General features: G+C 67.1%; 102 protein-coding genes and 3 tRNA genes (1 of these 105 running past the window's edge). 36 read left to right on the top strand and 69 right to left on the bottom strand.

All coding sequences use genetic code 11. From position 1 onward, the window contains the following. The 5 genes from JO391_RS19855 to recR form a co-directional block, all read left to right on the top strand. Positions 1–215 carry the final stretch of a MacB family efflux pump subunit gene (locus JO391_RS19855; RefSeq protein ID WP_259444768.1) on the top strand. Its footprint begins 1,729 nt before the window's first position, so the window shows 215 of its 1,944 coding nt (coding positions 1,730–1,944); its start codon lies beyond the left edge, outside the window; its stop codon occupies positions 213–215. Positions 216–423: 208 nt separating this feature from the next. Beyond that, positions 424–1,461 (top strand): ribosome small subunit-dependent GTPase A, encoded by a 1,038-nt coding sequence (gene rsgA / locus JO391_RS19850; protein ID WP_220662124.1) that lies wholly within the window; start codon positions 424–426, stop codon positions 1,459–1,461. Positions 1,462–1,668: 207 nt separating this feature from the next. Continuing rightward, positions 1,669–3,399, top strand: coding sequence for a DNA polymerase III subunit gamma/tau (locus tag JO391_RS19845; protein WP_220662123.1), 1,731 nt, complete (start codon positions 1,669–1,671; stop codon positions 3,397–3,399). 16 nt (positions 3,400–3,415) lie between these two features. Next, positions 3,416–3,769 (top strand): YbaB/EbfC family nucleoid-associated protein, encoded by a 354-nt coding sequence (locus JO391_RS19840; RefSeq protein WP_220662122.1) that lies wholly within the window; start codon positions 3,416–3,418, stop codon positions 3,767–3,769. A gap of 142 nt (positions 3,770–3,911) precedes the next feature. Next, positions 3,912–4,511, top strand: a complete 600-nt coding sequence (gene recR, locus JO391_RS19835; protein WP_220662121.1) for a recombination mediator RecR — start codon at positions 3,912–3,914, stop codon at positions 4,509–4,511. A gap of 36 nt (positions 4,512–4,547) precedes the next feature. Here recR and JO391_RS19830 read toward each other — a convergent pair whose 3' ends face one another. Further along, complete coding sequence (locus tag JO391_RS19830; RefSeq protein ID WP_220662120.1) at positions 4,548–6,626, bottom strand: S8 family serine peptidase; 2,079 nt, start codon at positions 6,624–6,626, stop codon at positions 4,548–4,550. A 198-nt stretch (positions 6,627–6,824) separates the two neighbouring features. Next, positions 6,825–7,571, bottom strand: coding sequence for a DUF1013 domain-containing protein (locus JO391_RS19825; RefSeq protein ID WP_220662119.1), 747 nt, complete (start codon positions 7,569–7,571; stop codon positions 6,825–6,827). A 125-nt stretch (positions 7,572–7,696) separates the two neighbouring features. Between JO391_RS19825 and JO391_RS19820 the strand changes: the two genes are divergently transcribed. Continuing rightward, positions 7,697–8,332 (top strand): ribonuclease T2 family protein, encoded by a 636-nt coding sequence (locus tag JO391_RS19820; RefSeq protein ID WP_220662118.1) that lies wholly within the window; start codon positions 7,697–7,699, stop codon positions 8,330–8,332. 9 nt (positions 8,333–8,341) lie between these two features. Here JO391_RS19820 and JO391_RS19815 read toward each other — a convergent pair whose 3' ends face one another. The 6 genes from JO391_RS19815 to JO391_RS19790 form a co-directional block, all read right to left on the bottom strand. Continuing rightward, positions 8,342–10,042 (bottom strand): amidase, encoded by a 1,701-nt coding sequence (locus JO391_RS19815; protein ID WP_220662117.1) that lies wholly within the window; start codon positions 10,040–10,042, stop codon positions 8,342–8,344. Between the two features lie 362 nt (positions 10,043–10,404). Then, positions 10,405–10,481 (bottom strand) — tRNA-Pro (locus JO391_RS19810). Positions 10,482–10,530: 49 nt separating this feature from the next. After that, positions 10,531–11,502, bottom strand: coding sequence for a DMT family transporter (locus tag JO391_RS19805; protein WP_220662116.1), 972 nt, complete (start codon positions 11,500–11,502; stop codon positions 10,531–10,533). A 91-nt stretch (positions 11,503–11,593) separates the two neighbouring features. Then, positions 11,594–12,466 carry a DMT family transporter gene (locus tag JO391_RS19800; protein WP_220662115.1) on the bottom strand — a complete coding sequence of 291 codons (873 nt, stop codon included), beginning with the start codon at positions 12,464–12,466 and terminating at the stop codon, positions 11,594–11,596. A 192-nt stretch (positions 12,467–12,658) separates the two neighbouring features. Then, positions 12,659–13,765, bottom strand: coding sequence for a 3-isopropylmalate dehydrogenase (gene leuB / locus JO391_RS19795; RefSeq protein ID WP_220662114.1), 1,107 nt, complete (start codon positions 13,763–13,765; stop codon positions 12,659–12,661). 111 nt (positions 13,766–13,876) lie between these two features. Further along, positions 13,877–14,263: a hypothetical protein gene (locus tag JO391_RS19790; protein WP_220662113.1), complete on the bottom strand. Its 387-nt coding sequence runs from the start codon at positions 14,261–14,263 to the stop codon at positions 13,877–13,879. 141 nt (positions 14,264–14,404) lie between these two features. Here JO391_RS19790 and JO391_RS19785 point away from each other — a divergent pair, with 141 nt between their 5' ends. After that, positions 14,405–15,052, top strand: coding sequence for a carbonic anhydrase (locus JO391_RS19785; protein WP_220662112.1), 648 nt, complete (start codon positions 14,405–14,407; stop codon positions 15,050–15,052). 82 nt (positions 15,053–15,134) lie between these two features. Further along, positions 15,135–15,755, top strand: a complete 621-nt coding sequence (locus tag JO391_RS19780) for a TMEM175 family protein (RefSeq protein ID WP_220662111.1) — start codon at positions 15,135–15,137, stop codon at positions 15,753–15,755. A gap of 115 nt (positions 15,756–15,870) precedes the next feature. Here JO391_RS19780 and JO391_RS19775 read toward each other — a convergent pair whose 3' ends face one another. Continuing rightward, positions 15,871–16,893, bottom strand: coding sequence for an aspartate-semialdehyde dehydrogenase (locus JO391_RS19775; protein ID WP_220662110.1), 1,023 nt, complete (start codon positions 16,891–16,893; stop codon positions 15,871–15,873). 67 nt (positions 16,894–16,960) lie between these two features. Then, entirely contained in the window at positions 16,961–18,127 is a 1,167-nt protein-coding gene (locus JO391_RS19770) for an MFS transporter (RefSeq protein ID WP_220662109.1), read from the bottom strand. 112 nt (positions 18,128–18,239) lie between these two features. Here JO391_RS19770 and JO391_RS19765 point away from each other — a divergent pair, with 112 nt between their 5' ends. Then, the gene (locus JO391_RS19765) at positions 18,240–19,283 is read left to right on the top strand and encodes a DUF4424 family protein (RefSeq protein ID WP_220662108.1); all 1,044 of its coding nucleotides are present in this window, start codon (positions 18,240–18,242) and stop codon (positions 19,281–19,283) included. Here JO391_RS19765 and JO391_RS19760 read toward each other — a convergent pair. The 4 genes from JO391_RS19760 to JO391_RS19745 form a co-directional block, all read right to left on the bottom strand. Further along, on the bottom strand, positions 19,273–20,376 hold the full coding sequence (locus JO391_RS19760; protein ID WP_220662107.1) for a capsular polysaccharide export protein, LipB/KpsS family: 1,104 nt from the start codon (positions 20,374–20,376) through the stop codon (positions 19,273–19,275). The two genes, JO391_RS19765 and JO391_RS19760, sit on opposite strands and share 11 nt — an antisense overlap. 206 nt (positions 20,377–20,582) lie before the next feature. Beyond that, complete coding sequence (locus tag JO391_RS19755) at positions 20,583–21,755, bottom strand: MFS transporter (RefSeq protein WP_220662106.1); 1,173 nt, start codon at positions 21,753–21,755, stop codon at positions 20,583–20,585. A 1-nt stretch (position 21,756) separates the two neighbouring features. After that, on the bottom strand, positions 21,757–23,001 hold the full coding sequence (locus JO391_RS19750) for an MFS transporter (RefSeq protein WP_220662105.1): 1,245 nt from the start codon (positions 22,999–23,001) through the stop codon (positions 21,757–21,759). Between the two features lie 94 nt (positions 23,002–23,095). After that, complete coding sequence (locus JO391_RS19745) at positions 23,096–24,130, bottom strand: aromatic ring-hydroxylating oxygenase subunit alpha (RefSeq protein WP_220662104.1); 1,035 nt, start codon at positions 24,128–24,130, stop codon at positions 23,096–23,098. A 169-nt stretch (positions 24,131–24,299) separates the two neighbouring features. Here JO391_RS19745 and JO391_RS19740 point away from each other — a divergent pair, with 169 nt between their 5' ends. After that, on the top strand, positions 24,300–25,910 hold the full coding sequence (locus tag JO391_RS19740; RefSeq protein WP_220662103.1) for an alpha-glucosidase: 1,611 nt from the start codon (positions 24,300–24,302) through the stop codon (positions 25,908–25,910). 29 nt (positions 25,911–25,939) lie between these two features. Here JO391_RS19740 and JO391_RS19735 read toward each other — a convergent pair whose 3' ends face one another. The 3 genes from JO391_RS19735 to hslV form a co-directional block, all read right to left on the bottom strand. Further along, a complete protein-coding gene (locus tag JO391_RS19735) occupies positions 25,940–27,127 on the bottom strand; it encodes an alpha/beta hydrolase (protein ID WP_220662102.1) in 1,188 nt (395 codons plus the stop codon). Between the two features lie 139 nt (positions 27,128–27,266). After that, positions 27,267–28,565 carry an ATP-dependent protease ATPase subunit HslU gene (hslU, locus tag JO391_RS19730; RefSeq protein ID WP_220662101.1) on the bottom strand — a complete coding sequence of 433 codons (1,299 nt, stop codon included), beginning with the start codon at positions 28,563–28,565 and terminating at the stop codon, positions 27,267–27,269. Positions 28,566–28,698: 133 nt separating this feature from the next. Continuing rightward, positions 28,699–29,256, bottom strand: a complete 558-nt coding sequence (gene hslV, locus JO391_RS19725; RefSeq protein WP_220662100.1) for an ATP-dependent protease subunit HslV — start codon at positions 29,254–29,256, stop codon at positions 28,699–28,701. Between the two features lie 68 nt (positions 29,257–29,324). Between hslV and JO391_RS19720 the strand changes: the two genes are divergently transcribed. Continuing rightward, the gene (locus JO391_RS19720; protein ID WP_220662099.1) at positions 29,325–30,212 is read left to right on the top strand and encodes a hypothetical protein; all 888 of its coding nucleotides are present in this window, start codon (positions 29,325–29,327) and stop codon (positions 30,210–30,212) included. Between the two features lie 44 nt (positions 30,213–30,256). Here JO391_RS19720 and trxA read toward each other — a convergent pair whose 3' ends face one another. The 8 genes from trxA to regB all read right to left on the bottom strand — a co-directional run bounded on the left by trxA (position 30,257) and on the right by regB (position 42,126). Then, a complete protein-coding gene (gene trxA / locus JO391_RS19715) occupies positions 30,257–30,583 on the bottom strand; it encodes a thioredoxin (protein WP_220662098.1) in 327 nt (108 codons plus the stop codon). A gap of 70 nt (positions 30,584–30,653) precedes the next feature. Beyond that, complete coding sequence (gene addA / locus JO391_RS19710) at positions 30,654–33,959, bottom strand: double-strand break repair helicase AddA (RefSeq protein ID WP_220662097.1); 3,306 nt, start codon at positions 33,957–33,959, stop codon at positions 30,654–30,656. Then, on the bottom strand, positions 33,956–36,853 hold the full coding sequence (addB, locus tag JO391_RS19705) for a double-strand break repair protein AddB (RefSeq protein ID WP_220662096.1): 2,898 nt from the start codon (positions 36,851–36,853) through the stop codon (positions 33,956–33,958). The genes addA and addB overlap by 4 nt, the downstream gene beginning before the upstream one ends. Next, positions 36,846–37,550 (bottom strand): nucleotidyltransferase family protein, encoded by a 705-nt coding sequence (locus JO391_RS19700; protein ID WP_220662095.1) that lies wholly within the window; start codon positions 37,548–37,550, stop codon positions 36,846–36,848. The genes addB and JO391_RS19700 overlap by 8 nt, the downstream gene beginning before the upstream one ends. Further along, positions 37,526–38,542, bottom strand: coding sequence for an aminoglycoside phosphotransferase family protein (locus tag JO391_RS19695; protein WP_220662094.1), 1,017 nt, complete (start codon positions 38,540–38,542; stop codon positions 37,526–37,528). Before JO391_RS19695 ends, JO391_RS19700 begins: the two co-directional genes overlap by 25 nt. Further along, positions 38,539–38,997, bottom strand: a complete 459-nt coding sequence (gene tsaE / locus JO391_RS19690) for a tRNA (adenosine(37)-N6)-threonylcarbamoyltransferase complex ATPase subunit type 1 TsaE (protein WP_220662093.1) — start codon at positions 38,995–38,997, stop codon at positions 38,539–38,541. Before tsaE ends, JO391_RS19695 begins: the two co-directional genes overlap by 4 nt. A 109-nt stretch (positions 38,998–39,106) precedes the next feature. After that, complete coding sequence (locus JO391_RS19685) at positions 39,107–40,672, bottom strand: PAS-domain containing protein (protein ID WP_220662092.1); 1,566 nt, start codon at positions 40,670–40,672, stop codon at positions 39,107–39,109. A gap of 74 nt (positions 40,673–40,746) precedes the next feature. Continuing rightward, positions 40,747–42,126 (bottom strand): sensor histidine kinase RegB, encoded by a 1,380-nt coding sequence (gene regB, locus JO391_RS19680; protein ID WP_220662091.1) that lies wholly within the window; start codon positions 42,124–42,126, stop codon positions 40,747–40,749. A gap of 88 nt (positions 42,127–42,214) precedes the next feature. Here regB and JO391_RS19675 point away from each other — a divergent pair, with 88 nt between their 5' ends. The 3 genes from JO391_RS19675 to JO391_RS19665 all read left to right on the top strand — a co-directional run bounded on the left by JO391_RS19675 (position 42,215) and on the right by JO391_RS19665 (position 43,864). Further along, complete coding sequence (locus tag JO391_RS19675; RefSeq protein ID WP_220662090.1) at positions 42,215–42,847, top strand: SCO family protein; 633 nt, start codon at positions 42,215–42,217, stop codon at positions 42,845–42,847. A gap of 54 nt (positions 42,848–42,901) precedes the next feature. After that, positions 42,902–43,456, top strand: coding sequence for an ActR/PrrA/RegA family redox response regulator transcription factor (locus tag JO391_RS19670; protein WP_220662089.1), 555 nt, complete (start codon positions 42,902–42,904; stop codon positions 43,454–43,456). 90 nt (positions 43,457–43,546) lie between these two features. Beyond that, positions 43,547–43,864, top strand: a complete 318-nt coding sequence (locus JO391_RS19665) for an H-NS histone family protein (protein ID WP_220662088.1) — start codon at positions 43,547–43,549, stop codon at positions 43,862–43,864. Between the two features lie 11 nt (positions 43,865–43,875). Here JO391_RS19665 and JO391_RS19660 read toward each other — a convergent pair whose 3' ends face one another. The 3 genes from JO391_RS19660 to JO391_RS19650 all read right to left on the bottom strand — a co-directional run bounded on the left by JO391_RS19660 (position 43,876) and on the right by JO391_RS19650 (position 46,567). Beyond that, a complete protein-coding gene (locus JO391_RS19660) occupies positions 43,876–44,751 on the bottom strand; it encodes a LysR family transcriptional regulator (RefSeq protein WP_220662087.1) in 876 nt (291 codons plus the stop codon). 338 nt (positions 44,752–45,089) lie between these two features. Continuing rightward, on the bottom strand, positions 45,090–45,764 hold the full coding sequence (locus JO391_RS19655) for a YoaK family protein (protein WP_220662086.1): 675 nt from the start codon (positions 45,762–45,764) through the stop codon (positions 45,090–45,092). A 212-nt stretch (positions 45,765–45,976) separates the two neighbouring features. Then, complete coding sequence (locus JO391_RS19650) at positions 45,977–46,567, bottom strand: HD domain-containing protein (protein ID WP_220662085.1); 591 nt, start codon at positions 46,565–46,567, stop codon at positions 45,977–45,979. Between the two features lie 84 nt (positions 46,568–46,651). Between JO391_RS19650 and ahcY the strand changes: the two genes are divergently transcribed. Together ahcY and JO391_RS19640 are read left to right on the top strand one after the other, a co-directional pair. After that, entirely contained in the window at positions 46,652–48,052 is a 1,401-nt protein-coding gene (ahcY, locus tag JO391_RS19645) for an adenosylhomocysteinase (RefSeq protein WP_220662084.1), read from the top strand. A gap of 127 nt (positions 48,053–48,179) precedes the next feature. Next, positions 48,180–48,521 (top strand): DUF2853 family protein, encoded by a 342-nt coding sequence (locus JO391_RS19640; protein ID WP_220662083.1) that lies wholly within the window; start codon positions 48,180–48,182, stop codon positions 48,519–48,521. 190 nt (positions 48,522–48,711) lie between these two features. On the opposite strand, the gene JO391_RS19635 is transcribed toward JO391_RS19640, so the two are convergent. From JO391_RS19635 to tsaD, 5 genes are all read right to left on the bottom strand, one after another. Beyond that, positions 48,712–49,107 carry a DUF1761 domain-containing protein gene (locus JO391_RS19635; RefSeq protein WP_220662082.1) on the bottom strand — a complete coding sequence of 132 codons (396 nt, stop codon included), beginning with the start codon at positions 49,105–49,107 and terminating at the stop codon, positions 48,712–48,714. Positions 49,108–49,200: 93 nt separating this feature from the next. After that, positions 49,201–49,620, bottom strand: a complete 420-nt coding sequence (locus JO391_RS19630) for an EVE domain-containing protein (protein ID WP_220662081.1) — start codon at positions 49,618–49,620, stop codon at positions 49,201–49,203. Next, positions 49,620–49,892, bottom strand: a complete 273-nt coding sequence (locus JO391_RS19625) for a YciI family protein (protein ID WP_220664642.1) — start codon at positions 49,890–49,892, stop codon at positions 49,620–49,622. Before JO391_RS19625 ends, JO391_RS19630 begins: the two co-directional genes overlap by 1 nt. A gap of 2 nt (positions 49,893–49,894) precedes the next feature. After that, positions 49,895–50,851, bottom strand: a complete 957-nt coding sequence (locus JO391_RS19620) for an NAD(P)H-dependent glycerol-3-phosphate dehydrogenase (RefSeq protein ID WP_220662080.1) — start codon at positions 50,849–50,851, stop codon at positions 49,895–49,897. Continuing rightward, on the bottom strand, positions 50,848–51,942 hold the full coding sequence (gene tsaD, locus JO391_RS19615) for a tRNA (adenosine(37)-N6)-threonylcarbamoyltransferase complex transferase subunit TsaD (RefSeq protein WP_220662079.1): 1,095 nt from the start codon (positions 51,940–51,942) through the stop codon (positions 50,848–50,850). The genes JO391_RS19620 and tsaD overlap by 4 nt, the downstream gene beginning before the upstream one ends. Before the next feature lie 52 nt (positions 51,943–51,994). Between tsaD and JO391_RS19610 the strand changes: the two genes are divergently transcribed. The 4 genes from JO391_RS19610 (at position 51,995) to JO391_RS19595 (ending at position 55,635) form a co-directional block, all read left to right on the top strand. Then, entirely contained in the window at positions 51,995–52,726 is a 732-nt protein-coding gene (locus JO391_RS19610) for a uroporphyrinogen-III synthase (RefSeq protein WP_220662078.1), read from the top strand. A gap of 66 nt (positions 52,727–52,792) precedes the next feature. Further along, positions 52,793–54,034: a COG4223 family protein gene (locus tag JO391_RS19605; protein ID WP_220662077.1), complete on the top strand. Its 1,242-nt coding sequence runs from the start codon at positions 52,793–52,795 to the stop codon at positions 54,032–54,034. A gap of 9 nt (positions 54,035–54,043) precedes the next feature. Continuing rightward, entirely contained in the window at positions 54,044–55,495 is a 1,452-nt protein-coding gene (locus JO391_RS19600; protein WP_220662076.1) for a heme biosynthesis protein HemY, read from the top strand. 64 nt (positions 55,496–55,559) lie between these two features. After that, positions 55,560–55,635: transfer RNA gene (locus tag JO391_RS19595), tRNA-Thr, on the top strand. 27 nt (positions 55,636–55,662) lie between these two features. Here the strand turns inward: JO391_RS19595 and ppk2 are convergent. The 3 genes from ppk2 to JO391_RS19580 all read right to left on the bottom strand — a co-directional run bounded on the left by ppk2 (position 55,663) and on the right by JO391_RS19580 (position 58,853). After that, on the bottom strand, positions 55,663–56,529 hold the full coding sequence (gene ppk2, locus JO391_RS19590; RefSeq protein ID WP_259444767.1) for a polyphosphate kinase 2: 867 nt from the start codon (positions 56,527–56,529) through the stop codon (positions 55,663–55,665). 22 nt (positions 56,530–56,551) lie between these two features. After that, positions 56,552–58,306: a SulP family inorganic anion transporter gene (locus tag JO391_RS19585; protein ID WP_220662075.1), complete on the bottom strand. Its 1,755-nt coding sequence runs from the start codon at positions 58,304–58,306 to the stop codon at positions 56,552–56,554. A gap of 91 nt (positions 58,307–58,397) precedes the next feature. Beyond that, positions 58,398–58,853 carry a hypothetical protein gene (locus tag JO391_RS19580; protein WP_220662074.1) on the bottom strand — a complete coding sequence of 152 codons (456 nt, stop codon included), beginning with the start codon at positions 58,851–58,853 and terminating at the stop codon, positions 58,398–58,400. A gap of 249 nt (positions 58,854–59,102) precedes the next feature. Here JO391_RS19580 and JO391_RS19575 point away from each other — a divergent pair, with 249 nt between their 5' ends. From JO391_RS19575 to JO391_RS19565, 3 genes are read left to right on the top strand one after another with little or no spacing between them, the layout of a single operon-like run. Continuing rightward, the gene (locus JO391_RS19575) at positions 59,103–59,525 is read left to right on the top strand and encodes a hypothetical protein (RefSeq protein ID WP_220662073.1); all 423 of its coding nucleotides are present in this window, start codon (positions 59,103–59,105) and stop codon (positions 59,523–59,525) included. 3 nt (positions 59,526–59,528) lie between these two features. Then, positions 59,529–60,761, top strand: a complete 1,233-nt coding sequence (locus JO391_RS19570; RefSeq protein WP_220662072.1) for an HlyD family secretion protein — start codon at positions 59,529–59,531, stop codon at positions 60,759–60,761. Between the two features lies 1 nt (position 60,762). Then, entirely contained in the window at positions 60,763–61,881 is a 1,119-nt protein-coding gene (locus JO391_RS19565) for an AI-2E family transporter (protein WP_220662071.1), read from the top strand. 135 nt (positions 61,882–62,016) lie between these two features. Here JO391_RS19565 and gltB read toward each other — a convergent pair whose 3' ends face one another. The 5 genes from gltB to JO391_RS19540 form a co-directional block, all read right to left on the bottom strand. Further along, the gene (gene gltB, locus JO391_RS19560) at positions 62,017–66,555 is read right to left on the bottom strand and encodes a glutamate synthase large subunit (protein WP_220662070.1); all 4,539 of its coding nucleotides are present in this window, start codon (positions 66,553–66,555) and stop codon (positions 62,017–62,019) included. Further along, on the bottom strand, positions 66,542–67,261 hold the full coding sequence (locus tag JO391_RS19555; RefSeq protein ID WP_220662069.1) for a hypothetical protein: 720 nt from the start codon (positions 67,259–67,261) through the stop codon (positions 66,542–66,544). Before JO391_RS19555 ends, gltB begins: the two co-directional genes overlap by 14 nt. 5 nt (positions 67,262–67,266) lie before the next feature. Continuing rightward, complete coding sequence (locus tag JO391_RS19550) at positions 67,267–68,703, bottom strand: NAD(P)-dependent oxidoreductase (protein WP_220662068.1); 1,437 nt, start codon at positions 68,701–68,703, stop codon at positions 67,267–67,269. Positions 68,704–68,861: 158 nt separating this feature from the next. Continuing rightward, the gene (locus JO391_RS19545; RefSeq protein ID WP_220662067.1) at positions 68,862–69,665 is read right to left on the bottom strand and encodes an undecaprenyl-diphosphate phosphatase; all 804 of its coding nucleotides are present in this window, start codon (positions 69,663–69,665) and stop codon (positions 68,862–68,864) included. 4 nt (positions 69,666–69,669) lie between these two features. Further along, positions 69,670–70,656: a complex I NDUFA9 subunit family protein gene (locus JO391_RS19540; protein ID WP_220662066.1), complete on the bottom strand. Its 987-nt coding sequence runs from the start codon at positions 70,654–70,656 to the stop codon at positions 69,670–69,672. A gap of 156 nt (positions 70,657–70,812) precedes the next feature. Here JO391_RS19540 and JO391_RS19535 point away from each other — a divergent pair. The 8 genes from JO391_RS19535 to JO391_RS19500 all read left to right on the top strand — a co-directional run bounded on the left by JO391_RS19535 (position 70,813) and on the right by JO391_RS19500 (position 75,724). Beyond that, positions 70,813–70,897, top strand: a tRNA-Leu gene (locus JO391_RS19535). 68 nt (positions 70,898–70,965) lie between these two features. Next, on the top strand, positions 70,966–71,580 hold the full coding sequence (locus JO391_RS19530) for a ribonuclease D (protein WP_220662065.1): 615 nt from the start codon (positions 70,966–70,968) through the stop codon (positions 71,578–71,580). Then, positions 71,561–72,526: a KpsF/GutQ family sugar-phosphate isomerase gene (locus JO391_RS19525; RefSeq protein WP_220662064.1), complete on the top strand. Its 966-nt coding sequence runs from the start codon at positions 71,561–71,563 to the stop codon at positions 72,524–72,526. The genes JO391_RS19530 and JO391_RS19525 overlap by 20 nt, the downstream gene beginning before the upstream one ends. Before the next feature lie 3 nt (positions 72,527–72,529). Then, positions 72,530–73,153: a hypothetical protein gene (locus tag JO391_RS19520; protein ID WP_220662063.1), complete on the top strand. Its 624-nt coding sequence runs from the start codon at positions 72,530–72,532 to the stop codon at positions 73,151–73,153. 1 nt (position 73,154) lies between these two features. Next, positions 73,155–73,673, top strand: coding sequence for an LptA/OstA family protein (locus JO391_RS19515; RefSeq protein ID WP_220662062.1), 519 nt, complete (start codon positions 73,155–73,157; stop codon positions 73,671–73,673). Then, positions 73,670–74,425 (top strand): LPS export ABC transporter ATP-binding protein, encoded by a 756-nt coding sequence (lptB, locus tag JO391_RS19510; RefSeq protein WP_220662061.1) that lies wholly within the window; start codon positions 73,670–73,672, stop codon positions 74,423–74,425. The genes JO391_RS19515 and lptB overlap by 4 nt, the downstream gene beginning before the upstream one ends. A 225-nt stretch (positions 74,426–74,650) precedes the next feature. Further along, positions 74,651–75,226 carry a ribosome hibernation-promoting factor, HPF/YfiA family gene (gene hpf, locus JO391_RS19505; RefSeq protein WP_220662060.1) on the top strand — a complete coding sequence of 192 codons (576 nt, stop codon included), beginning with the start codon at positions 74,651–74,653 and terminating at the stop codon, positions 75,224–75,226. 33 nt (positions 75,227–75,259) lie between these two features. Further along, positions 75,260–75,724: a PTS sugar transporter subunit IIA gene (locus JO391_RS19500; RefSeq protein WP_220662059.1), complete on the top strand. Its 465-nt coding sequence runs from the start codon at positions 75,260–75,262 to the stop codon at positions 75,722–75,724. A 4-nt stretch (positions 75,725–75,728) separates the two neighbouring features. Here the strand turns inward: JO391_RS19500 and JO391_RS19495 are convergent, their stop codons facing one another. The 8 genes from JO391_RS19495 to cysQ all read right to left on the bottom strand — a co-directional run bounded on the left by JO391_RS19495 (position 75,729) and on the right by cysQ (position 84,947). Further along, positions 75,729–77,129, bottom strand: a complete 1,401-nt coding sequence (locus JO391_RS19495) for a sulfotransferase domain-containing protein (protein WP_259444766.1) — start codon at positions 77,127–77,129, stop codon at positions 75,729–75,731. A gap of 4 nt (positions 77,130–77,133) precedes the next feature. After that, positions 77,134–78,831, bottom strand: a complete 1,698-nt coding sequence (locus JO391_RS19490) for a DUF5927 domain-containing protein (protein WP_220664639.1) — start codon at positions 78,829–78,831, stop codon at positions 77,134–77,136. Positions 78,832–78,845: 14 nt separating this feature from the next. Then, positions 78,846–79,832, bottom strand: coding sequence for a glycosyltransferase family 2 protein (locus JO391_RS19485; RefSeq protein ID WP_220664638.1), 987 nt, complete (start codon positions 79,830–79,832; stop codon positions 78,846–78,848). A gap of 62 nt (positions 79,833–79,894) precedes the next feature. Continuing rightward, positions 79,895–81,109, bottom strand: coding sequence for a glycosyltransferase (locus JO391_RS19480; RefSeq protein ID WP_259444765.1), 1,215 nt, complete (start codon positions 81,107–81,109; stop codon positions 79,895–79,897). Between the two features lies 1 nt (position 81,110). Then, positions 81,111–82,025 (bottom strand): UTP--glucose-1-phosphate uridylyltransferase GalU, encoded by a 915-nt coding sequence (gene galU, locus JO391_RS19475; protein ID WP_220662058.1) that lies wholly within the window; start codon positions 82,023–82,025, stop codon positions 81,111–81,113. 98 nt (positions 82,026–82,123) lie between these two features. After that, the gene (locus JO391_RS19470) at positions 82,124–83,362 is read right to left on the bottom strand and encodes a glycosyltransferase family 2 protein (RefSeq protein WP_220662057.1); all 1,239 of its coding nucleotides are present in this window, start codon (positions 83,360–83,362) and stop codon (positions 82,124–82,126) included. Beyond that, a complete protein-coding gene (locus tag JO391_RS19465) occupies positions 83,359–84,156 on the bottom strand; it encodes a 3-deoxy-manno-octulosonate cytidylyltransferase (protein WP_220662056.1) in 798 nt (265 codons plus the stop codon). Before JO391_RS19465 ends, JO391_RS19470 begins: the two co-directional genes overlap by 4 nt. Next, positions 84,153–84,947, bottom strand: coding sequence for a 3'(2'),5'-bisphosphate nucleotidase CysQ (gene cysQ / locus JO391_RS19460; RefSeq protein ID WP_220662055.1), 795 nt, complete (start codon positions 84,945–84,947; stop codon positions 84,153–84,155). Before cysQ ends, JO391_RS19465 begins: the two co-directional genes overlap by 4 nt. A 130-nt stretch (positions 84,948–85,077) precedes the next feature. On the opposite strand from cysQ, the gene JO391_RS19455 reads away from it, so the two are divergent. After that, positions 85,078–85,899 (top strand): ABC transporter permease, encoded by an 822-nt coding sequence (locus JO391_RS19455; protein WP_220662054.1) that lies wholly within the window; start codon positions 85,078–85,080, stop codon positions 85,897–85,899. A 17-nt stretch (positions 85,900–85,916) separates the two neighbouring features. Here JO391_RS19455 and JO391_RS19450 read toward each other — a convergent pair whose 3' ends face one another. Next, positions 85,917–86,567 carry an alpha-ketoglutarate-dependent dioxygenase AlkB gene (locus JO391_RS19450; RefSeq protein ID WP_220662053.1) on the bottom strand — a complete coding sequence of 217 codons (651 nt, stop codon included), beginning with the start codon at positions 86,565–86,567 and terminating at the stop codon, positions 85,917–85,919. Between the two features lie 161 nt (positions 86,568–86,728). On the opposite strand from JO391_RS19450, the gene dnaK reads away from it, so the two are divergent. The 3 genes from dnaK (at position 86,729) to JO391_RS19435 (ending at position 91,358) form a co-directional block, all read left to right on the top strand. Beyond that, complete coding sequence (gene dnaK / locus JO391_RS19445) at positions 86,729–88,633, top strand: molecular chaperone DnaK (RefSeq protein WP_220662052.1); 1,905 nt, start codon at positions 86,729–86,731, stop codon at positions 88,631–88,633. A 78-nt stretch (positions 88,634–88,711) separates the two neighbouring features. Continuing rightward, positions 88,712–89,866, top strand: a complete 1,155-nt coding sequence (gene dnaJ, locus JO391_RS19440; RefSeq protein WP_220662051.1) for a molecular chaperone DnaJ — start codon at positions 88,712–88,714, stop codon at positions 89,864–89,866. Between the two features lie 493 nt (positions 89,867–90,359). Continuing rightward, positions 90,360–91,358, top strand: a complete 999-nt coding sequence (locus tag JO391_RS19435) for a dimethylarginine dimethylaminohydrolase family protein (protein WP_220662050.1) — start codon at positions 90,360–90,362, stop codon at positions 91,356–91,358. A 98-nt stretch (positions 91,359–91,456) separates the two neighbouring features. Here JO391_RS19435 and JO391_RS19430 read toward each other — a convergent pair whose 3' ends face one another. The 8 genes from JO391_RS19430 to bcoG all read right to left on the bottom strand — a co-directional run bounded on the left by JO391_RS19430 (position 91,457) and on the right by bcoG (position 99,679). After that, positions 91,457–92,260, bottom strand: a complete 804-nt coding sequence (locus tag JO391_RS19430; RefSeq protein ID WP_220662049.1) for a carnitinyl-CoA dehydratase — start codon at positions 92,258–92,260, stop codon at positions 91,457–91,459. Beyond that, entirely contained in the window at positions 92,257–94,260 is a 2,004-nt protein-coding gene (locus JO391_RS19425) for an acetate--CoA ligase family protein (RefSeq protein ID WP_220662048.1), read from the bottom strand. Before JO391_RS19425 ends, JO391_RS19430 begins: the two co-directional genes overlap by 4 nt. Before the next feature lie 205 nt (positions 94,261–94,465). Continuing rightward, positions 94,466–94,765, bottom strand: a complete 300-nt coding sequence (locus JO391_RS19420; protein ID WP_220662047.1) for an Rdx family protein — start codon at positions 94,763–94,765, stop codon at positions 94,466–94,468. Further along, positions 94,762–95,925: an acyl-CoA dehydrogenase family protein gene (locus tag JO391_RS19415; protein WP_220664636.1), complete on the bottom strand. Its 1,164-nt coding sequence runs from the start codon at positions 95,923–95,925 to the stop codon at positions 94,762–94,764. The genes JO391_RS19420 and JO391_RS19415 overlap by 4 nt, the downstream gene beginning before the upstream one ends. An 8-nt stretch (positions 95,926–95,933) precedes the next feature. Then, positions 95,934–96,686 carry an SDR family oxidoreductase gene (locus JO391_RS19410; protein ID WP_220662046.1) on the bottom strand — a complete coding sequence of 251 codons (753 nt, stop codon included), beginning with the start codon at positions 96,684–96,686 and terminating at the stop codon, positions 95,934–95,936. Further along, a complete protein-coding gene (locus JO391_RS19405) occupies positions 96,683–98,152 on the bottom strand; it encodes a carnitine 3-dehydrogenase (RefSeq protein ID WP_220662045.1) in 1,470 nt (489 codons plus the stop codon). The genes JO391_RS19410 and JO391_RS19405 overlap by 4 nt, the downstream gene beginning before the upstream one ends. Before the next feature lie 94 nt (positions 98,153–98,246). Then, a complete protein-coding gene (locus tag JO391_RS19400) occupies positions 98,247–98,771 on the bottom strand; it encodes a lipocalin family protein (RefSeq protein WP_220662044.1) in 525 nt (174 codons plus the stop codon). Then, positions 98,768–99,679 carry a 3-dehydrocarnitine:acetyl-CoA trimethylamine transferase BcoG gene (gene bcoG, locus JO391_RS19395; RefSeq protein WP_220662043.1) on the bottom strand — a complete coding sequence of 304 codons (912 nt, stop codon included), beginning with the start codon at positions 99,677–99,679 and terminating at the stop codon, positions 98,768–98,770. Before bcoG ends, JO391_RS19400 begins: the two co-directional genes overlap by 4 nt. Here bcoG and JO391_RS19390 point away from each other — a divergent pair. Continuing rightward, positions 99,648–100,733, top strand: a complete 1,086-nt coding sequence (locus tag JO391_RS19390; RefSeq protein WP_259444764.1) for a GlxA family transcriptional regulator — start codon at positions 99,648–99,650, stop codon at positions 100,731–100,733. The two genes, bcoG and JO391_RS19390, sit on opposite strands and share 32 nt — an antisense overlap. Positions 100,734–100,739: 6 nt before the next feature. Here JO391_RS19390 and JO391_RS19385 read toward each other — a convergent pair whose 3' ends face one another. The 11 genes from JO391_RS19385 to JO391_RS19335 form a co-directional block, all read right to left on the bottom strand. Beyond that, the gene (locus JO391_RS19385; RefSeq protein WP_220662042.1) at positions 100,740–101,462 is read right to left on the bottom strand and encodes a response regulator transcription factor; all 723 of its coding nucleotides are present in this window, start codon (positions 101,460–101,462) and stop codon (positions 100,740–100,742) included. Between the two features lie 331 nt (positions 101,463–101,793). Beyond that, entirely contained in the window at positions 101,794–103,860 is a 2,067-nt protein-coding gene (locus JO391_RS19380) for a 3'-5' exonuclease (RefSeq protein WP_220662041.1), read from the bottom strand. A gap of 1 nt (position 103,861) precedes the next feature. Further along, entirely contained in the window at positions 103,862–104,278 is a 417-nt protein-coding gene (locus JO391_RS19375; RefSeq protein ID WP_220662040.1) for a response regulator transcription factor, read from the bottom strand. 1 nt (position 104,279) lies between these two features. Next, positions 104,280–104,801 carry a hypothetical protein gene (locus JO391_RS19370; protein WP_220662039.1) on the bottom strand — a complete coding sequence of 174 codons (522 nt, stop codon included), beginning with the start codon at positions 104,799–104,801 and terminating at the stop codon, positions 104,280–104,282. Between the two features lie 7 nt (positions 104,802–104,808). Continuing rightward, a complete protein-coding gene (locus JO391_RS19365; protein ID WP_220662038.1) occupies positions 104,809–106,632 on the bottom strand; it encodes a DUF294 nucleotidyltransferase-like domain-containing protein in 1,824 nt (607 codons plus the stop codon). Between the two features lie 60 nt (positions 106,633–106,692). Continuing rightward, a complete protein-coding gene (locus JO391_RS19360; protein ID WP_220662037.1) occupies positions 106,693–108,612 on the bottom strand; it encodes a sodium:solute symporter family protein in 1,920 nt (639 codons plus the stop codon). A 15-nt stretch (positions 108,613–108,627) separates the two neighbouring features. Then, positions 108,628–108,882 (bottom strand): DUF4212 domain-containing protein, encoded by a 255-nt coding sequence (locus JO391_RS19355; protein ID WP_220662036.1) that lies wholly within the window; start codon positions 108,880–108,882, stop codon positions 108,628–108,630. Positions 108,883–109,493: 611 nt separating this feature from the next. Beyond that, positions 109,494–109,739 carry a hypothetical protein gene (locus JO391_RS19350; RefSeq protein ID WP_220662035.1) on the bottom strand — a complete coding sequence of 82 codons (246 nt, stop codon included), beginning with the start codon at positions 109,737–109,739 and terminating at the stop codon, positions 109,494–109,496. Positions 109,740–109,797: 58 nt separating this feature from the next. Then, positions 109,798–110,481, bottom strand: coding sequence for an adenylate kinase (locus tag JO391_RS19345; RefSeq protein WP_259444763.1), 684 nt, complete (start codon positions 110,479–110,481; stop codon positions 109,798–109,800). Then, positions 110,478–112,424, bottom strand: a complete 1,947-nt coding sequence (gene acs / locus JO391_RS19340) for an acetate--CoA ligase (protein WP_220662034.1) — start codon at positions 112,422–112,424, stop codon at positions 110,478–110,480. The genes JO391_RS19345 and acs overlap by 4 nt, the downstream gene beginning before the upstream one ends. A 328-nt stretch (positions 112,425–112,752) precedes the next feature. Continuing rightward, on the bottom strand, positions 112,753–114,414 hold the full coding sequence (locus JO391_RS19335) for a SulP family inorganic anion transporter (RefSeq protein ID WP_220662033.1): 1,662 nt from the start codon (positions 114,412–114,414) through the stop codon (positions 112,753–112,755). Positions 114,415–114,514 lie beyond the last annotated feature (100 nt).

Below are 114,514 nucleotides of genomic sequence, written 5' to 3'. Positions count from 1 at the left end.
TCGTCTGCCTGATCGGCGGCATCCTGGGCGTGGGCCTCGCCATGATCGCGGCCGAGGTGGCCACCGCCTTCTTCCCGCGCCTGCCCTTCACCTTCTCGCCCGTCGTGGCGGCGCTCGCCTTCCTCGCCTCGTCGGGCATCGGCGTGGTGTTCGGCTACCTGCCGGCCCGCTCTGCCTCGCGGCTCGACCCGGTGGTGGCGCTCGCCCGCGAGTGAGCCTTGCGCGGCGGCCCCCGCGGGCCTATCCTTGCGGGGCAAGTCCGGCACCCGGACCCAACGCGAAGGAGGACAGCATGGCAGAGATTGCATTCCTCCGGGCGAGCGCTGTCTGACGCCGGAAGGCTGACCGCCTCGCCCGACCGACATTCGCCGGCCGACCCTTGGGTCAGGCCCGATTTCCGGTTTTCGCGAGGTTCAAACCCCGATGACTCTTACCCTCGCCGGCCTCGGATGGTCGGCTCATTTCCTGTCACAGCTCGATCCGTCCGAGATCGGGCATCTTCGCCCCGCCCGCGTCGCGGCGGTTCACCGTGACCGCATCGAGACGCTCACCGAAACCGGCCCCCTGGGGCTGGTCCTGCCCGCGTCGCTTTCCACCGCCGATCTCGCGGTGGGCGACTGGGTGCTGGCCGAAGCCGAAGTGCCGCGCGTCGCCCGGCTGCTTGACCGGCACAGCGACCTGCACCGCCGCGCCCCCGGCTCGGATGCCACGCGCCAGCTGATCGCCGCCAATCTGGACGGGCTGGCCATCGTCAGCTCCTGCAACGCCGAATACTCCACGGCGCGGCTGGAGCGTTACCTGGCACTGGCCCGGTCCGCGGGCATCTCGCCCGTGGTGGTGCTGACCAAGGCCGATCTCGCCGATCCGGCCCCCTGGCTGGACGAAGCCGTGCGCGCCGCCCGCGATGCGCCGGTGCTGGCGGTCGATGCCCGCGACCCGGCTTCAGTCGCAAGGCTTGCCGACTGGTGCGGGCGCGGCCACACGCTTGGCCTCGTCGGCTCCTCCGGCGTGGGCAAATCCACGTTGGCCGCCACGCTGACGGGACAGGCCCTCGCCACCGCCGGCACGTCCGAGCTTAAGGACAAGGGCCGCCACACCACCACGTCGCGCCAGCTTGTTCCCACCCTCGGCGGCGGCTGGCTGATCGACACGCCCGGAATGCGTGAGCTGCAACTGGCCGACGCCGCCGAAGGCATCGCCGCCACCTTCGACGACATCGAGGCGCTGGCGGCGGATTGCCGCTTCTCCGATTGCGCCCACGAAGGCGAGCCCGGCTGCGCCGTCGCCCGCGCGGTGGAAGACGGCACACTCGACCCCGCCCGCCTGAACCGCTGGCGCAAGCTGAAGCGCGAGGACCGCTTCAACGCCATGTCGCTGGCCGAAGCACGGGCGCGATCCCGCGCCTTCGGCCGAAAGACACGCGACATCGGGCGCCAGAAGGAGGAACGCAACCGCTGGTAGCGGCGCCCTCGGCCCCCCTCCCCCAGCCCCTCCCCACAAGGGGGAGGGGAGCCGCCCGAAAGCCGGCCCCTGCGCGCCGGTCAGGACGTGGCCCCTCCCTCCCCCTCGTGGGGAGGGCCGGGGAGGGGGGCTTCCCCAAACAAGGGACCGCGCCGGTTGCCGTCCCCGCCCCGCCCGTCTAGACTGCCCGCAGCCGCCCGAGGAGCCATGACCGAAGCCCCCACCTACCGCGTCCTTGCCCGCAAGTACCGCCCGGAGACCTTCGCCGACCTCGTCGGGCAAGAGGCGATGGTGCGCACGCTGAAGAACGCCTTCGCAGCCGACCGCATCGCGCATGCCTTCATCATGACCGGCATCCGCGGTACGGGCAAAACCACCACGGCCCGCATCATCGCCAAGGGGCTCAACTGCATCGGCCCCGATGGCACCGGCGGGCCGACAACCGACCCCTGCGGCAAATGCGACCCCTGCCGCGCCATCGCGGAAGGCCGCCATGTCGACGTGATGGAGATGGACGCCGCTAGCCGCACCGGCGTGGGTGACATCCGCGAGATCATCGAAAGCGTCCACTACCGGGCCGCATCCGCCCGCTACAAGATCTACATCATCGACGAAGTGCACATGCTCTCGACCAGCGCCTTCAACGCGCTGTTGAAGACGCTGGAAGAGCCGCCCGCGCATGTGAAGTTCATCTTCGCGACCACCGAAATCCGCAAGATCCCCGTCACCGTCCTGTCGCGCTGCCAACGCTTCGACCTGCGCCGGATCGAGCCCGAGGCGATGCTCGCCCTCCTGCGCCGCATCGCCACCGCCGAGAACGCCTCCATCACCGACGAGGCGCTGGCGCTCATCACCCGCGCCGCCGAGGGCTCCGCCCGCGACGCGACCTCGCTTCTGGATCAGGCCATCGCCCACGGCGCGGGCGAGACCACCGCCGAACAGGTCCGCGCCATGCTGGGCCTCGCCGACCGCGGCCGCGTGCTGGACCTGTTCGAGATGATCCTGAAAGGCGACGCTCCTGGCGCCCTGTCCGAACTCTCTGCCCAGTATTCCGACGGCGCCGATCCGGTCGCCGTCCTGCGCGACCTGGCCGAGATCGCGCATTGGCTGTCGGTCCTGAAAGTCTCGCCCGCCACCGCCGACGACCCGACCACCCCTCCCGACGAACGCGCCCGCGGGCTGGAAATGGCCGGCCGCCTGCCGATGCGCGTGCTGTCGCGGCTCTGGCAGATGCTGATCAAGGCGCTGGAAGAGGTGCCGCTCGCCCCCAATGCCATGATGGCCGCCGAAATGGCCGTCATCCGCATGACCCATGTGGCCGACCTGCCCGACCCGGAAGCCCTGATCCGCAAGCTGACCTCCGAACCCCGCCCGCCCATGCCCGGCGGCGCTCCCGCCGGCGGCTCCTCGGGCACCGTCCACTCGCCGATGCGCATGGCGCCCATGTCGCACGCCCGCGGCCCCATGGCCGCCGCCGCCCCGGCTGTCATGGCCGAAGGCGGGCTGGCGCTCTACGGCCGCTTCGACGATGTGGTGGAACTCATCCGCGAAAAGCGCGACGTGAAGCTTCTCACCGATGTCGAGGACGGCCTCCGCCTCGCCCGCTATGCCCCTGGCCGGATCGAGTTCGAACCCGCCCCCAATGCCGCACCCGACCTCGCCCAACGCCTGCAGCAGCGCCTCCAGGTCTGGACCGGCGCGCGGTGGGGCGTCTCGGTCGTCGCCACCGGTGGCGCGTCCACCCTGCGCGAACAGCGCGAGGCCGAGGAATCCGCAGCGCAGGCCGAGGCGATGCAGCATCCGCTGGTTCAGGCGGCGCTGGCCGCCTTCCCCGGTGCCCGCATCGCCGCGATCCGCACGCCAGAGGCGCAGGCCGCCGAAGCCGCAGCCGAGGCATTGCCCGAGGTCGAGGACGAATGGGATCCGTTCGAGGAATGAGCAGAAGGAACGACAGATGCTGAAGGGAATGGGCGGCCTCGGTGGCCTGGGCGACATGGCCAAGATGATGAAGGCCGCGCAGGAAATGCAGGCCAAGATGGCCGAGCTGCAGGAAGAGATGGCCCGCACCGTGGTCATCGGCGAATCCGGCGGCGGCCTGGTCAAGGCGCGCGTCACCGCGCGCGGCGAACTCACGGGGCTCGACATCGACCCCTCGATCCTGGTCCCTTCCGAAAAGGAAGTGGTCGAGGACCTGATCATCGCCGCCACCCGCGATGCGCAATCCAAGGGTCAGGCCCGCAGCCAGCAGGAACTCAAGCGCCTGACCGAAAGCCTCGGCCTGCCGCCCGACGTCAAGCTTCCCTTCTGATGGCCGCGGCCGGCCTCGCCTCAGGACTGGCCCGCCCGGCGCCCGCGCCGCGTGCCGACCGCTGGGCGCCTCCCTCCCCCTCGTGGGGAGGGATGGGGAGGGGGGCGGCAGCCCGCCTGTCCCTGCGCCCCGGACCCGCGCCATGACCGACACCCCGCGCGAGATCGAGACGCTGATCGACCTTCTCGCTCGCCTGCCGGGCCTTGGGCCGCGTTCGGCCCGGCGTGCCGTGCTCGCGCTCCTGAAGAAGCGCGCCACCCTGATGGCGCCGCTCGCCCAGGCCATGTCGCAGGTGGCCAGTTCCGCGCGCGACTGCCGGGTCTGCGGCAACATCTCCACCGCCGACCTCTGCCCGATCTGCGCCGACCCGCGCCGCGCCACGGGCGAAATCTGCGTGGTGGAAGACGTGGCCGATCTCTGGGCCATGGAACGCGGGGCGCTGTTCAAGGGCCGCTACCACGTCCTTGGCGGCACCTTGTCGGCGCTCGATGGACTCGGGCCCGACGAACTCCGCATCCCCGCCCTGGTCGAACGGGTGCGCGACGACGGCATCACCGAAGTCATCCTCGCGCTCAACGCCACGGTGGACGGCCAGACCACCGCCCATTACATCGCCGACGCGCTTGAAGGCAGCGGCGCCGCGGTCAGTACGCTGGCCCAGGGAGTGCCCATCGGCGGGGAACTCGACTATCTCGACGATGGCACGATCGGCGCCGCCCTGCGCGCGCGGCGCCGGCTTTAGGGCAAGGCCCCGGAACCCGAGGCCCTGCCCCTTCGGTCAGATGAAGGCCAGATCGTCGCTCAGCAGGCCCGCATTGGCAAAGCCCACCAGCAGGATGACATTGCCCCCGCCGAAGTCGAAGCGCACGCCCGCCGCCAGAGTGTCGGCAAAGGTGCCGATCACCTGCGCCACCGTCAGCCCGCCGCCCCACAACGCATCGTCCAGCACCAGCGTATCCACGTTGTCGGCGAAATCCGTGATCCGGTCGCTGCCGAAGGCCCCCGAGAACTCGAAGAAATCGGTCCCCGTCCCACCGATCAGCCGGTCGTTGCCCTGACCGCCAACCAGCGTGTCGGCGCCGCCAAGCCCCGACAGCAGGTCATTGCCCCGCGCGCCGTGGATCTCGTTTGCCAGTGCGCTGCCGGTCAGGGTGTCGTTGCCGTCGCCAGCATAGATGTTTTCCATCCTTGTCCCGGCCGCCAGGGTGAACCACTGCACGCCATCCACGCGCACCGTGCTGCCGTCGGACAACCCGGCCTGGATGTCGCCATGCAGCCCGGCCATGTTCAGCCAGTCGCTGCCGGTGCCTGCATCGCTGACCACACCACGCCCGGCATCCACGGACCGCAGCGTCAGGAAATCCTCGGTGAAGTGGTACACATCGTTCGCGCTGGACTTCGACCCGAAGAAGGTCAGCGTCACCGCGCCGATGGTCCCGACATCGCCGGCAAAGGAATCCACCGCCCGCACCGTCCAGGTGCCGGCCGAGGAATAGCCGCGCGCCAGTTCGACGGCGAAAGTCCAGGTCAGGCCCGAATCGAACAGGCTGTCGCCTCCCTCGTTCAGGAACAGCCCGAACTCGGTGCCATCCGGCGCGACCAGGGACAACTGAAGATCCGACGCATAGCTGTGCGTGACCTGGACCTTCACATAGACCGTGTCGATCTCGATGTTGCCCGCCACCACGACCGTCGCATTGGCCGCCCCACCCCCGGCATCGGGAATGTTCACCGGGCCGCCAGACATGGTCCCGGTCACCCTCAGTTCGTTGGCAGAGGTCTGCGCCACACCGTCATGCATCACCAGCCAGGCTTCGGCCATGCGCACCGCGGCAAAGGCATTCACCATGCCGTAGCCATAGGACAGGTGGAACGCCGAGCCGCCGCCATTCCAGCTGTTCGTGCCGCCGCTTTGCCAGTTGCCCACCTCAAAGCCGGTGCCCGCACCGCCATAGGCCGATCCGGTCAGCGAAGCCGACATCGCCAGGATGTCGGCCACATCGCGCCAGCCCAGGCCCTCGTTCGCATCCAGCATCAGCGCGACCACACCGGAAACCGTGGGCGTCGCCGCCGAGGTGCCGCCGAAGCTGCTGGTATAATCCACGCCCAGGGGGTCGCTGTCGCCGGCTGCGTTGTACCCGCTGTTGCCCGTGCGGTCCGTCGTCACCGCCGATGCCGGCCCGGCCACAAGGATGCAGGCGCCCCAGTTGGAATAATCCTGGATGTCGCCATTCTCGTCCGTCGCCGCGACGGTCAGCGAAAAGCGGGTGCCGTTCACCCCGCTGCCATTCGCGTTCAGCGCATCGTTTCCGGCGGCCTGAACGATGATCGTGCCCAGCCCGCCCCGGCCGTTTGCCACGTTCACGCCATACCAGGTCTGGTATTGCGCATGAAGGCTCCCGGCCAGGGAAAGGTTCTGGAATGCGTCGTACTCCGGCGTCCAGCCCCAGCTGTTCGACATGATGTCGAAGTTCTGCGCCCACTGGATCATCGCCCGCTCGATGGCAAGGTTCGCCGTCAGCGCCGGGTCGAAGATGTTGACCGAAGTCAGCGTCGCACCATGCGCAACCCCGGTGCCGCCCCGGCCATTGTCATTCTGCGCCGCGATGATCCCGGCGACCGAAGTGCCGTGCACCTCGTCGGGGTCGTTGGCGATGCCGTCGTAAGTCACGCCCTGATACGTGAAATGCCTGCTCGCATCATAGTTCGCCGCCAGATCCGGGTGAGTGTACTGGATGCCGTCGTCATAGACGCCGACCTGCACCCCGGTTCCGTCGAACTCGTCCCAGATCGTCTCGATGTCGCCGATCAGGGAGAAATGCCACTGCTGGCGATAAAGCGGATCGGTGGGCGTCATGTGGTCGTTCCCTCGGCAGGCACAGCGCAAGACCGACCGGAGCTTCCATGCGCGCGTGCCTGCGGAAAGACTGGAACCAAAGAACCACCGGGCCAGGACCCTGCCCGGCGGTCACAACTCTAGAGGGATTGGCGCACGCCGATCAAGGCCATCCCGCAGCAGGCCGGGCACATGTCCCGGCCCCGATGCTCTGCCGCCTCAGCGGTCCTCGTCCTCGTCGTCTTCGTCGTCGCCCTGGGGCAGGTTGAAGAAGCTCTCCGCATCCGAGAAGTCCGCAGGCGCCTCGCGCTCTTCCTCGCCCATGAAGGCGCCGATGCCGTCCAGCGCACCGCCCAGCTTGGGCTCGGGCGCCATGCCAAGCGAGGTCTCGGTGGACACGAGCTTGCGCCGCTCGTCATCCGTCATCACCGCGCCCTCGGCCGCCTTCTTGCGTGCTGCCGCCTGAACCGCCGCGTCCAACTCGGACTGCTTGCACAGGCCCAGGGCCACCGGGTCAATGGGCGTGATGTTGTTGATGTTCCAGTGAGTCCGCTCGCGGATCGAAAGGATGGTGGGCTTGGTCGTGCCGACCAGCTTGCCGATGGCCCCATCCGACAGTTCGGGATGGAACTTCACCAGCCACAGGATCGCCGCCGGGCGGTCCTGCCGCTTCGACAGGGGCGTATAGCGCGGGCCGCGGCGCTTTTCCTCGCCCACGGCGGCGGCGTTGAACTTCAGCTTCAGCCGGTACAGCGGGTCCTTCTCGCCGCGCTCGATCTCGATCTGGTCCAGCTGGTTGTTCGCCACCGGATCGAAGCCCTTCACGCCGGTCGCCACATCGCCATCGGCGATGCCCTGCACTTCCAGTTCATGCAGGCCGCAGAACTCGGCGATCTGGCGAAAGTTCAGCGTGGTGTTGTCGATCAGCCAGACCGCAGTCGCCTTGGCCATCAGGGGCTTGCTCATCGGGTTCTCCTTTGCACTTCTCTCCCGTGCCGGGAAACCGGCTGCGGCTTCGTTCGCCGCGATTTCCACGATTTCGGGAAGTCAGGGGCGCATATAGTCCCCTTCCCCGCCTGAGGAAAGAGGAAATGCGGCTGAAAACCCTGCCTGCGCTCCTTCTCGCCGCCGCCCCGGCCTTCGCCGAAGGCGAAAGCGCGGGGGATTTCGACTACTACCTGCTCTCGCTCGGCTGGTCCGCCAACTGGTGCGCGCTCACCGGCGATTCGCGCGACGATCCGCAATGCGACGCGGGCCTCGGCCTCACCTGGACAGTGCACGGCCTCTGGCCCCAGGACGAACAGGGCTGGCCCAGCTATTGCCGCACCCCGGCACGCGACCCGTCAAAGGCCGAAACGGCGGCCATGGCAGACATCATGGGCGGCGCGGGCCTCGCCTGGTACCAGTGGAAGAAGCACGGGCGCTGCTCGGGGCTGGACCCGCAGGACTACTTCGCCCTGATGCGCCGCGCCTACGACAGCGTCACGCTTCCCCCGGTGTTCCAGCGGCTGGCGCAAGAGGTCGAGCTTCCCGCCTCGGTCGTCGAGGACGCGTTCCTCGAGGTCAACCCCGGCCTCTCCCGCGACCAGATCACCGTCACCTGCGACGACGGCATGATCCAGGAGGTCCGCCTCTGCCTGACCAGGGACCTCGAACCCCGCCGCTGCGGCGCCGACGTGATCCGCGACTGCCGCCTCAAGGACGCCGTGATGGAGCCCGTCCGGTAGGACGGCCCCTCACAGCACAGGCACGCGCGGCGGAGGCATCCGCCGCGCCCCCGTCGCCTCGAAGGCCGCCGCCATCGCCAGAAACCGGCTGTCGTCCCAGGCCCGCCCGGCAAAGGTCAGCCCGGCAGGCATGCCCGTGTCCGCCATCACCCCCATCGGCACCGTCACCGTGGGAATCCCCAGATGCCGGATCGCCAGGTTCCCGTTTGCCACCCAGGTCCCGTTCCGCCAGGCAATATCCGCCGAAACCGGGTTCACATCGGCATCCGCCGGCCCGACATCGGCCACCGCAGGGAACACCACCGCATCCAGCCCCAGCCGGTCCATCCAGTCCTCCAGATCGACCCGCCGCGTCTCTTCCAGCCCCCGCAGCGCCTCTTCCAGCCCCGGCACCGCCAGGAAGCCGGGGCTTTCCAGCCAGCCCGCCATCTCGCGTGCCAGCGCCGGATAGGTGGAAATGTCGCCGCCGAACCCGTCGTACCGGTCCGGCAAGGCCCCCGGCGGCTGCGGAAAGATCAGCGCGCCGTCCACCTGGTCCAGCCGGTTCAACGCCGGATCGCCGTTCTGCCGCAGGAAATCGTCCCAGGCCCAGACCGACAGGTCCAGCACCTCACGGTCCAGGAAATCGGCCCCCACCAGCCCGCGCGTGCGGATCGTCGGGCAGCCCGGCCGGTCGCCCTCGTAATTCGACACCACCGGGAAATCGACCACCACCACCTCGGCCCCCACGGCCTCCATCGCCCGCCGCGCCTCCTCCCACAACGCCAGAACCGAGTCCCTTGTCTCGATCCGCCGCCCCGTCGGCCCGCCGATGCCGCCCGCCGGGTTCGTCCCCGCCTCCGGGTCGGCGTTGATGTACATCGCCGGCACGCCGATCCGCCGCCCCTTCAGCGACCCGCCCGCCAGCGCGGGATAGGACGCAGGCCGCACCTCTCCCACCTTCGGCAGCGCCACGAAAGGTTGCCGCCGCCAGAAATCCCCCCGCGTCTCGCCATCCTCGGCCACGATCACGTCCAGGATTTCCAGCAGATCCGCCATCGTCCGTGCATGGGGCACCACCACGTCCATCGTGGGCACCAGGGGCCAGTTGCCGCGCACCGAGATCACGCCCCGGCTTGGCGTATAGGCGCACAGCCCGTTGTTCGCCGCCGGCGCCCGGCCAGAAGACCAGGTTTCCTCCCCCAGACCGAAGGCGCAGAAACTCGCGGCCACGGCAGTTCCCGACCCGTTCGACGAGCCAGAGGCAAAGGCCGCCGTCAGCCAATCCGCGCTGTAAGGGCTTTCTGCCCGCCCGTGCAGCCCGCGCTGCATCCCCCCGTTCGCCATAGGCGGCATGTTGGTCAGCCCGATCAGCACCGCGCCGCCGGCCCGCAAGCGACTGATGGCAAAGGCATCCTGCCCCGCCACCAGCGCGGCAAAGGCAGGCGAGCCGGCCGGCAGCGGCAACCCCTTCACCGCATAGCTTTCCTTCGCGGTATAGGGGATGCCGTCCAGCGGCCCCAGCACCCGCCCCTCGGCCCGCCGCTTGTCCGAGGCCGCAGCCTCCTCCCGAACCTCCGGGTTCATCACCGTGACCGCGTTCAGCCGGATGCCGCCGTGATCGTAGGCCGCGATCCGCGCAAGATAGCGGTCCACCAGCTCCAGGCTCGTGACCCGCCCCGCCTCCAGCGTGGCGCGCAACTCGGCAATCGACGCCTCGACAACTTCCATCCCGACCACTCCCACCGGCAAGCCGGGGCAGATAAGCACAGCCGAAAACGCCGGGAAAGCGTCTGCGCCGCGCCGTCAGCCCGACCTGCGCCGCAGGAACCCCGCCACCTAGCCCGAAATGCGTTCCAGATGCGGTGGCACAAGCTCGTGCCCCATGACAGTCAGCACCATCAGCTCGGCCCCGGCGATCCCGGCCGCCTCCGCGAAAGCTTGCCGGAATCAGGTGTCTCCCGGCTGGGGAGCGGGGAAGCCTCGGACAATTCTTAAGTCCAAGTTAATCCGCCTGCGTAACCCATTGATTCAAATGGGTCGAGCCAAGTGTCCGAGCTCGGACGGTCTCATCAGGTGGGGTGTCGGGATACTGGTCGGAGCGAGAGGATTCGAACCTCCGACCCCCTGCTCCCGAAGCAGGTGCGCTACCAGACTGCGCTACGCTCCGACCGTGGCGCGGGGGTTACACGGCCCGGCGGGGCTTTGCAAGGGGGTCCTCACTCGACCTGCCGCCGCCGGTCCAGCAGCCGCCCCATCAGGCTGATACGGGGAAAGGTCGGCGTCTCGAACCGCGACCGGGTCTCCAGCACCGGCGTATGCCCCGAAACCCGGGGCGTCCTTTCCCGGAGCACGATATAGACCCCCGAGGCGATGATGACCCCGGTCCCCACCGCCGTCCAGAAATCGATCCGCTCGTCGAAGAACAGCCAGCCATAGAAGATAGCCCAGATGATCTGGGAATACTGCATGGGCGCCACGATGATCGCCGGCGCGGTCTTGTAGGCCGCGATGGACAGAAGGCCCCCGGTCAGTCCCAGGCAGGCCATCAGCGCCAGGAACCCGAAATGGAAGATGGGCATGGGGTGATAGACAAAGGGCAAGGCCGCCCCCATCAGCAGGAAGTTCGCGACCATCGGGTAGAGCATCAGCACCACCGACCGCTCGTCCGACCCGATCTTCCGCACGATCACAGCCGCCAGCGCCCCGGTGGTGGCGGCCGCCAACGCCGCCGCATGGCCCAGCTCCAGTTCCAGATCGCCCGGCCGCAGCACGATGATCACGCCCGCCAGCCCCACCACCACGGCAATACCGCGCCGGATCCCCACCTTCTCTCCCAGGATCGGGATCGCCAGCATGGTGATGATCAGCGGCATCGAGAAGAAGATGGCATAACACTGCGCCAAAGGCAGGTGCGAGAAGGCATAGAACCCACCCAACCCCGTCAGCACCGCGCAGATCGTCCGCAGTGCCGTCCACCAGGGATGCTTGGGGATCAGGTTGCCGTCGGTCTTGTCACTCATCAACAGGATGGTGACGAGCGGAAAGGACAAGAGCCCCGCAAAGAAGATCAGCTGGAACGGCGCATAGCTGCTGCCCAGGTATTTCACGACCACGTCATGCGTCGCATAGATTCCAAAGGCGGCAAGCGACAGCAAGGCGCCGCGCAGGTTCGACTGGGACAGGGACATGACCGGATCCTGCTCGGAGGCCATAGCCTCATGATAGCGCCAACAGCTTCGCCCCATTCGCCCTGCATCGCAAGGCCGGGACGGGGAAATTTCAGGCCGTGCGCACCCGGCCCTGCGCCATGGCCAGAAGCGTCACGCCCGCCGCGATGATCACCGAGATGCCGGCCACCGCCATGCTTCCCGGCCATTCGTCGAAGAACAGGATGCCAAGAGCACTCGCCCAGATGATCTGGGAATACTGCATCGGCGCCACCACGATGGCCGGGGCCAGCCGATAGGCCGCGATGATGGCAAAGCCCGCCATGGTGCCCAGAAGGCCGATGCCAAGCGCCAGCCCGAAAGCCATGGCGGTGGGCGGCACCCAGACCAGCGGCATGAACAGGGCGGCTGCCATGAACTGCGCGGCGGTCGGATACAGGAGCATGACCGCCGTCGACTCGCGCGAGCCGATCATGCGCAGCATGATCGAGTTCATTGCCCCAAGCGTCGCGCCGCCAAAGGCCGCAAGATGTGCCACCTTGAAATCCGTCGCCTGCGGGTTCAGGGCGATCAGCACGCCCAAGAAGCCCATCAGCACCACAAGGCCGCGCCGCGGGTCGATCGGCTCGCCCAGAATGGGCCAGGCCAGAAGCGTCACCATCAGCGGCATGGTGAAGAAGATGGCATAGCATTCCGCCAGCGGCAGTTCGGTGAAGGCATAGGTCACCAGAACCCCGTTGCCGATGATGATCGCCACGCGCAGCGCCGTCAGCCCCGGCAGCGCCGGTGTCAACCGGGCGCGGGGCCGCGACAGCAGAGCCTGGCCCAGGATCCAGGGCAGCGAACCCGCGGCGACGAAGAACATGACCTGCAGCGAGGTCATGCCAAGGCCCAGGCCCTTCACTGCGACATCGCAGCAGGCGTAAAGACAGAAAGCCGCAAGCGCCAGAAGCGCACCGCGCAGGTTCGGGGAGAGGGCAGGCATTGGGGCAGGTCCGATTTGGGGGTTCGCGCACCCCCGATTCATGCCGCCAGAATCACCCCGGAAGCGGGGGGATGCAAGGTCCGCTGCGGAAGATGAGCGGTGTTTTCACGTTGCGTGAAACTGAATTGCACCAGCGCAAGAGGAAAGGGCCCCGCAGCTGCGCCGCGGGACCCCCGATTCATCGAAACCCGGTCAGAGGCTCGCGTCCAGCGCCGCGATGATCGCATCGCCCATGGCCGAGGTGGACACGGGCGATCCACCCTCCGGACCCATCAGGTCGGCGGTGCGCAGACCGTCGGCCAGCACCTTCTCGACCGCCTTTTCCACGCGGGTCGCATCCTCGCCCATGTCGAAGCTGTAGCGCAGCGCCATGGCAAAGCTCAGGATGCAGGCAATCGGGTTGGCCTTGCCCTGCCCCGCGATGTCGGGGGCCGAGCCATGCACGGGCTCGTACAGCGCCTTGGGCCGCCCGTTCGCCATTGGCGCGCCAAGCGAGGCCGAGGGCAGCATGCCAAGCGAGCCGGTCAGCATGGCCGCCAGGTCCGACAGCAGGTCGCCGAACAGGTTGTCGGTGACGATCACGTCAAACTGCTTGGGCCAACGGGTAAGCTGCATGGCGCCGGCATCGGCGTACATGTGCGAAAGCTCGACGTCAGGGTATTCCCGGTCATGCACTTCCTGCACGACCTGGCGCCACAGCACGCCCGATTCCATCACATTGGCCTTCTCCATCGAGCAGACCTTGTTGTTCCGCTTGCGCGCCAGTTCAAAGGCCGACCGCGACACGCGGGCGATCTCGCTCTCGGTGTAGCGTTGGGTGTTGATGCCGACGCGCTCGTTGCCCTCGGTGAAGATGCCGCGCGGCTCGCCGAAATAGACACCGCTCGTCAACTCGCGCACGATCATGATGTCGAGGCCCGCCACCACATCCTTTTTCAGCGAAGAGAAGTCGGCCAGTGCGTCAAAGCACTGCGCGGGGCGCAGGTTGGCATAAAGGTCCATCTCCTTGCGCAGGCGCAGCAGGCCGCGCTCGGGCTTCACGCTGAAGTCCAGGCTGTCGTACTTCGGTCCGCCCACGGCGCCCAGAAGCACGGCGTCCACCTCTTGTGCCTTCGCCATGGTGGCGTCGGTCAGCGGCGTGCCATGCGCGTCATAGGCACAGCCGCCGACAAGGTCTTCCGACACGTCGAAGGTCACGCCGCGGCGGGTGCCGAACCAGCCGATGATCTTCTTCACCTCGGCCATGACTTCGGGGCCGATGCCGTCGCCGGCAAGGATGAGCAGGGAGGGGTTGGCCACGGTCGCGGCTCCTGTCTGGAGAGTCTGGAAAGGCTGGGGCGGCACTAGCCAATGCCCTGCCCAAGGTCAAGCACGGCCCCGTACAGACAAGTGGTCGAAAGGGCCGCCTGGTCAGATCGTCTGGTCCAGAAGGTCGGTATCGGCGGAAAGAGAGCGTTCCGCCACCCGCAGAAGCCGCGCCCAGACGGCGGCAAAGGCCGTCACATCGGCGCGGGTCAGGCAGACCCGCACGTCGCCGGCCACCTCGGCCAGGCTGACCATGCCCAGGGGGCCCGCCATGCCCTGCAGCCGGCGCAACTGGCGGTCAAGATCGGCCAGGTCATGCGCCCGCACCCGGTCGGCCAGGCCCGCCATCGCCAGCGCCAGTTCCCCCAGGGCGCGCGACACCACATGTTCGGCCGATGCCGTCCCCAGATCACGATAGATCGCGGCAATCGGTTCAGCGTCCTGGCGAATCTGTTCGCACAGCCGCAACGCGACTACATTTTCAGCCCTCATGGCCACACCCGTTCAACGTCACACCCGAAGCCAAGGCTCGCAGGCCGTGCTGAAGAAAAGGTTGCCCCCCGCAACGGAAGCCTCTCGAATTTTCTGCAATTGCAGCGTAGTCAGGCCGGCAGGATCGCGAAAGGACCGTAGATGCTGAACGTGCGTCCCCTTCCCTCGTATCTTGTGCAACGCTTTCAGGGCTGGCGGGCCACGGCCTATCAAAACAACCGCGCCTGGTATCGCCGGCTGGCGGCCTCTGGCCAGCATCCGCGCGCCATGGTGATTTCGTGCTGCGACTCGCGCGTGCATGTCACCTCGATCTTCGGCGCGGACGAGGGCGAGTTCTTCATCCATCGCAACATCGCGGCCCTCGTGCCGCCCTTCGTGGCGGACGGCGAGCCTCACGGCACGTCGGCCGCAGTGGAATATGCCGTCACGGCCCTGGGCGTGGCGCATATCGTGGTCTTGGGCCATTCCTCCTGCGGTGGCGTGAAGGGCTGCCATGACATGTGCGCCGGCACCGCCCCGCATCTGGAAGAGAAGTCCAGCTTCGTCGGCCGCTGGATGGACATCCTGCGCCCCGGCTACGAACGCGTCCTTCCCCTGCCCCCCGACCAACGCCTGACCGCCCTCGAAAAGGGCGCCGTGCTGGTCAGCCTGGAAAACCTTCTGACCTTCCCTTTCGTGAAGGCGGCCGTCGAAGACGACCGGCTCACCCTGCATGGCCTCTGGAACGACACTGGCGAGGGTCTTCTGGAACAATACGACCCCGCCCGCGACGAGTTCGTGCCGGTCTGACCGGCGCCGTGCGCAGCCGCCCCGGTTGATCCCGTCCCGCCGCGCCCCTAGGCTGCGGCGGCCAATCGCAGCGGAAGGCATCATGGCCGGGAATGAAAACGAACGCCTGATCGTCTTCTGCGATGCGGTGATCGCCATCACGATCACGCTGCTTGTGCTGGAAATCTCGCTGCCTGAATCCGCCGATGTGGCCAGCGACGCCGCACTATGGCAGGCCCTGATAGAGTTGCGGCCGCGGCTTCTGGGCTATGTCATCAGCTTTCTCGTCATCGCGGTGTTCTGGCTCAGCCACCGAGAGAAATTCTCCTGGATCGTGCGGTCCTCGAACCTGCTCCTGTGGCTTAACCTCGGCTTTCTCCTGGGCATCACCTGGATGCCCTTTGCCACCGACATCCTTGTCGAAAACGGCGGCCGGCTTGCAACGATCCTCTATGCAGCCCTGACCATGACCATCTCGCTTTTCGGCGCCGCGATCTCCTGGCACGCGGTGCGGGCGGGCCTTGCCGCCGATACGCACCGCGACATCAGCGCCTGGCGACTGGCCTGGCCCTCGCTTTCCACCGCGCTCGTCTTCGCGCTGTCGATCCCGGTGGCGCTATGGTCGCCCACGGCCGCCCAGTATTCCTGGTTCCTGCTCTTACCATTGCGTCGCTTCACCGACGCCCATGTGGCCGCTGACATCCACCGAGCCGCGTCCCACTAGGCCCGAAATGCAGAAAGGGCCGGCAGGTGCCGGCCCTTTCTGCATTCCATCTTCGGCTCATGCCCTGGCGGATCGCGTCCCGGCCAGCGGTCGGGCCAGCAATCTCAATCGCCGCTCAGCCCTTCTTCAGCACGCGCTGGCCCAGAACTTCCGCGATCTGCACCGCGTTCAGCGCCGCGCCCTTGCGCAGGTTGTCGGACACGCACCACAGCGAGATGCCGTTCTCGATGGTCGGGTCCTGACGAACGCGCGACACATAGGTCGCATATTCGCCCACGCATTCGATCGGCGTGATGTAGCCACCGGGCTCGCGCTTATCCACCAGCATGATGCCCGGCGCCTCGCGCAGGATGTCCTGGGCCTCCTGCCAGTCCAAGGGCTCCTCGAACTCGATGTTGATCGCCTCCGAGTGGCCCACGAAGACCGGCACGCGCACGCAGGTCGCGGTGACCTTGATGGCGGGGTCGAGGATCTTCTTCGTCTCGGCCACCATCTTCCATTCTTCCTTGGTCTCGCCCGAGTCCATGAAGACGTCGATATGCGGGATCACGTTGAAGGCGATCTGCTTGGAGAACTTCTTCGGCGGCACGTCGTCCACGGGATTGTAGACCGCCTTGGTCTGGTCCCACAGCTCGTCCATTCCTTCCTTGCCGGCGCCCGAGACCGACTGGTAGGTCGCCACCACCACGCGCTTGATCTTCGCCCGGTCATGCAGCGGCTTCAGCGCCACCACCATCTGCGCGGTCGAGCAGTTGGGGTTGGCGATGATGTTCTTGTTCTTGTAGCCGTGGATCGCATCCGCGTTCACTTCCGGCACGATCAGCGGGATCTGCGGGTCATAGCGGTACAAGGACGAGTTATCGATCACGATGCAGCCCGCCGCCGCGGCCTTGGGCGCATATTCCTTCGTCGGGCCAGAGCCCACGGCGAACAGCGCGATATCCCAGCCGGTGAAGTCGAAAGTGTCCAGGTCCTTGGTCTTGATAGTCTTGTCGCCAAAGCTGACTTCGGTGCCCAGAGATTTGCGCGATGCCAGCGCCGCGATCTCGTCCACCGGGAACTCGCGCTCGGCGAGGATGTTCAGCATTTCGCGGCCCACGTTGCCCGTGGCCCCCGCGACGACGACCTTGTAGCCCATCAGGGGTCTCCTTCACGTCAAGGACGTCGCCCCTTACGGCAATTCGCCCCTCGGGAAAAGAGGCGTTTCAGCGCGCCCGCCTGCCGAAGGCAAAGGCCGCAAGCCCCATCAGCAGCGTCACCCCGAAGACCGCGAAGACCATGCCATAGCGCTCGGCCCCCGCCTCGGGCCCCATCGCCCCGAACATCCGCCCCGTGGCGATCTGCGCGATCCCCGTCGCGCCGATCCCGAAGAAGTTCAACAGCGTCACCCCCCGCCCCAACATCGCCTTGGGCAGCATCCCCTTGCCATACGACATCACCAGCGGGAAGGAGGTGCCGAACAGCCCCAGGGTGAACAGCAGCAGATAGGCCGGCACGATCCCCGGCTGCGGCCAGCCCGCCAGCACCAGAAGGCATCCCGCCGCCACCAGGTTGCCGCCGATGATGATGGCGCGGCGGTGGTCGCGGAACCGCTCCATGATCCCGTACAGGAAGTTGCCCACCCCCATCGCCAACCCCATCGCCAGCGTCAGCTGGCCGATGCGGTTCTCGCCGAACTGGAACACATCGCGCGCCCAGGGCCCGACCCACAGGTCGCGGAACCCGGCTGCGGGGTAATAGCACACCGCCATCATCGCAAAGACCGGCCAGAGCCGCCGGTCGCGCAACAGGTCCATGATCGAGCCCTTGCCCTGCCCCTCGACCCGCGCCGGATCGCGGATCAGCGCCAGGCTCGCCACGGCGACGGCCAGGCTCATCGCGGCCAGCCCCCAGACGCTGGCCCGCCAGCCCACCAGATCCACCACCCAGGCATAGGGCAGGGCCGAGAACACGTTGCCCAGCGACCCAAGCCCCGCCACCGCCCCGGCAAAGGTGCCGAAGGCTGCGGCTGAATAGCTGCGGGCGAAGATGAAATACGATGCCATCAGCGCCGGCGCACAGCCGAGGCCAATCAGGCCCATCCCAAGGATCACGCCCCAGGGCCCGGTCGCCGCCGCAAAGACGGCCGCCCCCGCCGCCACCAGCACCAGAAGCCCCCCTGCCGTCAGGCGCGGACCCACCCGGTCCAGCGCCTCGCCGATGGGCACTTGCGCCAGCGCGAAAGCCGCGAACCACAGGTTCGAGGCCAGCGCCAGATCCTCTGGCGTCATGCCAAGATCCGTCACCAGGTCGGGCGTCAGAACCGCCAGGAAGGCGCGGTAGAACTGGCTCAGCACATAGGCAAGCACAAGGCAGACAAGGCCGGCGCGCATGGCATCCTTCCCAACGGAACAGGCCGCGACCTTCGCCCGCCCGCAGGGCCTTGGCAAGCCGTCCCGCCTGGCCCAATCATGGCCGCAACCGCCTGCCCGCCAAGGATTCCCCATGCGCCGCCTGCTTGCCGCCCTCGCCCTCCTGCCGCTGCCGGCGCTCGCCAATGACGGCTGGGGCGGGCTTTCCGCCACCGGCCTGACCTTCGGTCAGACCGAGGCCGTGGCGATGGTGTCCGAAGACCTGTTCATCAGCCCCGACCGCATCGCCGTGGATTATACCTTCCGCAACGTGACCGCACAGAACGTGACCGGCGAGGTCATCTTCCCGCTGCCCCCGATCAATCTGATGTCGCTGGAAATGAGCAGCTGGAACTTGCCCGAAGATCGCAGCCGCACCGATCTTCTGAACTTCCGCGCCACCGTGGACGGCAAGCGGCAGAAGGTCGGCATCGACCATGTCGCCGTGGTCGAGGACCCCGATGCGTGGAAGCGCCCGGCCTCTGTGCAATACGACACCCCCGGCCGGGACATCAGCGCCCTGCTTACCCGCATGGGCATCCCGCTGACACTGGATGTCGAGGAAATCCGGGCCGTTCTTGCCAGGCTTCCCCGGTCGCAGATCCAGCAGCTCCGCGACGCAGGGCTCATCGCGCAAAGCCCCTGGGACGACGCCGACCCTGTACCAATGCCCGCCTGGTCGGTCGTGTTGCGCTATCACTGGACGCAAACCTTCCCCGCGGGGAAGGAAACCCGCGTCCGGCACGAATACGAGAACTATCCCGAAGGCAGCGTCTTCACCTTCGAATGGCCGGCAAAAGAGGACTACCAGCGCTCGCTTGCCGACAGCTACTGCATCGACGGCCCGACGGGACGGAAGATCATGTCCACCCTGAAGGCCGGCGACAGCGATGGCGAACACGGCTACTGGGGCGCGGCCTACTACCTGCGCTATGTCCTTCGTACCGCCAATTCCTGGGCGGGTCCCATCGGCCGCTTCCACCTGGTGCTCGACAAGGGCGATCCGGTGAATGCCCTCTCGGTCTGCATGCCGGGGCTGAAGAAGGTCAGCCCCACCCGGTTCGAGGTGACAAAGACCGACTGGACCCCGCCTGAAGACCTGGCGATCCTGCTGGTCGCCCCACGGATCAGCGAGTAAGCCGCGCCCGGTCCAGCCAGGGCGCCAGCGCGGCGGGGTCGGGCGCCGCAGGGTCGAAGCGTGGGTAGTAAACCTGATCCAGCCAGTTCATGAAGCGCGCCCGGTCGGCCGGGTCAAAGGCCAGCGCCGCCGGATCGGCGAACAGCCGGTTCAGCGCCGCCTGATCCCCTGCCGGGCTCACCAGCCCGTCGCGCGCAAAGAAGGCCCGGCCCAGCACCACAACCGGCTTGTCGTGGAAGAAGGCCTGCAACCCCATCGAGGAGTTCAGCGTCACCACCCCGCGGCTCGCCGCCACCTGGGCAAAGCTGTCCGATCCGTTGTCGATCACCGCCCGCCCCGTGGCGACCAGCGGCTCCAGCATCGGGCCAAGCGCCACGCGCGATGACGGATGTTCCTTCAGCCGCAGATGCCAACCCTCGGGCATGTGCGACGCGGCCTCCGTCAGGGCGGCCAGGAACCCCTCCATCCCGCCGCTCCATCCGGCAAACAGCGTGACCTGGCTGTCCGTCGGCACCTGCAAGGGGCAGAACAGGAAGGGAGCGTCCGGCAGCGCCGCCGCCGATTGCCCCACATCCGCCCGCCGCGAGGGCCGCGCCACAAGGCCCGCCCCCATCGCGCGCCAGCCTTCGCCCGTCCGGTCGGGGCGGTCCCCGGCCCAGTCACGGAAAAAGCCCGCATCGCGCGGCACCGAACTTTCCGCATTCACCCCCGCCGGATCCAGCGTGATCCGCCCCGGCAAGGGCGCAAGCTCTGCGTACAACGTGGCCGCCCCGGCATCGCGCGCGCCCATGAGGAAAGCCATGCGCTGCCCGCCCATGCCGTTCCAGGCCACCGCCACCCGGTCGGGATGCGCCGCGAAATGCCCGCGCGCCCAGTTGTAGGCTCCCCGCAGCCACTGCCGTTTCATCCAGCCCGACAGACCCTTCGGCCGCCGCTTGGCCCGCGACAGCGCCGCATCCACCCGCGCCGCAGTCTCGGGACGGTCGCGGAAGGACAGGGGCACCAGCACCCCGCGCCCGCCCCCGGCCGCCGCGGCAAGAGCCGCGAAGACGGCCTTCTTGCGGTCGTTGAACTCTCGGATGAAGACGATCATGGCGGCTCAGGTCTCGAACATCAGGGCAGACAGCAGGTCACCTGTCCTTGGACCGAAAGGCAATATGGTGATGCACGGCCGCCAACCTTGAATTGCACCGAAATCCGCCTGGACGCGAACCTCGGACAACTCTGAAGAAATCGTTAATCAGAATTTCCAAGTACTTGATTTTAATTGCATCTGCCAAGCGTCCGAGCTCGGACGCCTCAGTCGGTCCGGTCCCGCGACCGGGCATAGACCACCAGCCCCAGGGCCAGGAACACCGCACAAAGCCCGAAGATCGCCGCGAAGGGCCGCGCCGGGTCCTCCCCCGCAAGTGCCCCATAGACCCGCCCCGTGGCCATCTGCACCATCCCCGTGGCAGCGATCCCGAAAAGGTTCAGAAGCGTCACCCCCCGCCCGGTCAGCGCGGCGGGTAGGAAGGCCCGGCCATGGGCGATGACCATCGGGAACGAGGCCCCGAAGAACCCCACCCCCGCCAGCAGCGCGGTCGACAGCCAAAGGCTCCGCGCCGGCCAGGCCCACAGCGCCACAAGGCAGGCCAGCACCAGAAGGTTCCCCCCCATCACCAACCACTTCCGCGACCCCAGCACCCGCTCCATCGGCCCATAGGCAAAGTTCCCCGCGATCATGGCCAGCCCCATGACCAGCGTGACCCGCCCGATCCCGTCCGCATCCGCCCCGAACACATCGGCCGCATAGGGTCCCGCCCAAAGCCCCCTCAACGCCGCGGCGGGGGCATAGCAGACCACCATCATGATCAGGATCGGCCACAGCGCCGGCATGGCCAGCAGGTCCATGAGCCGCCCCTTCGGCCCTGGCGGCAAGGCCGGCGGGTCGCGCACAAGCCCTGCGATCGCCACCGCCACCACCAGCGTCAGCCCGCCCACGCCCGCGACGGTGGCCCGCCAGCCCCAGGCCTCTGCCGCCCAGGCCAGCGGCGCGGAGCCCGCGATGTTGCCCAATGACCCGAACCCGATCACCGCCCCGGCCAGCGTGCCAAAGACCGCGGGCGAAAAGCTACGGGCAAAGATGTAGTAGCTGGCCATCAGCACGGGCGCGCAGCCCAGCCCGATCAGCGCCATGGCGACCAGGATCGCCCCCGGCCCGCCCGCCATGGCGAACACCGCCGCGCCCCCGGCCCCGCCAAGCGCCAGCAGGACCGAGGCCGTGCGGCGCGGCCCGATCCGGTCCAGCGCCCATCCCACCGGCAACTGCGCGAGGGCGAAGGCCAGGAACCAAAGTGCCGAGGCATCGGCCAGGACAGACGGCCCGATCCCCAGATCGGCCTGCAACGCAGGTGACAGGACGGCCAGGAAGGCCCGGTAGAACTGGCTGAGCACATAGCCCAGGACCAGCGCGACGATGCCAGCCTTCATGTCAGGCGGCCGCCGGCCGCAACGTCTGAAGCGGCTTCTCGCGGATCGGCAAGTTCACCAGCGCCGAGAAGGCCCCGACGCCGACGCCGATCCACCAGACCGTCGTGTAGTTGCCGGTGATGTCGTACATCTTCCCGCCCAGCCAGACTCCCAGGAACCCGCCGATCTGGTGGCTGAGGAAGACAAAGCCGTAAAGCGTCCCCATGTAGCGCAGCCCGTAGATATGGGCGACCAGGCCCGAGGTCAGCGGCACCGTCGCCAGCCACAAGGACCCCATCACCAGCGAGAACAGAAGCACCGTGCCCGGCGTCATGGGCACAAGGATGAACCAGGCCGCGGCGATGGTCCGGCCGGTATAGACAGCGGAAAGGAGGTACTTCTTCGGGAACCGGTTGCCCAGCCAACCTGCCGCCAGGGTGCCCGCGATATTGGCAAGCCCGATGGTGGCGATGGCAACAGCGCCAAGCGCCGAGGTGGTGGTGATGCCCAACCCCGCCAGCATTGAGCCCGCCGCGATCGGGCCGCAGCTTTCCGCGATGAAGGCCGGGAAATGTGCCGTCATGAAGGCCAGCTGATAGCCGCAGGAAAAGAAGCCCAGGAAGATCAGGATATAGGACGGGTCGCGGAAGGCGCGCTTCAGCACGACCCCCATGCTCTCCTCCAGCTCGGCGCGGCTGGCGAGCTTGGGCGCGCGCATGAAGGGCAGCGCGAAGAGTGTGCACAGGATCATCGCGGCAAAGATCATGAACACGCTTTGCCAGGGCATGAAGCCCATAAGGATCTCGGCCAGCGGCGCACCGATCACCTGACCCATCGACCCGGCGGCGGTGACGATGCCAAGCGACATCGACCGGTTTTCCGGCGACGACGCCCGGCCGACCACGGCCAGCACGACGCCAAAGCCGGTGCCGGCGATGCCGAAGCCCACGAGGATTTCCAGCATCTGCATCTGGCCCGGCGTCATGGCGAAAGCCGAAAGCACCAGGCCCGCCGCATAGACCAGAGCCCCGGCGATCAGCGCCTTGCGGTCGCCGAACTTCTCGGCCACCGCGCCGAAAAGTGGCTGGCCGATGCCCCAGGCGAGGTTCTGGATGGCAATGGCCAGCGAAAACTCGGCCCGCGGCCAGCCGAATTCTTCGGCGATGGGCAGTTGGAACATCCCGAAGCTCGCCCGGATCGCGAACGAGATCATGATGACCACGCAACCCGCGACCAGCACGGGGGTTATGAGCGATGCCCTTGCCATGACGACCTCCTGTCCGCGAGGGCGGAACCTGCGCCCGCGCCCTGGCAGGGTCAATCGCTATTTCGTGATGGATACAATCACCGCTTCCGACGGCTTAGCCGGCCAACGCCGCCGCCACACGCTCCTGAAAATAGCGCACGCCCTTTTCGTGCCGGCCCGACAACGGACCCGGCGTATAGGCCCCGGCCACGTAGTTGCCGTGCGTCTCGACGCAGACCTGGTAGTCTTCGCGCACCACGGCCAGCGTACCTTCGACCGACCGCGCCCTGGCCCTCGCCCCACCTTCGGACGTGTCGGCGAAGAAGAAGCTGTAGTGCTGGTCCGTGCGGTGCACGCTGGTCGGGTTGATCCGGCTGACGTTCATGCCGCCTTCGAACAGCGATAGCGTCCAGTTCGGCCACATCCACAGCCATTTGCCGCGATAGAACAGGCCTTCGCGCGGGGGCGCAGTCATGCGAACAAACCCGTCATGGGCCGTGGTCTCGAAGGCCTCGAAGTCGATGGCGGCGAAGAACGAGGGGTGCGTGCCGGGGATGTGGTAGCCCTCGACGAAGTTGTCGGTATAGACCTTCCAGTTCGCGTCGAAGCTGACGGTCGCGCTGTCGGTCGCGACATAGCTTTCCATGGGCTCGCCGGAAAGTTCCGCCGGCAAGGCGCCAAGTTGGGACAGGAGGTCCTGCACCGGGTCCAGCGCGGCGAACAGAAGGCCGCGCCATTCGGAAAGGTAAACCGGCTCCAGTGGCCAGTCCTCGGGCACGATGGCCGGGTCGCGGCCATACCAGGGTGCCTGCACCAGCCGTCCCGTGTCGGCGAAGGACCACTTGTGATAGGGACAGACCACCAGACCGCAGCTTCCTGTACCATCGGCCAGAAGCTTCGCCCCCCGATGACGGCAGACGTTGCGGAACCCGCGCAGAACCCCATCGCGACCGCGCAGGGCAAAGACCGGGGTTCCGGCAATGTCAATTGCGAGGTATCGCCCCGGCTCGGCCACCGAAGAGGCGGGACCCATGAATTGCCAGGTCCGCGCAAAGATCTCGCGCCGCTCGCGCTGCCAGATGTCCTCGCGCACATAGTAGCCCGGATCGAGGTTCAGATATTGCACCGAGGCAAAGGCATCATCTGGCATGGCGGCTCCTGCGGGATGGTCGGAGCCTGCACCAAGCGCTGCGCCGGCCCCCATGGGCTTGATCCTAGCAAGGCGATGCCACGGGGCAAGCCACGCCAGAACCTGCGGGCTGTTCCTTCCGGTTGCAGGTCGCTATCCTGCTTCCGAAACGCTTTGGGCGGAGGTTTTGATGCAGGATTGGTGGCGCGGCTCGGTGACCTATCAGGTCTATCCCCGGTCGTTTCAGGATTCGAACGGGGATGGCGTGGGCGATCTGGCGGGCATCACCCGAAGGCTGGAGCATATCGCCCGTCTGGGCGCCGATGCCGTCTGGCTTTCGCCCTTCTTCAAGTCTCCTCAGAAGGACTTCGGCTATGACGTGAGCGATTATTGCGACGTCGATCCGCCCTACGGCACGCTGGCCGATTTCGATGCGATGATCGCCCGGGCGCATGAGCTGGGGCTGAAGGTCATCATCGACCAGGTGCTGAACCATTCCTCGGACCAGCACCCCTTCTTCAAGGAGAGCCGGTCCTCGCGCGACAACCCCAAGGCCGACTGGTATGTCTGGGCCGATCCGCAGCACGACGGCACGCCGCCCAACAACTGGCTGTCCGTCTTTGGGGGCAGCGCCTGGACCTGGGACGCGCGGCGCAAGCAGTACTATTTTCACAACTTCCTGGCCGAACAGCCGGACATGAATTTCCACAATCGCGATGTGCAGGACTGGCACCTCGCCAACATGCGGTTCTGGCTGGAACGCGGCGTGGACGGGTTCCGCTTCGACACGGTGAACTTCTTCTTCCACGACGCCAAGCTGCGGTCGGACCCTGCCGACTGGCGCAAGAAGGACAAGCCCGACGGCAACCCCTATGAAATGCAGTACCATATCTTCTCGAAGAACCAGCCCGAGAACCTGTTGTGGCTGGAACGGGTGCGCGCACTGCTGGACGAATTCGGCGCGACGAGCGTGGGCGAGATGGGCGAAAGCCACCACGCCATCCGCATGATGGGCGAGTACACCGCGCCTGGCCGTCTGCACCAATGCTACAGCTTCGAGATGATGGGCTATGGCTTCACGCCCGTCTTCTTCCGTGACCGGATCGAAAGCTTCTTCACCGGGGCGCCGGATGGCTGGCCGATGTGGGCGTTTTCCAACCACGATGTCGTGCGCCACGTCAGCCGCTGGATGAAGCAGGGCACGGGACAAGATTCCGTGGCAAAGCTGGCGGCCGCGCTGCTTCTGTCCTTCGAGGGCTCGGTCTGCCTGTGGCAGGGCGAAGAGATCGGCCAGACCGACACCCAGCTTGAGTTCGACGAGTTGGTCGATCCGCAGGGCATCAACTTCTGGCCCGAGCCCGTGGGCCGCGACAACACGCGCACGCCGATGGTCTGGGACGGCACGCCCAACGGTGGCTTCACCACGGGCAAGCCCTGGCTTCCGGTCAAGGCGCCGCAACTGGCGCGTAATGTGGCCAGCCAAGAGGGCGTGGCGGGATCGGTCCTGGAATTCTACCGCGCTATGATTGCATTCCGCAGAGGCTCGGCCGCGCTGATGCGGGGCCGCACGCAGTTTTTCGATGTCGAGGGGCCGGTGCTGGCCTTCCGGCGCGATGGCGGGGCGGACAGCGTGCTGTGTCTGTTCAACCTGTCGCACCACCCGGTGAGCGTGACCGTCACGGGGGCAAGCGGGCTGATCGGCCCGTCGCACGGGTCGGCTGTGCATGGGGATCGAGTGACGATCTCACCCTGCGGCTTTGCCTTCCTGACGGCAGGAACTGAGGCCGCAGCCCGGGCCTGAGGCCCGGGTTGGGCGCCTGTTCCACCGCCCTACTGGCTGGGGCTGGTGGTGGGCGGCGCCAGGGTCGCCGCGTCCGCCGGCACTTCGAACGTGCGCTCGGTGCCCGCCGAGGTGATGGCTTCGCTGACCAGGTTGGCGGGGGCCAGCACGATCTCGGACGCCTTGCCCGCAGCCTTCAGAAGCCCGTATAGCGGGTTCGCCGTGCGGCCCTCGTCTGCGTTCAGCCAGCTGTCGGCATCGGCAAAGCCATTCATCACCTGGATCAGGTCGGGCGAGGTCGCCAAGGGGAAGTGACTGGACCCATCCTTGAAGGCCTGCACGTCGATATAGGTCACCGGGAGGCCGTCCAGCACCGAGACGTCCTTCAGGTTGCCAAGACGCGCCGGTTCAGCCACCAGAAGGGACGACAATTTCAGCGCCTTGTCGCGCGGCGAGCCGAAGATGACAAAAGGCTCGGGCACCGGGTCGAGCACCCTGATCTGGGTCTTGAACACGTCCACGTCGATGTCGGGCGAGATCAGGATCACCGCTTCCAGCTTGCGGAAGCCCGGACTGTCGCCGCGCAACGCCATGCTGCGCAAAGTTTCCATCGCCAGGTAGGTGCCCATGGAATGGGCCATCAGCACGATCGACCGCGCGTTCGACTTCCCCAGGGTGTCGATCAAGGCCTCAAGGTCATCGCGCGAGAACACAACCGAATCCCGGTCATGCACATAGCCGAAGGCATTGCCGAGCGATGGCCACGAGAAATGCACGATGGTCCCCGGCAGGGTCATGTCGTGCTTCATCTGCGCGATCCGGTACACTCCTTCGGCGAAGTTGGTGTTGAACCCGTGCACGAACACGATGGCCCGCCGATCGGCCGTGGTCGCCAGATGCCGGTTGAATGCGGTACGGAACGTATCGCTGTTGGTGAACAGCATTTCGTCCACCGTCAGCATGTCGCGCTTTGGGTTCGGTTCCTTACCACGCGGAAACGTGACAGAGCCTGTCTTGCGATCCGGCGGGATCGAGATGTCGAAGCGCGCGAAGGACATCGTCATGTCGCGCTGATTGTTGAACATCTGGGTACCCGCCTCGCGCCCGCGGCTGGTGGCCACGAAGATCGGCTCGACCAAGCCTATCGCGGCCGCGGCCGGGTACAGCGTGATGGTTCCCCGCGGCGCGCAAGCCACGACAATCGACACAAGGGCAAAGATCGCAAGGCGGCGCAGCATCCAGGAGCCTTTCGGTCTGATCCATGATCGGCCGGACCCTGGAAGGTCAGCAGGCGCGAATCCGGCAACAGGGCACCGGACACATCAGCAGTAGGACAGGAGGGCCCCTTTTTTCAAGCGGCGGCAAGCGCCTGGCCCATCACAGGACATATCGCGACAGATCTGCCGATTTCGCCAGCGCACCGACATTGGTTTCGACAAAGGCCGCATCCACCGTGACACCGCTGCCCGATCGGTCGGGGGCGTGGAAAGACAGGTCCTCGAACACCCGCTCCATCACCGTGTAGAGCCGCCGCGCCCCGATGTTTTCCACGCTGCGATTCACATCGGCGGCAATGCGCGCGAGCGCGGCAATGCCGTCGGGGGTAAAGGTCACCGTCACCTCTTCCGTCGCCATCAGCGCCGAATACTGCCGCGTCAGGGCATTGTCGGTCTCGGTCAGGATACGGACGAAATCCTCTTCGGTCAGCGGCTGCAGTTCCACCCGGATCGGCAGGCGACCCTGCAATTCCGGCAGCAGGTCCGACGGCTTGGCGATATGAAAGGCGCCCGAGGCGATGAAGAGAATATGGTCGGTCCTGACCGGCCCGTACTTGGTGGAAACCGTCGTGCCCTCAATCAGCGGCAGAAGGTCGCGCTGCACGCCCTCGCGGCTGACATCGGCGCCGCGGGTTTCGGCACGGGCGCAGATCTTGTCGATCTCGTCCAGGAAGACGATGCCGTTTTCCTGCACCGCTTCCAGCGCCGCCGCCTTGACCGCCTCGTCGTCCAGAAGCTTGTCGGCTTCCTGCCCGATCAGGATGTCATAGCTGTCGGCCACCGTCATGCGCTTGCGCGTGGTGCGCCCGCCAAAGGCCTTGAACAGATCCTGCAGGCCCTGCATCTGCGTGTCCATGCCGGGCATCCCGCCCATCATCGGGAAGGCCGGCGCCGCATCGGGCACGTCCAGTTCGATCACGGTCTGGTCCAGTTCGCCCCGCTTCAGCTTGCCCCGGAACATCTCGCGCGTCTGTTCCCGGGCGTCCTTTCCGGCCAGTGCCTCGACGACCCGGTCCTCGGCCGCGCGATGCGCTTTGGCCTTCACATCCTCGCGCATCCGCGCCCGCGTCTCGACCATGGCCGCATCCACCAGGTCGCGCACGATCTGCTCCACGTCCCGGCCGACATAACCCACCTCGGTGAACTTCGTTGCCTCGACCTTCAGGAAGGGCGCTTTCGCCAGTTTGGCCAGCCGCCGGCTGATCTCGGTCTTGCCCACGCCGGTCGGGCCGATCATCAGAATGTTCTTGGGGTAGACCTCGTCCCGTATATCGGCAGCAAGCTGCTTGCGCCGCCAGCGGTTGCGCAGCGCCACGGCGACGGCGCGCTTGGCATCGGCTTGTCCGATGATAAAGCGGTCAAGCTCCGAGACGATCTCGCGGGGGGTCAGGCTGGTCATGTTTCACCCATCAGAAAAGAAAGGCTTTTCTGGCGAAAGCCCTTGAAACGATCTTTCTGTGAAAGACCCGGCGCGGCTGCCGGGGGCGTGTTCGCAGAGACCGCGCGCGGTGCGGCCCTTCGCAGAAAGGTCGTCATCCCCGGATCCGCTCCACCGTCAGGTTGCCGTTGGTGAAGACGCAAATCTCAGCGGCTATCGCCATCGCCTTGCGGGCGATCTCTTCGGCGGACAGATCGGTGGACATCAGCCCGCGCGCCGCAGCCAGCGCGAAATTGCCGCCCGATCCGATGGCGGCCACGTCATGCTCCGGCTCCAGCACATCGCCGGCGCCGGTGATGACGAACAGGTCGCGCCCGTCGGTCACGATCAGCATGGCCTCCAGATTGCGCAGGTACTTGTCCATCCGCCAGTCCTTCGCCAGCTCCACGCAGGCCCGCGCCAGTTGGCCCGGAGCCGCCTCGAGCTTCTTTTCCAGGCGTTCCAGCAGGGTGAAAGCATCTGCCGTGGACCCTGCGAAACCGGCAACCACATCGCGCCCGCCCGGCGACAGGCGGCGCACCTTGCGGGCAGTGCCCTTGATCACGGTGTTGCCAAGGCTCACCTGACCATCGCCGGCCACCACCACCTCGCCCCCGCGCCGCACGCCCAGGATCGTGGTGCCGTGCCAGCCGGGAAACCTGTCTTCCGCCATTGCGCATCTCCTGCCGAACCCGCCCTATATGGCGTGGGGCAAAGGCCCCGGCAACGGGCGAAGGGTGAATGCGGCGCGAAGCCTCTCTCCACGTCACCGAAGACATGCGCGCGGGCATCGTCTCGGGCCGGGTGCGCAGCTTTGCCCGGCTGGTGCAGGCGCTGGAAGATGCGGGATGGCGCATCGATTGGCGCGCACCCGATGCACCGGCCCTGCCCTACCACATCACGGACACAGCTCCTCCGATTGGACCAAAGGGTCTTGTCCTGCGGCGGGCCTATGCCGAGCCGTTCTTCCGGCTGGAACGCAGCGTCCACCGCTGGGATTGGGAGGTCGCCAGCCTGCCCTTTCCGCAGCGCGGCCACGGCCCGCATCTGGGCGAGGGGCTGGCCGCGTCGCTGCGTCGCAAGCTTCTGGGGCCGGGGCCGGTCTCTCGCGAGGGCTTTCTGTTCGTAGCCCTTCAGGGCCGGTTGAGCGAAGCGCGGTCCTTCCAGTCCATGAGCCCGCTGGACATGATCGAAACCCTTCTCGACCGCGACCCGCGCCCGCTTCGCGCGACGCTGCACCCCAGGGAAAGCTACAGCGCCCAGGACCTTGAGGCACTGGATGCGATTTGCCACCGCTTTCCGCGCCTCACTCTGGGCGGTGCCTCGCCTGACATGGTGCTCGCTTGCGAAGCGGTGGTCACGCAGAACTCGGCTCTGGCCTTCGCCGGCTACACGGCCGGCAAGCCCGCGCTTCTGTTCGCGCGATGCGACTTTCACCACATCGCCGCTTCGGTGCCGCGCGACGGGGTGGATGTGGCGCTCCACCAGTTCGGCCAGTCGGAGCCCCCGCCGTTCAATGCCTACCTGCACTGGTTCCTGCGCCGCCATGCGATTGACGCCAGCGCGGAGGATGCAGTGGACCGCTTTGCCGCGCGGCTTTCCAGCCACGGCTGGCCGATGGAGAAATGAAAAGGGGCGCCGGAAGGCGCCCCTTGTCCGTCCGGTCGCGACGATCAGATCGCCGACTGGATCCAGTTGGCCAGCGCGGCCTTCGGCGCGGCACCGATCTTGTTCGACACCACCTGGCCATCCTTGAACAGGAACAGCGCCGGGATGCCGCGCACACCCAGCATGGCCGGGCTGTCGGGGTTCTCGTCCACGTTGACCTTGGCGATCTTCACCTTGCCGGCATATTCGGCGGCCAGTTCTTCCAGAGCCGGGCCGATCATGCGGCACGGGCCGCACCATTCGGCCCAAAAGTCGACGACGACGGGAATGGCGGACTTGCGCACTTCCTCGTCGAAAGTGGCATCGGTGACGGCGACAGTGTTCGCGCCCATGATTGCTCTCCAGGGGAATCCAAGGCCACCGAAGGTAGGCACGGCCATGCGCAGCGTCAAGGGCCGGGGCTCAAGCTATCGTGGCCCGCGCCAGCGCATCCCTCACGATCTCGGGAGGCAGCCGCATCAGTTCGGCCCGCGCCGTCCACAGAACTGCGGTCTCGACCCGGCGGTCGGGATAAATCTGCGCCAGAGCTTCGGCATAGGCGCCCATCTGGCGCAACAGCCCCTCGGGCACATCCTCGGGCCGCGCCGGTACAACGCGGTTCGACTTGTAATCCACCGCCAGCACATGATCCGGCCCCACCACCAGACGGTCGATGATGCCGAAAAGAGGCTTGCCCGCCAGCCGCGCCGTCACCGGCACCTCAGCCAGCGAACCTGCCCCGAACAACGCGCCATGCGCCAGCACCGTCTCGGCCTCGTTCATCAACAGCTGCCGCTCGGCCGGATCGGCCACAAGGTCGCGCGCCAGCGCCGGCCAATCCGAGGGCGGCAACAACGGCATATGCTCCAGGAGCGCATGCAGCGCCGTGCCGCGCGCCTTGGCCAGTTCTTCCGGCAAGCCGCCCTCGCCCGGCAGCGCCTTCTCGCCCCCTAGGTTCGACGGCGACACCGGCTGGACGGGCCCCGCCATCGCCGGCGCGGGGTGCAGCGCCCAATCCGGCAGGTCCGGCCGCACAGCAGCCGCCGCCACATGTCCCGGCGCATCCTCCGGCCACGCGCCATGCGCCAGCCTGAGCCGCCCGTCGCGCAGGGGCACGGCGCCCAGGCCAGAAAGCCCCGCCGCGATGATCCGGTGCCAGGCGCCCTCACTGTCCGCCACGCCCGCACCGCAGACGATCAGCCAGGACTTCGCCCGCGTCATTGCCACGTAAAGCAGCCGCAGGTTCTCGGCCGCCGCAGCCGCCCGCCGCGCCGCCTGCGCCGCAGCAATCGCCGGCGGGCTTTCCTCGGCCGGCATCCGCCACACCGACTGCCCGCCTGCCAGCGACACGATCAGGTCACTGTCCCTTGGCCGCCGGTCCGCGGTATCCGGCAGGATGACGATCGGCGCCTCCAGCCCCTTGGCGCCATGCACCGTCATCACCCGGATGCGGTCGCCCTCGCCCTCCATCCGGCGCTTGACCTCGATCTCGTCCGACCCGAGCCAGGCCAGGAACCCGGTCAGGCTGGGCACGTCGACCTGTTCATAGGCCAAAGCCTGGTTGAGCAACTCGTCGATGCCATCCTCGGCCTCCGGTCCCAGCCGTGCGACCAGCTTGCGCCGCCCGTCATGCCGCGTCAGCACTCGGTCGATCAGCTCGAAGGGCCGCAGGAAATCGGCCTGATCGCGCATGTCGTGCAACATTGAAAGCCCGGGCGCCGCCGCCATCCCCCGCAGCGCCTGCCACAGCCGTCCCGGACGCGGCTGCGCAAGCCGGAACAGATCGCCCTCGTTCCACCCGCACAGCGGCGAGCGCAGAACGGCGGCTAGCGACAGGTCGTCATCCGGCGTGGCCAGAAAGGCCACGAGCGCAGTCAGGTCCTTCACCGCGATCTCGGCCCCCAGCTTCAGCCGGTCCGCGCCGGCCACCGGCAGGCCCCGCGCCTTGCAGGCCCGGATCACCTCGGCAAACAGGGTGGACCGGCGCTGCACCAGGATCAGCACATCGCCGGCATGGACCCGCCGCACCCCGCGCCCCGTGTCGATCTGCACCCCCGCCGCGATCATCGCGGCGATTTCGTCCGCGATGATCGCCGCCAGCCGGGCGTCGTGATGCGCATCCGTCACCAGATCAACCGGGTCGGTCCAGTCGCCGTCCTCGGTCTTTTCCGCCTTGCCAATCAAGGGCCACAGATCCACCCGGCCCGGCAGCCCCTCCCACTGCGCGAGGTGCCGAACCTCTCCGCCAAGCGCGGGGTCCGCCAGCGGCCCAAGTGCGGCATCCACCGCCCGCAGGATCGCGGGCGAGGACCGGAAGGAATGCAGAAGCTCGCGCGACTGGAACGGCCGGCCCACAGCCTCGATCTTCGCCTTGAATGCCTGCCGCTTCTCCTCGAACGCCGCCACATCCGCGCCCTGGAAGGAATAGATGGATTGCTTGCGGTCCCCCACCACGAACAGGGTGCGGCCCTCGTCCCGCGCGCCCGCGCCGCTGGTGAACTCAGCCGCCAGAAGTTCGATCACCTGCCATTGCTCGGGGCTCGTGTCCTGCGCCTCGTCCACGAGGATATGGTCGATGCCGCCGTCCAGCCGGTACAGCACCCAGGCCGCCACCGACGGGTCGGTCAAGAGCGCGATGGTCCGCTCGATCAGGTCGTCGAAATCCAGCCAGCCGCCTTGCGCCTTGCGTCGCGCATATTCGGGCAGGAACACTGCGGCATAGTCGTGCAGCGCCACCGCCCGCTCCGCCGCTGCCAGGGTCAGCCGCAGGGGCCGCGCCTCCTGAACCCGCGCCATCAGGGCGTCAATCTCGGGCATGATGGCGGCAAGCACCCCCCGCGTCGCCTTGGTCGGGAAAGAGCCGATCTTTGCGCTGAACGGCTCCTTGGCCTTGGCGCCGGTCAGGAACACTTCCTCCAGCACCGCAAGGTCGCCGAACCGCACCGCCGCCGGGTCCACCGCAGCCAGCTTTGCCCCGGCCTTTGCATCGTTCCCCTCCGCCGCCGCCAGCGCGGCCAGCATCGCGGGCCACCAGCCCGCCTCGCCCCCCCGGATCACACCGCGCGCCACCGCCTCGGGCGTGTCGCCGGGCCTCAACCCGAACAGCGCCCGGATCGCCGGCGCCCCAAGCGACGGCTCCAGCCCGCTGCGCGACCCGGCCAGCTGATCCAGGAACACCGTCAGGTCCAGGGACGGGCTGATCCGCGCCAGCGCGGCCATCGCCGCCCGCCCCGGGCCACCCGCAAGATCCTCGGCAATCTCCTCGCGCATCAGCCGGGCAGAGCGGTCGTCCAGTTCGCGAAAGCCCGGCCCGACCCCGGCCTCCAACGGGAACCGCCGAAGAAGCGCCGCGCAGAAGGAATGGATGGTCAGGATCCGCAGGCCGCCCGGCGTCTCGATGGCACGGGCGAACAAGCGACGCGCCGCCGCCAGCCGGTCGGCCCCGACCTCGATACCCTCGCCAAGCGCCGCCAGCATGGGCGCCAGTTCGGCATCGGGCAACATCGCCCACCGGCCCAGGAAGGCGAACAGGCGGTTCTGCATCTCGCTTGCCGCCGCCTTGGTATAGGTCAGACACAGGATGTGCTGCGGCTCCACCCCGTTCAGCAAGAGCCGCGCCACCCGGTCGGTCAGCACCTTGGTCTTGCCCGAACCCGCATTGGCCGAAAGCCAGGTCGACTGGTCCGGGTCCGCCGCCTGCCGCTGTGCCCGTGTGGCCTCGTCGATCATGCTACATCCTCCGGCATGGCGCGGTCGGTCGTCTCCCATTCGCCAAAGCGCGACAGGTGATCGTAGTCGCCGGGAAAGGTCGTCTCGAACATCGCGCGGCGCGCCGTGTACCCGGTTTCCGGCAGGGCATAGCGCGCCACCAGCCGATGCAGCCCCTCCCAGACCTCGCCCGTCAGCTCCGGCGTGATCTCGGTCCGCACTTCCTTGGGGTCGGACCCCAGCCCGACATAGCTGATCCGCGCCACCTCGGTCGGGCCAAGCGCCTTGAACCCGCCGCGCTCGGCCAGCGCCGCCGCCAGAAGCAACTGCTTGTCGAAGCTGCGTTGTTGCGCCTCGGTCGGCGGTGCGCCGGTCTTGTAGTCGATCAGGTGCAGCCGTCCATCGGGCAAGATATCGATCCGGTCGGGCGTTCCGAACAGCGCGAAATCCAGCCCCGCCAGCTGCACCCGGCCCTCTTCCTCCATCGCCACCGGCACGCCCCCGTGCCGCGCATCGAAGGCCAGGAAGAAATCAGCCGCCCGGTCGATCCGCGCCAGCCACAGCGCCCGCGCCGCAGGCCAGGGCGCCGCCTCTTCCAGCACCTCCGTCGCAATCGCCATAAGCCGCGCCCGAGCCCCGGCCAGCGTCTCGGCCGCAGGCCGCTCCTTCGCGAACCGCTCCAGAATCTTGTGCAGCGCGGTGCCGCGCAGCCGGGGATCGGCCTCGCGCCGCAGAGGGTCCAGGGGTTTCAGCCGCAGGACATAGCGCGCATAGATCGCGTAGGGATCGCGGATCAATGTCGAGATTCGCGTCAGCGACAGGGCCTTCGGCCGCACCCCCACCGGTGGCCGGGGTGCAGGCCGCGGCGCCGCCGGCACCTCGGCCGCCGGCCGCTCAAGCTCCGCCGCCAGGGCCAACCATTCTGCCCCCCGCGCCCGCATCGCGGTCAGCGCCTCCGGCCCGCCGCGCTCGGGCAAGCCGCCCACCAGGTTCACCAGCCGGTTCAGCCAACGCGAGGGCACGCATTCCGCCTCGGCATCGCGCAGGGACCGGCTCAACACCACCGTGCGCGCACCTGCCGCCTGCTGATAGTCATGCGCCGAAAGCCCGACCTGCCGTTCCGGCAGCAACAGCCCAGCCTCTTTGCGCATCTGCCGGTTGGCCCAGGGGTCCGGCGGCGGCAGTGCGGGCCAGGTGCCGTCGTTCAGCCCGCCCAGGATCACCAGGTCAGCGCCCTGCACCCGCGCCTCGACCGTGCCCCAGATGCGGATCGTGGGATGAACCGTCAGCGCCTCGCGCAGTTCTCCGGCGATGATGCCGTCGAACAGGTCGGCGTAATCCGCCGGGCTGAACAGGCCGCCCACCCCCGCCTCGGCCTCCAGCTCGCTAAAACGCGCCAGGGCCTCCTCGCCCGCCGCCCGCTCCCACAGCGCCACGCCCCCACCGGCCAATGCCTCGGCCAAACGGCGATGGCGGGCCACATGCTCGGACAGCACCAGGTCAGCCGTGTCCTCGACCCCGTCCAGCGCCGTCGCTAGCCCCCTTGCCCAATCCGCCGCCTCGGGCCTCTGCGCCTCGGCCCACAGCACAAGATCGTCGCCCGTCAGGAAGGCCGGCCCCTTTTTGCGCAGCCAATCCTCAAGGTGCCCGATATGAAGCCGGTGCGGCCCTCTCTCGGCCCCCGCCATCGCCAGCGGATGCTTCAACACCACCAGAAGGCTCTCGCCCGTCAGCCGCCGCCCGAACAGCCGCGCGACATGGCGCAGGAACCGGCCCGGCGGGGTCAATTCCAGCGGCATCCCCGCGCTGTCATCCGGCAGAATCCCCCACCGGTCCAGGGCCACCGCCACCCGCCGCGACAGCACCCGGTCCGGCGTGATCAACGCCGCAACGCGCCCGGTCTCTGCGGCCTCGCGCAGCATCAGCGCAATGGCCCCCGCCTCGGCGCGCGGGCTCTCCGCCTCTACCAGCGTGACGCCCGCCATCGCCTTAGGCAGGTCAGGCAAGTGCGCCCCCTCGGCCAGCCACTGGTCCGTCACCGGCGCCGGCCGAAGGGAAAGAGAGATCACGCGGTTGCGCGCCCCGTCCGGCGCCTGCCCCGGCAGCCATTCCGCCACCGCCTCTGGTCCAAGACCAAGCGCATCCATCAGCCGCTTGAACCGGAACTGCGGATGGTCCTCCGCCGTCAGCGCATCGCCCATGCCGGCCCAGACCGCCGGGCCCATGTCGAAGTCATAGCCAGGCAGCACGATCATGCCCCTGGGCAAAGCCGCCACCGCCTGCATCAGAAGGAAGGTCGTCCCGCGCGATCCGGTGGACCCCGCCACGATCACCGGGTCTTGCGGCGGCCGTTCGCCCCACAGCGTGATCAGCCGTTCCGCTGCCATGCGCTGCCGCGCCGTGGCATCCGGCTCGGCCTCCGGACCGAAGAAGGGCGACACGATCCCCAGGAACGCCTGCGCCCGCGCCCAGTGCGCCGAATGGCCCGAGACATCCAGCCCCGCCAGCGCCTCGGGCGCCACGCCTTCGCCGCGCATCTCGTCCATCAACCGCACCAGGCTGTCGGCCAGGTCGTACAAGGCCGATCGCGGCGCCAGATCCGGTTGCGCCTCCAGCAGGGCCGAGATCAGGTTCACCAGTTCCAGCCGCCGCCGCAGCCCCGGCACGGCGGCGGGGAGTCCTGGCGGCACCATCCCGGCCAACTGGTCAACCAGCCGGATGCGCGGCAGAAACCCCGGCGGCCCGGCGCGGGACGCCGCCTCCACCGCCCGCGCCATCCGCGCCGTGTTCACGAACAGCGTCACCCGCGCCATCGCCTCGGGCGGCTCGCCCGCCATCCGCGCCCGCAGGCCCGCGACCAGCGCAGCGGGGAAATCCGCCCCTGGCGGCAACCCGTAAAGCCGCGCCTCAGCCATGCCCGGCCTCCCGCAGCATGGCCTCGGCCTCGGCGATCCCCGCCGGATGCCCGACATCGCACCACCCGCCGCTGTGCTGCACGCCAAAGGCCCGCCCCTCGGCGATCAGCCGGTTCCAGGGCAGGTTCAGCGAAAACACCTCGTCCCCGATCCCCTCCAGCGCCGCCGGGTCCAGGATCGAGGCGCCCACATAAAGCTGATCCTCGCCCCCCGCCCCCCGTGAAATCCGCCCCGCTCCGTCCAGCGCGAAGTCCCCCTTGCCGTCCCGCCCGCGCGCCTCGCGCACCGGCAACAGCAGCAAAAGCGCCCCCATCCGCGCCCCATCCCAGGCCGCCAGCAGTTCCTCCAGCGGGTTCGCCCCGGTCCAGACCCCGTCGCTGTTCAAGATCAGGACCGGTCCCGGCCCCAACAGCGGCAGCGCCGCCTTCAGCCCCCCGCCGGTCTCCAGGATGCGCTCCCGCTCCCACGACAGCGCCACGCCACGCCCGGCCAGATGGTCAGCCAGCTGCCCGCCCCGGTAATGCAGGTTCACCACGACCCGCCCGATCCCGGCCCCCTCGGCCAGCGCAAGCGCATGGTCGATCAGCGGCTTGCCCGCCACCTCGATCAGCGGCTTCGGCCGGTCGGCCGTAAGCCGCCCCATCCGGGTGCCGAACCCGGCGGCAAACAGCATCAGCGAACGGGGTTGGTCGGGCATTGCTGGCGGATCCGGTCAAGTGTCTCTGGCGTCGGCGGCGGCAACAGCGCATCGCACAGCCTCGCCAGACGGGTAAGCGCCGTGTGTGACAAATTCTGTCGCAGCTGCCCCCAGACCCGCGGCAGATGCGCCAGATAGCCCGGCTTGCCCGCCACCAGGCAGAGCCGCGCAAAGATGCCGATGATCCGCAGCGCCCGCTGCGCGCCCAGAACGGCCAGCGCGCGCCGGAACGCCGCCTCCTCCGCCCCGGTCAGGTCCATGAAGCGCCGCACCGCGGCCTCTGCCGCCTCGGCCCCCACATCCCGCCGCGCATCCTGCACCAGCGACACGAGGTCATAGCCCGGCTGCCCCATCTGCGCCAGTTGGAAGTCCAGAAGGCCCACTTTCGCCAATCCCTCCCGCGCGGGCAGCCAAAGTAGGTTCTCCGCATGGTAATCCCGCAGGATCAGAACGCGCGGCCCGTCGGCATGGGCGGCCAGCAACTCGCCCAGTTCTGCGGTAAAATCGGCACGATCCGCCTTCACCCCCGTCGCGGCAAACCCATACCAGTCCGGCGCGAAGGCCGCCGCCTCGGCCCAATCGGCGGCACTCAGGTCGGGCAGGCCCGCTGGCGCGGGGGAGGCCTGCAGATGCGCCAGAACCTCCGCCGCCGCGACTATCAGCGGCACCTCCAACGCCGGATCGGCGGCAATGCAGCGCACGAACAGATCGTCGCCCAGATCCTCCAGCAACAGGAAGCCCTGCGCCAGATCCTCGGCCAGCACCTCGGGCGCCGAAAGACCCAGACCGCGCAGATGCGCGGCGATGGCGAGGAAATCGGCCGGATCGTCGCCCTTGCCGGGCGGAGCGTCCATCAGAACCGCCGTCCGCCCGGCCAGCGTCAGCCGCTCGTAAGACCGGTCCGAGGCATCGCCCGCCAGATGCCGACGCTCGGCCGCGCCCCATCCCGCACGGGCAATGAAGGCCCCGGCAAGGTCGCTCCGCCCGCTCACGCCGCCAGCCCCGCAACCAGCCCGGCCGGGCCGCTCGCCTCCAGCCGCCGGCCCTCGCCCTCTGCCGCAAAGCTCAGTCGCAAGGCCCGCTCAGGCAGGTGCCGCCCCAGCCTGTCGGGCCATTCCACCAGACAGATCGCGCGGGCGAAAGCATCCTCCAGCCCCAGTTCCAACACTTCGTCAGGATGGGTCAGGCGATACAGGTCGGCGTGCCAGATCTCGGCCCCAGGCGCTTCGTAGCTTTGCACCAGCGTGAAGGTTGGCGAGGGCACGTCTTCGTCGCGCCCCAGCCGGGCGCGGATCAGCGCGCGCGCCAGATGCGTCTTGCCCGACCCGATCGGCCCATCCAGCAGCACGGTGTCACCCGGCTTCAACCGCCCGGCAAGCCTGCGGCCAAGCGCGGCAGTCGCCTCTTCATCGGGCAGGAACAGGGACAGGCGGCACAACTCTGACATCGCCGCCAATCTGTCCGTGCGCGCGACTCAGCGCAAGGCCGCGTCGCGCCAGACAAGAACCGTAAAGCGCCCGCCCAACAGCAGACACGCCCCACCAAGCGACGGCCGTTCAGGCCCGACGTGCTACAGCCTCTGCCGAAATCGCCCCTGCCGCCTCGCCCGGCACCAGCGTCCGAAAGGCCACCATGGTCGCCCCGCCGGCCAGCGGCGCGGCCCGGCAGGCGATCAGCCGGCCGTCCGACAGGCGGACATCCGTTTCCCAGTCGGTCCGCTCGCCCCTGGCCGCCACGAACTCCTCGATCTGGTGCCAGACGGGCGTGGGCGGCGCCATGCCCTTCCAGTGCTCGGAAAGCGTGGCCACGTCGGCTTCTGCCAGGCGCTGCGAAGGATCATGCCCCCACAGCGCACCATAGGCGTCGTTCGACATGACCAGCTGGCCCGAGGCGGAAAACACGGCGATCCCCTCGCCCAGGGCATCCACCACGGACTGCCCCAGTTCCAGATCGGCCCGATACCGGCGGGTGCGGGTCATTTCGGTCGAGATGTCCTCGATCATCAACGCCACACCGCCATCGCTGTGCGGACGGGCCGAAACCCGATAGGTCTGGCCGCCAGGCAGGCTCCAGGTCTCGTCATGCGTATCCGCGATACCCGTCCGCTCCAGTTCCGCCAGCCGCTTGCGCCAGGCGCGATAGTCGCGCGGCTCGGGAATCATGTTGCGGTCCCGCAGCGCATCCAGCACGGCTGCCAGCCGGGGCCGGGCCGAAAGGTAATCCACCGGCAAGCCGGTCAGATCCAGGAAGGCGGGGTTGAACAGGTTCAGCTGGCGCTGGCCGTCAAAGATCGCCAGTCCCACCGGCAGATGGGCAAAGGTCCGCGACAGCGTCTGCATGAAGTCGCGCAGCCCGGTTTCTGCCCTCTGCACCGCATCGGCCGGCATGGCAAAGCACACCCGACTGCCGGACATGTCGCGGTGGGCCATGTCGAACCAGTGCACGCCACCGTTTGGTCGGTCCAGCCGCTGCCGGCCGTGCCGCGCCGTGCTGTCAGACGGAAAGAGCACGGGCAACGGCCAACCCACCTCTTCCTCCGGTCTCATCTTCTCGGATGCGAGGCGCAAGTAGTCGGGATTGGCCCAGATCACCTCTCCGCCTTCGGCTTCGCGCCAGATCGGCAGCGGCGCGGCCATCAGCATCTCTCGCAGTTCGGCCGCCTCGTCTACCAGCGAACAATAGGTGTCGACTGAAGGCGCAGGCCCGGATTGTGGCGTGGTCAGGCGAATCCGGGTCAGCCCGCCCACAAACTCCAGACGCAGCGCCATGCGGCGCGGCCCCGCCCCGCGCTCGGCGGCCAGCAGGATGGTGCCTTCTGCAGGCAGGCGCAGGAGCGCGCCTTCCAGCCCCGGAAACCGCGGTTCCAGCGCGGCGCGCAGGCGGTCCCAGGCCGAACCGCGCAGCGACGGCCCGGCCAGCAGCGCGCGGCCCTCGGGCGTTGCATCCACCAAGGTCGTGCCATCGAACAGCAGCGTGATCCCCGACGGATCCTGGTCCAGCGCGAGCACGGGCGCCGGCCCTCGGCGCCCGCGCGCCGGGATCATCAGCAGCAAGGTCGCCCCCAGTGCCGCCAGAACGGCACTGGCCAAGATGATCGCGAAGAGACCCGGATCGACAGGCATACCCTGCTCCACTCAAGGGATCAGGACCACAACCTGCAAGCGATTTCCTTAACGTTGCGTTAACCCAGGGGAGATCACGCAGTGATGGGCGCGTTTTCGGCCACGGGCGCCGCATCGGCCTCGATCGCCGCGCGTGGCCAGACCACCTCGACGATGGCGCCACAGCGTTCGGGACGTTCCTCCGGCGCCAGAAACGGGTCCGACCCATTGGCGAAGACCAGCTCCGCCCCCGACCGTTCCAGAAGGGTCTTGGCGATGAACAGCCCCAGCCCCATGCCTTCGTATTCCGGACGCTTTGCCAGGTCCTGTTCTGTCCGCCGACTGCGCACGAAAGGGTCGCCGATGCGGCCGATCACATGGGCGGGATACCCCTCCCCGTCATCGACGATACGCACCGTCACCGTCCGGTCGGTCCAGCTGCCTTCCACCCAGACCCTGCCCCTCGCAAAGTCGACCGCGTTCTGCACAAGGTTGCGCAGGCCGTGAATCACCTCCGGTCGCCGGATCACCGTGGGCTGACGGGCATCGCCGCCCGGTCCCGGCTCCAGTGCGATCTCCACCTCCTTGCCGCGTCCCAGGTGCGGCTCGGCGGCCTCCTTCAGCACGGCCGCCAGCGGGGCCTGGCGCAGGTGGGTGTCGTCCTTGCCCGCCCGCCCCATCGACCGCAGGATGTCGCGGCAGCGGTCGGCCTGCGCGCGGATCAGCAGGGCATCCTCGCGTGCATCGCCCTCCAGATCGTCGACCAGCTCGGTCGCCACCATCTTGATCGTCGCCAGCGGCGTGCCAAGCTCATGCGCCGCCGCCGCCACCACGCCGCCCAGGTCCGTCAGCTTCTGCTCGCGCGACAGCGCCATCTGTGTGGCCAGCAGCGCGTCCGACATGGACCGGATCTCCACGGCGATGCGCCTTGCATAGAAGCTCAGGAACACGATGCCGATCACGATGGCCAGCCAGAAGCCGAACTCGAAGACCGGCGGCACCTCCAGAAGCGCACCATCCTCGCGCACCAGCGGCACGTTCACAAAGGCGAAGAGCGTCACGAACAGGATCGCCAGCACACCCAGAACCATCGTGGTGCGCAGTTCCATCGCCGAGGCCGAAATGACCACCGGCGCCAGGATCAGCAGCGCGAAGGGATTGGTCAGCCCGCCGGTCAGGAACAGCAGAAAGCTCAGCTGCGACAGGTCGAACAGCAGCATCAGCAGCGCTTCCGCCTCGGTCATCCGCTTGTTGCGCGGAAACAGGAAGATCGAGATCAGGTTGGCAATCACCGAAGCGCCGATGGCCAGGTAGCACAGGCCAAGCGGCAGCCGGAACCCGTACAGCGCCGTCGCCACGGCGATCGCGGCCAGCTGGCCCACGATCGCCATCCAGCGCAGATAGATCAGCGTGCGCAGGCGGACCCATTCGCTCCGGGTCTCGCGTTGCATCAGGCCGAGACTTGGCGACAGCATGGGCACTCCGGCGGGGCGTCACAGTTTGGCATTGTTATGACGGGCATCTTCGCCGATCAATGCGCCGCAGATTCGTGGAGGCATTCCGATGACCAAGCTTTATGCCGGGCTCGCGGCGGCGACCGTGCTTGCCCTCATCGCGGGCACCGGCGGCTGGATCCTGCTGAACCGTCCGACCGACGCCTTCTCGGAATGTCGCGGCGGCCAGGTCGCGGGCGGCGATATCGGCGGACCCTTCACCCTGGTAAACGCCCAGGGCCAGACGGTGACCGACAAGGATGTCATCACCCAGCCCTCGCTTGTCTATTTCGGCTATACCTTCTGCCCGGATGTCTGCCCGCTGGACAATGCCCGCAACGCCGAGGCGGTCGATATCCTGGAAGAGCGCGGATACGAGGTGACGCCGGTCTTCATCTCCATCGACCCCGACCGCGACACGCCAGAGGTGGTGGGCGAATTCGCCGCCAACCTGCATCCGCGCATGATCGGCCTGACCGGCAGCCCCGACCAGATCAAGGAGGCGTCGCGCAGCTTCAAGACCTATTTCAAGAAGCAGGAAGACGGCGATCCCGAATTCTACCTGATCGACCACTCCACCTTCACTTACCTCGTGCTTCCCGGCCGCGGCTTCATGGATTTCTTCCGCCGCGATGTCACCCCCGAGGAGATGGCCGACCGGGTGGGCTGCTTCCTTCAGGCCGATGGCACGGCGAAAAATTGACGTGACCTTGGCGACATCCTAGGTTCAGCTTTATCGCGCAAAAGGGGATCGGACATGGCGGAAGACATCTCGGCGGAAATCGGGCCGGACCGGTCGCTTCTCCTGGTCGATGACGATGAACCCTTTGTCAAACGTCTGGCCAAGGCGATGGAAAAGCGCGGTTTCCTGCCCGAGACCGCGGAAAGCGTCACCGCCGGCAAGGCCATAGCCCAGGCGCGGCCCCCGGCCTATGCCGTTGTCGACCTCCGGCTGGAAGACGGCAATGGCCTCGATGTGGTCGAGGTGCTGCGCGAACGGCGCCCCGATTGCCGGATCGTCGTGCTCACCGGATATGGCGCAATTGCCACGGCGGTTGCGGCAGTGAAGATCGGCGCCACCGACTACCTGTCAAAGCCCGCCGACGCCAATGACGTCACCAACGCGCTGCTCGCGCGCGGCGCAAACCACCCCGCGCCGCCGGAAAACCCGATGTCGGCCGACCGGGTCCGGTGGGAACACATCCAGCGCGTGTACGAGATGTGCGACCGCAACGTTTCCGAAACTGCCCGCCGACTTTCGATGCATCGCCGCACCTTGCAGCGGATCCTTGCCAAAAGAAGTCCAAAATAGGCGCAATATACGAACGTACAATTGATATTCCGGACTTATGGGCGTATTCCTGTTTCACCCACACGGACCAACCCCAAGAAGGACAGTCAATTGGACATCGACCTGAACGGCCTTTCCCTGAAAGAGCTGAAGGACCTTAACGCCAAGGTTTCCAAGGCCATCGCGACCTTCGAAGATCGCCGCAAGGAAGCCGCCCTTGCCCGTCTTGAACAAGAAGCGCGCGCCCTGGGATTCAACTCTCTGGCCGAACTTACTGGGGCGCCCATTGCACGCAAGCGCGGCATGTCGGCGGCGAAATTCGTCAATCCCGCCAATGGGGATGACACCTGGACGGGCAAGGGCCGCAAACCCCGCTGGTTCATCGAGGCGCTGGCCGCCGGAAAGACCCCCGAAGACATGATGATCTGACCCGAACGGGCTCAGACCACCGACTTCAGCCATTTCATGAACAAGCGCAGCTCGGGCCGTTTCGGTCCGGGCTTCGTTGCCATGTAATAGGCCATGGACTCGTCCTGCAACGAACCCACCTTGATCAGCGTGCCCTGGGCCAGATCGGTTTCAACAAGGGCGGCTGCCTCTACGTAAAGTCCAAGTCCTTGTCTTGCAGCCGAAAGTGCCAATTCCTCGCTCGGCATGTCGGTCACGTTGATTTCGTCGGGGTGCAGCCCGTGGCCCTTCAGCCATGCCTTTTCCTCGGGCCAGTCACCTTCCACCACCCAGTCCATTGCCGACATCTCCTCGATGGTCAGGCTCCTGCGCCCCTTCAGCAACGAAGGCGCCGCAACGATCACCCAGGGCGCGGCCGCCAGGAACTCGGCCTCCACCCCCGGCCATTGTCCCTTGCCGAAGCGGATGCCCAGATCCATTCCCTCCCGCCGCAAATCCACCACCCGCCGGTCGGGATGCAGCGAGATCGCAATCTCGGGATGCGCCGCCCAGAACTTCCCCAGTCTCGGCATGAGCCATTGTTGCGCAAAGGCCGGCGTCAGGGTGATGCGCAGGGGCGCGCCGGGCGCCACGGCCCGCAGTTCGCCCAGGGCAAGCTCGATGGACTTGAACCCCTCACCCACCGCCTGCGCCAGCCGCGCGCCCTCGGGCGTCAGCCCCAACCCGCGCCCGTCGCGGAACATCAGTTCCAGCCCAAGGTCCTGTTCCAGTGCGCGGACCTGCTGCGCCACCGCGGCGTGGGTCACGTTCAGTGCGCGCGCCGCACCGGAAAAGCTGCCATGGCTCGCCGCAGCCTCAAAGGCCCGCAGGGCGGCCAAGGAAGGAAAGCTGCGCCAGTCGATTGCCATATGTTAGCCGAACTTACAGTCTTGAAACTTTGCTGACTGGGTTTTCCTGTGTTTTCTGACTATATGTCGATCATCAAGACTTCCAAAGGAGAAAGATCATGTTGCAAATTCTTGCTGAAGCCCTGCTGCTCGCAACCCGTCAGTCGGGCGCCATCCATCGCCAGCCCACCCAGCACAACGCCAAGGCGCGCCGTGCTTGAGGCTGGGGCCTGCGCACTGCGCTGGCGGTGTTCCGTCGCTTGAAGACACGCCGCCAGCGCCACTCCCCTCGACTTGAAGACCTTGTGAAGACCCTGCGGCAGATGCCCGCCCGCGCCGCGCGCGAAAGCATCCAGGGATCAGCGCCCGACGCGGATCGCCAGCAGCAGAAGCGCCGCCACCAGCACGGAAGCCGCGCACAGCGCCCCGACCAGCCCCAGGCGCAACAGGATCAGCATCCCCGCCACCGCCCCGGTCACAAAGGCCAGCCAGGCCCCGCCATAGGCCAGCGCCGTCGCCGCGCGTCCCGTGCCCCGGAGGACATGCGCCACCGCCTGCCCCAGCCCGAACAACGCCCCGGTGATGAAGCTGCGCCCGATATCGGCACCGGCAATCGTGCGGTGCACCAGGTTCAGCACGCCCATGGCAAAGGCCACCACCGCCAGGCCCAGGGTCGGCCAGCCCAGCCAGGCCAGTGCCAGCGCCGCCAGCACAAGCCCAAGCTCCACCACAAGGACAAGACGCAGCCGACGACCGGGCAAAGCGGCCTCGTACAGGAGCGTGCCGCCCAGCGCCCCCGCCACAAAGGCCGCCACGATGGCCAAGGCGGCAAGCACCGCCGCGCCGTCTCCCTTGGCAATGGACATGCCCAGATGCGTGCTGTTGCCGCTCATGAACGAAACGAACAGCCCGCCCAACTGGATATAGCCCACCGCATCCATCATGCCGGCCACAAGGCTCGCCAGCAGCGTCAGCCCGACCTGCCCTGCCAGAGGCGGCTCGGCTGCACCCGGATCGGACAGAGATGTTGGCACGGCGTCTCCCTGACCTGATCCGCTGGGTCCTCTGCCCCCCACGCGGGTGGCAGGCCGGGGGAAGGCTAGCGCGGCAAGGTTTCCCCCGCAATTCCCGCCCGGCCAGCCCCGGCGACAGAGGTCCGCTGGAGGCCATTTCCTAACGCCAAGTTAAGGCGAAACCGCAAGCCATTGATTTCATTGGTTAGCCCAAAGCGTCCGAGCTCGGACGCTCAGCAGGCCTCCAGCAGCGCCCGGTGCCGGGCCACATAATCGGCCCGCACCTCGGCCGGTGGCCTCAGCCGGATCACCAGCCCCGCCCGCTCGGTCTCGGCCGGCCGCCCGAAGAACCGATCCGCCTCGGCCTCCGAGAACCCCGCGATCTGCACCGCCTCGGCCCAGGCCGACAGCCGGTCCGCCGCCTTGATCGCCTTCTTCACCGGCGCAGGCAGGGTGGCCGGCAGCCCGAACCGCAGGTGCACCGCCGCCGCCAGCCGGGCATCCAGTTCGCCATAACCCGCCCCCACCGCCGCCTTCACCGGGCTGATCATGTCCCCGATCACATATTCCGGGGCATCATGCAGCAGGGCCGCCAGCCGCCATTTCACCGGCAGGCCCGGGTTCTGACGGCTGAAGATCTCCTCCACCAAGAGCGAATGCTCGGCCACGGAATAGGGCCAGTCCCCCCGCGTCTGCCCGTTCCAGCGCGCCACGAAGGCAAGGCCATGGGCGATGTCCTCGACCTCGATGTCCATAGGCGTCGGGTCCAGAAGATCCAGCCGCCGCCCCGACAGCATCCGCTGCCACGCCCTCGGTTGCTTCATCCCCGCCCTTCCCCGCCTTCAGTTGTCCGCGCCGGTCTTTGATGCTATCTGCCCCGCCACCAAGGGATCAAGGAGACCGCCGGGATGGCGCAGGATTACATCGTCAAGGACATCGCCCTTGCCGGCTACGGCCGCAAGGAACTGACCATCGCCGAAACCGAAATGCCGGGCCTCATGGCCTGCCGCGAGGAATTCGGGGCCAGCCAGCCGCTGAAGGGCGCTCGGATCGCCGGCTCGCTCCACATGACGATCCAGACCGGTGTCCTGATCGAAACACTGAAGGCTCTGGGCGCCGATGTCCGCTGGGCCTCGTGCAACATCTTCTCGACCCAGGACCATGCCGCCGCCGCCATCGCCGAAAGCGGCACCCCGGTCTTCGCCGTGAAGGGCGAAAGCCTGGAGCAGTACTGGGATTTTACCGACCGGATCTTCCAGTTCGGCGGGGAAGGCGGCCTTGCCAACATGATCCTCGACGATGGCGGCGACGCCACGCTCTACATCCTGCTCGGCGCACGCGTCGAAGCCGGTGAGACCGACCTGATCGCCGTTCCGACCTCGGAAGAGGAAGTCTGCTTGTTCAACCAGATTAAGAAGCGCCTCGCCGCCTCGCCCGGCTGGTTCACCAAGCAGCGCGCCGCGATCAAGGGCGTGTCGGAAGAGACCACCACCGGCGTGCATCGCCTGTACGAGTTGCACAAGAAGGGCCTGCTGCCCTTCCCGGCGATCAACGTGAACGACAGCGTCACCAAGTCGAAGTTCGACAACAAGTACGGCTGCAAGGAATCGCTGGTCGACGGCATCCGCCGCGCCACCGACACGATGATGGCCGGCAAGGTCGCCGTCGTCTGCGGCTACGGCGACGTGGGCAAGGGTTCGGCCGCTTCGCTGCGCGGCGCCGGGGCCCGTGTGAAAGTGACCGAAGTCGACCCGATCTGCGCGCTTCAGGCCGCGATGGATGGCTATGAAGTGACGATCCTGGAAGACGAGGTCGCCTCGGCCGACATCTTCATCACCACCACCGGCAACAAGGACGTGATCCGCATCGAGCATCTGCGCGAGATGAAGGACATGGCGATCGTCGGCAACATCGGCCACTTCGACAACGAAATCCAGGTCGCCGCCCTGCGCAACCACAAGTGGACCAACATCAAGGACCAGGTGGACATGATCGAGATGCCTTCGGGCAACCGGATCATCCTTCTGTCCGAAGGGCGCCTGTTGAACCTGGGGAATGCCACCGGGCACCCGTCCTTCGTGATGTCGGCCTCGTTCACCAACCAGGTGCTGGCGCAGATCGAGCTTTGGACCAAGGGCAAGGACTATGCCCCTGGCGTCTATATCCTGCCCAAGGCGCTGGACGAAAAGGTCGCGCGCCTGCACCTGAAGAAGATCGGCGTGAAGCTGACCGAGCTGAAGCCGGAGCAGGCGGCCTATATCGGCGTGAAGGTCGAAGGTCCGTTCAAGTCGGACCACTACCGCTATTGATCGGCGGATTCCGGCGCGGAGCTCCAACCCGCGCCGGAATTGGCTCATCTGCGCTTTGTGCCCGGCAGAATCTCGCCTAGTGTCCCCGCGTCAACGGGGAGGCCGAAGGGCCTGAGAGAGGGACGGTATGAGCAAGCGGGACGAACTGATCGCGAAATACGCAGACGACCTGAAGGCCAAGTGCAAGATCACGCCGGACATGGACCTTCTGACGAAGGTGACCATCGGTTGCGGTCCGGCCATCTACAACCCGGACAGCTCTGTCGTCGCAGGCGCCGACGAAAGCGAGCTGGAGACGGTCAAGAACAACTTCCTCATCAAGAAGCTGGGGCTTGCCGACGGGCCGAAGCTGATGGAAGCGATCAATGCCGTGATCGACACCTATGGCCGGTCGGAACGCAACAAGTACCGCGCGGTCGTCTACTACATGCTGGTCAAGCATTTCGGGAAGGAAGCGGTCTACAAGTGACCGCGGATTCCGGCAGGATTGTCTGAAAATCCAAGATACTCGGCGGTTGCGGGACACGCGGCCGCCGCGTTAGTTTCAGGCATCGGACCAGGACGGACCGACCCGAATTCAGATCACGCGCCGGGCTCAGGGGTGCGCGTGGGGTGGAGGGAGGGTCCCGTCGGGGTCGGGATCCTCCCTTTCCTTCCGTTCAGAACAGCGTCAGCACCAGGCCCATGATGCCGGCGCCGACCACGCTGTTCACCCCGTCAATCACGGTCAGCGCGGGCTTTCGCATGGCGAAGGCGTAGTTCATCGCCACCCAGGGCGTGATAAGGAAGGCGCCAATCCCCAGCCCGGCCACAAGGCCCGCCCCCGGCGTGACGATGCCGGACCGGGCCAGCATGTGGCGCATCATGCCCGCGACGATGACCATGGCGACGAAGCCCACTACAAAGGGCATCGGGCTGCCGTTGCCCTGCGGGCGTCCGTTGGCATCCACCGAAACGCCAGCCGCCGCGATCCACGGCTTCGACATCGACATGTACCAGACCGCGCCAAAGGCAAAGGCGGCGATCGCGGCGGCGATGATCCGGACAAATTCCATGTGCTTCCTCCCTATTCGTGAGCGGAGTATGCCAGAATCAGGCCAGAGCGCCGCGCGCAAAAACGAGGCTCCAGCCGTCGCCGGGGCGCGGCATCAGGGGTCGACGCCACCCAGGCCGCAGATGATGCGCCATTCATCCTCGGTCACCGGCTGGACCGAGAGGCGGGAGTTGTTGATCAGCACCATACCCTCCAGCCCCGGCTGCACCTTGCAGGTGTCCAGGCTGACGGGCCGGGCAAAGGGCCGCAAGGCCCGGACCATGACGCAATCCCACCAGGGATCCTCGGTGGTGCTGTCAGGCGCGCTTTCGCGGATCACCTCGACGATGCCGACGATCTCTTTCCCGACGTTGGAATGGTAGAAGAACCCGGTATCGCCGACCTTCATCGCCCGCATGTTGTTGCGGGCCTGATAGTTGCGCACGCCGTGCCATTCCTCGCCCGCATCGCCCCGCGCGGCCTGGTGGCTCCAGCCCCAGGTATCGGGTTCGGACTTGAACAGCCAGCGCGCCATCAGCCGACCACCTTCTTCCACTCGCTGACCATCACGCTTTCGAAAAGCCCGGCCTTGGCATAGGGGTCGTTCGCCGCCCAGTCCTGTGCCTGGCTCAGCGTCTCCACGTTCAGCACCAGAAGCGAGCCGGTCATCTGCCCGGCCTCGTTCAGGAAGGGCCCGGCCATTTCCACCACGCCGGTCTCGGCCAGATAGGCCAGATGGGCCGGGCGGTTTTCCTGGCGGATGTGCAGGTGGTCGGGCTTGTCGCGGCAGATCAGGGCAACGCGCATGGTCATTCCTGTTTCAGGGGACGGGACAGCAGGCTGTGCATGGCCTGCGGGACGGTGATGTCGCCCGCAATCAGCGCGGCGACGACGGCGGTTATCGGCATCTCCACCCCCATGCCTGCGGACAGGCGGGTGACGGCGCGGGCGGTGGCGGCACCTTCCACGGTGACTTTCGCATCGAACCCCTCGCCCCGGCCAAGTGAAAGGCCAAAGCGGAAGTTGCGGGACTGGTCCGAAGAACAGGTGAGGACAAGATCGCCAAAGCCGGACAGGCCCGCCAGAGTTTCGGCCCGCGCGCCAAGCGCGATGGCCAGGCGCACCATCTCGGCATAGCCGCGGGTCATCAGCGCGGCGCGGGCGCTTTCGCCCAGTCCCGCGCCGATGACCACGCCGGCGGCGATGGCGATCACATTCTTCAACGCGCCGCCCAGTTCGGCCCCGGTCACATCCGCTGTGCGATACAGGCGCAGGGTTGCGGTGGACATTTCGCGCTGCAGTTCCACCCCCGCCGCCTCGTCCGTGCAGGCAAGCGTCAGTGCCGTGGGAAGGCCGCGCGCGATGTCGGCGGCAAAGCTCGGCCCGGTGATGATGGCCGGTATCGCCGCAGGACAGGCGCGTTCGATCAGCGCGGTGGGGCCGCGCAGCGTGGTCAGGTCCACCCCCTTGCAGCAGGCGACGAGCCGGCCCGACCAGCCCGGACCCTCGGCGTCCAGGAAAGCGCCAAGCGCCTGGGTGGGCAGGCACAGCAGGATCGTCGGCTGCCGGGCGGCAGCAGCAAGATCGGCGGTCACCGACAGGTTGTCCGGCAGGGTAACGCCCGGCAGGCGGTCGTTCCGGCGGATGTCGCGCATCGCGGCCACCTGCGCCTTGTCCCGCGCCCAGAGGGTGACGCCGCGGCCCTCGCGCGCCAGAACCACAGCGAGGGCCGTGCCGAAGGCGCCTGCTCCCACAACGGCGATCATGCCTTGGCCCCCTTCTTGCCGGTGCCCAGCATGGGCGCGGCCCCGGCATCCAGCGGCCAGCGCGGCCTGGCGGTCAGGTCGGTGCCAGGGGCCGTGCCGGCCCGCAGCCGCTCGATCCCGGCCCAGGCGATCATCGCGGCATTGTCGGTGCACAGCCGCAGGGGCGGGGCGGTGAAGGCGAGCCCGGCCCCATCCGCCACCTGTTCCAGCCGGGCGCGGATCGCGCGGTTGGCGGCGACGCCACCGGCTACGGACAGGGCCGGTTGGGCCGGGGCAAGCGTCAGATACAGCGCCACCGCGCGGCGGGTCTTTTCGGCCAGCACGTCGGCCACCGCGGCCTGGAACCCGGCGCAGAGGTCGGCACGGTCCTGACGGGTGATCCCGCCCTTTTCGGCGATGATCGCGTCGCGGGCGCGCAGAACGGCGGTCTTGAGGCCCGAGAAGGAGAGGTCGCACCCCGGCCGGTCCAGAAGCGGGCGGGGAAAGGCAAAGCGCCTGGGATCGCCCTGCGCCGCCTCGGCCTCGACCGGCGGGCCGCCAGGCTGCGGCAGGGCCAGAAGTTTGGCCACCTTGTCGAAGGCCTCGCCGGGCGCATCGTCGATGGTGCCGCCCAGGCGCTGAAATGTTTCGGGGCCGTGGGCGACCAGGAACTGGCAATGCCCGCCCGACACCAGAAGCATCAGGTAGGGAAAGGAAAGACCATCGGTCAGGCGCGGGGTCAGGGCATGGCCGGCCAAGTGGTTCACCCCGATCAGCGGCAGGCCGGTCGCCGCAGCCAGTCCCCGCGCCAGCATGACCCCCGACAGGACGCCGCCAATCAGGCCGGGGCCAGAAGTCACGGCGATGCCGTCCAGCCGGTCCAGCGCCACGCCAGCCTGTTCCAGCGCCTGCTCCACCACACCATCCAGACGCTCGGCATGGGCACGGGCCGCGATCTCGGGCACCACGCCGCCGAAGGCCGCATGCAGCGCCGCCTGCCCCTCAACCACCGAGGAGAGGATCGCGCCGCGACCGTCCTCCAGCCGCACCACGGCGGCTGCCGTGTCATCGCAGCTGGATTCGATGCCAAGAAGGGTAAGGGGCTTGTCCAAACGCCGGCCCGGACTGTTGTTCCTGATCACCTTCGCAGGTAACACCGGGGGCATGGCCAGACAATCCCGCCACGCCCTGCCGCTGCCCGTGCTGGTCACCCGGCCTGAACCTCAGGCCAGCCGGTTTGCCGCCGATTTTCGGGCACGGCTTGGCGACAGCGTCCGCGTGGTGCTGTCGCCGCTGATGGCGCCGGTCTTCCTGTCACCGCCCTTGCCCATGGCCAAGGCGCTGGTACTGACCTCGGAAAGCGCGGTGCAGGCCCTGCCGGGGTTGAGCGGCCCCCTGCCCCGCCGCGCCTTTTGCGTGGGCGGTCGCACGGCGGAAGCCGCCCATGCGGCGGGGCTGGAGGCGATGTCCGCCGAGGGCGATGCCGCGGCGCTGGCGGCGCTGATCCTGTCCGCTTCGCCCGAAGGCCCGCTTCTGTGGCTGCGCGGCGAGGATACGGCAGGCGATCTGGCAGGGACGCTGGCCCGTGCCGGCGTGCGGCTGGAACAGGCGGTGGTCTATCGGCAGGACCCGCAACCGCTGTCGCCCACGGCGCAGGCGCTGCTGCGGGGGCCAGACCCGGTGATCGTGCCGCTGTTCTCGCCCCGCACGGCCGGCCTGTTCGCCGAGGCTGCCATCGGGGGGACCGCTCCCCTGCACCTGTGCTCGATGAGCGCGGCGGTGGATCGGGCCGCGTCGGACCTTGCGGTCCGCAGCCGGACCATTGCGGCGCGGCCCACCGGCGAGGCCCTGCTGGCAGATGTCGAGAAGACGATCCGCGCCCTCCTGTCAGCTTGAAGCCATGTGCCCTGCGCGGGTAGGGTCGGACAAGGGGGCAACCGGCCCCGGAAAGGACTCGCGTCGATGTCAGACAAGGACAGCCCGCAAACGGAGGCCCAGGACGATGTGCTGAAGGCCGTCGAAGACAGCGATCCGGCCCGGACCGACGACACGCCCGAGGCCGAGGTGAAGCCCGTGGTGACGCCCGAGCCGGTTCCGCCCGCCGCCGATGTTCCACCCGTGCCGCCCTCGCCGGCGCGGCCTGCCACGCCGCCCGCGCCGCCGCCGCGACGGTCGGGCGCCTTGATGGGGGGGGTGATCGGGGCGGTGCTGGCCCTTGGCGCCGGCTATGCCGCGCTGCGCTATGGCCCGCCGGATTTGTTGCCGATGCCCGCTGCCGCCGGTCTGACCGAGTCGCTTGCCACGACCGAACAGGAAATTTCGGCGCTCAAGGCGCAGATCGCCGAACTGCCTGCCCCCGTCACGGTGGACCCGCTTCTGATCGAGCGTGTGTCGGCGCTGGAGGCCGCGGTGGCTTCGGCACAGACGCCGGCTGCCCCCGATCTTTCCGGCATCGAGTCCCGGCTTGCCGCGCTGGAAGCCAGGGTGACGGCACTTTCCGATCAGCCGCCGGCCTCTGCCGCTGCCGGGACCGGCGCCTTGCCGGCCGATGCGGCGCAGGCCATTGCTGCCCTGCAGGCCGAAGTGGCCGCGCTGAAATCCAATGGAGGGGCCGCGTCCGAGGCGATGTCGGCCCAGGCCGCAGAAGTGAAGGCGCAGCTGGAGGCCGCGCAGGCCGAGGCGCAGAAGCTGGCCGAGGCCAGCGCCGCGGCCGCCAAGGCCGCTTTGGCCGGCGCTGCCCTGTCGCGGCTGCAAGCCGCGCTGGACAGTGGGGTGCCCTATGAAGGCGCCCTGGGCGATCTGGGACTGGACCCGGTGCCGGAGGCGCTGGCCGCCCATGCCGCCACGGGTGTGCCCACGCTGCAATTGCTGACCGACAGCTTCCCCGATGCAGCCCGCGCCGCGCTTGAGGCGTCGCTCAAGGCGCAGATGGGCGCCGGCTGGACCGACCGGGCGCTGACTTTCCTGCGGACCGAGACGGGCATCCGCTCGCTGGACCCGCGCGAAGGCAACGATCCTGACGCCGTCCTGTCGCGCGCCGAGGCAGCGGTGCAGGATGACCGTCTGGTCGAGGCGCTGGCCGAACTGGCCGCCCTGCCGCCGGAAGGTCAGGCGGCGATGCAGCCCTGGGCCGATCAGGCCAAGGCGCGGATCGGGGCCCTGGCCGCCACCACGGAAATCGCCGCCGCGCTCGGTCGGGAATAGGGGGCGATCATGCTTTGGTCTTTGCTGAAGGTCCTGCTGTTCGTCGTCATCATCGCGCTGATCACCTTCGGGGCGGGCGCGCTGATCGACACTCAGGGCGGCATGAGGGTGACGGTCGGGGGCTGGGAGATGACCCTTGGCCCGCTGCAGGCCGTCATCGCCATCCTGATCCTTCTGGCCGCGCTGTGGCTGGTGGCCAAGCTGGTTGGCCTGCTGGTTGCGGTGTTCCGCTTCCTGAAGGGCGACGAAACCGCGATCTCGCGCTATTTCGACCGCAACCGCGAGCGCAAGGGATATGAGGCGCTGGCCGAGGGGATCATGGCGCTGGCGGGTGGAGAATCCCGGCTGGCCCTTGCCCGCGCGCAGAAGGCCGAGAAGTACCTGGACCGCCCGGAGCTGACCACGCTGCTGGTGGCCCAGGCGGCCGAACAGGTGGGCGACACCGCGCGGGCCACCTCGTCCTACAAGGCGCTTCTGCACAATCCGAAGTCGCGCTATGTCGCCATCGTCGGGCTGTTGAACCAGAAGCTGGCCGAGGGCGATACCGACACGGCGCTGAAACTGGCCGAGAAGGCCTTTGCGCTGAAGCCGAAGAACAAGGACATCCAGGACGTCCTTCTGAAGCTGCAGGCCGATCACAAGGACTGGAAGGGCGCGCGCGCCACGCTTGGCGCCAAGCGGAAGGCAGGCGAACTGCCGAATGACGTCTATCGCCGCCGCGATGCCGTGCTGGCCTTGCAGGAAGCGGCGGTGGTGATGGATGAAAACGCCCCCATCGAAGCGCGGGAAGCGGCGATCGAGGCGAACAAGCTGTCGCCGGACCTGATTCCGGCGGCGGTGATGGCGGCGCGGTCCTATATCCTGAAGGGCGAGAAACGCGCGGCGGCGCGCGTGCTGAAGAAGGCGTGGGAGGCGCAACCGCACCCCGACCTGGCCGCTGCCTTTGCCGAGATCGAGCCGGAGGAAACGCCCGACCGCCGCATCAAGCGGTTCCGTGACCTGGCGTCGCTGAAGCCCGACTCGGACGAAAGCAAGATGATGATGGCCGAGCTGCACATCGCTGCCGAGGATTTCCCCGGTGCGCGCCGCGCGCTTGGCGATCTGGCCAGCACACATCCGACCGCCCGGTCCATCGCCCTGATGGCCGCCATCGAACGCGGCGAGGGCGCCGACGAGGCCGTGGTGCGCGGCTGGCTGGCGCGCGCGCTGACCGCGCCGCGCGGGCCGCAATGGTGCTGCGACAAATGCCAGGCGATCCACGCGCAATGGGCGCCCATCTGCGACAACTGCGGCGGGTTCGATACGCTGAGCTGGCGCGAGCCGGTCGAGGGCACAGGCCCTTCGGCCACGGGCACGGAACTGTTGCCCCTGCTGGTCGGTCTTCCCCGCGGGGAAGATTCCCCCGCCGCTCAGGATGGCGAGACCATCGACCTGGAAGCCGTCGCGCGATCTGCAAATTAGGGCTACACAGCGGCGCGCGGCGGTGCTAGAGACCCGCCGGGCGCCAAAGGGTGCCCATGGAAGTGCCGGTGTAGCTCAGCTGGTAGAGCACGTCATTCGTAATGATGGGGTCGGGGGTTCGAGTCCCTTCACCGGCACCACTTCCCCCCTCTCCAGTCCCGGACGTGTCAGAACACGTCGGGCACCACGTTCCGCGCAAGGCCGCTTTCGCGGTAGCCTTCGGGCTTGGCCGCCCTCTTGCCGAGTTTCGGCTTGTCATAGGGAATGCGCTCGTAGGGGATCTGCGACAGAAGATGCGTGATGCAGTTGATGCGCGCGCGCTTCTTGTCGTTGGACGGTACGACCCACCACGGCGCCCATTCGCTGTCGCTGCGCGAGATCATCTCGTCATAGGCAGCGGAATACTCCCACCACTTGCGGTAGCTTTCGACATCCATCGGCGACAGCTTCCACTGCTTGACCGGGTTGTCGATGCGTTCGCGGAACCGCTTGTCCTGTTCGTCCATGTCGACATCCAGGAAGTACTTGATGAGCTGGATGCCGCTGTCCACGATGGTCTTTTCCACCGGGGTGGCCAGCTTCAGGAAGTGTTCGACTTTCTCGGGCGAGGCGAAGCCCATCACCCGGTCGACCCCGGCGCGGTTGTACCAGCTGCGGTCGAAGATCACGATCTCGCCCGCGGCGGGGAAATGCGCCATGTAGCGCTGGAAGAACATCTGGGTCTTTTCGCGGTCGGATGGGGCAGGCAGCGCGGTGACGCGGAATACCCGGGGGCTGACCCGTTCGGTCAGGGCCTTGATGACCCCGCCCTTGCCTGCGGCATCGCGGCCTTCGAACACCACGATGATCCGCGCGCCGGTCGCCTTGACCCAGGATTGCAGGTAGGCCAGTTCGACATGAAGGCGTTCCAGCTCCTTTTCGTAACGCTTCTTCTCGGCCTTCTTCTGCGCCATGGGATCCTCGGGCGTGATGGCATCCGGCAGGTCCTGAACGGGATTGGCCTTGTGCTTCTTGTCAGACTTCTTGGGCATCATCTGTCTCCTTCTCTGGCAGGCGTCAGGCCGGGAGCCGCGGGTCGGGCTGTGGCGGGACGGGGCTTGGGGGTGGCGTGGCGGGGTCGAGGCGTTGGAAGGCCCGAAGCACGTCGCCCAGGTCTTCGAACAGCATGTCGCGGCCGATCCGGTCCAGGACGCCCGCGCGCTGCAACAGGTCGCGGACCTCGGCATTCAGTTCGGCCAGGCCGAAGCGGATGCCAAGGGCCGTGAAATCCTGGGCAATCTGGTCCAGCGCCGTGGCGGCGGTGGTGTCGATCTGGGTGATGGCGGTGGCGTCCAGCACGAACCAGCGCGTCCCGGCGGGCAGGTCCATGGCGATTTCGGCCATGCGGGCGCGCACCGTGTCGGCGTTGAAGAACAGGAGGCTGCCTTCCAGCAGGCACAGCGACAGGCCCGGCACGGGCCGCGCATCCGGTGTGCGGTGCAGCTTGTAGAATCCGTCGCGTCCGGGTCGCAGGCCCAGAAGCGCGTCGCGCGGGTGCATCATCTTCCACAGCACATGCAGCAGGGTGATCCCGACGACGACCCCGACTCCCTGCAGCACGCCAAGGGCTATGGGTGCCCAGAGGGCGGCGATGGCCAGACCGAACTCGGTGCGGCTGACCTGCCACAGGCGGTGCAGGGCAGGCAGGTCGATCAGGCCCGCCGCCGCCGCCACCAGGATCGCGCCAAGTGCCGGGACCGGCAGGATGCGCAGCGCGTCGGAAAGGAACAGGATCACCAGGACCAGAGCCAGAGCCGCGGCGATGCTGGCCACCTGCGTGCGCCCGCCGACCGAGAAGTTCACCGCCGTCCGGCTGTCGGAGGCGGTCACGGGGAAGGCCCCGAAGAACCCCGCCGCGATGTTCGCCGCGGAGAACCCTTCCAGCTCGCGGTCGGGATCGGTGGTCTGGCCGTCCATCTGGGCAAAGCTGCGGGCGGTGATGATTCCGGCGCCGAAGCTGACCAGGAAGGTCGAGATGGCGCCCGAAACCACAAGGTCCAGCGGGACGCCCGAGATATCGGGGAGCGCCAGTGCGGGCAGGCTGGTCGGCACGTCCTCGACCACGCGGATGCCCAATTCGCTGAAGCCCAGGAGGGCGGAGAGCCCTGTCGCCAGCACGATCACCGCCACCGGGCCGGGGATGACCGAGTTCATCCGCTTGAGCACGGCGATGACGGCCAGCATGGCGAGGCCCAGGAGGACAGAGGGAATGTGCACCTCGGGCAGACGGCGGAGCAGTTCGACGACAGGCTGGATCAACCCCTCGGACTGGATCTTGAGCCCGGTGAAGCGGCCGATCTGGCCCACGATGATCGACAGCGAGATGCCGGCGAAGAAGCCGGTCAGGATCGGGCGCGACAGGAAACTGGCGATGACGCCCAGGCCCAGGAAGCGCGCGGCGAGGCAGGTCAGTCCGACACCGATCGCCACGGCTGACGCAAGCGCGGCGGGGTCGGCGGCCTGCCCGGCCGGCATACCGGCGGTGATCTGGGCCAGTACGGCGGCCAGCACGGTCATGGTGGCGGCATCCGGCCCGACGATGAGCCGGCGCGAGGGGCCGAACGCGGCATAGGCGATCAGGGGTGCGATCGAGGCATAGAGCCCGGTTTCCGGCGGCAGGCCGGCGATGGAGGGATAGGCAATCGCGCTCGGCAGGCCGACGGCGGCTATTGCCAGACCGGCCAGAAGGTCAGACGGCAGGAGGGCGGGACGATACCCGCGCAGACTGGAAAACAGACGCCGGCCGGAACCCGCGCCCCATCCCGATGACATTGCACCGGCCCTCCCCCTTGATGCCTTGCCGTTGTCCCTTCCCCGGCCAGCGGCAGGGCAGGCTCCGGCCTGCCGGAGCCAATCCCCTGGATCACACCTCTTCGGGCGCCCAGTTCAGGAAAAGCCCCACATCCCCCGGCATCCCCCCGGGGAAGGTGATGATCGCCGCCTTCAGCCGGAAGCCCTGCGGCTTGGCCACGGCAAGGTAGCGGTCGTAAAGCTCTTTCGCCTTGCCCTGGAGCGTTTCGGGCCAGTGCGGCAGGCGGTTGTTGATGGCGCGGCCCGAGTCGGTGCAGAGGTCCGAGGGGAACGAGTAGACCAGCGCCTCGAACTTGCCGTTCTGCACGGCGTTCATCACCAGCTTCTGGATCATGGCGCGTTCGTCATCGCCGATGTGGTCGTGCAGGAAACTGTCGGCGAATTCCTTCAGCCTGGCCTCCTGCGCGGCCTTGGCCTTTTCGGCCTTTTCCATCTCTTCCATTTCCTTGCGGAGAATGGCCATGCGCAGGTCGTTGGCGCTGACAACCTTCGGGGCGTCGTCGGTCATGATCGGTTCCTCCTTCTCGGCAGCGGTGGGAGGCCGACCCTTGGCCGCCCCTGCCACCGGCCCAGCCTACACCAAATCCGGCGTGCTGGCGCATTCATGGAGGCAGAATGTCAAAATGGACTGGCGCCGGCCTTGATGCGGATCAATAGAGCCGGGAGGGAATGGCGCAACCTTCCCCGCGGGGAAGACCGGCTCTGGACGCACGGTCGGCTTCGGGTGCAGATTGGCGCCACAGCGGGAGTAAGCCGGATGAGCACAACGGGCGCCGAGGTTCACGCAGCAGCAACCGATCATCTGCCGTTCTTCCTGCCCGGCCCTGACGGGTCGGACGGGCTGATGACCTTCACGATCTGGTTCATGGTCCTGGCCGTCTTCGGCGTCGGGATCCTGTATCTGAAACTGCATGCCCTGCCTGAACACATGGCATCCAGCACCAAGAAGCTGCAGATGGACATCGTGGCGGTGCTGGCGCTTCTGGCGCTGTTCACGCACCAGAATATCTTCTGGGTGGCGGCGCTCATCCTGGCGATGATCGACTTCCCCGATTTCGGCACGCCCTTGAAGTCGATGGCGGGATCGCTGGAAAAGCTTGCGGGACGCCTGCCTGAACCCGCGCCCCCCGCCCTGCCGGACCCCCAGCCCGCCCCGCAGCCCCAGCAGGCGGAGGGCTGAGCCATGCTTGAACTTCTCTTCTGCTCGATGCTTACGATCCTGCCGGACTTCCTGTACCGGCGCTACGCCCAGGGCAAGCGGCTTGGGCGCGAGATCACCTTCTTCACCGTCTGGTACGAACTGCGCTACGGCATCGTCGGCTGCGTGATCCTGACGATCACGCTGATCACGCTGGTGTTCTTCTTCCACCCGGCCTCGACCCGCGTGACATCGTATTTCCGGACGGTTCCTATCCTGCCCGAAGGGTCGGGGCGGGTCGAAGAGGTCTATGTCGGCCTGCGCGAAGAGGTGAAGGCGGGGCAGCCGCTGTTTACGCTGGACAGCCGCAGCCAGAGGGCCGCGGTCGAGACCGCGAAGCGCCGCGTCGAAGAGGTGGAGGCCGCTTCCGTTCTTGCGCAAAGCGACCTTGCCGTGGCGCAGGGCAATCTGGATGCGGCCATAGGCGCCTTCAACCAGGCGAAAGAGGAGTACGACACGCGCGCCGAGCTGCGGCAGAGGAACCCGAACGCGATTTCGGAACGCGATGTCGAACGGCTGAAGATCACGGTCGATGCCCGGCAGGGCGCGGTGGACGCGGCGCAAGCGGCGCTGGAAAATGCCGAGGCCCGCATCGAAGTGCAGCTTCCCGCAGAAAAGGCGAGCGCCCTGGCACAACTGGCCGAAGCCGAGACGGCGCTTTCGAAGATGACGGTCTATGCCTCTGTCGATGGGCAACTGGAGCAGTTCGCCCTGCGGCCGGGCGATGTGGTCAACCCGTTCATGCGACCGGCGGGAATCCTCATCCCTTCGGAAGCGGGCCGGGTGGGTCTGCAGGCCGGGTTCGGCCAGCTGGAAAGCCAGGTGATCCACAAGGGCATGATCGGCGAGGTGACCTGCCCGGCAATCGCGCTGACCATCGTTCCGGTTGTGGTCACCGACATCCAGTCGGTGATCGCCACGGGGCAGGTGCGGCCCACGGACCAGTTGATTGACCTGTCGCAGAACAACCCGACCGGCACCATGACGGTGTATCTGGAGGCCCTCTATCCCGGTGGGCTGGATCGGCTGATGCCGGGGGCGAACTGCATTGCCAACCTGTATTCCAGCTTTCACGAGGAACTGCAGAACCCGGACCTGTCGACCTTGCAGGCTGTGGCCTATCACGGCATCGACGCCATCGGCTTCGTACATGGGCTGATCCTGCGGATGCAGGCCGTGGCGCTGCCGGTGAAGACGCTGGTTCTGGGTGGGCATTAGGATGGACGAACCGCAGCGGCCACAGCCGCCCGATCCCGAGAACCTGAAGCTCGACAGGGTCGAGGCACGGGCGGCCGAGTTGTTGCTGCGGCTGGTTGCCCTTGGGCTGATCCTTTACAGCGGCTACGCGCTGTTGCGCCCGTTCTTCCCGCTGTTCCTGTGGGCGGTGATCCTAGCCACGGCGCTGAAGCCGCTGCATGACGGGTTGGCGGCACGGCTGGGCGGGCGGGTGAAGGTTTCGGCCACGCTGATCACGCTGGGCCTGCTGCTGATTGCCTTTGGCCCGGTGGCGGCCTTGGCCGACAGCCTGATCGGCACCGTCAAGGCGGTGGCATCGCATGTCGAGACACATGGGCTGCGCGTCCCTGCCCTGCCGGCCTTCATCACCGACCTGCCGCTGGTGGGCGAACAGATTGCGCGGTTCTGGACTTCGGCCACCTCGAACCTGCAGGCCACGGTGCAGAAATACGCGCCGATCCTGATGCCATCGGCGGGCGAGCTGATCGGGATGCTCGGCAGCGTGGCGAAGGGGGTCTTGGGTGTGGTCTTCGCGGTGATCCTGACCGGGATCCTGCTGGCGGCCTCGACCGGGCTTTCGGAGATCGGGCGCAAGCTGGCCGACCGGCTGGCGGGCCGGCCGAACGGCACGCATGTCATCCTGATCGCCACGCGGACCATCCGGGGCGTATCGCGCGGGGTGGTGGGCGTGGCGGTGTTGCAGGCGCTGCTGGCGGGGGTGGTGCTGCAGTTCTTCGATGTGGCCGGGGCGGGGCTCATGGCCTTTGTGGGGCTGATCCTGTGCATCGTGCAGATCGGGTTGCTGCCCATCGTGGGGCCGGTGCTGATCTGGGCCTGGGCCACCATGCCGGCGACGCAGGCGCTGATGCTGACGCTGCTTCTGGTGCCGATCACGCTGATCGACAATGTGCTGAAGCCGGTTCTGATGTCGCGGGGGCTGGAGACGCCGGCGAGCCTGATGCTGGTGGGCGTGGTGGGCGGCACGCTTTCGGCGGGTGTCGTCGGGGTCTTCGTGGGACCCATCGTGCTGGCCGTGCTGCACGACCTGGCCCGCGAGTGGATCGACGGGCCAGACCGGGACGCGGGTTCCGGCAGTGCGTGATCTTCCCCGCGGGGAAGGATTAGGCAGCACGCCACCTTCCCCGCGGGGAAGGTTTCTTCAGCGTCTCGACCTTCCCCGCGGGGAAGGTCGGGGGCCTTGCGCGGCGCCCCCGGATTGTGGCCGGGGGCGGGGGCGTCATTCGGCGGGAACCGCCTGAACCTCGTCGGTCAGCGGGTGCGGCAGGTGGGCCAGCATTTCCTTCGGGCAGACCTGAAGGAAGTTGGCCCGCTCGGTTGCCCAATCGTTAAGGATGCGCGCGGCCTTGCGGCTGCCCGTTTCGGTCGCGTGGCGCTGGATGAGGCCCTTCAGTTGCGCCTCCCAATGCGGATGGCCGATGCCGCAGGTGACGAGGCTTTCGAGGTTCATGAAGTCCTCGGCCACCCCCTCTGGATCATAGACATAGGCCATGCCGCCCGTCATGCCCGCGCCGAAGTTCGCGCCGATCCGGCCAAGGATCACCGCCACGCCGCCGGTCATGTATTCGCAGCCGTTCGAGCCGCAGCCCTCGACCACCACCGTGGCGCCCGAGTTGCGCACCGCAAAGCGTTCACCCGCACGGCCCGAGGCGAAGAGGAAGCCATCGGTCGCGCCGTAAAGCACGGTGTTGCCGATGATCGTGTTGTCTTCCGCCGACAAGGGCGAGGACATCAGCGGCCGCACGGTGATGGTGCCACCCGAGAGGCCCTTTCCGACATAGTCGTTCGAATCGCCCTGAACCTCGATCTTCAGGCCGCGCACGGCGAAGGCGCCCAGCGACTGCCCGCAGGAACCTGTGAGCTTGACCGTCAGGTGATCGGGCTGAAGCTGGTTCTTCATGCCGAAGCGCTTGACGATATGGCTGGATGCGCGCGTGCCGATGGTGCGGTGGGTGTTCCGCACGGCATAGGACAGTTGCATCTTCTCGCCGTCTTCGAAGAAGCGGTAGCCGTCCTTGATGATTTCGGCATCCAGCGTGTCGGGCACGGCGTTGCGCGGCTTGGACCGGTCGTAGGTGATCTTCTGCGAGCCATCCACCGTGATGAGCAGCGGGTTGAGGTCAAGGTCGTCCAGATGCGCGGACCCGCGCGACACCTGGGTCAGCAGGTCGGCGCGACCGATGATTTCGTCGATGGACCGCGCGCCGATGCTGGCGAGGATTTCGCGCACCTCCTGGGCGTAGAAGGTGATGAGGTTCACCACCTTGTCGGCATTGCCGGTGAACTTCGCCCGCAGCGATTCATTCTGCGTGCAGACGCCAACCGGGCAGGTGTTGGACTGGCACTGGCGCACCATGATGCAACCCATGGCGATCAGCGCCGCGGTGCCGATGCCGTATTCCTCGGCCCCCATCATGGCCGCCATGACGATGTCGCGCCCGGTGCGCAGGCCGCCGTCGGTGCGCAGCGTGACCCGCTCGCGCAGGTTGTTCATGGCAAGCACCTGATGTGCCTCGGTAAGGCCCATCTCCCACGGCAGGCCGGCGTACTTGATGCTGGTGGCCGGCGAGGCCCCGGTGCCGCCGTTGTGGCCCGAGATCAGGATCACGTCGGCCTTGGCCTTGGCCACGCCCGCCGCGATGGTGCCCACGCCAGAGGCCGAGACCAGCTTGACCGTCACCTTGGCACGCGGGTTGATCTGCTTGAGGTCGTAGATCAGCTGCGCGAGGTCTTCGATCGAGTAGATGTCATGGTGCGGCGGCGGGCTGATCAGCGTGACGCCCGGCGTCGAATGGCGCAGCCGTGCGATCAGCGCCGTCACCTTCATGCCGGGCAGCTGGCCGCCCTCGCCGGGCTTGGCGCCCTGGGCCACCTTGATTTCAAGCTCTTCGCAGGCGTTCAGGTATTCGGCGGTCACGCCGAACCGGCCAGAGGCCACCTGCTTGATCTTGGCGGACGGGTTGTCGCCGTTGGGTTCGGGCAGGAAATGCGCCGGATCCTCGCCGCCTTCGCCGGAGTCGGACTTGGCGCCGATGCGGTTCATCGCGACGTTCAGGGTCTTGTGTGCCTCGGGGCTGAGGGCCCCCAGAGACATGCCGGGTGTCACGAACCGCTTGCGGATCGAGGTGATGCTTTCAACCTCTTCGATGGGCACCGGGCGGCCAAGCGGCTTGATGTCCAGAAGATCGCGGATGTGGATCGGCGGATTCGCCCGCATCGCGGCGGAATACTGCTTCCAGATGTCATAGCTGGCGCGGTCGCAGGCCGATTGCAGCATGTGCATGGTCTGCGCTTCCCAGGCGTGCTTTTCGCCCGAGCGGCGCGCCTTGTAGAAGCCGCCGATGGGCATGACATCGGCTTGCCCGAGCCAACCCTTCGCGTGGACTTCTTCCAGCTTCATCTGCAGGCCCTGCAGGCCGATGCCCGAGATGCGGCTGTGCATGCCGGGGAAGTATTCGGCCACCATGGCGCGCGACAGGCCCACGGCTTCGAAGTTCAGCCCGCCGCGATAGGACGAGATGACCGAGATGCCCATCTTGGACATGATCTTCAGCAGGCCCGCGTCGATGGCCTCGCGGTAGCGGCGCATGGCGTCGATCAGCGAACCTTCGATCAGGCCGCGGGCGATGCGGTCGGCGATGGAGTCCTGCGCGAGATAGGCGTTCACCGTGGTCGCGCCGCAACCGATCAGCACCGCGAAGTAATGCGGGTCGATACACTCGGCGGCGCGGACATTGATGGAACAGAAGGTCCGCAGGCCCTTGCGCGTCAGCCAGGAATGGACGGCCGAGGTCGCAAGGATCATCGGCATAGGCACCTTGTCGGCGCCCTGGTGTTCATCGGTCAGCACCAGCTGGCCCGCGCCCGAACGCACCGCATCCTCTGCCTCGGCGCGGATGCGTTCCAGCCCGATGCGCAGGGCATCGTGGTCGGCCCCGGCGGGGAAGGTGCAATCGATGAAGGCGACCTGCGCGCCGAAGCGCTGCACCATCACCTCGAATTCGCCGTTGGCGATGAAGGGGCTTTCCAGAACCAGGATCTCGGTCTGGGACGAGTTTTCGTCCAGCACGTTGCGCAGGTTGCCGAAGCGGGTCTTGAGGCTCATCACCCGGCCCTCACGGAGCGAGTCGATGGGCGGGTTCGTCACCTGGCTGAAGTTCTGGCGGAAGAAGTGGCTGAGCGGGCGGTAGACCGAGGACAGCACCGCGGCGGGCGTGTCGTCGCCCATGCTGGCCACCATTTCCTTGCCGTCCTCGGCCATGGGCGCGAGGACCTGCTCCAGTTCTTCCAGCGTGTAGCCGGCCGCGATCTGGCGCTTGCGCAGGTCAGAGCCGGAGAATTGGGCATGTTCCGGCACATCGCGCATCAGGGCGTTCAGGTCGACGATCTTGCCAACCCAGTCGCCATAGGGCTGGGCTGCGGCGAGTTTGTCCTTGATCTCGGTGTCGTGGTAGAGCTTGCCGTTCGCCATATCGACGGCGATCATCTGCCCCGGTCCAAGCGCACCCTTTTCGCGGATGGTGGTTTCGTCCACCGGAACCATACCGGCCTCGGAGCCGGCGATCAGCATCCCGTCGCCCGTGATCACAAAACGCATGGGGCGCAGGCCGTTGCGGTCCAGTCCGCCGCAGACCCAGCGGCCGTCGGTCATGGCCAGGGCGGCCGGGCCGTCCCAAGGTTCGACCACCGAGTTGCAGTAGGAATACATGTCAGCCCAGGCCTTGGGCATGTTGACCGTCTGCTTGGACCAGGCTTCCGGCACCAGCATGGTCTTGGCCATCGGCGCATTGCGGCCCGAGCGCACGAGAACCTCGAACACCGCGTCGAGCGCACCCGAGTCGGAGGTGCCCGAGGGGATGATCGGCTTGATGTCCTCGGCCATGTCGCCGAAGGCGCTGGAGGCCATGCGGATCTCGTGGCTCTTCATCCAGTTGACGTTGCCCTTCAGCGTGTTGATCTCGCCGTTGTGGGCCAGCATGCGGAAGGGCTGGGCCAGCGCCCATTGCGGGAAGGTGTTGGTCGAATAGCGCTGGTGGTAGATGCAGAAGGCGCTTTCGAAGCGTTCGTCCATCAGGTCCGGGTAGAAGGTGGCGACCTGTTCGGCCAGCATCATGCCCTTGTAGATGATCGACCGGCAGGACAGCGAGCAGATGTAAAGACCGTTGATCTGGCTGGCGATGGCCGCCTTCTCGATGCGGCGACGGATGATGTACAGCTCGCGCTCGAAGGCTTCGGCGTCGATGCCCTTTTCGTTGCGGATCAGGATCTGCTCGATTTCGGGCCGCGTCGCGTTAGCCTTGTCGCCCAGGACCGAAGTGTCGACCGGGACGTGGCGCCAGCCATAGATGTAATGGCCCATCCGCAGGACTTCGGTTTCCACGATGGTCCGGCAGCGTTCCTGCGCGCCGAAATCGGTGCGCGGCAGGAAGACCTGGCCCACGGCGATGAGCTTGCCCATGTCGGGCTCGTGCCCGGTGCGGCGCACCTGGTCGTAGAAGAACCGCACGGGGATCTGCACATGGATGCCCGCCCCGTCGCCGGTCTTGCCATCGGCGTCCACCGCGCCGCGGTGCCAGACCGCCTTGAGCGCGGCGATGCCGTTTTCAACGACCTTGCGGCTTGGCTTGCCGCTGATCGAAACGACGAGCCCCACGCCGCAGGAGGCGTGTTCGTCATCCGACTTGTACAGCCCGTTCTCGTCCAGCCAGGCCCGCTTGGCTTCTTCGGCCTTCACCCAGGCGTCATCATAGATCGTCATGGCCGGACTCCTTCTTGGGCGTGGACATGGGGTAGGAAGACATGATGGCATCGCAATCGAACAGCGGCTCGGTCGCGGCAAAGCCGGGCTCGCCCGGCAGGATGAACTGGACAGGGCTGCCGTCGATCGGCACGAAGCCTTCACCGCCATCCCATTCCGATGGGCCCGCAAAGAAGTTGCGCCATTCACGGTTGATGTATTCGTGGCCCCGCGACCTGCGCATCACGGTGCCGGTCGCGTCGGATTCCTCGTATTCGAACTCGGTCTCTTCCAGGGTCACGCCGTCGATGGTGACCGTCTTGCCGGTCAGCCGGTCGAAGCCGGTGACGCTGCTCTGTTCGCCATTGTCGCGGCTAAGGCCGAAGGCAAAGGTATCGAGGCCCGTGGACAGAAGACCCGAAAAGCTGGCCGGATCTTCCGGGTTCGGATCCAGCGTCTGGCGCACCGTGGGGAAGAAGTCGAAGCTTTCCACCCACTGCGCTTCGGAATCGATGCGCGACAGGAAGAAGATGCCTTCCTGGTCGAAATCGGCGCGCCACTGGTCGCCCGGCGCATCGGCGGTGCAGGTGTAGTGGTTCGACACCCGGCAACCGCGCGACTGAACCGTCAGGTAGACCGAACAGCCTTCGGGCGGGGTAAAGGTCGATGCCGCCTGGGCCGGCGCCCCAAGGGCCAGCAGGGCGGCCGCAGAAATGAGGAAGCGCATCGTGCTTACTCCGCCGCGACGCTGGCGGATTGCGCCAGGTAGTCCATGATCGCCTCGGCCGCCTCGCGCCCGTCGCGGATGGCCCAGACGACAAGGCTTGCGCCGCGTACGATGTCGCCCGCGGCATAGACACCGGGCAGGCTGGTCGCGTGGGTGCGGAAATCGGCCTTGATCGTGCCCCACCGCGTGACGGCGAGTTCCGGCACGCCCCAAAGCGTGGGCAGCGCCTCGGGCTCGAAGCCGAGCGCCTGCACCACCAGGTCGGCAGGTTCGACGTAATCGGCGCCCTCGATCACCTCGGGCGACTGGCGGCCGCTTGCGTCGGGCGCGCCAAGGCGCATCCGCTGGACCATCACGCCTTCGACCTTCGTGCCGCCGGCAAAGCCCCTGGGCGCCGACAGCCAGACGAATTCCACGCCCTCTTCCTCGGCGTTCTGCACTTCGCGCTGCGACCCCGGCATGTTCGCCTTGTCGCGGCGGTAGAGGCACTTGACCGAGGTTGCGCCCTGCCGGATCGCGGTGCGCACGCAGTCCATCGCCGTGTCGCCGCCGCCGATCACCACCACTCGCTTGCCTTCGGCGTTCAGTTCGCCCGAATCGAACTCGGGCACCTCGTCGCCAAAGCTCTTGCGGTTCGAGGCGGTCAGGTAGTCCAGCGCCTTCACGATGCCGGCTGCGCCGGAACCGGGGGCCTCGATCTCGCGGATCTTGTAGACGCCGGTGGCGATCAGCACGGCGTCATGCTGGCCGCGGATGGCGTCGAAGGTCAGATCCTTGCCCACGGTGCAGTTCAGCACGAACTGCACGCCGCCGGCTTCCAGCTGTTCGATGCGCTGCATCACCACCGGCTTTTCCAGCTTGAAGCCGGGGATGCCATAGGTCAGCAGGCCGCCCGCGCGGTCATAGCGGTCGTAGACCGTGACCTGCACCCCGCGCCGGCGCAGCACGTCGGCCGCCGCCAGGCCGCCGGGGCCTGCGCCGATGATGCCCACGCTTTCCGGCCGCTCCATCGACGGGCGGATCGGCTTGACCCAGCCTTCCTCCCAGGCGGTATCGGTGATGTACTTTTCCACCGAGCCGATGGTCACGGTGCCGTGGCCCGACTGTTCGATCACGCAGTTGCCTTCGCACAGCCGGTCCTGCGGGCAGATTCGGCCGCAGATTTCGGGGAATGTGTTGGTGGCCTGGCTGATCTCGTAGGCTTCCTGAAGCCGCCCCTCGGCGGTCAGGCGCAGCCAGTCGGGGATGTTGTTGTGCAGCGGGCAATGCGACTGGCAGTAGGGCACGCCGCACTGGCTGCAGCGGCTGGCCTGTTCGGCGGCCTTGGCATCGGCGAATTCGCGATAGATTTCAGCGAAGTCCTGTGCGCGCTGATCGGCAGGGCGCTTTTCGGGCGTCTCCTTCTTCAGCGTCACGAACTTCAGCATCTTCTGCGTGGCCACGGCTGCGCCTCCCAGTTCATTTCGGGTGCGCCTTGATACCCAAGGGGTCGCGTGAAGAAAAGTCAGAAGGACTGACCTATTATTCGCTTTTCTGGCTGTCCGGACAGAAGGCTTGAACCATCCGGTCGAAAATTAGGTCAGTATTAGTAACCCATCTTCTAGAAGCCCGCCCACAGGGCGATTGCAGCGGCGCCGCCCACGATGATTCGCCACCAGCCGAACAGGGCGTAACCGTGGCGGCTGACATAGCCGAGCAACCAGCGCACAACGATGACGGCGCTGATGAAGGCCACGGTGAAACCCACGGCAATCTGCGACAAGGCCGACCAGTCCAAGACATCGCGGTTCTTGAACAGATCGTAGGCAACTGCCGCTCCCATGGTCGGCATGCTCAAAAAGAAGGAGAATTCCGCAGCTGCGCGCTTTTCGACCTTCATCAGCAGCGCGCCCACGATGGTCGCGCCCGAGCGCGAGGTGCCGGGAATCATCGCAAGGCACTGGAACAGCCCGATCACGAGAGCCACACGAAGCGGCAACGACTCGGCGCTGTCGTACAGCGGCGGCGGCGCCAGACGGTCGATCAGCAAAAGGATGATCCCGCCCAGGATCAGCATGACCGCGATCAGCATCGGCGTTTCGAAAAGTACCGTCTTGATGAAATCATGCGCCAGTACGCCCACGATCACGGCGGGGAAGAAGGCGATCAGCACGGCGACCAGCAGTTTCAGCGAGGCAGGGTCGCGGTGCGCGGTGGTCAGCACATGCAGGATCTTGGCCGAATAGACGACCAGAAGCGCCAGCACGGCACCAAGCTGGATCACCACCTCGAAGGTCCGACCGGCGCTTTGGAAGCCCAGGAAGTGCCCCGCCAGCAACAGATGCCCGGTCGATGACACCGGAATGAATTCGGTCAGCCCCTCGAGAAGACCGAGGGCTGCGGCAACCAGCGTGCTGTCGGCCATGGCGTCAGGCCTTGCGCAGGTTCTTCGCCGATTCCTGGATCGCGGTGTACTGGCCCTGCGGACGATAACGCCACAGGTATTCCGGCAGAACGGCGCTGAGCGCCGTGGGCTGGATGCCAAGCTCGGCCAGGCCCCGCGCATCGGGCGCGACCACGTTGTCACGCTTGAGGTTGCGCACCTGGTCGCGGGTGAGCTGGCGATTCTCGATCAGGCCAAGCGTCACCGCCTGCACCATGTCCAGCACCCCGCCCAGGACCGAGGCGATCCAGTAGGGCACGTTCAGCACCAGCCGCCCCCGGCGGATCTCACCCAGCATGTGATGCATGAGTTCGCGGAAGGTCGCGACGTCGGGGCCGCCCAGTTCATAGATGCCGGGCGCGGCCTCGCCTGCCACGGCCTTCGCGGCGGCGGCGGCGACATCGTCCACGTAGACCGGCTGGAACTTCACATTCGCGCCCACCACGGGAAGGATGGGCGTGAACCGCGCCATGCCGGCGAAGCGATTGAAGAACCCGTCCTCGGGCCCGAAGATCACCGAAGGGCGCAGGATCACGGCTTCGGGGAAGGCCGCCAGAACGGCGGCCTCGCCTTCGGCCTTGGTCCGGGAATATTCGCTGTCCGATGCCTTGTCGGCGCCGATGGCAGAAAGCTGGACCAGCCGCTTCACGCCAAGTTCGGCCGCGATCCGCGCCACACGCGCAGCACCTTCGGCTTGCACCGCGTCAAAGGTGTTGCGGCCCGACCGGTTCAGGATGCCCACGCAGTTCACCACCGCATCGGCGCCATGCATCGCGGCGCGCACCGAGGCATCGTCGCGGATGTTGCAGGCCACCGGTTCGACCTGACCGACGACGCCATAGGGTTTGACGAACAGCGCCTCGTTCGGGCGACGCACCGCCACGCGGATGCGCCAGCCTGCCTTGGCCAGACGGCGCGCCACATAACGCCCGACGAAACCCGAACCGCCGTAGATGGTGACCAGCTTGCTCATGGACCACTGTTCCCTGCGTCCTGCGAAACCTGTCTTCTCCATAGCTTTCACGCGGCGGCGCGGCAACCCGGCACAGGGTTGCAGGGGCGCGACGAAATCTTCCGCACCCCCGTTGACACCCCCGTTCGGGGCAGATACATCGCCCCCCACGACATCGCCCAGATGGCGGAATTGGTAGACGCGCTGGTTTCAGGTACCAGTGCCGCAAGGCGTGGAGGTTCGAGTCCTCTTCTGGGCACCATCCACCAAGGGGCGCGGCCGCAAGGCGCGCCCCTTCGTGTTTCCGGCCACCGGAAAAGGGGCAAGGCTGTGACCATCCACCTGCACAAGAACGATCTGCCCGACGGCCTGAGCTTTGGCCCGATCGTGGCTATCGACACCGAGACCATGGGCCTTGACCCGCGCCGCGACCGGCTGTGCGTGGTGCAATTGTCCGCAGGCGACGGCAGCGCCCATCTGGTGCAGATCGACCGGGGCCAGACGCGCGCACCGAACCTGGAACGCCTGCTGGCCGACCCTTCGGTGCTGAAGCTCTTTCACTTCGGCCGCTTCGACATTGCGGCGCTGCAACGCGCCTTCGGCGTGCGCACCGCCCCGGTCTGGTGCACCAAGATCGCATCCAAGCTGATCCGCACCTTCACCGATCGCCACGGGCTGAAGTACCTGTTGCAGGAACTGGTCGGCGTCGATGTGTCCAAGCAGCAGCAGACCTCGGACTGGGGGTCCGAGGTGCTGAACGACGCGCAGAAGGAATATGCCGCCTCGGACGTACTGTACCTCCACCAGCTGAAGACCGAGCTGGAACTTCGCTTGAAGCGCGAGGGAAGAATGGAGCTGGCGCAGCGGTGCTTCGACTTCCTGCCCACGCGTGCCGAGCTGGATCTTCTTGGCTGGGACGAGCCCAATGACCTCTTCCACCACTGATTTCCTGGCGACCGGACGCCGTGTCATTGCACGCGAGGCCGAGGCGCTGTCGCTTCTGCGCGACCGCCTGGATGACAGCTTCGCAAGGGCCGTGGAGATCCTGCTGAACGCGAAAGGCCGTGTGATCGTTTCCGGCATGGGCAAGTCGGGCCACATCGCCCGCAAGATCGCCGCGACCTTCGCCTCCACCGGCACGCCCGCCCAGTTCGTCCACCCGGCCGAGGCCAGCCACGGCGACCTGGGCATGGTGATGCGGGGCGACGTGCTTCTGGTCCTGTCCAACTCGGGCGAGACGCCGGAACTGGCCGACCTGCTGGCCCATTCGCGCCGCTTTGACATTCCGCTGATCGGCGTTGCGTCGCGCGAGGGGTCTACCCTGTTGCGCCAGGCCGATGTGGCGCTGCTGCTGCCGCCTGCGCAGGAAGCCTGCGACACCGGCATCGTGCCCACCACCTCCACCACCATGACGCTGGCGCTCGGCGATGCACTGGCCATCGTGCTGATGGAACACCGCCGGTTCACGCCCGAGCATTTTCGCCTGTTCCACCCCGGCGGCAAGCTGGGCGCGCGGCTGACGAAGGTGGGCGACCTGATGCACACCGACATGCCGCTGGTCCGCGAATCGACCCCGATGGCCGATGTCCTGCTGACCATCACGGAAAAGGGCTTTGGCGTGGCCGGCGTGGTGGACGAGGCGGGCGCCTTGATCGGCATCATCACCGACGGCGACCTTCGCCGCCACATCGACGGGCTCCTGTCGCACCGGGCGGGCGAGGTCATGACACGCGGCCCCCGCACGATCGGGCCCGATGCGCTGGCCGAAAAGGCGCTGGCACTGATGGACGAACGGCGGATCACCTGCCTTTTCGTCGTCTCGCCGGATGCGCTGACGCGGCCCGTCGGCGTGCTGAAGGTGCAGGACATCCTGCGCGCCGGAGCGTTCTGACCCATGCCCGATGACGGTGGCCGGCACACCCGCATCGTCCGCTGGCTGAAGGTCGCGCTGCCCCTTGCCGCGCTGGCGCTGTTGTCCACGCTGTTCCTGGTATCCAACCGCATCGGCGGCGACATCGACCTGCCCTATTCCGAGGGCGAGATCGAGGACCGCGTCCGCGAACCCCGCATGACGCGGCCCAGCTATTCGGGGGTCACCTCGGACGGAGACAGCCTGATGCTGAACGCCGAGGAAGCCCGCCCCGCCGGCAGCGGCCAGAGCGAGGCCACCGGCCGGCAAGTCATCGGCACCCTTCAGATGAAGGAAGGCGGCCTTGTCACGCTGAAATCGCGCGACGTGGTGATCGACACGCAGGCCCGGATTGCCACGCTGACGGGTGACGTGCTGGCGACCACCTCGGACGGGCTGAGCATGGCCACCGAGGGCCTGGTTGCCGCGCTTGACCGGTCGCATCTGGAAAGCACCGCGCCGGTGGTGGCCGAGGGCCCGCCGGGGCGGATAACCGCCGACCGCATGGACCTGACTGCCGACGAAGCGGCCGGAACGGGCTATGTTCTTCGCTTCGTCGGAAATGTTAAGCTGATCTACCAGCCCTCAAGCCAGAATGCCGGACCGTGACATGACCCGCCCCCTCCGCCTTGCCCTGACGGCCGCCATGATTGCCCTTGCCGGCATGGCCCTTGCCCAGGAGAGCGGGCAAGAGATGAAGATAGGCACCGGGTTCAAGCAGGACCCGAACCTGCCGGTCGAGATCACCGCGAATGAACTGACCGTGGACCAGACCGCCTCCACGGCGACGTTCACCGGCTCGGTCCTGGCCGTGCAGGGCGATCTCCGGCTGACCGCCGACGAGGCGCTGGTCGAGTATTCGCAGGAGACGAACGCCATGACCCGGTTGACCGCGACCGGATCGGTTGTCGTCACCACACCCACCGAGGCGGCCGAAGCCGCGCGCGCCGTCTATGACATCGCGGGCGGCAAGCTGGTGATGGAGGGCGGGGTCCTGCTGACCCAGGGCTTTGGCGCCGTGTCGGGCGAAAAGCTTGATGTCGACATGGCCGCGGGCACCGCCCGTATGTCGGGCAAGGTTCGCACCGTCTTCAAGCCCGGCGAAACCGGCGGGGCGACGCAACCATGACCGTGGGCCTGACCGTGACAGAGGGCAGCGGCGGATTGCGGGTCATCTCGCTGCGCAAGAGCTACAAGAAACGTCCGGTCATCCGCGACGTGTCGATGCAGCTTGACCGGGGCGAAGTGGTGGCCCTTCTCGGCCCGAACGGATCGGGCAAGACCACCTGCTTCTACGCCATCGCCGGGCTTGTCATGCCCGAGGCGGGCCAGGTCCTGCTGGATGGCCGCGACGTGACCGGCCTGCCCATGTACCGCCGCGCCCGACTGGGCATCGGCTACCTGCCGCAGGAAGCCTCGATCTTCCGGGGGCTTTCGGTCGAGGACAACATCCTTGCCGTTCTGGAAATCTCGATCTCGGACCCGCATTCGCGCCGCGAACGGCTGGAGGAACTGCTGAGCGACTTCTCGGTCACTCACCTGCGCAGCGCCCCGGCGCTGGCGCTGTCCGGTGGCGAACGCCGCCGGGTGGAAATCGCGCGCTGCGTCGCCGCCAACCCGCGCTATCTGCTTCTGGACGAACCCTTCGCCGGCGTGGACCCGATCGCGGTGGCGGATATCCGCCATCTGGTCCACGATCTGAAGAACCGTGGCATCGGCGTGCTGATCACCGATCACAACGTCCGTGAGACGCTGGAGATCGTGGATCGCGCCTATATCCTGCACGATGGCGTCGTGCTGAAAAGCGGCACAACCGAAGAGGTCGTGGGCGACGAGATGGTGCGCCGTGTCTACCTGGGGCAGAACTTCCGCATCTCTTGAACAGCGCCCCGCGCATCCCGATGTAGAGGTTGACAACCCCCGCTTCCGTGGCGCCAAATACCCGTGATGCGAGAAAAACAACGCCCCGTCAGACCTGACCGCCGGTCCGTTTTCCGGTTCGGCCCGTGTCAGGAGCCGGCGCCACACCCCCGCTTAGCAAGGCTTCGACCCTGACCGTGTTCCGGTGGTCCCGGCACGGCTTGGCCCGAATGTGAAGGAGGCATCATGCGGTACCAAATCAGCGGCAAACAGATCGACATCGGCGAGGCTCTCACTACGCATGTGAAGTCCGAGATCGGGGAGTTGGTCGAAAAGTACGCCCAGCGCCCGACCGAAGTGTCGGTGGTGTTTTCGCGGGTTGCGCACGAGTTTGTCTGCGAAGCGGTGATCCACCTGTCCACCGGGCTGACCGCCCAGGCCAAGGGCCACGCATCCGAGATCTACCCGGCGTTCGAAAGCTGCCGCGAGAAGATGGACAAGCAGATGCGCCGCTACAAGCGCCGCCTGCGCAATCACCGTCTGGACCGGCCGGAGCCGGTTGAATTCGGCGAAGGCTCGTCCTATATCCTCGCGCCATCCGAGGAAGTCGAGGATGCCGAGGCGACGAGCCTCCAGCCGATCGTGATCGCCGAGATGGAGACGAAGATTCCCTCCATCACCGTGGGCGAAGCCGTGATGCAGCTGGAACTTGCCGGCCACAAGCTTCTGGTCTTCCGCAATGAAGGGCACGGTGGCGTCAACGTGGTGTATCGTCGGGAAGACGGCAACATCGGATGGATCGACCCGCGCAATAGCAAATAACAGCCCCGGGGCGGGCAGGATCGACAGCAGTTCATGGATCTCTCGAAACTACTGAATGCTGGGGCCGTGCGTGTCCTGAGCCAGATGTCCAGCAAGAAGCGCCTCTTCCAGGATCTGGGAGAGGTGGCTTCCCAGGCCTACGGGATCGTCGCCGCCGCGGCGGTGGACGGCTTGCAGGAACGCGAAAGCCTGGGGCCCACCGGCGTGGGCAACGGCATCGCCCTGCCCCATGCCCGGCTTCAAGAACTGGACCGCATCGTCGGGGTGTTCTTCCGGCTGGAAAAACCCTTCGATTACGACTCGGTGGACCGCCAGCCGGTCGACCTGGTGTTCTGCCTGTTCGCCCCCAAGGATTCGGGCGTGGAACACCTGAAGGCGCTGGCCCTTGTCAGCCGCACCATGCGCGACCAGTCGGTCTGCGCCAAGCTGCGCGCCAACAATGATCCGGCCAAGCTCTACGCGATCCTGGCCGAAAGCCGGTCGATCCAGGCGGCTTGAGCCCTCAGCCGCGCCAGGCCTCGAATCCGAAGGCGATGTAATCCCGAAGCTGCGCGTCCTGGACGGCGGCTTCGATCTCGGCATCGTAGATCTGGGCCAGCCCGATCGCGGCAGTATCGGCGCGCTGGCGCAGCGGCGGCGGCTCGATCCCCAGTTCGGCGGCAAGCCAGCCAAGCCCCTCGGCCAGCCGTTCCTCGCGCAGCACCGCATCCGGGCTTTGAAACCCGGCAAAGCCCTGCAGGCAGGCAGCCTGGGTGGCCCAGGCGGGTTCGACCTTCAGGCTGGACTGGCCCGCGCCGCAGGTCTTCAGGAACCTCACGAAGGCAAGGAAGGCCGTGCGATAGGCGGTATCCGTGGCGCGTATGGCATCTGCATCGCCGATGTCCACGCCCCAGGACCGGCGGATCACCTGCCGAAGGTCAGGTTTGGCCCTGTCCAGCGCCTCGTCGAAGGCAGCCTTGGCGCGGGCAACCGGATGGCGAAGCACGGTGAAACTGCGATGCAACGGGTGGTCTTTCTTCCACAGCCGCAGTTTGCGCTGGTCGAACCCACGCTCCACTCCGCCCAGTTGCGCCAGCCAGTCCAGAACCTGCCGCTCGGGCCCCGCCTTGATGGGCAGGAACAGGAGCGGCGCCTCGCGCGCGGCCACCAGGCTCACGATGTTCGGCCCACGCCGCGGTTCGAAATTCGGGGTGCGGCCCAGGTTGAACCAGTCGGTTCCGGCCAAGGCAGCGGCCATCTCTTCAGGGTTGGTCACCTTGTCGGCGACGTCTTCGGGGTTCTGCTTTTTCAGCGTCCCATCCAGCGCGGCCAGCCGCGCCTCGACCCCAAGGAAGGCGGCCAGGCCGTTCAGCACGTCCAGATCCTGCAAATCCTCGTAATCGATGTAAAAGGCCGTCTGCCCGCTGGTCTGCAGCCCATGCATCAGCCGGCGCTGGAAGCCCTGCACCTCCTCGACATGAGCCGCAAACTCCTCGGCATCGAAGGTGGCTTTGGCTGTCTTGAGGTTCTTGGCGTTGGTCAGCTTCCACTGGTTCGTCGCCTGCGCGATCTTCCAGCTGACATAGCTTTCCAGCGGGTTGCGCGTCAGGATGATCTTGGCGCAGGCCGGATCGAACAGCACCAGATCGCAGACCCGCGCGTCGTGATCGTGGAAATAGCGAAACCCCGGCAAGCCCGGCGTTTCGGCCTTCATCAACCGCAACAGCTCGCCCGGATCGCGCTCGCGCGCGGCAAGGTCCATGCCGAACAATCCGTCGCGGTTGGGATAGCCGATGAAATGCGGGTTGAAGGCCTCGCCGTGGCAGGTCACCCCCTCCAGCGCGTTCAGGTTGGTCTCAAGAAGGTTGGACCCCGTCCGCATCTCGGCGAACATGACAAAGCTGGAAAACCGCGGATGCGCCAAGAGATCACTTCACCAGGTAGGGCCGGCCCCGGCGGCCGGCGGCGGGGCGCGGATCGTCGCCCACGGGGAAATCGCCCATCAGCACCGGCTGCATCCCCTGGTTGCGCAGGTTCTGCAGGAACTGGCCAAAGCCCGTCAGGTCCGACAGCCGCGGCACCTCGGTCAGCCGGCGCATCGACCGCGGGCTGATCTCGTCCACGATCATCTGCAACGGCTCCATCGGGCTTTCGATGAACTCGGCCAGCGTCCAGATGCGCACCCGCGCCTTCACCCAACTGGCGCGCAGCACGTCCAGGTGCTTGGCCTCGACCTTCTGCAACCAGGCCGCCTCCTTGCGGATCTCGCCGAAGTTGCGGTTCGACTTGAACAAGGGCACCGCCCAGGCGCCCGAGATCACCTGCACCTGCGCATTGGGATCGGCGGCGAACAGCATCTGGATGTCCTGCCGGTCACCCGGCCCGAACTGGAAGCATTGCCGTTCGCCCCGTGTGTTCCACAGAAGGTTGGTCAGGAAGGCATTGGGGTTGTAGTCGCGCAGCGCGGCGCTGTCGGACATGGCGCCGTTGTAGGTCGACTCGCCATTGGCGAAATGCACCCGGTCGGGGGCGTACAGATGGCCATGCACCCGCGTGCCGGTGGCCTTGCCCAGCCAGGTCTCGAAATCCTCGAACAGGTCGGCAAACCCCTCGAACACCGAGTAGGGCCCCGCAGTACGGCCGTTCTCCCAGTCCAGGTTGGGAAAGCGGCTTTGCATGTAAAGGCCGGACCGACCCTTCGTCCGCCGCTCGATCGCCTTGGAAAACAGCCGGTCGATCTTGCCCGGATTGGGCTCTGTCGCCGCCAGCGCCCGCGCCTGCGGCACCAGGAACGCGGCATAAAGCTTGTCCGCCTGCGGCCAGATCTTGCGCGCCACGAAGCAGTCCGACTTGCGCAACAACTGCAGGTGGTCGTCATAGAAGATGTGCGGCTTGCCCTGGAAGTCGAACTTCGACAGCGTCAGCGACCGGCTTTCCACGTTGGCGGAATACTTTCGCACCAGCGTCTGGAAATAGCTTTCATCCGGGATCCAGACCCGGCGGAAGTAGCGGTCGTAATCCTTCCGCTCTGGGTCGTCCAGGATGGCCGACAGGGTCTGCCGCGTCAGGCACCACCACTGGCTGCCCAGATGAGGATGGATGCCCGGCGGGACCTTGCGTCGGAACCCCACGCGACGTTGCAGGCGCACATAGCCGTCAAACAGCTTGCGGTTCCGGCGCCACGAGAACGGGAAGCGCAGCGTGAACCGCTCGATATCCAGGCCGCCCACCGTCCAGCCGACATCCTCGGTCGTCACGCTTTCGATGAAATCGGTCTTGGGGCGGTCGTCCAGATAGGCGGCCAGTTCCTCGACCGGCCGCAGGGGCAGGCAGGCGCCAGAGGCCAGGTAGACGTGCCGCACATAGGGAAAGTCGCGCAGCATCACGGTCGCCGCTTCCTGCGTGGCCGCAACCAGCCCCCAGGTGCCCCATTCGCAGGCGTATCGCTTGCAGAACCGCACGTTTGGCAGGTCCGACAGCGCCTGCACCATGCGGTCATGGTCCGCGCGCGGCGTGGCCTGGTCGACATGCACGACGACCGGCGCCCCGCGTTCGGCCCAGTGCCGCGCCACCTGCGCCGCGCGATCCAGCGCGGTATGGCACAGCATCACGAAGCCCACGCTCAGCTGCGGTGCCTCTGTCATGCCCAGTTCCCCTTGGAAATCAGGCCCAGAATTTCCAACTGCCGCCAGTTGATGTACTTCTCGCTCCACTTGCACCACAGGTCGGGCTGGCTGGACATGACCTCGCGATAGGCGCGGTATTCATGGCTGCCGGCATAGTGCTGCTTGCGCACCATCTCTTCCTCGGCCTTGGCGGCGAAGGTATCCAGAAACTTGGCGTGCAGCAGGCAACCGCTGGTTTTTTCGCCGCCCCATTCGTCATAGACAAGGTTCAGGCCGCGCGGCAGCAGCATGTGGGTCGAACTGGCATAGACGAAATCGCGGTGCCATTTCACCAGCGGAATCTTGTTCAGCGCCGGCGCCCGTTCGGGATTGTCGGGAAAGAAGACGCGGGCGCGCGGACCACCCTGAATCCACAGGTTGCCATAACGCCGGTTCCGCGTGATCGTGTAATTGCCGGCATCGAACCAGGGCGCGATTTCAAAGGGATCCTGCCCTTCGCGGTAGGGCTGCCCGCCGATCGGGCCCTTGGGATACATGTCCAGGATCATCGCAGACAGGCTGCGAATGGAACTTGCGTCCAGCCAGTCGGTCAGCGCCCGCAAGGGCCGCGTATCGCAGAAGGGATAGACGAAGAACTCGTCCGGATCGACGACAAGGCACCAGTGACCGTGGCCGAACCGCCATTGCAGCCAGTTCAGCCAATCCACCCCGAAGCGCGACCGCCTGTAACTGGCCTTCGTTGACCAAAGCGAGACATCGGGCTGCGCCTGCAGGTACTCGCGGCTGCCATCGTCGCTGTCATTGTCCACGATGAGAAAATGGCTCACGCCAAGATCGCGGTAGTACTTCAGGAAATAGGGCAGGCGCACCCGTTCGTTGCGCAGGGTCGAGAACACGAGGATGTCGTCGGACCGGATCGCAGATGACCGGTCCACAACGGAGGAAAGCTCTCTCCGCTTGCGGAAGGCCCTGATTTTCCAACGCTTTCGCGCAAGGCGCAGAGCGTACCTGGAAAAGATGCTCACCTGTTGCCCGTCCCCGGGTTAGTGTTCTCCGAACAGCCTTACCAGTCGGGGCTTAACGTCGTCTTGAAGTGGTCCTCCCAGGTAGGAAGGACGAACCTTGCGCCCCTATCCCGGTTTGAACCTCCGGTCTGCTCAATCGACCCAATCACGTCAGACCAAGCATAACCGTCTGTTGGCGCAAGGTAAACGGGATAGTCGCCCATCACCTCGCGCAATTCGGGAAGGTCCGAACAGATGACCGGCACGCCCAGAGCCGCAGCCTCCAGGGCGGGCAGGCCCGTCCCCTCGGCCAGGCTGGGAAACAGAAGAGCCCGCGCACCGGCCAGAACCGCCGCCACCGCGCCGTCCGACAGGCCCCGCCGCTCGATCACCCGCCCCCCTGCAGCAAGGTCATCCAGCCGGCGAAACACCGCCTCGTTGCGCCAGCCCCGCCCGCCCAGCACCACAAGCCGGGGGCCGGCCGGCAGGCGGTCCCACAGGTCCAGCAGCAGCGCATGGTTCTTGCGCGGCTCGATGGTGCCCAGAACGACGTAGTAGGGCGAGGACAGATCCAGATCGGTCGGCACCTCGGCTGGGGCGGGCCCGGCAGGCTCCATGCCAAGCTGCGCCACGCGACCCGGCGGCACGCGCCCCAGTCGCGCCAGTTGCGCCTCGTCACGCTGCCGACCGGCATGGGTGGTGTGGATCACCAGATCCGCCCCCCTGGCCACTGCCGCCATCTTGCGGGCAAAGACCTCGGGGATGCCCAGGCGGGTCAGTTCGGGATGGTCCAGCGGGATGACATCATGCACCAGCACGCCCGCCCGTGCCCCCGGCACGGCATGGACCGCATCGAAGACACGCGGCGTCAGGTTGGCATGACCCAGGTTCAGATAGCGCACGCCTGCCGGCAGGTTCCGCCGCAGCATCCGCGCCAGGAACGGCGCCGGCGCCCGGGCCACCGCGGCCCGCCGCAACAAGGCCTCGGCATCGGCCCGCGCCGGCTGACCTCGCCGCAAGAGCCGTTCCAGCCGCCCGGCCTTCGGTGCCGTCTCGCGCCCCTCCACCAGGGCGGCCAGGCGGGCAACGCCCTCCCGGTCCAGCAGAAGAAATCCTATGGCGCTGCGGATCAGGCCGAAGAGCGGCGCGTCCCGGCGCAACAGCTCGTGCAGATAGGCGTGTTCCACACGGTCCACGCCCGTCATCGGTCCGTGCCCGATGCGCGAGGCCAGCCGGGTCAGATCGACCAGCCAGGCCTCGCCCTTCGCCGTCACGTCACTGGGCTGCCTTCTGCAGCGCCACCATGTCGTTCAGGTATTGCGCGAACTCGTCCCGCAGGTCGGGGCGCGACAGGCCGAACGCCACCGTCGCCTGCAGGAACCCGGCCTTCGACCCGCAATCATAACGCTGGCCGCGGAAGCGGTAGGCGAAGACCTGACCCGGCTTCTTCGCTTCCCTGGCGATGGCATCCGTCAGCTGGATCTCGCCGCCCGCGCCCTGCTTGCCGCTGTTGAGGTTCTTCATCACCTGCGGCGTCAGGATATAGCGCCCGATCACCGCCAGGTTCGAAGGCGCCTTGTCCGCCGGCGGCTTCTCGACCATGCCCTTGACCTGCACAATGGACCCCATGTCCTCGGCGATGTCCACCACGCCATAGGCCGAGGCCTTTTCCGGCGGCACTTCCATCGCGGCCACCATGTTGCCGCCGGTCTGTTCGTAGGCTTCGATCATCTGTTGCAGGCAGGGCTTCTCTGCCGCGATCACGTCGTCGGGCAGCAGCACCGCAAAAGGCTCGTTGCCCACCAGACGCCGCGCACACCAGACGGCATGGCCCAGGCCCATCGCCCGGTTCTGCCGCACATAGGCGATGGCGCCGGAATCCATGTTGGTGTCCTTGAGGATCTCCAGCAGCGCATCCTTTCCGGACCGGCGCAGCGAGTTTTCCAGCTCGGGCGCATGGTCGAAGTAATCCTCCAGCGCAGATTTCCCGCGCGAGGTCACGAAGATGAACTCCTTGATCCCGGCGGCCCGCGCCTCGTCGATGGCGTACTGGATCAGCGGCCGGTCAACCAGCGTCATGATCTCCTTGGGGATGGACTTCGTCGCCGGAAGGAACCGCGTCCCCAGCCCTGCGACCGGGAAGATCGCCTTGGTTACCTTCGTCTTGCGCTTCGCACGTGCCGTTGCCACGTCCTGCTCCAATGCTACCTGCCGGCCAAACCCACCGGACGATCATGACGTCCTTCCTTACCGGCGTCCCATCGTAATGCCACCAACGCGAGGGGAAGTCACCTATCCAGCGGGGTATCCGACCAGACCGGACGGACAGGTGCCAACCGTTTACGCTCATCTTCGCCCCGCAGCGCAGCGGTTGTTCGCCAGAAGACCGGTCCCTTCCGGTCGGCCTTGCCGTGCGCCCCGCCCTCCTGCAACCAGAAGCCACCATCGGTGAACCCGTGCCTGTGCCGCCGGAACCCGCGCGACAGGACCAGGACCGTCACGATCCGCGCGCCTGCCGCGCGCCCCGCCTGATCCAGCGCCGCCGCCCGGCCCGCTCGGTCGGTCACCAACACCACACCCCCACGTGGCCCCGTCCCCGGCAGCGGCGCAAAGGGCGCGCCACTGTCGGGCAACGGTTCCAGTGCCAAGCGCCGCGCCAGCCCCTCCGCCCATCCCGCCCGCAATCCCGCCATCAGCGCCCGCATCCGCAAGGGCCCGATCCGCCCGCGCAGCAGATGCCGCCACAGCCGCGCCCGTTCCCGCCGTACCACCGCCTGGGGCAGCGCCCCCGCCGCCTCGGGCGCATGGCGGCGCAGGAATACCGCCGTGCTCGCCCCGATCTCGACCAGCGACAGGGGCACCCGGTCGGCCCGCCGCCGCGCACTGGCCGCAAAGGCGTGGTGCACCTGGGCCAAGGGCACCACCGCCGTCAGCCCGCCCCGCGCCGCCAGCCGCAGGTTCACATCCGCCTCGTCCAGAAAGAAGCGGAAGGCCGGGTCGAACCCGCCCGCCGCGCGCAGGGCCGCCGCGCGAAAGGCGCAGTTCGTCCCCACCGTCTTGACCGCCCGCGCACCCGAGCCTTCGTGCAGCGACACCCGGTCCTCCGGCACGTCCAGCGCATGATCCTCGCCGAAACGGTCCACCTCGCAGGCCCGCCACTGAAAGGAAATCCCGTTGCGCCCCCGCACGAAGCCCGTGGCCTGCATCACCCGAGCATCGGCAAACACGGCCACCAGCCGCGACAGCCAGGTGGGTTCCGCGCAGGCATCGTCGTCGATGAAGGCCACCACCTCGCCCGCCGCCTGCGCCAGCCCAAGGTTCCGCGCGGCCGAGATGTTGGCCTCGTCAAACCCCACCGCCTTCACCGCCAATCCGGTCGCGGCCACCGCCGCCAGCCCAGCCGGATCGGCCACCACCACCACCTCGAAGGCGGGGTGGTCCTGTTGCGCCAGCGCCATCAGGCAGCGGACCAACGCGCCGGGCCGCTCCCGGCTCACCACGACCACGCTGGCCGTGGCGAGGCTCATCCCAGCGATGCCATCTCGGCCATCATCGCCTCGATCCGCGGCACGTCCTCGGGGTTGTTCAGCTCCCAGAACTGCCGCCCCCGCGCCGTCACCTCCACGCACAGCACGCGCCGCCCGTTCTCCAGAAACCGCAGCTGTTCCAGCCCTTCCAGCTGTTCCAGCGGACCCACGGGCCAGGACGGATAGGCCTTCAGCGCCTCGGGCCGATAGGCATAGACACCGACATGGTGGAACACCGGCGTCGGCTCGTCGTCGGCATAGACCCGGCCCGTGTAGGGGATCACTTCCTTCGAGAAATAGAGCCCTCGCCCACCAACCCCGAACACGGCCGTCGTACCGCCCACGCGCCCCGCACGGCGGTCGGCCAGAAAGCCGTTCAGCGCCCGCCCGTCGCAGCGCAGAACCGGCGTGGCAATATCGGCCTCGGGGTCGGCCTGCAGCCCTTGGACAAGGTCCTCCACGAACCAGGCCGGCGTCAGCGGCGCGTCGCCCTGCAGGTTCACCACGATGTCGAACCCCGGCAGGGCCGCCGCCACCTCGGCACAGCGTTCCGTGCCGTTCTGGCAGGCCGAGGAGGTCATCACCACTTCGGCCCCGAACCCTTCGGCATGGTCGCGGATGCGCGCGTCATCCGTCGCCACCACCACGCGGTCCACGCCGTTGACCGCCATCGCCGCTTCCCAGCTGCGCCGGATCAGGGTCTTTTCCCCGTCCGGACCCTTCAGGGCGACCAGCGGCTTGCCCGGATAGCGCGTGCTGGCGAACCGCGCGGGGATGGCGATGAGAACGCTCATTTCTTCAGCTCGACCCCTGGCGCATAGGCGATGAAGAACGGGTTGTCCCAGCCCGGCTTGCCATAGCCAAGCGCCTCATGCGTGTCGAAGCGCACGACATGGCCCCCCGCCCCGCGCAGCACCGCATCGCCCGCGGCGGTATCCCATTCCATCGTGCGGCCGAGGCGCGGGTAAAGATCGGCCTCGCCGGTGGCGACCAGACAGAACTTCAGGCTGGACCCGGCGCTCTTCATGTCCTTCACGGCATACTTGCCGATGTACTCGTCCGTCGCCGCATCGCGGTGCGACTTCGACGCCACCACCATCAACGCGCCGTTGTCGGGTGTCGACACCCCGATCCGCGTCACCGTCCCCGGCGCCGCCTTGTCCAGGGCTCCCGTCTCTTCGACCGCGCTGCCATCGGCCTGAGTATAGAACAACCGCCCCTGCGCCGGGGCATAGACCACGCCGCGCAAGGGCACGCCGTCCTGCACATAGGCGATGTTCACCGTGAAATCGCCGCGGCGCTGCACGAACTCCTTGGTGCCGTCCAGGGGGTCCACGATCAGGAAGGTCTTGGCCGTCAGCGCATGGCTCGCCGCCTGTTCCTCGGTGATCAGCACCAGATCCGGGAACTCCGCCCGCAGCCCGGCCGAAATCAGCGCATCCGCCGCCTCGTCAGCCTCGGTGACCGGGCTGGAATCACCCTTCGCCTTCACTTCGAAATCGGGGCCGTCATAGACCTCCATGATGCGGTCGCCCGCTTCCAGGGCAAGGCGGCGAATGACGGGGATCAGACGGTCAAAATCCATGGGGCTCCTCGGCCGGAAACTGCATGTGGTTGATTGCGTGCCGTCCCGGCCTTAACATTGCCATCAAGGGAACGACAAGATTTCCCGTTGCAGGATGCAGCCCTCCGCCCGCCCGAGGATCGAGCCGCCCATGTTTCGCGTGGAAAGAAAGCAGACCGGCATCGGCAGCGCCTTTGCGCTTCTGGAACTGATCTTCCATGCCTCGGTGCGCCATGTCCGCAAATCGCATGGCAATGCGGTGATCGGTCTCCTCCTCGCGATCTTCCAGTCGGTGCTGATGATCGCGGTGTTCTACTTCATGCTCGATTTCCTCGGGATGCGGCAGAACAAGGTGCGCGGCGACTTCCTCCTGTTCATCATGTCGGGCGTCTTCCTGTTCATGACCCATTCAAAGGCAATGGGGGCGGTGGTCCGGTCCGATGGTCCGACCTCGGCCATGATGAAGCACGGCCCCATGAACCCGCTGGTCGCCATCTGCGCCGCAGCGCTTGGCTCGCTCTACCTTCAGGTGCTGTCTGCAGCGGTGATCCTCTTCGTCTATGACGTGGCCTTCCAGCCGATCTCGATCCACGAACCCGTCGGCGCGATGGCGATGTTCCTGCTGGCTTGGGCGTCGGGCGCGGCAATCGGCATGGTGTTCAAGGCCGCCATGCCCTGGCAACCCGATCTCTTCGGCGTGGTCAGCCAGGTCTACAACCGGGCCAACATCATCGGCTCGGGCAAGATGTTCCTGGCCAACAATCTGCCCTCGCACCTCCTGCCCTTCTTCATCTGGAACCCCTTGTTCCACACCATCGACCAGGCGCGCGGCTTCATCTTCCTGAACTACAGCCCGCGCGTAACCTCGATCAGCTACCCGGTCTATGTCACGCTCGCCTGCATCGTCGTGGGGTTGATGGGCGAATTCTACACCCGCCGGCACGCCTCGATCAGCTGGAACGCCGGGCGCTAGGGCGGTGTCTTCAAGACCTACGGCACCTGCACAACCCGCAGGGTCAGGTTGATGCGCCCGCCCTGCGGCAACAGGCGCGACGATCCGTGCCGCACCCTGTCGATGCCGTGAAAGGCCAGCCGCGCCGCGCCGCCCATCACCACCACGTCGCCCGATTTCAGCCAGACGCTTTCCGTCCTGTCTGCGCGGTCCGTGCCGCCCATGCGGAACAGCGCCTCATCCCCCAGGGAAACCGAGACGACCGGAAAACCGAAATCCCCCTCGTCGCGGTCCTGGTGCAGCCCCATCTTCGCGCCCTCGCCGTAGAAGTTCACCAGGCAGCAATCCGGCGCGCGCACCAGCCCCGTCACCGCGCGCCACAGGTCCAGCACCATGCCCGGCACCGGCGGCCAGGGTCGCCCCGTGACGGGATGGCACGGCTCGTAGCGGTATCCCCGGCGGTCCGTCACCCAGCCCAGTCGCCCGGCCGAGGTCATGCGCACCGACATCTTCCGCCCGCCCGGCGTCTCGGGCTGCACGAAGGGCGCCTCCGCCGCGACGCCCCGCAACGCCTCGACCAGCGCCGTCTGCTCTTCGGGCGAAAGCCAGCCCGGAAAATACCGGAAACCCCGGATCTCCACGCCCTCGGGCCGAGTGACCGCAGTCCTTCCGGTTTTCTCCGCTTCCATCGGATTTCCCGCCATTCCGCCGCTTGCGGCCCCCAAGACCCCTGCCTATATACCCCAACGAAGCCGGAAGGGCAGGCCGCCCTCCGGGTTGCACTTGGGATCGGGGCAGGATGCCGCAACGGGTCCGGCCCCAGAACATCGCCGAAGAAAGGGTAGCATACATGGCCAAAGTCATCGGAATCGACCTCGGCACCACCAACTCCTGCGTCGCCATCATGGATGGCTCGCAACCCCGCGTCATCGAGAACTCGGAAGGTGCGCGCACCACGCCCTCGATCGTCGCCTTCACCGACACCGAACGCCTCGTCGGCCAGGCCGCCAAGCGTCAGGCCGTCACCAACGCCTCCAACACCATCTTCGCCGTCAAGCGCCTCATCGGCCGCCGTCTGGGCGATGCCGAAGTGGAAAAGGACAAGAAGCTCGTCCCCTACAAGATCGTGGACGGCGGCAACGGCGACGCCTGGGTCGAAGTGCGCGGCGAGAAGTATTCGCCCAGCCAGGTCTCGGCCTTCATCCTGCAGAAGATGAAGGAAACCGCTGAATCGTACCTGGGCGAGCCTGTCACCCAGGCCGTCATCACGGTTCCCGCCTATTTCAACGACGCGCAGCGCCAGGCCACCAAGGACGCGGGCAAGATCGCGGGCCTCGAAGTCCTGCGCATCATCAACGAGCCCACGGCCGCCGCGCTGGCCTATGGTCTCGACAAGAAGGAAACGAAGACCATTGCCGTCTATGACCTCGGCGGCGGCACCTTCGACATCACCATCCTCGAAATCGACGATGGCCTCTTCGAAGTGAAATCGACCAACGGGGACACCTTCCTCGGCGGCGAAGACTTCGACATGCGCATCGTCCAGTACCTCGCGGACGAGTTCAAGAAAGAGCATGGCGTCGACCTGACGCTCGACAAGATGGCGCTCCAGCGGCTCAAGGAAGCCGCCGAAAAGGCCAAGATCGAGCTGTCGTCGGCCTCCCAGACCGAGATCAACCAGCCGTTCATCTCGATGGACAAGAACACCGGGCAGCCCCTGCACCTGGTGGTCAAGCTGACGCGCGCCAAGCTGGAAAGCCTGGTCGAGGACCTGATCAAGAAGTCGATCAAGCCCTGCCAGGCCGCGATCAAGGATGCCGGCATCTCGATCTCCGACATCGACGAGGTCGTTCTCGTCGGCGGCATGACCCGCATGCCCCGCGTGATCGAGGAAGTGACCAAGTTCTTCGGGAAAGAGCCCCACAAGGGCGTCAACCCCGATGAAGTCGTGGCCGCCGGTGCCGCCATCCAGGCGGGCGTCCTGCAAGGCGACGTCAAGGACGTGGTCCTGCTCGACGTGACCCCGCTGTCGCTCGGCATCGAAACCCTGGGCGGCGTGTTCACCCGCCTGATCGACCGCAACACCACGATCCCGACCAAAAAGTCGCAGATCTTCTCCACGGCCGAAGACAACCAGAACGCCGTGACGATCCGCGTCTTCCAGGGCGAACGTGAGATGGCCGCCGACAACAAGCTCCTGGGCATGTTCAACTTGGAAAACATTCCCCCGGCGCCGCGTGGCGTGCCGCAGATCGAGGTCACCTTCGACATCGACGCCAACGGCATCGTCTCGGTCAACGCCAAGGACAAGGGCACCGGCAAGTCGCAAGCGATCACCATCCAGGCCTCGGGCGGCCTTTCGGATGACGACATCGAGAAGATGGTAAAGGACGCCGAGGCGAATGCCGAGGCCGACAAGAAGCGGCGCGAACTGGTCGAGGCCAAGAACCAGGGCGAAAGCCTGCTGCATTCGACGAAGAAGTCGCTCAGCGAACACTCCGACAAGGTGGATCCCTCCACCGTCGAGGCGATCGAACTGGCGATGGGCGCGCTGGAAGACACCCTCAAGACCGAGGATGTCGGCAAGATCCGCGGCGGCATCCAGAACCTGACCGAAGCCGCGATGCGGCTCGGCGAGGCGATCTACAAGGCGCAGGCTTCGGCCGAAGGCGGCGACGGTGACGACGCCCGCCCGGTGGACGAGGACATCGTCGATGCCGATTTCGAGGATCTGGGCGACAACAAGCGCAAGTGATGCAGCCGCTGGAACAGTAAACGATGAAGGCGGCCCCCTACGGGCCGCCTTCCCTGTTCCGGGCACTCGGGGTTTCAGATGGCGAAACGCGATTACTACGAAACGCTCGGCGTCGCCCGGGGGGCCAGCGCGGAAGAGATCAAGAAGGCCTATCGCACCAAGGCGAAGGAGCTTCATCCCGACCGCAATGCCGACAACCCGGATGCCGAAGCCAAGTTCAAGGAAGTGAACGAGGCCTATGACGTCCTGAAGGACGACACCAAGAAGGCCGCCTACGACCGCTTCGGCCACGCCGCCTTCGAAGGCGGCATGGGCGGCGGCGGTCCGCGCGGCCCCGGTGGCGGCTTCCAGCAGGGCGATTTCGCCTCGGCCTTCTCGGATGTCTTCGAAGACCTCTTCGGCGACTTCATGGGCGGCCAGCGCGGCGGCGGCGGACGCTCGCGCGCGCAGCGCGGCTCGGACCTGCGCTACAACCTCCGCGTCTCTCTCGAAGAGGCGTGGTCCGGCGTGCAGAAGACAGTGAACGTGCCGACCTCGGTGCCCTGCGACACCTGCAAGGGTACCGGCGCCGAAGGCGGGGCCGAACCCGTCACCTGTCCCACCTGTTCGGGCATGGGCAAGGTCCGCGCGCAACAAGGCTTCTTCACCGTCGAACGCACCTGCCCCACCTGCAACGGCGCGGGCCAGATCGTGAAGAACCCCTGCCGCGCCTGTGGAGGCGCGGGCCGGGTCGAAAAAGAACGCGCCCTTTCGGTCAACATCCCCGCAGGTGTGGAAACCGGCACCCGCATCCGCCTGGCGGGCGAAGGCGAGGCCGGTCTGCGCGGCGGACCGGCGGGCGATCTCTACATCTTCATCGAGGTGAAGGATCACCCGATCTTCCAGCGCGACGGCGTGCATCTCTTCTGCCGCGTGCCCATCACCATTGGCACCGCCGCGCTTGGTGGCGAGGTCGAAGTGCCCACCATCGACGGCGGCCGAAGCCGCGTGAAGGTCCCGGCGGGCAGCCAGACCGGCAAACAGATGCGGCTCCGCGCCAAGGGGATGCCCGCCCTGCGCGGCGGCGGCACCGGCGACATGGTGATCGAACTGGCGGTGGAAACCCCGGTCAACCTCACTTCGCGCCAGAAGGAACTTCTGCGCGAGTTCGAGAAGCTGTCCGAGGAAAACAACCCGGAAGGCTCGTCCTTCTTCCAGAAGGTCAAGGGCTTCTGGGACGGCATGAAGTCCTGACCGTTCGGGCCACCTGACCTTCCCTCGCCCCGGCGAAAGCCGGGGCCTCGGTTCCCGCCGGGCGAACGGCCTCTTCCCTTTGCAAGTACCTGACCCGCTCTCTGACGGGCCTTCTTCTTTCGCGCGGATCAGGGCCGGGTCCAGTGGACCCGGACCCCGCGCGTTGGCGATTTGCCAGCAAATCGCCAAGGGGGGTGGCAACTTTCCCTGCACGCCAGTTGCACGGGGCGCGCCTGCCTGGGCTGGCGCGTTTTCGCGCCTGCCAAGGGGCAGGCAGGCGCGGCCCGTGCGCTTGGAGCGCACGGGCGGTCCTGTCGCCAGCGTCCCACGGTGCCCGAGGCGATGGCCTCGGGCAAGGCTGGCCGCGTACCACCATTCGAACGACCAGCCGCCCTGCACCCCGTAGGATGGGCAATCCTGCCCATCCTATTCCCCCACCCTTGCCCCCGCCCCGCCGCCCCCCTACCCTCCACCGCCACAGGAGGTGCACCCCATGTCCAACGCGCACTGGATCTACAACCAGACCATCAAGACCTTCGCCGCAGGCGCCGAGCCGCCGTTCGAGGACGAGGGCGAACTTGTCTCCACCTGGGGCAAGGTCTGGGGCGTAGACAATGACGTGGGCCGCATCCGTTCGATCCTGATGCACCGCCCCGGCCCCGAGATGGCCGTGGTCGATCCCTCTAAGCGCCTGTCCGAAATCGGATCCTTCGGCGATCCGGCGACCGGCTGGTACTTCCAGTCCGACACCCCGCCCGACATCCCCCTGATGCAGTCCCAGCACGATGCCTTCGTGGCCGCGCTTCAGGCGGCGGGGGTCGAGGTGCATTTCGTGGATGGCGATGCCGGCATCCGGCTGAAGCAGGTCTATACCCGCGATCCGCTGATCATGGTGAAGGGCGGCGCGATCATCAACCGCATGGGCGCCCGCATCCGCCGCGGCGAGGAACTGGCGATCACCCGCACCCTCGCCCGGCTCGGCATCCCGATCCTGCGCACCATCTCGGGCCGCGGCGTGATGGAGGGCGGCTCCTTCGCCTGGCTGAACGAGAAGACCTGCGCCATCGGCGTCGGCGTCCGGGTCAACCGCGACGGCGCCGAACAGGTGGGCGAGGTCCTGAAACGCCAGGGGGTCGAGCTCTTGATCGTCGATCTTCTGGGCTTCGACATCCACCTGGATGTCAGCTTCCTGATGATCGACCGCGACCTGGCGCTGTTGAACACCATGCGCCTGCCCTACAGCTTCCTTGAAGAACTCACCGCCCGCGGCATCCGCTACATCGACATCGACCCGGCCGACGATCCCTGGATCGTCAATTCGCTCGCCATCGCGCCGGGCCATGTGCTGATGCCCGAAGGCGCCACCAACCGCACGCTCGACCGGCTGGCGGCGGCAGGCGTCCGCTGGGACACCCTGCCTTACGCTGCCGTCCACAAGAACGGCGGCGGGCTGCACTGCTCCACCACGCCCCTGCGCCGCGATCCGCTCTGACCTCGGACAATTATGAAGTCCAAGTTAACGCGACTTCGTAACCCCTTGAAATGACTGGGGGCGACGGGGCGTCCGAGCTCGGACGCCCCGGCCTCACCTCAGCGCCCCTTCCAGACCGGGTCCCGCTTCTCGGCAAAGGCCCGGGCCCCTTCCAGCTGGTCCTCGCTGGAATAAAGCCGGTCCACCGTGGGCATGAGCCGCTTGGTCACCCGGTTCAGGGCATCCTGGAACCGCATCGCCTCAGCCTCCCGCACCACCTCCTTGATGGCCGCATAGACCAGCGGCGGCCCGCTCTCCAACAGCCGCGCCAGGTCCCAGGCCTTGGCCAAGAGGTCGGCCGGCGAGGTGATCTCCTTCACGATCCCCCACCGCAGCGCCTCCTCCGCATCGAACCAGCGGCCGGTCAGAAGCAGGTCCATCGCCACATGATAGGGGATCCGCTTGGGCAGCTTGATCGAGGCCGCATCCGCCACCGTCCCCGACCGGATCTCCGGCAAGGCAAAGGTCGCGTTCGAGGAACACAAGATCAGGTCCGCCGACAAGGCCAGCTCCAGCCCGCCCCCGCAACAGATCCCGTTAACCGCCGCGATCACCGGCTTGTTCAGGTTGGGCAGCTCCTGCAACCCCCCGAACCCGCCGACCCCATAATCCCCGTCCACCGCATCGCCCTCGGCCGCGGCCTTCAGATCCCAGCCGGGGCAGAAGAACTTCTCCCCCTCCGCCCGCAGGATGCAGACCCTGAGCGAGTCATCGTCCCGGAACGACCGGAACACCTGCCCCATGATCCGGCTGGTCTTCAGGTCGATGGCATTGGCCTTGGGCCGGTCCAGCGTGACCTCCAGAATGGCGCCCTCGCGCCGGGTCTTGATCGGCCCGTCGACCGGAAAGAACAGCTCGTTCATGGGGTCTCCTCCCAGATGACAGCATCCACCGCCACGGCACCCTCTTCGCGCACCATCAGCGGATTGATCTCGATTTCCCGTATGGCCGGCTCCGCCGCCATCAGCCCCTGCAGCCGCACCGCCGCCTGCACGATGGCCCCCACGTCGGCCTTCCGCCGCCCACGATAGCCATCCAGCAACGGCCAAAGCCGCAGCCGACGCAGGGCCGCCTCCACCTCGGCCTCCGTCACCGGCGCCACCAGAGTCACGGTATCGGCCAGCAACTCGGCGGTCACGCCGCCCATGCCAAGCGTCAGGGTCATGCCATAGACCGGGTCGCGCCGCAGGCCGAGCAGGACCTCGCCCACCGCCCCGGTCACCATCTCCTCGGCCAGGTACCCAGTTGCCCCTGGCATCTCGGCCTGCCCCGTCAGCGAACTCAAGCCAAGACGCACTGCCCCGGCCTCGGTCTTGTGCGCGAACCCCATGCCCTTCAGCGCAAAGGGCGCGGCAATGTTGCCCACCAGCGGTTCCAAAGCCGCAAGCGTCAGGGCCGACACGCCCTTCGGAACGGCTACCCCGGCCGCGGCCAGCTTCGCCTTGGCCTCACCTTCGGGCAAAAGCCGCGCCTCGCCAGCCTCGGCCCGCGCCGTCCAAGGCCGCCAGCCCGGCGCCCCGGCCGGGGTCTGTGCCGCCCGGATCGCGCCAAGCGCCGTCTCCAGCCCCATCAGCGGCACCACACCCTTCGCCATCATGCCCTCGGCAAGCGCTTCGTCGAAGTTCTCGGGCAGCGAGCTCACCGGAAAGGCCGGCTTCCCCGTCGCCTGCCCCGCTGCCACGATGGCCTGCAGCGCAGGTTCAAAGCTCGACGGATCGCAGCGGTCCGGCCGTGGCGGGTCGATGATGAAGATACCGGCATCATAGCCCGCCAGCATGGTGGCGAAGACATCCGTGGTGCGCGGCCCGTCGCCCCAGATGAAGGTATGGTAGTCCAGCGGGTTGGCAATCGCCACGATCGGCCCCAGGATCTCGCCCAGGCGATGCCGCTGCGCGTCTGACGGCGGCGGGAAGTCGATGCCATAGGGCGCGGCCAGATCCGCCACCAGCCCCGCCTCCCCGCCCGAACAGGAGAGCGAGCAGAGCCGCGTGCCAATCTGCGGGCCGTGGACGTGGAAAATCTTCAGCGTCTCGACCAGTTCGGTCAGCGTGTTCACCTCGGCCACGCCACAGGCGCGCAGGAAGGCCGAGGAGGCCGCCCCCCCGCCCGCCAGCGAAGCGGTGTGCGACGCCGCAGCGGTGCGCGACAGTTCCGTCTTGCCCGATTTCACGCAGACAATGCCCTTGCCAGCCGCCCGCGCCGCCTCGGCCAGCGCGGCGAAGGCCGGCGCGTCGTCGATGCCTTCGACGTACATGCCAAGCGCCGTCACCCGTTCGTCCGACAGAAGCGCCCCGGCCAGCTCGGCCAGCCCCACCTGCGCAGCATTGCCCAGGCAGGCGACATAGGCCACCGGCAGGGCGCGGGCCTGCATGGTCAGGTTGATGACGATGTTCGACGACTGGGACAGAAGCGCCACCCCGCGCTCCACCCGCCTGCCGCCATGCTGGTCGGGCCACAGCAAAGCCCCGTCCAGGTAGTTGATGACGCCATAGCAATTCGGCCCCAGGATCGGCATGTCGCCGGCCGAGGCCACCAGTCCGGCCTGAAGACCGGCTTCGCCCGCCTCTTCCCATCCGCTGGCAAAGCAGGTCGCCCCGCCCGCCCCCATCGCCGCCAGTTCGCGCACCACGTCCAGCGTGGCATGGCGGTTCACCCCGATGAAGGTGGCATCCGGCGGTGCCGGCAGGTCGGCCAGCGATCGGAAGCAGGGCGCGCCCCCGATCTCGTCCCGCGTGGGATGCACTGGCCAGACCGGGCCATCGAAGCCCATCTTCCGGCACTGCTCGACAACATTCTTCGCCCATCCCGAGCCAAGCACCGCAATCGACCGGGGCCGCAAGAGGCGGGACAGATCACGCGACATGATCGCCCCCGACAAGACCCGAGGTTGCGCCCCGCCCGCATGTCCGGGGCGAGGCGCCTTCTCCCGTTACGGTCATCGGCGTCCCCGCCTGTACCGTGCGACCAGATTGCCGTTCGGTGGTTAACATCCTGTTACTTCTTCTGTTCTCAAATATCCTCGGGGGGTCCGGGGGGCAGACGGCCCCCCGGCGTCGATGCGGGGCGCCTCAGCCGGGGTCGCGTGCCCGGTCCACATGTCCCAATCCGCGCTCGGGCCAGACGGCATCGCGCAGCCGCCGCTTCAGTTCGGCCGCATCGGGAAACCCGCCGTCCACCTTGCGGTCCCAAAGCCCCAGGCCATCCGCCGTCACGGTGAAGATGCCGCCCGTTCCGGGCACCAGCGTCACTGACCCCAGCTCTTCGCCAAAGCTCGACAGCAGCTCCTGCGCCATCCAGCCCGCGCGCAACAGCCAGTTGCACCGCGTGCAGTAGGTGATGGTCACGGCGGGGCGGCGGGCTTCGCTCATGCGCCGTGGGCCCGCAGAAGCTCGCGGCTGATGATGTGGCGCTGGATCTCGGACGTGCCCTCCCAGATCCGCTCCACCCGCGCATCGCGCCAAATGCGCTCCAGCGGCAGCTCGTCCATCAGCCCCATGCCGCCATGGATCTGGATCGCCTCGTCGGCGACATGGGCCAGCACCTCGGTTGCCTTCAGCTTGGCCATGGACATGTCGGCCTCGGTCACGGTGCCCTGGTCGTATTTCCAGGCGGCCTCGCGCGTCAGCAGTTCCGCCGCCTTCAGCTCCATCGCCATGTCGGCCAGCTTGAAGCTGATGCCCTGGAACTTGCCGATCTTCTGGCCGAACTGCTCGCGTTCGGCGGCATAGCGCACCGACAGGTCCAGCGCGCGTTCAGCGCGGCCGAGGCAGGTCGAGGCGACCTGCAGCCGCGTCGCGCCCAGCCAGGAATTGGCAACCTCGAAGCCCTTGTGAACCTCGCCCAGGATTTGGCGTTTGTTCACGCGGCAGTCGTCGAATTCCAGCACGGCATTGGTATAGCCGCGGTGGCTGACATTGCGGTAGCCCTCGCGCACGGTAAATCCGGGCGTGCCCTTGTCAACGAAGAAGGCGGTGATCTTCTTCTTGGGTCCGCGCGGGGTCTGCTCCTCGCCCGTCGCCACGAAGACGATGGCAAAGCCCGCCAGGTCGGCATGGCTGATGAAATGCTTCGTCCCGTTCAGAATCCAGTCGTCGCCGTCCTGCCGGGCGCTGGCCTTCATGCCCCGCAGGTCCGAGCCGGCGCCAGGTTCGGTCATGGCCAGGCAGTCCCAGGTCTCGCCCCGGATGCAGGGCATCAGGTACTGCTCGCGCTGTTCGGCATTGCCGGCAAGCAGGATGTTCGACGGCCGCGCCACGCAGGTCCAGTGCAGCGCATAGTTGGCGCGCCCCAGCTCCTTTTCGTACAGAAGCCAGGACAGCGTATCCAGGCCCGCGCCGCCCACCTCGGCCGGCATGTTGGCGGCGTAAAGACCCGCCTCCATCGCCTTCTTCTGGATCTCGCGGATCAGCTCCACCGGCAGCACGCCGCTGCGTTCGACCTCCAGCTCATGCGGGAAGAGCTCGTTCTCCACGAAGGCGCGCGTCGTCTCGACGATCATCTTCTGTTCTTCGGTCAGTCCGAATTCCATCATGTCCCTCAAGGGTCAACGTTGTAGGTCATGCCATCCACCGCCAGCGCCTGACCCGAGATCATGCGCGCCGCGTCAGAGGCAAGGAAAAGGGCAAGGCCGGCCACATCCTCGGGATCGGTGAGCCGCTTCAGCGCCGTGCCGCTCGCATAGCCCTGCCGCACGGCATCGGGAGTCATGCCCTTGGCCGCGGCCTCGGCCTCGATCACCCGGTCGATGCGCGGGCCGTTGACGGAACCGGGGCAGATCGCATTGGCGCGGATGCCATGGGGTCCAAGCTCCATCGCCACCGTCTTCATCAACCCGATGACGCCCCATTTCGCCGCGACGTAGGGCGCGCGGAAGGGCGTACCGTAAAGGCCCGAGGTGGACGAGGTGAAGATCATGCAGCCCCGCCCTGCCGGCTTCATCAGCCGCGCGCCGTGCTTGGCGGCCAGCATCGCGCCGTCCAGGTTGACGGCCAGGCACTGGTGCCAGGCCTCCAGACCCATGTCCTCGATCGCCGCGGTCGGGCCCTTGATGCCGGCATTGGCGCAGAGCACGTCCAGACCGCCCCAGTCCCGGGCAATCTCGGCGAACAGCAATTCCATCGCCGGCTCGCTGGAGGCATCGGCATGGGTGCCACGGATGCCGGGCGGCAGCGCGGCCAGCGCCGCCGCGTCGACATCCGTCACCCAGACCCGCGCGCCGGTGCCGGCGAAGGCTTCCGCCATCACCAACCCGATGCCGCTCGCCCCCGCGGTGATGAGGACCCGCGTCACTTCTTCTGGCCCACGGCGCGGCCCGCGCCTTCGGGCAGGGGCAGGCCCGCCTGGGTCTCGGCAATCGCCTTCAGCTTCGCCCAGACTTCCGGCGCCGCCGGCACCGCCTTGCCCTCCGCCATGTCCACATGCAGGCAAAGCTGCTCCACCGTGGCCACGACCTCGTCGCCCTTCATGATCCGCACGAAGGACCGGAACCGCTTCTCATCCGCGCTGATGATCTGCAGCGTGCCCACCAGCCGGTCGCCCAGCTTGGCCTCGCCCAGGTGGCGGATATGCGTCTCGGCGCTGTAATAGCTGTGGCCGGCAGCCACATAATCCATCCCCGCGCCGATCAGGCGCAGGAAGTTGTCCACCGTCTCGGAGTTGGCAAAGTAGTAGCGGCTCTCCGTCATGTGGCCGTTGTAGTCGATCCAGCCGGGCAGCACCTGCATATGCGCCATCACCAGCGGCTCCGACTTCGGCCCCGTGTCGGTCGCCGCATGGAACACCGCCGCCCGCGCCTCGTCATGGGCCCGCAGCACCTTGCCCGCGCCCCAGTTCCGCTCTTTCAGCGCGCGCAAAAAGCCCACAAGGTTCTGGTCGCGAATGCGCTCCAGCTCGCGGATCGAATAGGCGCCGGATTCCGCGTCGGACTGGTTGGCCACCAGTTCCACCAGCTCGTCGTTGAACTCGGGCACGTCCATGAGCTTCGTCCAGGGCCATTTCAGTGCCGGGCCGAACTGCGCCATGAAATGCCGCATCCCGGCCTCGCCGCCGGCAATCCGATAGGTCTCGAACAGGCCCATCTGGCCCCACCGCAGGCCAAAGCCCATGCGGATCGCCTCGTCGATCTCTTCCGTCGTGGCGATGCCGTCCTTCAGCATCCACAGCGCCTCGCGCCACACGGCCTCCAGAAAGCGGTTGCCGATGAAGGCGTCGATCTCGGCGCGGATCACAAGGGGGAACATGCCGATGTCCTTCATCACCTGCACCGTCCGCTCCACCACCTCCGGCGGGTTGCGGGGCGAGCCCGACACTTCGGACAGCGGCAAGAGGTACACCGGGTTGAACGGGTGGGCCACGATGATGTTGGCCGGGTTCGCCGCGCCGTCCTGCAGGTCCGATGCCTTGAAGCCCGAGGTCGAAGAGCCGATCAGCACGCCCGGATTGGCCTGCTGCAACTGGGCATAGACCTTCTTCTTCAGCTCGATGCGCTCGGAGACGCTTTCCTGGACGTATTCCGCGCCCTCCACCGCCTCGCCCATGGTCGAGGCAAAGGACAGCTTCCCCTCGGGCGGCATCGGCACATCCGACAGGGCCGGCAGCGCCAACCGCGCGTTGGACAGGACCGCGTTGATCTTGCGCTCGGCTTCCGGGTCGGGGTCGAAAACCGCCACGTCCCAGCCGTTCAGCAGGAACCGCGCGGCCCAACCGCCGCCAATCACCCCGCCCCCAATGATCGCCGCCTTGCGCGTCGCAGCCATTCGTCAAGCCTCTCCCGTTCGGCCCCGCGCGGGGGCACGTCATCCTGCCCGGACCGCAGCGCGATCCGGGGTCACCCTGTCCTGAATGCGGGCCTCAGCGCGTGCGCTGAAGCGCCGCCGCGTCGTAGCCCGACTTCTGGAAGGCCGCGACAGCGCGGTCGAAGGCCACGCGGTTGAACCCGGCATCCCGTGTCATGACCCAGCCCGCCGTGCGTGCCGCGTTGCCCACCGTCACCGACCGGCCGTCTGGCGCCACGTCCAGCACCCAGAAATCGCCGGCGAAGGCCTTGCCCGGCATCTGCAGGCGGATGCGCCCGCCCTCTTCCAGTCGGGCCTGCCCCTCGACAAGGCGCGTCACCCCGCTTGCCCGGTCAAGGCACAGGTTGCGCACCGGCGTCGTCGTCCCGTTCCACGGCAGGATTTCCCAGGAAACCGAGGAACAGCCCTTGTCCAGCGTCTGAGGGAAGCTTGCGATCTGGTGCCACGTCCCCGTCAGCGCCATCTGGTCCAGATTGGCCACTACGAACTGCGGGGCAAAGACCTGGTTGGGCGAATTGACAAAGGTCGAGCAGGCCGAAAGCGCAAGCGCCGCCGCCAGAACAAGGGTTGGGGTCTTCATCCAAGCACTCCGCGTTTGGTCAGACCCAGGCGCGCGCGCACTTCCGCAGGAGTGATGACGCGGGCGCCCAGGTTCTCGATGATGGTGACCGCACGCTCCACCAGTTGCGCGTTGGTGGCAAGCACCCCTTTGTCCAGCCAGAGGTTGTCTTCCAGCCCGACGCGCACGTTTCCACCCGCCAGAACCGCTGCCGCAACGTAAGGCATCTGGTTGCGCCCGATGCTGAACGCCGACCAATGCCAATGCGACGGCACGTTGTTCACCATCGCCATGAAGGTGTTCAGGTCGTCCGGCGCGCCCCATGGCACGCCCATGCACAGTTGCACCAGCACCGGGTCGGGGATGATTCCCTCGCTCGCAAGCTGCTTGGCCAGCCAAAGGTGCCCGGTATCGAAAGCCTCGATCTCGATCCGCGTGCCCGAGGCGACCATGCGCGCCGCCATGTCGCGCAACATGCCGGGCGTGTTGACCATCACGTAGTCGGCTTCGTTGAAGTTCATCGTGCCGCAGTCCAGCGTGCAGATCTCGGGCTGGCACTCGACCACATGCGCCACGCGCTCGGTCGCCCCGGCCATGTCCGACTTCTGGCTCATCCGGTTCATGGCTTCGGTGCCGTCGAACATCAGGTCGCCGCCCATGCCGGCGGTCAGGTTCAACACCACATCCACCTCGGCATCGCGGATGCGCTCGGTCACTTCGCGGTAAAGCTTCGGGTCGCGCGCCGGCTTGCCGGTCTCGGGGTCGCGCACGTGGCAGTGCACCACGGCGGCTCCGGCCTTGGCCGCGTCGATCGCCGATTTGGCAATCTGCTCGGGCGAGCGCGGCACATGGGGGCTGCGGTCCTGCGTCCCGCCCGAGCCGGTCACGGCACAGGTGATGAAGACCTCGCGATTCATCGTCAGCGGCATCTGGTTCCTCCGGAAGGCTGGCGGCGAACATAGCCGTCTTGCCGCGCCCCGCATGACGATTTACGAAATGCGCATGGCACAAAGCGCAACGATCTTCGCTGCATCGCAGCAACCGCTGACTCTCGCCGCCCTGGTCCTGCCGCAGGCGTCGATCCTGGAAGTCGCCTCTGTGCTGGACCCGATGCGCTCGGCCAATCGGCATCTGGGCCAAGAGGCGTACCGCTGGCGCGTGGTCTCGCCCGATGGCCGCGCCGTGCCCCTGACCTGCGGGATCGAACTGCCCTCCACCGGCCCGCTGGCAGCCGCCGAGGGTGCGGACGCGTTGGTGGTGATCGCCGGTTTCCGGCAGTGGGAAACCGCAACGCCCGCGCTGATCCATGAACTCTCGCGCCTTGCCCCCCGTTTCGCCGCCGTGGGCGGCATCGACGCGGGGGCCTGGGTGCTGGCCCGTGCGGGCCTTCTGAACGGGCACCGCGCCACCGTCCACTGGGAGGACATGGAGGATTTCGCCACCGCCCATCCTCAGGTCGAAGTCGTGCCCGACCGCTTCGTGCTGTCCGGCAGCCGCTTCACCGCCGGCGGCGCCGCCCCGGCGCCCGACCTGATGCTGCACCTGATCGCCCGGCGCCATGGTCCGGCCCTCTCGCTGGCCGTGGCGGCCAGCTTCATCACCACCGCCCGACCCGGCACCGAGCCGCAGCGCACCGCTGCACCGCCCCCCCGCGCCCGCGACCCCCGCCTTGACCCGCGCGTCGCACAGGCCATTGCCCGGATCGAGGCGCGGCTCGACGCCCCCGAACCCGCCACCGCCACAGCAGCGGCCGTGGGACTGTCGCCGCGCCGGCTGGAGATGCTGTTCCACCAGGGCCTCGGCATGACCCCCGGCGCCTATGGCCTGCACCTGCGCCTGCAAGCTGCGCGCCGGATGCTGACCGACACCAGGCACCCGCTGGCCGAGGTCGCATTGCGCACCGGCTTCTCCTCGCCCTCTGCCCTCAGCCGCGCCTTCCGCCGTGCCTATGGCCAGCCGCCCGGCGCGCTCCGGCGGGGATAGGCCGCATCAACCCATGAACTCGTAGCCAAGGCCGTGGACGGTGCGGATATAGGGGATCGTGCGGCCTTCCTGGGGCGGCAGCTTCCGGCGCAGCTTGCTGACCAGCGTGTCCACTGCGCGGTCATGGCTCTCCCGGTCGCGCCCCCTGACCGTTCGCATCAACTGGTCGCGGGTGAGGATGCAACCTTGGCACTTCAGGAACACGCCCAGAATCTCGAACTCGGCCCGCGTCAGCGCAACATCGCTGCCATCCGGCGCCAGCACCCGCCGCGCCGAAAGGCAGACGCGATAGCCGTCGAACTGGAAGTCCACGGGCAGGCTGACATCAGGCCCTGCCATCGCCGGCGCGCCCCTGGGCGAGATGCGCCGCAACACGGCATGTATGCGCGCCACCAACTCTGGCAGGGGGCAGGACTTGCCGACATAGTCATGCGCCCCCTGCTCCGGCCCGACCACCTCGTCGATCCGGTCACGCCGGGGCGCAAGCAGGATGACACCCGCCTCGGTTTCCTCCCTCAGCGGCTTCAGGAGAGAGAGGCCGCTGCCATCCGGCAGACCCACATCCAGCAGGAACAGGTCGAACTTCCGCGCCCGCGAGATCACTTGGAACTCTGCGATGGTTCCTGCCGTCTGGACCTCGAACCCCTCCTCGATCAGCACATCCGAAAATGTCACCCGAACCTCGGGATCGTCGTCCAGCACCAGAATCCGCCGTTTCAAGTCATCCATCGCGCTACCCCGGCAAGACATGTGCAAATCCTGCCTTCCCAAGCCTCTGCCTTCTGTCCTAGGCAGAAAAAGGTGATCTGTGATGACCTATTATCATATCAAAAGGTGTACCGCCATGATCTGGCGCAACCCTTGCGAGAAAATGGTCATATATCATCCGTGTCGCTGCGCTTCACCAAGGCCTGATTGGTGGCAGAGAAAAGGTGACTCTGTCCGAGACAGGGCGCGCCGCCCCTCGGCAGACGCAGCGCGAATCCTTAACCAATCATGAATGCGCGCAGGCAACCAATTGATTTCATTGAAAGCGCGCAAGCGTCCGAGCTCGGACGCCTCAGCCGTTCAGATCCTTCATCAACCGGCCATGCCGGCGCACCTCGGTCAGGACCTCGCCAAAGGTTCCGATCCCCCGCGCCTTCAGGATCTGGACCAACTTCAGGAAGGCATCCGCCGTGGCCACCGTATCCCCGATGGCCGTATGCCGCGCCTCCTCGGGGATGGTGATCCCCAGCCGGTGGGTCAATGCGTCCAGCGAATGAACCTCGGTCTGGCCATAGACCACCGCCGAAAGAAGCACCGTGTCCAGGATCGGATTGTCGAACCGCTTGCCGATGGCAAACTCCGCCCGCCTCAGGAACTCCATGTCGAAGGGGGCATTGTGGGCAATCAGAACCGCTCCCTCGGCGAAGGCATGGAACCGCCGCACCACCTCGGCCACCCCCGGCGCATCCGCCACCATGGCATCCGAGATGCCATGCACCTCGGTCGAGGCCGGCGGGATCGGCCGGCCAGGGTTCACCAGCGTGTCGAAGATCTCCCCCTCGACCCGCCGCCCGTTCACGATCCGCACCGCCGCGAGCTGGACCATCTCGTCCTGCTGCGGCATCAGCCCGGTCGTCTCGCTGTCGAAGACCACATAGGTCAGGTCCTCCAGCCGGCTGTCCGCCACCTTCTCGTTGCGGACCTTGGACAGAAGGTCGAAATCATAGACCACCGCGCGGGCAATCGGCTTCGGCCGCCGCCCCGCGCGGCGGGCCTGGCGGATCGGCAGACAGATGCAGGCGCGTCCCCCATGGCTCTCCGGCCAGGCCTCTGTCGCGTGGCTTGCCAGGATCGCCAGCCCCGTAACCTCCAGCCCGCCGGGATCGACCGGCTCGGCCAGCCAGCGGTCCAGCCGCCCCACCGGCAGCGCCGCCCCCTCCCAGGAAAGCCGCAGCATCGCGCCGCCTTCTTCCTCGTCCAGGCTTACGGCAAAGCCCGTGGCCAGCCCCGCCGCCGCCACATGCCCCGCGAGCCGCGACATGAGCGCGATCAGCTCGAACCCGTTGCACCGCAACAGAAGCTCGGCCGCCTCTGCCATCACCGGCAGGCCGGCAGCCGCGATCCGGGCGCGCAGGCCATCCACCAGATCGGCGCCCCGCACAAAGGCAACCGGCCAGCCCTCGCTGCGCCCCGCCTCGTGCCGCGCACCCAGGTCTCGCACCGCCCCCGCCAGCCCGGCCACCTCCTGCCGGACCGCCGCCCCCAGGTCGGGCGGCAGCGCCTCGCCCTCGGGCACCACCTGCAACAGCGTCTGGAGGTTCGCAGCCGGCCGCCGCATCCGGTCCAGCATCTCGGCCAGCAGCGCCTCGCGGCTGGCCAGCGCCGCCAGGTCCGAGGTCACGTCGCGCAGCGTCAACACATAGCCCGGCTCCGCCCCGCCCTCGTCCAGCAGCCGCATCCGCGCCGCCAGCACCCGCGCCCCGGCCACCGTGGTGCACAGCAGGTCCGAGGCGGCGTCGGGCTCGCCCCCCTCGATCAGGCGCCGGTGCGCCAGCCGGATCGGCCCGGCGTGCAGGTAATCGAACAGGTTGCGCTCCAGCCCCGGCGCCGCCCCGGTGCCCAGCAGATCGACCGCCTGGCTGTTGTAGAACACCAGCCGATGCGCCCCGGTGCAAAGCACCACGCCCACCGGCGCATCCGAAAGCAGCGTCTCCAGTCGCGCCTTCTCGTCGGCCAGCCGCGTCGTCTCGCGCGCCACCGCCTCGGCCAGTGCATTGCGTGTCTCGGCCAGGCGCTGCGCGGCCGCACTGGCCGCCGGGGCCAGGTCGCCGAGATAGCGCGCGATCTCGCCATCCATCTCACTGGCCACATCGGCATGGGCGCGGGCACGCAGGGCCGAGGCCAGGGCGTCGATCGGCCGCGCCACGTTCAGGTCGAACAGATACCAGACCCCGACCACCAGCCCCGCGATGACCAGCCCCGCGGCGATTCCCCCCAGCTCCAGCGTCGGCACCACGCCGGCCCCGGCCTGCCTGGACCAGCCAAGCCACAGCCCGCCCGCCAGGGCCGCCAGGGCACCGGCCAGAAGGCCCGCAAAGATCAGAAGCACCCTCAGGCGCAGGCCAAGCCGCTCGATCATCTCAACCCGCCCCGGCGGGCCGGCCCTCCGCCTCGCCGGGGCCAAGCAGCCGGCGGACCTCGTCGCGCAGTTCTTTCAGCTCGAAGGGCTTGGTGATGAACCCGTCCGCGCCAAGCGCCATCCCCTTGCGCCGCTCGATGGCAGAACCGCGCGCCGTCATCATCAGCACCTTCACGTCGTTCAGCGTCGGGTCCAGCCGCACATCCTGGCAGATCTCGTAGCCAGATACCTCGGGCAGCATCACGTCCAGAAGCACAAGATCCGGGTGCATTGCCCGAATCCGCGCCAGCGCCTCGCTGCCATTCGCCACGCGATCATGCTCATAACCCTCGCGCGTCATCAGAAAATCCAGCGCGATGGCGATGTTGTCCTCGTCCTCGACAACAAGGATCCGGCGCTTCCTCCCCTCTCCGGCCATCTCAACCCTCCTGGCAGGCCGCCTGCTCGTAACCCATCTCATCCATCGCCGGCACCCAATCGGCGCCGGAAAGCTCACCCGCATCGCTGATCGCGACGCCCTCGGTCAGCAGGACGTGCCGGCTGCCCGCGCAATCCACCACCATCACGGCCTGCTCGGTCGGACGCCATCGCGCGAACCGGTACAGCGGCAGCATCCGCAACTCTGCCTTGACCGGGTGCTTCGCGACCTGCCGGCCATCCGCGGCGATCACCTGGGTCGCCATCGGCACCGCAAAGGTCCAGGGCCGCAACGGTTGTGGCGTCTGGTCCACCCAAACCACATCCACGCCCTCGGGCAAACCGTTCACGACCCGACCATACCAGCCGTATTCCAGCACAATGGTCACCGTCACCAGGGCCAGCCCCGCCGCCGTGGGGACAAGCCAGCGCGGCAGACGCCCGCCCAGCAGCTTGTTCAGCAGCAGGATCACCCCGGCCGCGCCGACGGCCGCCACGATTGCCCCGATCAGTTCATATGCCATGGTGGCCTCAGGTCCGGGCGCCGCGGGCCTGGCCCACGGCGGATTGCATGGTGCGCACCACAACGAAGGCGTCGCGCAGATGGCTGCGGTCAAAGTCGGAAAGCTCGGTCGGCGCAAGGAAATTGTCCGGCTTGCGGCCCTCCCGGGCCTCGGCCGCCTGATGTTCCAGCCGGGCCGCCGCGATCAGGTCATAGGCGTCGATCAGGTCCTGCGCGCCCGAGGCCGAGATGACCCCCGCCGCCTCTGCCGCTTCCAGCCGGGCCCGCGTGTTCACCACCGCGAACCGCCCGATCAGCGCATAGACCCGCCCCAGGTCAACCACCGGCACCACGCCGTTGTGCTTCATGTCGATGTGGTTCTTGTGCTCGCCCGACCGGATCGTCGCAAAGCCGCGCAACAGCCCCAGGGGCGGGGTGTGCTTCAGGCTGTTCGCCACCATATGCGCGACAAAGATCGAATTGCGCGACGCAGCCTCCAGCGTCTCGTCCTGCAACGCGCGCAACAGGTCCGCTTCGCCGCCAACGGCCCGCAGATCAAACATGACCGAGGCCAGCATCTGCGCCATGGGGTCCGGCGTCGCGATCCAGCCGCGGAAATATGCGCGCCAAACCCTCAGCGGCTGGCACCAACGGGGGTTCGTCGCCATCATGTCGCCGGGGCAATAGACATAGCCGCAGGCGTCCAGCCCGTCCGAGACGAACTTGGCCAGCGCCGCGAAATAGGCCATGTCGGCCTCGGTCGCGGTATCGTCCAGGATCAGGCAATTGTCCTGATCGCTCACGCCGGTCTGCTCTTGCCGGCCCTGGCTGCCGCAGGCGGCCCAGACGAAGGGCACCGGCGCCGGACCCAGCTCGGCCTCGGCGAGGGCCAGCAGGCGGCGCGTCACCGTGTCGGCCACGTCGGTGATCAACCGCGTCACCACCTCATGCGGGCTGTGCCCACCCACCAGCTGCACCAGCAGGCGCGGGATGCGCGCCGTCACGGCCGCCAGTTCCTCGACCGTCCCGGCCAGCGCGGCGTCGCGCACCAGCTGCGCCGAGCTGACCGCCTGGAACCGCGTCAGGTCGGTCTGCGTGACCATGCCCACCAGCCGCCCGTTCTCGACCACCGGCAGGTGGCCGATCCGCCGCTCCAGCATGACATGCAGGATGTCCGATCCCAGATCGCCCGGCGCCAGCGTCACCGGGTTCCGGGTGAACACTCCGGCAACCGGCAAGGCCGGGTCCAGCCCCTCGGCCAGGACGCGGTGCACCAGGTCGCGGGCGGTCAGGATGCCCAGGAAGGCCCCGTCCTCCACCACGCCAAGCGAGGAGACATGCCGCGCGCGCATCATCTCGGCCGCGGCCTTCAGGCTCGTCCCCGGCTCCACCGTGACGGGCGGCACCGCCATCAGGTCGCCGACCTTGCGCGTGGACAGGTCGTTCGACCTTGCCTCGCCCCCGCGACCGCGGCTGAAGAACCGCTCGAAGGCCGGCACGGAAGAGACCAGCCGCCGATACTCGGCCACAGGCAGCAGCAACAGGACCGAGGCTTCGGTGCAGCGTGCATTGGTCACGGCCAGCCCGTCGCGCGCCAGACCGCGCTCGCCAAAGCTGTTGCGCGGCCCAAGGATCGAGATCAGCTCGCCCGTGGCATCGGTCACCTCGACCGCGCCGCGCTTGACCAGGTACAGCCCCTTCAGCGGCTCTCCCGCGCGATAGACGTCTTCGCCGGCCTCGAACTCCCTGCGGCTGAAGCAACCGGCGACCCGCGCCAGTTCGTCCCGCGGCAGGCTGTCGTAGGGATGGACCGTTTCCAGAAATCCGATCACGGTATCCAGTTCGGAAGACATGGTCCCTCCTGGGCACAGGGGACGCGCCCCCGGATGATCCGGGGACGCGCCATGTCAGTCTCAGTGCGCCTGGGCCTTGCCGGCGCCCTTCGGCACGCGGATCGATTCCACCAGGTCCTGCACATGCTTCGGCGGGGCCGCCGTCATCATCGACACCACATAGGCGACAATGAAGTTCAGGATGGCGCCAACCGTGCCGATGGACAGCGGCGAGATGCCAAAGAAGTACTGGTCCGGCGTGTCCGGCAGGTTGTTGGTGCCGGGGATGAAGAACCAGCCCTTGTACACGAAGATGTAGCTCGCGGTGAACACCAGGCCCACCAGCATCCCGGCAATCGCGCCTTCCTTGCTGATCCGGTGCGAGAAGATGCCCATCATCAGCGCGGGGAAGATCGTGGCCGCCGCCAGCCCGAAGGCAAGCGCCACGGTCTGAGCCGCAAATCCGGGCGGGTTCAGACCAAGATAGGTCGCCAGCGCAATCGCGAAGGCCATCGAGATGCGGGCTGCAAGAAGTTCGCCCTTTTCCGAGATGTTGGGGTTGATCGTGCTCTTGATCAGGTCGTGCGAGATCGCGGACGAGATCGCCAGCAGAAGACCCGCCGCCGTCGAAAGCGCCGCGGCCAGCGCACCGGCTGCAACAAGGGCCACAACCCAGCCCGGAAGATCGGCGATCTCGGGGTTCGCCAGCACCATGATGTCGTTGTTCACGGTGATGAGTTCGTTCCCCTTCAGGCCCATCTCGGCGAAGGTCTTGCCCGAATTGCCCACCTGCGCTTCCGCCAAGATCGGATCGCGCGCGGCGGTCAGTTCGGCGATCTTCGCGTCGTCCTTCGCCTTGGTCGCGTCAGCAAGGGCCTTGGTGTTGGCCGCCAGCGGTGCCGGCTCGTTCACATACTGGATCTTGCCGTCGCCGTTCAGGTCCTTCATCACCAGAAGGCCGGTCTTTTCCCAAGTCTGCACCCAGCTCAGTTCCGGCTTGCTGGCAATGTCGGCCAGGCTGACAGCATCGCCCTCAAGCGCCTTGCCGGCAACCGCATTCGGCCACATGGTCGTGGTCAGGTTCAGGCGCGCCATGGACCCCACGGCCGGGGCCACGGTGTACAGAAGCGCGATGAAGACCAGCGCCCAACCCGCGGAAGACCGCGCGTCCGACACCTTCGGCACCGTAAAGAAGCGGATGATCACGTGGGGCAGGCCCGCAGTGCCGATCATCAGCGACATGGTGAACAGGAACATGTTGAAGTAGTTGGTGCTTTCGGCGGTATAGGCCTTGAAGCCCAGTTCCGTCACCACCGCATCCAGCTTGGCCAGGAAGGCCACGTCGCCGCCCGAAGGCGCATAGCTGCCGATCAGGCCCAGTTGCGGCAGGATGTTGCCCGTCAGCTGAAGCGAGATGAACAGCGCCGGGATGGTGTAGGCCACGATCAGGACGACATACTGCGCCACCTGGGTATAGGTGATGCCCTTCATGCCGCCCAGAACCGCATAGGCAAAGACGATCGCCGCGCCGATGTACAGGCCGGTCGAGGTCGAGACCTCAAGGAAGCGCGCGAAGGTCACGCCCACCCCGGTCATCTGCCCGATCACGTAGGTGACAGAGATGACGATGAGGCAGATCACGGCCAGCAGTCGCGCTCCGCCCGAATAGAAGCGGTCACCGATGAATTCGGGCACGGTGAACTTGCCGAACTTGCGCAGATAGGGCGCAAGCAGAAGCGCCAGCAGCACATAGCCGCCCGTCCAGCCCATCAGATAGGCCGAGGCTTCATAGCCGCCGAAGGCGATGATGCCGGCCATAGAGATGAACGACGCCGCCGACATCCAGTCGGCGCCGGTCGCCATGCCGTTCATGACCGGGGGGACGCCCTGGCCCGCCGCATAGAACTCGGCGGTCGAGCCCGCGCGGGCCCAGATCGCGATCCCGATGTACAGCGCGAAGGTCGCGCCGACGACGAGAAGATTGAGGGTAAACTGATCCATTCTCTACTGTTCCCCTTACTCTTCGACGCCGAATTCCTTGTCGACCTTGTTCATGCGCCAAGCATAGACAAAGATCAGTACAAGGAAGACGTAGATCGACCCGTTCTGGGCCATCCAGAATCCAAGATCCGCCCCGCCGATGTGGATGCCCATCAGCATCGGGCGCAGGATGATGCCCATCCCGAATGAACACAGGAACCAGACGGCCAGCGAAATCAGGATGATCCTGACATTCGCCGCCCAATAGGCCTTTGACGACCTGTCCGACATTCGCGCTTCTCCCTTCCGTTTCTCGTTTCTCTTCCGGCGCCCCCAACCGACGCACCGGCCTCCCCCTTCAGGCCGCATCGCGGCCGAAGACCTCTGCGGCTTGCCTGCCCGGCCCAGTCGCCACCCCTCCGGCACTGCGACCTTGCCCCCTTCGGCCCCTCCACCGCCATTTACAGGCATGGTAACGCAATCGTCAAAACATTGCTAACCATTTTTAGCTAAAGCATATTTCTGTCAACATATTCACAAGATAGCCGCCATTTCTGTAAATTGTCTTGACCACCCGACGGAATGATCCCATCCGCAAACCCCTGGCTTCACCGCCCGTCCGGGTCGCCGCAGCGGTCGGGACACCTCGCTCCGGCGCGGCAGATGGCATGATCGCGGGGCAGACAGAACCGCGGCCTCGCCCGCCAGCGACACCCCAAGGTGCCGGCCAACAAGGGATGCCTGCCCAGGATGCCGGCGCAATGCTCCGGGCCACCAGACCGATCCCACGCTCGCGCGGGGCCGACCGGAATCGTTAAGAATTCCTGAAGGCGCTCCCGCAAGGCATTGATTTTATTGAATCCCGTAAAGCGTCCGAGCTCGGACGCCCCTCTGGCCCGTCATCAGTCCTCGACGCGACCGCTGCCCGCCAGGCTCCAACCGCACAGCGATACCAGGACCACCGAAAACAAGACCAGGGCCATCCGGGCCACCAGCCCCAGGGGAACGCCCCCCGCCCCGCCCGACATGGAGGGCACCACCTGCCACCGCGACCCGATCCAGGCCGCGCAGACCAGCCAGACCGACAGGGCCACCAGGATCGTGCCCCTGGCCATTGCCCCCTCTGCCTCCCAACCCCTGACCGACATCCGCGCCTCCTCCATCCGAGCTGGCCTCGCATCCGGCCCCTGACGGGGCCGCAGATCCTCAGGCCGCGACGCGGCCGACAATCTCGCCCAGGGCCGCGCGGATCTCCGCGATGGCCCCCATGGCATCGACCCGGTGCAGCACCCCCTGCCGGTCGTAATGGGCAATCAGCGGCGCCGTCTGAGAGTGATAGGCCCGCAGCCTCTCCCGCACTGTCTCGGCATTGTCGTCAGCCCGCCGCTTGAACGCGGTCCCGCCGCACTTGTCGCAGGTCCCCGGCACCGCCGGCATCTTGAAGCTGTCGTGATAGCCTTCTCCGCAGCCGGCGCAGGTGTAGCGGCCCGAAACCCGGCCCACCATCGCCTCGTCGTCCACCTCCAGGCTGACCGCCGCGGTCACGCCCTCGCCCGCCGCGGCCAACAGGGCATCCAGCGCCGCCGCCTGGCCCGCCGTACGGGGAAACCCGTCCAGGATCACCCCCCTGCTCACGTCCGGCTCGGCCATGCGGTCCTTCAGCACGGCCAGCACGATCTCGTCCGACACAAGCTGCCCCGACTCCATCACCGCCTTGGCCTTGCGCCCGGCCTCGGTGCCTGCGGCCACCGCCGCGCGCAGCAGGTCGCCAGTCGAAAGCTGGACCAGACCGAAATCCTCCTCCAGCATCCGCGCCTGTGTCCCCTTGCCGGCCCCAGGCGGGCCGAGAAGGATCAGGATGGTCCTCTGCCCGCCCGCCACGGACCTCAACCCCGGTTCATGCGGTTGGCGATCAACTCTTCGACCACCGAGGGATCGGCCAGCGTCGAGGTGTCGCCGAGGCTGCCGAAGTCGTTCTCGGCGATCTTGCGCAGGATGCGGCGCATGATCTTGCCCGAGCGGGTCTTGGGCAGGCCCGGCGCCCACTGGATAAGGTCGGGCTTGGCGATCGGCCCGATCTCGGTACGCACCCAGGCTTCCAGTTCCTTGCGCAACTCCGACGTCGGCTCCACGCCCTTCATCAGCGTGACATAGGCATAGATGCCCTGACCCTTGATGTCGTGCGGATAGCCCACCACCGCGGACTCGGCCACCTTCGGATGCGCCACCAGCGCGCTTTCCACTTCCGCTGTGCCCATCCGATGGCCAGAGACGTTGATCACGTCATCCACACGGCCCGTGATCCAGTAATAGCCGTCCGCATCCCGGCGGCAGCCGTCGCCGGTGAAGTAATATCCGCGATACTGGCCGAAATAGGCTTCCTCGAACCGCTGGTGGTCACCCCACAGCGTGCGCATCTGCCCCGGCCAGCTGTCGGCGATGCACAGCACCCCTTCAGTCTCCACCGCCACCTGCACCTGGGCATTCGACGGGTCCAGAACCACCGGCTTCACCCCGAAGAAGGGCTTGGTCGCCGAGCCCGGCTTCTGCGGGATCGCGCCGGGCAGCGGCGTGATCAGGTGGCCCCCAGTTTCCGTCTGCCAGAACGTGTCGACAATCGGGCACCGGCCCTTGCCGACATGGGTGTTGTACCAGTTCCAGGCTTCCGGATTGATCGGCTCGCCCACGGAGCCCAACAGGCGCAGCGAGGAGAGATCGTGCTTTTCCACCCATTCCGTGCCCAAGCCCATCAGCGAGCGGATCGCGGTCGGCGCGGTGTAGAATTGCGTCACCTTGTGCTTGGCGCAGACCTCCCAGAACCGCCCGGCATCCGGGAAGGTCGGCACCCCCTCGAACATCACCGTGGTCGCGCCGTTCGCCAGCGGGCCATAGATGATGTAGCTGTGCCCGGTGACCCAACCCACGTCGGCGGTGCACCAGAATACGTCCCCGTCATGATAGTCGAAGGTGATCTGGTGGGTCATCGCGGCATAGACGAGATAGCCGCCCGAGGTGTGGACCACGCCCTTCGGCTTGCCGGTCGAGCCCGAGGTATACAGGATGAACAGCGGATCCTCGGCGCCCATTTCGGTATAGGGGCAATAGGGCTTGGCCCAGGCCATCTGCTGTTTCAGGTCGATGTCACGGCCTTCGATCCAGGTCGTCTGGTCGCCGGTGTGCTTGACCACCAGGCATTTCACATGATCGTCGCAGTGCAGCAGGGCCGCATCCGTATTGGCCTTCAGCGGCGTCTTCTTGCCGCCGCGCGGCGCATGGTCGGCAGTGATGACGACCTTCGCCTTCGAGTCGTTGATGCGGTTGGCCAGCGCATCGGGAGAGAAGCCAGCAAAGACGATGGAATGGATCGCCCCGATCCGCGCGCAGGCCAGCATCGCATAGGCCGCCTCGGGGATCATGGGCAGGTAGATGACCACGCGGTCGCCCTTTTCGACGCCAAGCGACTTCAGCACATTGGCCATGCGCGAGGTCTCTTCCAGAAGCTCGGCATAGGTGATGTGGCGCGCCGGGGTCTTGGGATCATCCGGCTCCCAGATGATGGCCGTCTGGTTCGCCCGGCGGCTCATGTGCCGGTCGATGCAGTTGGCGCTGACGTTCAGCGTGCCATCCTCGAACCACTTGATCGAGACCTTGCCGAACTCGAACGAGGTGTCCTTCACCTTGGTGTAGGACTTGATCCAGTCGATGCGCTGACCTTCCTCGCGCCAGAATGCCTCGGGGTCGGCGACAGAGGCCGCATACATCTTTTCATACGCCGCCGCATCCACATGCGCCCGCGCCACGAACTCCGCAGATGCCTCGTAAACCCCGGACATGACTCCCCCCTCGTGCCTGACTTCGAACGCCGCCGCAAAGATGCACGCCGGCAGATGTGAAGCCACACTAGCGCAATCGTCAATGGAAGGCTAACCCTTTTTTATGTATAGATAATTCTGTAAACATATTCACTGGCCCTCACAGGAATCTGTAAAGGCCGTTGACATGGGCGCTAACACGCAAGTTTGGGGCCGCCGTTAGCGTGAACAAGCGGCCCATGCCGCATCGCCCCGCAGCAGTGCCTGGTTCAACGCCGCAAGTAAGCCGGCTTCCGCCCCTGCGGGCAAGGTGCGGCAAGTGCGCGCAGGCCGCTTTCGTGCGAATCGATCAGACAGTCGGCCTGGCCAGATCCTCGTCGACCGAGGCGAGATCGGGCCGGAATCGCACCAGCGGCTCCTTCGCGCCCTGGGCAAGAAGGGCGCGGCGCACTTCGGGTCGGGCGCCCACGATGTACAGCCGCCCACCCTTGCGCCCCGCACGGTGCCCCAGAAGCTCGAAGCTGCGCGCGCCCGAACTGTCGATCAGCGGCACGTCCGAGAAATCGAAGACGATGGCGCGCGGGTTGTCGGCGATCCGGTCCAGGATCGCGCCGACCTGCGCCGCCGCGCCAAAGAAGTAGGGACCGTGCAAGTGATAGACCACCCGGTCCGACCGCATCGCCTCGGCCGGATCATACCGCCCGCTCTCCTCGCTGGCAGGAGTCACCGCAACGGCGTCCGACATGCGCCGGATGAACACCAGCCCGCCCAGGGCAAAGCCCACGACAATGCCCTCGGTCAGGTCGCGGAACACCACAAGCAGGAAGGTGACGATCACCACCATCGCATCCCCGCGCGAAGACCGCACGAGGTTCGCGAATTCCACCTTTTCGGCCATGTTCCACGACACCACCGCCAGCACGCCCGCCAACGCCGCCAGCGGGATGAAGGCCGCTAGCGGCGCCGCCACCAGCATGAACGTCAGCAGGAACAGCGAATGCAGCATGCCCGAAACGGGCCCATGCGACCCGGCGCGCACGTTGGTCGCCGTCCGCGCGATGGTGCCCGTCACACAGAAGCCGCCGAACAGGGCCGACCCGATATTGGCCAGCCCCTGCCCCACCAGCTCGGCGTTCGACCGGTGCCGCGCGCCCGACATGCCATCCGCCACAAGCGCCGACAGCAGCGACTCGATGGCCCCAAGCAGCGCGAAGCTGAAGGCATAGGGCAGCGCCGCCGTGATCGCCGGACCCGAAAGCACGGGCAACGCCGGGGCCGGCGGCAAATGCGGCAGCTCGCCGAACTTCGACCCGATGGTCACCACCGGCAGGCCCAGACCCGCAGCCGCCACCGAACACAGCGCCACCGCGATCAGCATCCCCGGCCAATGCGGCTTCCACCGCTTCAGCCCGACGATGGTGAAAACCGCGAGCGCGGCCACGGCCAGCGCCGCCGGCGTGAAGGTGTCGCGCGCCGCCCACAGCGCCTCGACCTTGGGCAGGATCTCCGCCGGCTCGGGCCCCGGCAGGGTCAGGCCGAAAAGGTCGCGGATCTGGCTGGCGAAGATGATCACCGCGATGCCGCTGGTGAAACCCACGGTCACCGGGAAGGGGATGAACTTGATATAGGTCCCCAACCGCAGCGCCCCCGCCGCCAGAAGCACGAAGCCGGACAGGAAAGTCGCCAGGATCAGCCCTTCCACCCCGATGTCCATCACGCAGGCCGACACCAGCACGATGAAGGCGCCCGCCGGCCCGCCGATCTGGAACCGCGACCCGCCAAGTGCCGACACCAGGAACCCGCCGATGATCGCGGTATACAGCCCCCGCTCCGGCCCCACGCCGCTCGCAATGGCGATTGCCATCGACAGGGGCAGCGCAACGATGGCGACGGTCAGCCCGGCAATCGCATCGGCGCGCAGGTCGGAAAGGCCGTAGCCCTCTTTCAAAACGGTCAGGATTTTGGGCAGGAACTCCGCAGAGCGGACGGCAGGGCGGGTTGTGTCAGGCATGATCCGGCGCTAGCAGAAGTCGGAGAAAGCCGGAAATTCCCGGAGAAGCGGTCTCAAATGCCGACAGACAACTCCTCCGCCCGGTCGCTGTCAATCGCGG

This window comes from Neotabrizicola shimadae (genome assembly GCF_019623905.1).
Lineage (GTDB): Bacteria > Pseudomonadota > Alphaproteobacteria > Rhodobacterales > Rhodobacteraceae > Neotabrizicola > Neotabrizicola shimadae.
This window is presented reverse-complemented; position numbering and strand designations above follow the sequence as displayed.

Bases quoted from the DNA above. Each gene is read 5' to 3' on its own strand.
- rsgA (WP_220662124.1), top strand. From the start codon at position 424: ATGACTCTTACCCTCGCCGGCCTCGGATGGTCGGCTCATTTCCTGTCA.
- JO391_RS19845 (WP_220662123.1), top strand. From the start codon at position 1,669: ATGACCGAAGCCCCCACCTACCGCGTCCTTGCCCGCAAGTACCGCCCG.
- JO391_RS19840 (WP_220662122.1), top strand. From the start codon at position 3,416: ATGCTGAAGGGAATGGGCGGCCTCGGTGGCCTGGGCGACATGGCCAAG.
- recR (WP_220662121.1), top strand. From the start codon at position 3,912: ATGACCGACACCCCGCGCGAGATCGAGACGCTGATCGACCTTCTCGCT.
- JO391_RS19830 (WP_220662120.1), bottom strand. From the start codon at position 6,626: ATGACGCCCACCGATCCGCTTTATCGCCAGCAGTGGCATTTCTCCCTG.
- JO391_RS19825 (WP_220662119.1), bottom strand. From the start codon at position 7,571: ATGAGCAAGCCCCTGATGGCCAAGGCGACTGCGGTCTGGCTGATCGAC.
- JO391_RS19820 (WP_220662118.1), top strand. From the start codon at position 7,697: ATGCGGCTGAAAACCCTGCCTGCGCTCCTTCTCGCCGCCGCCCCGGCC.
- JO391_RS19815 (WP_220662117.1), bottom strand. From the start codon at position 10,042: ATGGAAGTTGTCGAGGCGTCGATTGCCGAGTTGCGCGCCACGCTGGAG.
- JO391_RS19805 (WP_220662116.1), bottom strand. From the start codon at position 11,502: ATGTCCCTGTCCCAGTCGAACCTGCGCGGCGCCTTGCTGTCGCTTGCC.
- JO391_RS19800 (WP_220662115.1), bottom strand. From the start codon at position 12,466: ATGCCTGCCCTCTCCCCGAACCTGCGCGGTGCGCTTCTGGCGCTTGCG.
- JO391_RS19790 (WP_220662113.1), bottom strand. From the start codon at position 14,263: ATGAGGGCTGAAAATGTAGTCGCGTTGCGGCTGTGCGAACAGATTCGC.
- JO391_RS19785 (WP_220662112.1), top strand. From the start codon at position 14,405: ATGCTGAACGTGCGTCCCCTTCCCTCGTATCTTGTGCAACGCTTTCAG.
- JO391_RS19780 (WP_220662111.1), top strand. From the start codon at position 15,135: ATGGCCGGGAATGAAAACGAACGCCTGATCGTCTTCTGCGATGCGGTG.
- JO391_RS19775 (WP_220662110.1), bottom strand. From the start codon at position 16,893: ATGGGCTACAAGGTCGTCGTCGCGGGGGCCACGGGCAACGTGGGCCGC.
- JO391_RS19770 (WP_220662109.1), bottom strand. From the start codon at position 18,127: ATGCGCGCCGGCCTTGTCTGCCTTGTGCTTGCCTATGTGCTGAGCCAG.
- JO391_RS19765 (WP_220662108.1), top strand. From the start codon at position 18,240: ATGCGCCGCCTGCTTGCCGCCCTCGCCCTCCTGCCGCTGCCGGCGCTC.
- JO391_RS19760 (WP_220662107.1), bottom strand. From the start codon at position 20,376: ATGATCGTCTTCATCCGAGAGTTCAACGACCGCAAGAAGGCCGTCTTC.
- JO391_RS19755 (WP_220662106.1), bottom strand. From the start codon at position 21,755: ATGAAGGCTGGCATCGTCGCGCTGGTCCTGGGCTATGTGCTCAGCCAG.
- JO391_RS19750 (WP_220662105.1), bottom strand. From the start codon at position 23,001: ATGGCAAGGGCATCGCTCATAACCCCCGTGCTGGTCGCGGGTTGCGTG.
- JO391_RS19745 (WP_220662104.1), bottom strand. From the start codon at position 24,130: ATGCCAGATGATGCCTTTGCCTCGGTGCAATATCTGAACCTCGATCCG.
- JO391_RS19740 (WP_220662103.1), top strand. From the start codon at position 24,300: ATGCAGGATTGGTGGCGCGGCTCGGTGACCTATCAGGTCTATCCCCGG.
- JO391_RS19735 (WP_220662102.1), bottom strand. From the start codon at position 27,127: ATGCTGCGCCGCCTTGCGATCTTTGCCCTTGTGTCGATTGTCGTGGCT.
- hslU (WP_220662101.1), bottom strand. From the start codon at position 28,565: ATGACCAGCCTGACCCCCCGCGAGATCGTCTCGGAGCTTGACCGCTTT.
- hslV (WP_220662100.1), bottom strand. From the start codon at position 29,256: ATGGCGGAAGACAGGTTTCCCGGCTGGCACGGCACCACGATCCTGGGC.
- JO391_RS19720 (WP_220662099.1), top strand. From the start codon at position 29,325: ATGCGGCGCGAAGCCTCTCTCCACGTCACCGAAGACATGCGCGCGGGC.
- trxA (WP_220662098.1), bottom strand. From the start codon at position 30,583: ATGGGCGCGAACACTGTCGCCGTCACCGATGCCACTTTCGACGAGGAA.
- addA (WP_220662097.1), bottom strand. From the start codon at position 33,959: ATGATCGACGAGGCCACACGGGCACAGCGGCAGGCGGCGGACCCGGAC.
- addB (WP_220662096.1), bottom strand. From the start codon at position 36,853: ATGGCTGAGGCGCGGCTTTACGGGTTGCCGCCAGGGGCGGATTTCCCC.
- JO391_RS19700 (WP_220662095.1), bottom strand. From the start codon at position 37,550: ATGCCCGACCAACCCCGTTCGCTGATGCTGTTTGCCGCCGGGTTCGGC.
- tsaE (WP_220662093.1), bottom strand. From the start codon at position 38,997: ATGTCAGAGTTGTGCCGCCTGTCCCTGTTCCTGCCCGATGAAGAGGCG.
- JO391_RS19685 (WP_220662092.1), bottom strand. From the start codon at position 40,672: ATGCCTGTCGATCCGGGTCTCTTCGCGATCATCTTGGCCAGTGCCGTT.
- regB (WP_220662091.1), bottom strand. From the start codon at position 42,126: ATGCTGTCGCCAAGTCTCGGCCTGATGCAACGCGAGACCCGGAGCGAA.
- JO391_RS19675 (WP_220662090.1), top strand. From the start codon at position 42,215: ATGACCAAGCTTTATGCCGGGCTCGCGGCGGCGACCGTGCTTGCCCTC.
- JO391_RS19670 (WP_220662089.1), top strand. From the start codon at position 42,902: ATGGCGGAAGACATCTCGGCGGAAATCGGGCCGGACCGGTCGCTTCTC.
- JO391_RS19660 (WP_220662087.1), bottom strand. From the start codon at position 44,751: ATGGCAATCGACTGGCGCAGCTTTCCTTCCTTGGCCGCCCTGCGGGCC.
- JO391_RS19650 (WP_220662085.1), bottom strand. From the start codon at position 46,567: ATGAAGCAACCGAGGGCGTGGCAGCGGATGCTGTCGGGGCGGCGGCTG.
- ahcY (WP_220662084.1), top strand. From the start codon at position 46,652: ATGGCGCAGGATTACATCGTCAAGGACATCGCCCTTGCCGGCTACGGC.
- JO391_RS19640 (WP_220662083.1), top strand. From the start codon at position 48,180: ATGAGCAAGCGGGACGAACTGATCGCGAAATACGCAGACGACCTGAAG.
- JO391_RS19635 (WP_220662082.1), bottom strand. From the start codon at position 49,107: ATGGAATTTGTCCGGATCATCGCCGCCGCGATCGCCGCCTTTGCCTTT.
- JO391_RS19630 (WP_220662081.1), bottom strand. From the start codon at position 49,620: ATGGCGCGCTGGCTGTTCAAGTCCGAACCCGATACCTGGGGCTGGAGC.
- JO391_RS19625 (WP_220664642.1), bottom strand. From the start codon at position 49,892: ATGCGCGTTGCCCTGATCTGCCGCGACAAGCCCGACCACCTGCACATC.
- JO391_RS19620 (WP_220662080.1), bottom strand. From the start codon at position 50,851: ATGATCGCCGTTGTGGGAGCAGGCGCCTTCGGCACGGCCCTCGCTGTG.
- JO391_RS19610 (WP_220662078.1), top strand. From the start codon at position 51,995: ATGGCCAGACAATCCCGCCACGCCCTGCCGCTGCCCGTGCTGGTCACC.
- JO391_RS19605 (WP_220662077.1), top strand. From the start codon at position 52,793: ATGTCAGACAAGGACAGCCCGCAAACGGAGGCCCAGGACGATGTGCTG.
- JO391_RS19600 (WP_220662076.1), top strand. From the start codon at position 54,044: ATGCTTTGGTCTTTGCTGAAGGTCCTGCTGTTCGTCGTCATCATCGCG.
- ppk2 (WP_259444767.1), bottom strand. From the start codon at position 56,529: ATGATGCCCAAGAAGTCTGACAAGAAGCACAAGGCCAATCCCGTTCAG.
- JO391_RS19585 (WP_220662075.1), bottom strand. From the start codon at position 58,306: ATGTCATCGGGATGGGGCGCGGGTTCCGGCCGGCGTCTGTTTTCCAGT.
- JO391_RS19580 (WP_220662074.1), bottom strand. From the start codon at position 58,853: ATGACCGACGACGCCCCGAAGGTTGTCAGCGCCAACGACCTGCGCATG.
- JO391_RS19575 (WP_220662073.1), top strand. From the start codon at position 59,103: ATGAGCACAACGGGCGCCGAGGTTCACGCAGCAGCAACCGATCATCTG.
- JO391_RS19570 (WP_220662072.1), top strand. From the start codon at position 59,529: ATGCTTGAACTTCTCTTCTGCTCGATGCTTACGATCCTGCCGGACTTC.
- JO391_RS19565 (WP_220662071.1), top strand. From the start codon at position 60,763: ATGGACGAACCGCAGCGGCCACAGCCGCCCGATCCCGAGAACCTGAAG.
- gltB (WP_220662070.1), bottom strand. From the start codon at position 66,555: ATGACGATCTATGATGACGCCTGGGTGAAGGCCGAAGAAGCCAAGCGG.
- JO391_RS19555 (WP_220662069.1), bottom strand. From the start codon at position 67,261: ATGCGCTTCCTCATTTCTGCGGCCGCCCTGCTGGCCCTTGGGGCGCCG.
- JO391_RS19545 (WP_220662067.1), bottom strand. From the start codon at position 69,665: ATGGCCGACAGCACGCTGGTTGCCGCAGCCCTCGGTCTTCTCGAGGGG.
- JO391_RS19540 (WP_220662066.1), bottom strand. From the start codon at position 70,656: ATGAGCAAGCTGGTCACCATCTACGGCGGTTCGGGTTTCGTCGGGCGT.
- JO391_RS19525 (WP_220662064.1), top strand. From the start codon at position 71,561: ATGACCTCTTCCACCACTGATTTCCTGGCGACCGGACGCCGTGTCATT.
- JO391_RS19520 (WP_220662063.1), top strand. From the start codon at position 72,530: ATGCCCGATGACGGTGGCCGGCACACCCGCATCGTCCGCTGGCTGAAG.
- JO391_RS19515 (WP_220662062.1), top strand. From the start codon at position 73,155: ATGACCCGCCCCCTCCGCCTTGCCCTGACGGCCGCCATGATTGCCCTT.
- lptB (WP_220662061.1), top strand. From the start codon at position 73,670: ATGACCGTGGGCCTGACCGTGACAGAGGGCAGCGGCGGATTGCGGGTC.
- hpf (WP_220662060.1), top strand. From the start codon at position 74,651: ATGCGGTACCAAATCAGCGGCAAACAGATCGACATCGGCGAGGCTCTC.
- JO391_RS19500 (WP_220662059.1), top strand. From the start codon at position 75,260: ATGGATCTCTCGAAACTACTGAATGCTGGGGCCGTGCGTGTCCTGAGC.
- JO391_RS19470 (WP_220662057.1), bottom strand. From the start codon at position 83,362: ATGAGCCTCGCCACGGCCAGCGTGGTCGTGGTGAGCCGGGAGCGGCCC.
- JO391_RS19465 (WP_220662056.1), bottom strand. From the start codon at position 84,156: ATGAGCGTTCTCATCGCCATCCCCGCGCGGTTCGCCAGCACGCGCTAT.
- cysQ (WP_220662055.1), bottom strand. From the start codon at position 84,947: ATGGATTTTGACCGTCTGATCCCCGTCATTCGCCGCCTTGCCCTGGAA.
- JO391_RS19455 (WP_220662054.1), top strand. From the start codon at position 85,078: ATGTTTCGCGTGGAAAGAAAGCAGACCGGCATCGGCAGCGCCTTTGCG.
- JO391_RS19450 (WP_220662053.1), bottom strand. From the start codon at position 86,567: ATGGAAGCGGAGAAAACCGGAAGGACTGCGGTCACTCGGCCCGAGGGC.
- dnaK (WP_220662052.1), top strand. From the start codon at position 86,729: ATGGCCAAAGTCATCGGAATCGACCTCGGCACCACCAACTCCTGCGTC.
- dnaJ (WP_220662051.1), top strand. From the start codon at position 88,712: ATGGCGAAACGCGATTACTACGAAACGCTCGGCGTCGCCCGGGGGGCC.
- JO391_RS19435 (WP_220662050.1), top strand. From the start codon at position 90,360: ATGTCCAACGCGCACTGGATCTACAACCAGACCATCAAGACCTTCGCC.
- JO391_RS19430 (WP_220662049.1), bottom strand. From the start codon at position 92,260: ATGAACGAGCTGTTCTTTCCGGTCGACGGGCCGATCAAGACCCGGCGC.
- JO391_RS19425 (WP_220662048.1), bottom strand. From the start codon at position 94,260: ATGTCGCGTGATCTGTCCCGCCTCTTGCGGCCCCGGTCGATTGCGGTG.
- JO391_RS19420 (WP_220662047.1), bottom strand. From the start codon at position 94,765: ATGAGCGAAGCCCGCCGCCCCGCCGTGACCATCACCTACTGCACGCGG.
- JO391_RS19415 (WP_220664636.1), bottom strand. From the start codon at position 95,925: ATGGAATTCGGACTGACCGAAGAACAGAAGATGATCGTCGAGACGACG.
- JO391_RS19405 (WP_220662045.1), bottom strand. From the start codon at position 98,152: ATGGCTGCGACGCGCAAGGCGGCGATCATTGGGGGCGGGGTGATTGGC.
- JO391_RS19400 (WP_220662044.1), bottom strand. From the start codon at position 98,771: ATGAAGACCCCAACCCTTGTTCTGGCGGCGGCGCTTGCGCTTTCGGCC.
- JO391_RS19390 (WP_259444764.1), top strand. From the start codon at position 99,648: ATGAAGACCTCGCGATTCATCGTCAGCGGCATCTGGTTCCTCCGGAAG.
- bcoG (WP_220662043.1), bottom strand. From the start codon at position 99,679: ATGCCGCTGACGATGAATCGCGAGGTCTTCATCACCTGTGCCGTGACC.
- JO391_RS19385 (WP_220662042.1), bottom strand. From the start codon at position 101,462: ATGGATGACTTGAAACGGCGGATTCTGGTGCTGGACGACGATCCCGAG.
- JO391_RS19380 (WP_220662041.1), bottom strand. From the start codon at position 103,860: ATGATCGAGCGGCTTGGCCTGCGCCTGAGGGTGCTTCTGATCTTTGCG.
- JO391_RS19375 (WP_220662040.1), bottom strand. From the start codon at position 104,278: ATGGCCGGAGAGGGGAGGAAGCGCCGGATCCTTGTTGTCGAGGACGAG.
- JO391_RS19370 (WP_220662039.1), bottom strand. From the start codon at position 104,801: ATGGCATATGAACTGATCGGGGCAATCGTGGCGGCCGTCGGCGCGGCC.
- JO391_RS19365 (WP_220662038.1), bottom strand. From the start codon at position 106,632: ATGTCTTCCGAACTGGATACCGTGATCGGATTTCTGGAAACGGTCCAT.
- JO391_RS19360 (WP_220662037.1), bottom strand. From the start codon at position 108,612: ATGGATCAGTTTACCCTCAATCTTCTCGTCGTCGGCGCGACCTTCGCG.
- JO391_RS19355 (WP_220662036.1), bottom strand. From the start codon at position 108,882: ATGTCGGACAGGTCGTCAAAGGCCTATTGGGCGGCGAATGTCAGGATC.
- JO391_RS19350 (WP_220662035.1), bottom strand. From the start codon at position 109,739: ATGTCGGTCAGGGGTTGGGAGGCAGAGGGGGCAATGGCCAGGGGCACG.
- acs (WP_220662034.1), bottom strand. From the start codon at position 112,424: ATGTCCGGGGTTTACGAGGCATCTGCGGAGTTCGTGGCGCGGGCGCAT.
- JO391_RS19335 (WP_220662033.1), bottom strand. From the start codon at position 114,414: ATGCCTGACACAACCCGCCCTGCCGTCCGCTCTGCGGAGTTCCTGCCC.